This window comes from Streptomyces sp. NPDC090798, from assembly GCF_044768965.1.
Classification (GTDB): domain Bacteria; phylum Actinomycetota; class Actinomycetes; order Streptomycetales; family Streptomycetaceae; genus Streptomyces.
This window is the reverse complement of the sequence record NZ_JBIVXA010000006.1, coordinates 113,455-226,471: the sequence shown is the minus strand read 5'-3', so window position 1 is coordinate 226,471 and position 113,017 is coordinate 113,455. Positions and strand designations below refer to the sequence as shown.

At 70.4% G+C, this 113,017-nt stretch carries 104 protein-coding genes and 3 pseudogenes (2 of these 107 running past the window's edge); 40 read left to right on the top strand and 67 right to left on the bottom strand.

Features of this window, described 5'->3' with window-relative positions; translation table 11 throughout:
• Both ACIQTP_RS15720 and ACIQTP_RS15715 read left to right on the top strand, forming a co-directional pair.
• Positions 1-154 carry the end of a DUF1003 domain-containing protein gene (locus tag ACIQTP_RS15720; protein WP_403400159.1) on the top strand. It extends 431 nt beyond the left edge of the window, so 154 of the gene's 585 nt are visible here — the last part of the coding sequence; the start codon falls outside the window, past its left edge; the stop codon is at positions 152-154.
• A gap of 44 nt (positions 155-198) precedes the next feature.
• Positions 199-1,332, top strand: coding sequence for an Mrp/NBP35 family ATP-binding protein (locus tag ACIQTP_RS15715; RefSeq protein ID WP_403400157.1), 1,134 nt, complete (start codon positions 199-201; stop codon positions 1,330-1,332).
• Positions 1,333-1,494: 162 nt separating this feature from the next.
• On the opposite strand, the gene ACIQTP_RS15710 is transcribed toward ACIQTP_RS15715, so the two are convergent.
• From ACIQTP_RS15710 to sigE, 5 genes are all read right to left on the bottom strand, one after another.
• Complete coding sequence (locus ACIQTP_RS15710) at positions 1,495-2,151, bottom strand: hypothetical protein (protein WP_067368494.1); 657 nt, start codon at positions 2,149-2,151, stop codon at positions 1,495-1,497.
• A gap of 180 nt (positions 2,152-2,331) precedes the next feature.
• Positions 2,332-2,793, bottom strand: a complete 462-nt coding sequence (locus ACIQTP_RS15705) for a sec-independent translocase (protein WP_403400155.1) — start codon at positions 2,791-2,793, stop codon at positions 2,332-2,334.
• A 216-nt stretch (positions 2,794-3,009) separates the two neighbouring features.
• Complete coding sequence (locus tag ACIQTP_RS15700; protein WP_403400153.1) at positions 3,010-4,854, bottom strand: trypsin-like peptidase domain-containing protein; 1,845 nt, start codon at positions 4,852-4,854, stop codon at positions 3,010-3,012.
• A gap of 139 nt (positions 4,855-4,993) precedes the next feature.
• Positions 4,994-5,974 (bottom strand): anti-sigma factor family protein, encoded by a 981-nt coding sequence (locus ACIQTP_RS15695; RefSeq protein WP_402035454.1) that lies wholly within the window; start codon positions 5,972-5,974, stop codon positions 4,994-4,996.
• Entirely contained in the window at positions 5,971-6,672 is a 702-nt protein-coding gene (sigE, locus tag ACIQTP_RS15690) for an RNA polymerase sigma factor SigE (protein WP_402035452.1), read from the bottom strand. The genes ACIQTP_RS15695 and sigE overlap by 4 nt, the downstream gene beginning before the upstream one ends.
• Before the next feature lie 414 nt (positions 6,673-7,086).
• Between sigE and ACIQTP_RS15685 the strand changes: the two genes are divergently transcribed.
• Positions 7,087-7,611, top strand: a complete 525-nt coding sequence (locus ACIQTP_RS15685) for an O-methyltransferase (RefSeq protein ID WP_054228219.1) — start codon at positions 7,087-7,089, stop codon at positions 7,609-7,611.
• 143 nt (positions 7,612-7,754) lie between these two features.
• Here ACIQTP_RS15685 and ACIQTP_RS15680 read toward each other — a convergent pair whose 3' ends face one another.
• The gene (locus tag ACIQTP_RS15680; RefSeq protein WP_003966491.1) at positions 7,755-7,922 is read right to left on the bottom strand and encodes a DUF3117 domain-containing protein; all 168 of its coding nucleotides are present in this window, start codon (positions 7,920-7,922) and stop codon (positions 7,755-7,757) included.
• 376 nt (positions 7,923-8,298) lie between these two features.
• Between ACIQTP_RS15680 and ACIQTP_RS15675 the strand changes: the two genes are divergently transcribed.
• Complete coding sequence (locus ACIQTP_RS15675) at positions 8,299-9,102, top strand: enoyl-CoA hydratase/isomerase family protein (RefSeq protein WP_403400150.1); 804 nt, start codon at positions 8,299-8,301, stop codon at positions 9,100-9,102.
• Positions 9,103-9,183: 81 nt separating this feature from the next.
• Here ACIQTP_RS15675 and ACIQTP_RS15670 read toward each other — a convergent pair whose 3' ends face one another.
• Positions 9,184-9,765 (bottom strand): DNA-3-methyladenine glycosylase I, encoded by a 582-nt coding sequence (locus tag ACIQTP_RS15670; protein ID WP_403400148.1) that lies wholly within the window; start codon positions 9,763-9,765, stop codon positions 9,184-9,186.
• Positions 9,762-10,112 carry a DivIVA domain-containing protein gene (locus tag ACIQTP_RS15665; RefSeq protein ID WP_101400503.1) on the bottom strand — a complete coding sequence of 117 codons (351 nt, stop codon included), beginning with the start codon at positions 10,110-10,112 and terminating at the stop codon, positions 9,762-9,764. Before ACIQTP_RS15665 ends, ACIQTP_RS15670 begins: the two co-directional genes overlap by 4 nt.
• A gap of 193 nt (positions 10,113-10,305) precedes the next feature.
• Here ACIQTP_RS15665 and folP point away from each other — a divergent pair, with 193 nt between their 5' ends.
• Positions 10,306-11,166: a dihydropteroate synthase gene (folP, locus tag ACIQTP_RS15660; RefSeq protein WP_403400146.1), complete on the top strand. Its 861-nt coding sequence runs from the start codon at positions 10,306-10,308 to the stop codon at positions 11,164-11,166.
• A gap of 289 nt (positions 11,167-11,455) precedes the next feature.
• Here the strand turns inward: folP and ACIQTP_RS15655 are convergent, their stop codons facing one another.
• Together ACIQTP_RS15655 and dapE are read right to left on the bottom strand one after the other, a co-directional pair.
• A complete protein-coding gene (locus ACIQTP_RS15655) occupies positions 11,456-12,214 on the bottom strand; it encodes a TIGR00730 family Rossman fold protein (protein WP_402035442.1) in 759 nt (252 codons plus the stop codon).
• Positions 12,215-12,322: 108 nt separating this feature from the next.
• Positions 12,323-13,402, bottom strand: a complete 1,080-nt coding sequence (gene dapE, locus ACIQTP_RS15650) for a succinyl-diaminopimelate desuccinylase (RefSeq protein WP_403400144.1) — start codon at positions 13,400-13,402, stop codon at positions 12,323-12,325.
• A 97-nt stretch (positions 13,403-13,499) separates the two neighbouring features.
• On the opposite strand from dapE, the gene ACIQTP_RS15645 reads away from it, so the two are divergent.
• The gene (locus tag ACIQTP_RS15645) at positions 13,500-14,486 is read left to right on the top strand and encodes a heavy metal transporter (RefSeq protein ID WP_403400143.1); all 987 of its coding nucleotides are present in this window, start codon (positions 13,500-13,502) and stop codon (positions 14,484-14,486) included.
• A 350-nt stretch (positions 14,487-14,836) separates the two neighbouring features.
• Positions 14,837-15,280, top strand: coding sequence for an ATP-binding protein (locus ACIQTP_RS15640; RefSeq protein ID WP_067368466.1), 444 nt, complete (start codon positions 14,837-14,839; stop codon positions 15,278-15,280).
• Between the two features lie 168 nt (positions 15,281-15,448).
• On the opposite strand, the gene ACIQTP_RS15635 is transcribed toward ACIQTP_RS15640, so the two are convergent.
• Both ACIQTP_RS15635 and fdxA read right to left on the bottom strand, forming a co-directional pair.
• Positions 15,449-16,543, bottom strand: coding sequence for a bifunctional succinyldiaminopimelate transaminase/glutamate-prephenate aminotransferase (locus tag ACIQTP_RS15635; RefSeq protein ID WP_403400141.1), 1,095 nt, complete (start codon positions 16,541-16,543; stop codon positions 15,449-15,451).
• Positions 16,544-16,697: 154 nt separating this feature from the next.
• Positions 16,698-17,018 (bottom strand): ferredoxin, encoded by a 321-nt coding sequence (fdxA, locus tag ACIQTP_RS15630; RefSeq protein WP_018089397.1) that lies wholly within the window; start codon positions 17,016-17,018, stop codon positions 16,698-16,700.
• A gap of 140 nt (positions 17,019-17,158) precedes the next feature.
• Between fdxA and ACIQTP_RS15625 the strand changes: the two genes are divergently transcribed.
• Positions 17,159-18,199, top strand: a complete 1,041-nt coding sequence (locus ACIQTP_RS15625; RefSeq protein WP_403400138.1) for a GNAT family N-acetyltransferase — start codon at positions 17,159-17,161, stop codon at positions 18,197-18,199.
• A gap of 17 nt (positions 18,200-18,216) precedes the next feature.
• Positions 18,217-19,068 carry a tetratricopeptide repeat protein gene (locus ACIQTP_RS15620; protein WP_403400136.1) on the top strand — a complete coding sequence of 284 codons (852 nt, stop codon included), beginning with the start codon at positions 18,217-18,219 and terminating at the stop codon, positions 19,066-19,068.
• A 133-nt stretch (positions 19,069-19,201) separates the two neighbouring features.
• Here ACIQTP_RS15620 and ACIQTP_RS15615 read toward each other — a convergent pair whose 3' ends face one another.
• The 8 genes from ACIQTP_RS15615 to ACIQTP_RS15580 all read right to left on the bottom strand — a co-directional run bounded on the left by ACIQTP_RS15615 (position 19,202) and on the right by ACIQTP_RS15580 (position 26,896).
• Positions 19,202-19,816, bottom strand: coding sequence for a DNA-binding response regulator (locus tag ACIQTP_RS15615; RefSeq protein ID WP_168510936.1), 615 nt, complete (start codon positions 19,814-19,816; stop codon positions 19,202-19,204).
• A gap of 40 nt (positions 19,817-19,856) precedes the next feature.
• Positions 19,857-20,987, bottom strand: coding sequence for a sensor histidine kinase (locus ACIQTP_RS15610; RefSeq protein WP_403400133.1), 1,131 nt, complete (start codon positions 20,985-20,987; stop codon positions 19,857-19,859).
• Positions 20,984-21,724: an ABC transporter permease gene (locus ACIQTP_RS15605; protein WP_212726985.1), complete on the bottom strand. Its 741-nt coding sequence runs from the start codon at positions 21,722-21,724 to the stop codon at positions 20,984-20,986. Before ACIQTP_RS15605 ends, ACIQTP_RS15610 begins: the two co-directional genes overlap by 4 nt.
• Positions 21,721-22,647: an ABC transporter ATP-binding protein gene (locus ACIQTP_RS15600; protein WP_403400130.1), complete on the bottom strand. Its 927-nt coding sequence runs from the start codon at positions 22,645-22,647 to the stop codon at positions 21,721-21,723. The genes ACIQTP_RS15605 and ACIQTP_RS15600 overlap by 4 nt, the downstream gene beginning before the upstream one ends.
• Before the next feature lie 169 nt (positions 22,648-22,816).
• The gene (locus ACIQTP_RS15595; RefSeq protein ID WP_403400127.1) at positions 22,817-25,087 is read right to left on the bottom strand and encodes a hypothetical protein; all 2,271 of its coding nucleotides are present in this window, start codon (positions 25,085-25,087) and stop codon (positions 22,817-22,819) included.
• Between the two features lie 160 nt (positions 25,088-25,247).
• Positions 25,248-25,667: a DUF6113 family protein gene (locus ACIQTP_RS15590; RefSeq protein ID WP_403400125.1), complete on the bottom strand. Its 420-nt coding sequence runs from the start codon at positions 25,665-25,667 to the stop codon at positions 25,248-25,250.
• Complete coding sequence (gene mshB, locus ACIQTP_RS15585; RefSeq protein WP_403400123.1) at positions 25,667-26,632, bottom strand: N-acetyl-1-D-myo-inositol-2-amino-2-deoxy-alpha-D-glucopyranoside deacetylase; 966 nt, start codon at positions 26,630-26,632, stop codon at positions 25,667-25,669. The genes ACIQTP_RS15590 and mshB overlap by 1 nt, the downstream gene beginning before the upstream one ends.
• 69 nt (positions 26,633-26,701) lie before the next feature.
• A complete protein-coding gene (locus ACIQTP_RS15580; protein ID WP_054228237.1) occupies positions 26,702-26,896 on the bottom strand; it encodes a hypothetical protein in 195 nt (64 codons plus the stop codon).
• 176 nt (positions 26,897-27,072) lie between these two features.
• Between ACIQTP_RS15580 and ACIQTP_RS15575 the strand changes: the two genes are divergently transcribed.
• Entirely contained in the window at positions 27,073-29,202 is a 2,130-nt protein-coding gene (locus ACIQTP_RS15575; protein WP_403400120.1) for a prolyl oligopeptidase family serine peptidase, read from the top strand.
• A 240-nt stretch (positions 29,203-29,442) separates the two neighbouring features.
• Here the strand turns inward: ACIQTP_RS15575 and ACIQTP_RS15570 are convergent, their stop codons facing one another.
• The 13 genes from ACIQTP_RS15570 to ACIQTP_RS15510 all read right to left on the bottom strand — a co-directional run bounded on the left by ACIQTP_RS15570 (position 29,443) and on the right by ACIQTP_RS15510 (position 46,668).
• Positions 29,443-30,492, bottom strand: coding sequence for an ABC transporter ATP-binding protein (locus tag ACIQTP_RS15570; protein ID WP_403400118.1), 1,050 nt, complete (start codon positions 30,490-30,492; stop codon positions 29,443-29,445).
• A complete protein-coding gene (locus ACIQTP_RS15565) occupies positions 30,485-31,468 on the bottom strand; it encodes an ABC transporter ATP-binding protein (RefSeq protein ID WP_403400116.1) in 984 nt (327 codons plus the stop codon). Before ACIQTP_RS15565 ends, ACIQTP_RS15570 begins: the two co-directional genes overlap by 8 nt.
• A gap of 5 nt (positions 31,469-31,473) precedes the next feature.
• Positions 31,474-32,460, bottom strand: a complete 987-nt coding sequence (locus ACIQTP_RS15560) for an ABC transporter permease (RefSeq protein ID WP_403400114.1) — start codon at positions 32,458-32,460, stop codon at positions 31,474-31,476.
• Complete coding sequence (locus tag ACIQTP_RS15555; protein ID WP_402035406.1) at positions 32,453-33,376, bottom strand: ABC transporter permease; 924 nt, start codon at positions 33,374-33,376, stop codon at positions 32,453-32,455. Before ACIQTP_RS15555 ends, ACIQTP_RS15560 begins: the two co-directional genes overlap by 8 nt.
• A gap of 73 nt (positions 33,377-33,449) precedes the next feature.
• Positions 33,450-35,075, bottom strand: a complete 1,626-nt coding sequence (locus ACIQTP_RS15550) for an ABC transporter substrate-binding protein (RefSeq protein WP_403400112.1) — start codon at positions 35,073-35,075, stop codon at positions 33,450-33,452.
• 157 nt (positions 35,076-35,232) lie between these two features.
• On the bottom strand, positions 35,233-35,616 hold the full coding sequence (locus ACIQTP_RS15545) for a VOC family protein (protein WP_403400109.1): 384 nt from the start codon (positions 35,614-35,616) through the stop codon (positions 35,233-35,235).
• A 122-nt stretch (positions 35,617-35,738) separates the two neighbouring features.
• On the bottom strand, positions 35,739-36,884 hold the full coding sequence (locus ACIQTP_RS15540; RefSeq protein ID WP_402035401.1) for an ABC transporter ATP-binding protein: 1,146 nt from the start codon (positions 36,882-36,884) through the stop codon (positions 35,739-35,741).
• Positions 36,877-37,938: an ABC transporter ATP-binding protein gene (locus ACIQTP_RS15535; protein WP_075028754.1), complete on the bottom strand. Its 1,062-nt coding sequence runs from the start codon at positions 37,936-37,938 to the stop codon at positions 36,877-36,879. The genes ACIQTP_RS15540 and ACIQTP_RS15535 overlap by 8 nt, the downstream gene beginning before the upstream one ends.
• An 11-nt stretch (positions 37,939-37,949) precedes the next feature.
• The gene (locus ACIQTP_RS15530) at positions 37,950-38,897 is read right to left on the bottom strand and encodes an ABC transporter permease (RefSeq protein ID WP_403400106.1); all 948 of its coding nucleotides are present in this window, start codon (positions 38,895-38,897) and stop codon (positions 37,950-37,952) included.
• Positions 38,890-39,822, bottom strand: a complete 933-nt coding sequence (locus tag ACIQTP_RS15525; protein ID WP_054228247.1) for an ABC transporter permease — start codon at positions 39,820-39,822, stop codon at positions 38,890-38,892. Before ACIQTP_RS15525 ends, ACIQTP_RS15530 begins: the two co-directional genes overlap by 8 nt.
• Positions 39,823-39,973: 151 nt before the next feature.
• The gene (locus tag ACIQTP_RS15520) at positions 39,974-41,599 is read right to left on the bottom strand and encodes an ABC transporter substrate-binding protein (RefSeq protein WP_403400104.1); all 1,626 of its coding nucleotides are present in this window, start codon (positions 41,597-41,599) and stop codon (positions 39,974-39,976) included.
• A gap of 748 nt (positions 41,600-42,347) precedes the next feature.
• Complete coding sequence (gene typA, locus ACIQTP_RS15515; protein ID WP_403400102.1) at positions 42,348-44,255, bottom strand: translational GTPase TypA; 1,908 nt, start codon at positions 44,253-44,255, stop codon at positions 42,348-42,350.
• 181 nt (positions 44,256-44,436) lie between these two features.
• On the bottom strand, positions 44,437-46,668 hold the full coding sequence (locus ACIQTP_RS15510) for an ABC transporter family substrate-binding protein (protein ID WP_403400100.1): 2,232 nt from the start codon (positions 46,666-46,668) through the stop codon (positions 44,437-44,439).
• Between the two features lie 624 nt (positions 46,669-47,292).
• Here ACIQTP_RS15510 and ACIQTP_RS15505 point away from each other — a divergent pair.
• From ACIQTP_RS15505 to ACIQTP_RS15495, 3 genes are read left to right on the top strand one after another with little or no spacing between them, the layout of a single operon-like run.
• Entirely contained in the window at positions 47,293-47,583 is a 291-nt protein-coding gene (locus tag ACIQTP_RS15505; RefSeq protein WP_067368400.1) for a hypothetical protein, read from the top strand.
• 19 nt (positions 47,584-47,602) lie between these two features.
• The gene (locus ACIQTP_RS15500) at positions 47,603-48,424 is read left to right on the top strand and encodes a hypothetical protein (RefSeq protein ID WP_403400098.1); all 822 of its coding nucleotides are present in this window, start codon (positions 47,603-47,605) and stop codon (positions 48,422-48,424) included.
• A gap of 17 nt (positions 48,425-48,441) precedes the next feature.
• Entirely contained in the window at positions 48,442-50,385 is a 1,944-nt protein-coding gene (locus ACIQTP_RS15495) for a fumarate reductase/succinate dehydrogenase flavoprotein subunit (protein WP_403400096.1), read from the top strand.
• Here the strand turns inward: ACIQTP_RS15495 and ACIQTP_RS15490 are convergent.
• The gene (locus tag ACIQTP_RS15490; protein ID WP_403400094.1) at positions 50,351-51,613 is read right to left on the bottom strand and encodes an RNA-guided endonuclease InsQ/TnpB family protein; all 1,263 of its coding nucleotides are present in this window, start codon (positions 51,611-51,613) and stop codon (positions 50,351-50,353) included. The genes ACIQTP_RS15495 and ACIQTP_RS15490 overlap by 35 nt on opposite strands.
• A gap of 77 nt (positions 51,614-51,690) precedes the next feature.
• Between ACIQTP_RS15490 and ACIQTP_RS15485 the strand changes: the two genes are divergently transcribed.
• On the top strand, positions 51,691-52,482 hold the full coding sequence (locus ACIQTP_RS15485) for a succinate dehydrogenase/fumarate reductase iron-sulfur subunit (protein ID WP_355487252.1): 792 nt from the start codon (positions 51,691-51,693) through the stop codon (positions 52,480-52,482).
• On the opposite strand, the gene ACIQTP_RS15480 is transcribed toward ACIQTP_RS15485, so the two are convergent.
• Genes ACIQTP_RS15480 through ACIQTP_RS15465 form a run of 4 tightly spaced genes read right to left on the bottom strand, consistent with a single transcriptional unit; the run spans position 52,457 to position 55,355 of the window.
• The gene (locus ACIQTP_RS15480; protein ID WP_403400092.1) at positions 52,457-52,804 is read right to left on the bottom strand and encodes a hypothetical protein; all 348 of its coding nucleotides are present in this window, start codon (positions 52,802-52,804) and stop codon (positions 52,457-52,459) included. The two genes, ACIQTP_RS15485 and ACIQTP_RS15480, sit on opposite strands and share 26 nt — an antisense overlap.
• The gene (locus ACIQTP_RS15475; RefSeq protein ID WP_403400090.1) at positions 52,801-53,109 is read right to left on the bottom strand and encodes a hypothetical protein; all 309 of its coding nucleotides are present in this window, start codon (positions 53,107-53,109) and stop codon (positions 52,801-52,803) included. Before ACIQTP_RS15475 ends, ACIQTP_RS15480 begins: the two co-directional genes overlap by 4 nt.
• A 48-nt stretch (positions 53,110-53,157) precedes the next feature.
• A complete protein-coding gene (locus ACIQTP_RS15470; protein ID WP_403400088.1) occupies positions 53,158-54,165 on the bottom strand; it encodes a phosphotransferase family protein in 1,008 nt (335 codons plus the stop codon).
• Positions 54,162-55,355: a hypothetical protein gene (locus tag ACIQTP_RS15465; protein WP_403400086.1), complete on the bottom strand. Its 1,194-nt coding sequence runs from the start codon at positions 55,353-55,355 to the stop codon at positions 54,162-54,164. The genes ACIQTP_RS15470 and ACIQTP_RS15465 overlap by 4 nt, the downstream gene beginning before the upstream one ends.
• A gap of 106 nt (positions 55,356-55,461) precedes the next feature.
• Here ACIQTP_RS15465 and ACIQTP_RS15460 point away from each other — a divergent pair, with 106 nt between their 5' ends.
• Entirely contained in the window at positions 55,462-57,006 is a 1,545-nt protein-coding gene (locus ACIQTP_RS15460; RefSeq protein WP_403400084.1) for a hypothetical protein, read from the top strand.
• Between the two features lie 146 nt (positions 57,007-57,152).
• On the opposite strand, the gene ACIQTP_RS15455 is transcribed toward ACIQTP_RS15460, so the two are convergent.
• The 6 genes from ACIQTP_RS15455 to ACIQTP_RS15430 form a co-directional block, all read right to left on the bottom strand.
• On the bottom strand, positions 57,153-60,056 hold the full coding sequence (locus ACIQTP_RS15455; protein ID WP_403400082.1) for a SpoIIE family protein phosphatase: 2,904 nt from the start codon (positions 60,054-60,056) through the stop codon (positions 57,153-57,155).
• A gap of 336 nt (positions 60,057-60,392) precedes the next feature.
• Positions 60,393-60,824, bottom strand: a complete 432-nt coding sequence (locus ACIQTP_RS15450) for an ATP-binding protein (protein ID WP_168495203.1) — start codon at positions 60,822-60,824, stop codon at positions 60,393-60,395.
• A gap of 263 nt (positions 60,825-61,087) precedes the next feature.
• Positions 61,088-61,489 (bottom strand): (deoxy)nucleoside triphosphate pyrophosphohydrolase, encoded by a 402-nt coding sequence (locus ACIQTP_RS15445; RefSeq protein ID WP_403400079.1) that lies wholly within the window; start codon positions 61,487-61,489, stop codon positions 61,088-61,090.
• A gap of 90 nt (positions 61,490-61,579) precedes the next feature.
• A complete protein-coding gene (locus ACIQTP_RS15440; protein ID WP_054228261.1) occupies positions 61,580-61,762 on the bottom strand; it encodes an SPOR domain-containing protein in 183 nt (60 codons plus the stop codon).
• Between the two features lie 339 nt (positions 61,763-62,101).
• Positions 62,102-62,854, bottom strand: coding sequence for a GntR family transcriptional regulator (locus ACIQTP_RS15435; RefSeq protein WP_099943171.1), 753 nt, complete (start codon positions 62,852-62,854; stop codon positions 62,102-62,104).
• A 147-nt stretch (positions 62,855-63,001) separates the two neighbouring features.
• A complete protein-coding gene (locus tag ACIQTP_RS15430) occupies positions 63,002-64,222 on the bottom strand; it encodes a DUF4190 domain-containing protein (RefSeq protein ID WP_403400076.1) in 1,221 nt (406 codons plus the stop codon).
• 144 nt (positions 64,223-64,366) lie between these two features.
• Here ACIQTP_RS15430 and ACIQTP_RS15425 point away from each other — a divergent pair.
• Positions 64,367-64,621: pseudogene (locus tag ACIQTP_RS15425) on the top strand (proteinase inhibitor I4 serpin); the annotation flags it as partial.
• An 85-nt stretch (positions 64,622-64,706) separates the two neighbouring features.
• Complete coding sequence (locus tag ACIQTP_RS15420) at positions 64,707-65,813, top strand: threonine synthase (RefSeq protein WP_403400074.1); 1,107 nt, start codon at positions 64,707-64,709, stop codon at positions 65,811-65,813.
• A 133-nt stretch (positions 65,814-65,946) separates the two neighbouring features.
• On the opposite strand, the gene ACIQTP_RS15415 is transcribed toward ACIQTP_RS15420, so the two are convergent.
• On the bottom strand, positions 65,947-68,124 hold the full coding sequence (locus ACIQTP_RS15415) for a DEAD/DEAH box helicase (RefSeq protein ID WP_403400072.1): 2,178 nt from the start codon (positions 68,122-68,124) through the stop codon (positions 65,947-65,949).
• Positions 68,125-68,192: 68 nt separating this feature from the next.
• On the opposite strand from ACIQTP_RS15415, the pseudogene ACIQTP_RS15410 reads away from it, so the two are divergent.
• Positions 68,193-68,300 (top strand): annotated as a pseudogene (locus ACIQTP_RS15410) (Uma2 family endonuclease); the annotation flags it as partial.
• A gap of 119 nt (positions 68,301-68,419) precedes the next feature.
• Here ACIQTP_RS15410 and ychF read toward each other — a convergent pair.
• Entirely contained in the window at positions 68,420-69,508 is a 1,089-nt protein-coding gene (gene ychF, locus ACIQTP_RS15405; RefSeq protein WP_402035352.1) for a redox-regulated ATPase YchF, read from the bottom strand.
• Between the two features lie 329 nt (positions 69,509-69,837).
• Between ychF and ACIQTP_RS15400 the strand changes: the two genes are divergently transcribed.
• Complete coding sequence (locus tag ACIQTP_RS15400) at positions 69,838-70,269, top strand: DUF6542 domain-containing protein (protein WP_403400070.1); 432 nt, start codon at positions 69,838-69,840, stop codon at positions 70,267-70,269.
• A 103-nt stretch (positions 70,270-70,372) separates the two neighbouring features.
• Here the strand turns inward: ACIQTP_RS15400 and ppgK are convergent, their stop codons facing one another.
• Positions 70,373-71,119: a polyphosphate--glucose phosphotransferase gene (gene ppgK, locus ACIQTP_RS15395; protein ID WP_403400068.1), complete on the bottom strand. Its 747-nt coding sequence runs from the start codon at positions 71,117-71,119 to the stop codon at positions 70,373-70,375.
• A 29-nt stretch (positions 71,120-71,148) separates the two neighbouring features.
• Positions 71,149-72,174 (bottom strand): 4-hydroxy-3-methylbut-2-enyl diphosphate reductase, encoded by a 1,026-nt coding sequence (locus ACIQTP_RS15390; protein ID WP_403400066.1) that lies wholly within the window; start codon positions 72,172-72,174, stop codon positions 71,149-71,151.
• Between the two features lie 175 nt (positions 72,175-72,349).
• Between ACIQTP_RS15390 and ACIQTP_RS15385 the strand changes: the two are divergent.
• The 4 genes and pseudogenes from ACIQTP_RS15385 to ACIQTP_RS15370 form a co-directional block, all read left to right on the top strand.
• Positions 72,350-72,667: pseudogene (locus ACIQTP_RS15385) on the top strand (amino acid permease); the annotation flags it as partial.
• 178 nt (positions 72,668-72,845) lie between these two features.
• Entirely contained in the window at positions 72,846-74,054 is a 1,209-nt protein-coding gene (gene xseA, locus ACIQTP_RS15380) for an exodeoxyribonuclease VII large subunit (RefSeq protein ID WP_403400065.1), read from the top strand.
• 9 nt (positions 74,055-74,063) lie between these two features.
• Positions 74,064-74,321, top strand: a complete 258-nt coding sequence (locus tag ACIQTP_RS15375) for an exodeoxyribonuclease VII small subunit (RefSeq protein ID WP_403400063.1) — start codon at positions 74,064-74,066, stop codon at positions 74,319-74,321.
• Positions 74,322-74,619: 298 nt separating this feature from the next.
• Complete coding sequence (locus ACIQTP_RS15370; RefSeq protein WP_403400061.1) at positions 74,620-75,210, top strand: malonic semialdehyde reductase; 591 nt, start codon at positions 74,620-74,622, stop codon at positions 75,208-75,210.
• A 143-nt stretch (positions 75,211-75,353) separates the two neighbouring features.
• On the opposite strand, the gene ACIQTP_RS15365 is transcribed toward ACIQTP_RS15370, so the two are convergent.
• The gene (locus ACIQTP_RS15365) at positions 75,354-75,872 is read right to left on the bottom strand and encodes a DUF4245 domain-containing protein (RefSeq protein WP_403400058.1); all 519 of its coding nucleotides are present in this window, start codon (positions 75,870-75,872) and stop codon (positions 75,354-75,356) included.
• Positions 75,873-75,997: 125 nt separating this feature from the next.
• On the opposite strand from ACIQTP_RS15365, the gene glpX reads away from it, so the two are divergent.
• Positions 75,998-77,029: a class II fructose-bisphosphatase gene (gene glpX / locus ACIQTP_RS15360; protein WP_402035337.1), complete on the top strand. Its 1,032-nt coding sequence runs from the start codon at positions 75,998-76,000 to the stop codon at positions 77,027-77,029.
• Positions 77,030-77,209: 180 nt separating this feature from the next.
• On the opposite strand, the gene ACIQTP_RS15355 is transcribed toward glpX, so the two are convergent.
• Together ACIQTP_RS15355 and ACIQTP_RS15350 are read right to left on the bottom strand one after the other, a co-directional pair.
• Complete coding sequence (locus tag ACIQTP_RS15355; protein WP_079065015.1) at positions 77,210-77,581, bottom strand: WhiB family transcriptional regulator; 372 nt, start codon at positions 77,579-77,581, stop codon at positions 77,210-77,212.
• 200 nt (positions 77,582-77,781) lie between these two features.
• A complete protein-coding gene (locus ACIQTP_RS15350; protein ID WP_403400056.1) occupies positions 77,782-78,474 on the bottom strand; it encodes a DUF1707 domain-containing protein in 693 nt (230 codons plus the stop codon).
• A gap of 177 nt (positions 78,475-78,651) precedes the next feature.
• Between ACIQTP_RS15350 and ACIQTP_RS15345 the strand changes: the two genes are divergently transcribed.
• From ACIQTP_RS15345 to ACIQTP_RS15315, 7 genes are all read left to right on the top strand, one after another.
• Positions 78,652-80,322 carry a fumarate hydratase gene (locus ACIQTP_RS15345; protein WP_403400054.1) on the top strand — a complete coding sequence of 557 codons (1,671 nt, stop codon included), beginning with the start codon at positions 78,652-78,654 and terminating at the stop codon, positions 80,320-80,322.
• Between the two features lie 177 nt (positions 80,323-80,499).
• Positions 80,500-80,997 carry an SH3 domain-containing protein gene (locus ACIQTP_RS15340; RefSeq protein ID WP_403400051.1) on the top strand — a complete coding sequence of 166 codons (498 nt, stop codon included), beginning with the start codon at positions 80,500-80,502 and terminating at the stop codon, positions 80,995-80,997.
• A 313-nt stretch (positions 80,998-81,310) separates the two neighbouring features.
• Positions 81,311-82,162 (top strand): DUF2690 domain-containing protein, encoded by an 852-nt coding sequence (locus tag ACIQTP_RS15335; RefSeq protein WP_403400048.1) that lies wholly within the window; start codon positions 81,311-81,313, stop codon positions 82,160-82,162.
• Between the two features lie 80 nt (positions 82,163-82,242).
• Positions 82,243-83,643, top strand: a complete 1,401-nt coding sequence (locus tag ACIQTP_RS15330; protein WP_403400046.1) for a class II fumarate hydratase — start codon at positions 82,243-82,245, stop codon at positions 83,641-83,643.
• A 126-nt stretch (positions 83,644-83,769) separates the two neighbouring features.
• Entirely contained in the window at positions 83,770-84,462 is a 693-nt protein-coding gene (locus tag ACIQTP_RS15325; protein ID WP_179436447.1) for a DUF402 domain-containing protein, read from the top strand.
• Positions 84,463-84,781: 319 nt separating this feature from the next.
• Entirely contained in the window at positions 84,782-86,947 is a 2,166-nt protein-coding gene (locus tag ACIQTP_RS15320; protein WP_403400042.1) for a SpoIIE family protein phosphatase, read from the top strand.
• Positions 86,948-87,080: 133 nt separating this feature from the next.
• Positions 87,081-88,544: a catalase gene (locus ACIQTP_RS15315; protein WP_403400040.1), complete on the top strand. Its 1,464-nt coding sequence runs from the start codon at positions 87,081-87,083 to the stop codon at positions 88,542-88,544.
• A gap of 63 nt (positions 88,545-88,607) precedes the next feature.
• Here ACIQTP_RS15315 and ACIQTP_RS15310 read toward each other — a convergent pair whose 3' ends face one another.
• Positions 88,608-90,908, bottom strand: a complete 2,301-nt coding sequence (locus tag ACIQTP_RS15310; RefSeq protein WP_403400038.1) for a transglycosylase domain-containing protein — start codon at positions 90,906-90,908, stop codon at positions 88,608-88,610.
• A 369-nt stretch (positions 90,909-91,277) separates the two neighbouring features.
• Between ACIQTP_RS15310 and ACIQTP_RS15305 the strand changes: the two genes are divergently transcribed.
• The 5 genes from ACIQTP_RS15305 to ACIQTP_RS15285 all read left to right on the top strand — a co-directional run bounded on the left by ACIQTP_RS15305 (position 91,278) and on the right by ACIQTP_RS15285 (position 96,845).
• Positions 91,278-92,228 (top strand): SPFH domain-containing protein, encoded by a 951-nt coding sequence (locus tag ACIQTP_RS15305; protein ID WP_402035322.1) that lies wholly within the window; start codon positions 91,278-91,280, stop codon positions 92,226-92,228.
• A complete protein-coding gene (locus tag ACIQTP_RS15300) occupies positions 92,225-92,482 on the top strand; it encodes a hypothetical protein (protein ID WP_403400035.1) in 258 nt (85 codons plus the stop codon). The genes ACIQTP_RS15305 and ACIQTP_RS15300 overlap by 4 nt, the downstream gene beginning before the upstream one ends.
• Before the next feature lie 825 nt (positions 92,483-93,307).
• Positions 93,308-93,832, top strand: a complete 525-nt coding sequence (locus tag ACIQTP_RS15295; protein ID WP_067368291.1) for a PadR family transcriptional regulator — start codon at positions 93,308-93,310, stop codon at positions 93,830-93,832.
• Positions 93,829-94,515 carry an ABC transporter ATP-binding protein gene (locus ACIQTP_RS15290; protein ID WP_403400032.1) on the top strand — a complete coding sequence of 229 codons (687 nt, stop codon included), beginning with the start codon at positions 93,829-93,831 and terminating at the stop codon, positions 94,513-94,515. The genes ACIQTP_RS15295 and ACIQTP_RS15290 overlap by 4 nt, the downstream gene beginning before the upstream one ends.
• Entirely contained in the window at positions 94,512-96,845 is a 2,334-nt protein-coding gene (locus ACIQTP_RS15285; RefSeq protein ID WP_403400030.1) for an ABC transporter permease, read from the top strand. Before ACIQTP_RS15290 ends, ACIQTP_RS15285 begins: the two co-directional genes overlap by 4 nt.
• A 22-nt stretch (positions 96,846-96,867) precedes the next feature.
• Here the strand turns inward: ACIQTP_RS15285 and ACIQTP_RS15280 are convergent, their stop codons facing one another.
• Positions 96,868-97,821: a LysR substrate-binding domain-containing protein gene (locus ACIQTP_RS15280; protein ID WP_403400459.1), complete on the bottom strand. Its 954-nt coding sequence runs from the start codon at positions 97,819-97,821 to the stop codon at positions 96,868-96,870.
• Between the two features lie 214 nt (positions 97,822-98,035).
• On the opposite strand from ACIQTP_RS15280, the gene ACIQTP_RS15275 reads away from it, so the two are divergent.
• Both ACIQTP_RS15275 and ACIQTP_RS15270 read left to right on the top strand, forming a co-directional pair.
• Positions 98,036-98,590, top strand: coding sequence for a peroxiredoxin (locus ACIQTP_RS15275; protein ID WP_054235005.1), 555 nt, complete (start codon positions 98,036-98,038; stop codon positions 98,588-98,590).
• 6 nt (positions 98,591-98,596) lie between these two features.
• Positions 98,597-99,130 carry an alkyl hydroperoxide reductase gene (locus tag ACIQTP_RS15270; RefSeq protein ID WP_101400409.1) on the top strand — a complete coding sequence of 178 codons (534 nt, stop codon included), beginning with the start codon at positions 98,597-98,599 and terminating at the stop codon, positions 99,128-99,130.
• Positions 99,131-99,503: 373 nt separating this feature from the next.
• Here ACIQTP_RS15270 and ACIQTP_RS15265 read toward each other — a convergent pair whose 3' ends face one another.
• The 4 genes from ACIQTP_RS15265 to ACIQTP_RS15250 form a co-directional block, all read right to left on the bottom strand.
• Positions 99,504-100,940: an AI-2E family transporter gene (locus ACIQTP_RS15265; RefSeq protein ID WP_403400028.1), complete on the bottom strand. Its 1,437-nt coding sequence runs from the start codon at positions 100,938-100,940 to the stop codon at positions 99,504-99,506.
• A 134-nt stretch (positions 100,941-101,074) separates the two neighbouring features.
• Entirely contained in the window at positions 101,075-101,761 is a 687-nt protein-coding gene (locus ACIQTP_RS15260; RefSeq protein WP_402035312.1) for a transglycosylase SLT domain-containing protein, read from the bottom strand.
• 495 nt (positions 101,762-102,256) lie between these two features.
• The gene (locus ACIQTP_RS15255; RefSeq protein ID WP_054235001.1) at positions 102,257-103,582 is read right to left on the bottom strand and encodes a PhoH family protein; all 1,326 of its coding nucleotides are present in this window, start codon (positions 103,580-103,582) and stop codon (positions 102,257-102,259) included.
• 296 nt (positions 103,583-103,878) lie between these two features.
• Positions 103,879-104,652 (bottom strand): isoprenyl transferase, encoded by a 774-nt coding sequence (locus tag ACIQTP_RS15250; RefSeq protein WP_190172251.1) that lies wholly within the window; start codon positions 104,650-104,652, stop codon positions 103,879-103,881.
• Positions 104,653-105,258: 606 nt separating this feature from the next.
• Here ACIQTP_RS15250 and ACIQTP_RS15245 point away from each other — a divergent pair.
• Both ACIQTP_RS15245 and ACIQTP_RS15240 read left to right on the top strand, forming a co-directional pair.
• Entirely contained in the window at positions 105,259-105,594 is a 336-nt protein-coding gene (locus ACIQTP_RS15245; protein WP_403400026.1) for a DUF192 domain-containing protein, read from the top strand.
• A gap of 278 nt (positions 105,595-105,872) precedes the next feature.
• On the top strand, positions 105,873-107,021 hold the full coding sequence (locus ACIQTP_RS15240) for a winged helix DNA-binding domain-containing protein (protein WP_403400024.1): 1,149 nt from the start codon (positions 105,873-105,875) through the stop codon (positions 107,019-107,021).
• Between the two features lie 44 nt (positions 107,022-107,065).
• Here the strand turns inward: ACIQTP_RS15240 and ACIQTP_RS15235 are convergent, their stop codons facing one another.
• From ACIQTP_RS15235 to ACIQTP_RS15190, 10 genes are all read right to left on the bottom strand, one after another.
• Entirely contained in the window at positions 107,066-107,845 is a 780-nt protein-coding gene (locus ACIQTP_RS15235) for a class I SAM-dependent methyltransferase (RefSeq protein WP_403400022.1), read from the bottom strand.
• Positions 107,846-107,937: 92 nt separating this feature from the next.
• Complete coding sequence (locus tag ACIQTP_RS15230) at positions 107,938-108,399, bottom strand: GNAT family N-acetyltransferase (RefSeq protein ID WP_403400020.1); 462 nt, start codon at positions 108,397-108,399, stop codon at positions 107,938-107,940.
• Positions 108,400-108,437: 38 nt separating this feature from the next.
• Complete coding sequence (locus tag ACIQTP_RS15225; protein ID WP_403400017.1) at positions 108,438-109,310, bottom strand: LLM class flavin-dependent oxidoreductase; 873 nt, start codon at positions 109,308-109,310, stop codon at positions 108,438-108,440.
• A gap of 40 nt (positions 109,311-109,350) precedes the next feature.
• Positions 109,351-109,956 carry a dihydrofolate reductase family protein gene (locus tag ACIQTP_RS15220; RefSeq protein WP_403400015.1) on the bottom strand — a complete coding sequence of 202 codons (606 nt, stop codon included), beginning with the start codon at positions 109,954-109,956 and terminating at the stop codon, positions 109,351-109,353.
• 12 nt (positions 109,957-109,968) lie between these two features.
• Positions 109,969-110,625, bottom strand: coding sequence for an OmpA family protein (locus ACIQTP_RS15215; protein ID WP_403400013.1), 657 nt, complete (start codon positions 110,623-110,625; stop codon positions 109,969-109,971).
• Between the two features lie 2 nt (positions 110,626-110,627).
• A complete protein-coding gene (locus ACIQTP_RS15210) occupies positions 110,628-111,224 on the bottom strand; it encodes a hypothetical protein (protein WP_403400011.1) in 597 nt (198 codons plus the stop codon).
• 15 nt (positions 111,225-111,239) lie between these two features.
• The gene (locus ACIQTP_RS15205; protein ID WP_403400457.1) at positions 111,240-111,833 is read right to left on the bottom strand and encodes a pilus assembly protein TadG-related protein; all 594 of its coding nucleotides are present in this window, start codon (positions 111,831-111,833) and stop codon (positions 111,240-111,242) included.
• A gap of 11 nt (positions 111,834-111,844) precedes the next feature.
• Entirely contained in the window at positions 111,845-112,045 is a 201-nt protein-coding gene (locus ACIQTP_RS15200) for a hypothetical protein (RefSeq protein ID WP_403400479.1), read from the bottom strand.
• 102 nt (positions 112,046-112,147) lie between these two features.
• On the bottom strand, positions 112,148-112,879 hold the full coding sequence (locus tag ACIQTP_RS15195) for a response regulator (protein WP_403400009.1): 732 nt from the start codon (positions 112,877-112,879) through the stop codon (positions 112,148-112,150).
• Positions 112,872-113,017, bottom strand: partial view of a sensor histidine kinase gene (locus ACIQTP_RS15190; protein WP_403400007.1) — the final stretch only. It continues 1,273 nt past the right edge of the window; only the last 146 of its 1,419 coding nucleotides appear in the window; its start codon lies beyond the right edge, outside the window; its stop codon occupies positions 112,872-112,874. The genes ACIQTP_RS15195 and ACIQTP_RS15190 overlap by 8 nt, the downstream gene beginning before the upstream one ends.

Genomic DNA, 113,017 nt, shown 5'->3' with positions numbered 1-113,017 from the left:
CGCCCTGCGCATGGGCCTCGGCGAGGTCGCCACCCGCGACTGGATCCGCTCCGAATTCCAGGACCTGATCAGGGAGCTGGAGGAACACCGCTCCGACGGCCGGGTCGTATTCCCGGCGGAACGGCCGCAGCGACGTGACGTAGACGACCGCTGACGGGGCTTTCCGGGCCCCGGGCCGGGCGCCGTACCATCGTCCTTATGGCTACGGAAGACGCGGTGCGTGAAGCACTGGCGACGGTGAACGACCCCGAGATCCAGCGACCCATCACCGAGCTGGGGATGGTCAAATCGGTAGAGATCGGTACGGATGGCGCGGTCGCGGTCACCGTGTATCTGACCGTCTCCGGCTGTCCGATGCGCGAGACCATCACGAAGAACGTGACGGAGGCGGTCTCGGCGGTCGAGGGCGTCACCCGCGTCGACGTGACCCTGGACGTGATGAGCGACGAGCAGCGCAAGGAGCTGGCGTCCGCGCTGCGCGGCGGCCAGACCGAGCGCGAGGTGCCCTTCGCCAAGCCGGGCTCGCTCACGCGCGTGTACGCGGTCGCCTCCGGCAAGGGCGGTGTCGGCAAGTCCTCGGTGACCGTGAACCTCGCGGCGGCGATGGCGGCCGACGGCCTCAAGGTCGGTGTGGTCGACGCGGACATCTACGGCCACTCGGTGCCCCGCATGCTCGGCGCGCACGGCCGTCCGACCCAGGTCGAGAACATGATCATGCCGCCGTCCGCGAACGGCGTGAAGGTCATCTCCATCGGCATGTTCACCCCGGGCAACGCACCGGTCGTCTGGCGCGGTCCGATGCTCCACCGCGCCCTCCAGCAGTTCCTGGCGGACGTCTTCTGGGGCGACCTGGACGTCCTGCTCCTCGACCTCCCGCCGGGCACGGGCGACATCGCGATCTCGGTGGCCCAGCTCGTCCCGAACGCGGAGATCCTGGTCGTCACCACCCCGCAGCAGGCGGCGGCCGAGGTCGCCGAGCGCGCGGGCTCCATCGCCGTCCAGACCCACCAGAAGATCGTGGGCGTGGTCGAGAACATGTCGGGCCTGCCGTGCCCGCACTGCGGCGAGATGGTCGACGTCTTCGGCACCGGCGGCGGTCAGACGGTCGCCGACGGCCTGACCCGCACCACCGGCGCGAGCGTCCCCGTCCTCGGCTCCATCCCGATCGACGTCCGCCTCCGCGAGGGCGGCGACGAGGGCAAGCCGGTCGTCCTGACCGACCCGGAGTCCCCCGCGGGCTCCGCCCTGCGCGCCATCGCCGGCAAGCTCGGCGGCCGCCAGCGCGGCCTGTCCGGCATGTCCCTGGGCATCACCCCGAGGAACAAGTTCTAGCCCATTCCCCGGCAGCACGTGGACAGGGGCGCCCCGCTGAGGAGCGCCCCAAAGGGGCGCGGGGAACCGCGCGACCAGCCAGAGCCGGCCCGCAGCCGCCGAGCGAGCCCAAGTCCCGCATCGGCCCGCGTTCCCCTCCCCCTCCCGGAGGGCAGGGCACCGTCACGCGTACGCCGCGATGTCCTTGATCATGGCGAAGCCCAGCCCGTACGCGCTCATCCCCCGCCCGTACGCCCCCACATGGACCCCCTCCTGGGTGGAACCCGCGAGGACCCAGCCGAACTCGGACTCGCGGTAGTGGAACGGCGTGGGGACGCCGTCCACGGGGAGGGACAGCGAGGACCAGTCGGGCCCGTCGAGGTCGTCCGCGAGAACCCACGCCGTCTCGGTCTGCTGGTCCAGCCAGTCGTCCCGCCGGGTGTGGTCCATCTGGCCGGGCCAGGTGAAGGACAGCAGCCCCACACCGGCCAGCCAGGCCGCCGAGGACACCGACGTGGCCTCGAGGAGCCCCGTACCGTCCGCGCTGCGGCGCGAAGGGCTGGCCGCGACGGTCACCACGACCGCGAACCGCTCCTTGTCCTCCGTCGACTCGCTGCGCACCGAGGGTTCTTCCCCGTGCCCGATCGAACCGTGCTCGACGGCACCGTCCGCCGACGTACCGACCTGCATCAGCCAGCGCGGCCCCGTGAAGGCCTCGTCGAGGCCGTACCACGGGAAGGGCGCCAGCAGGTAGCCGTCGACCGTGCGGCGGGCGGAGGGGACCTGCTGTCCGTCTTCCGCAGCCGGCGCCTGCGCGCCTACCCGACTTGTCGTCTCCATCTGCCCGGACGCCTCCTTGCTCTCGTCGGACCGGGTGGCCCGCCCCCCTCGGGCGTCCTCAGCAGTCCGCACAACAACTGGGCAGCATAGCCACACCGCTCCGAGCAGCAGGGAATGCACCCGGCGCGTGGGGCGCGCACGCGTCGCTTTCAGGCCGTGTCACACGCCTGCGGGTACGGCTCAGGTGGCGTCCGCGTCGAAGGGCGGGCGCTCGTCCGGGTCGCTCTTCTCGGGCTTCTTGGTCATGTCGATCGAACCGCCGGAGGAACCGGAGGCCGAGGACGGGGAAGACGAAGAGGACGACGAGGAGGCGTCCGTGTCGCGGCTGTGGACCGCGTCCGTGACCTCGGCCATCTCCTTCTTCAGGTCGAAGCCGTTGCGGATCTCCTTGAGCCCCAGCTCGTCGTTGTCCAGCTGCTTGCGGATGAACGTCTTGGGGTTGAGGTCCTCGAAATCGAAGTCCTTGAACTCCGGGCCGAGTTCCTCGCGGATGTCCGCCTTGGCGCTCTCCGAGAACTCACGGATCTTGCGGATGGTGCGGGTGACGTCCTGGATCATCTTCGGGAGCTTTTCCGGACCGAAGACGAGAACGGCAAGGACAACGAGCGTCAGCAGCTCGAGCGGTCCTATGTCATTGAACACCTGAAGCTCCTTGCGATGTCCACAGTCCTCGGCCGTCGGCCCTCGGGATTCTTCCGTGGTCCGGGCCGAGTCCACGGTACCCGTCGATCCCGTCCGTCCGGAACTGTCCCGGGGCTTCCGGGTTCGTGTACACGACGAGTTTCCCCGGATGTTCGCCGCTCAGCACGAGCCTGGGGGCTCTCCTGTGAAGTTCATGTCAGTTGCTGTCGAAAGAGGTCAGCCGCCGCTCGCGGAGCCGAGGACCAGGGTGAGCGTCCGCTGCGAGCCGCCCCGCCGGAGGGTCAGCCGGAGCCGGTCGCCGGGACGGTGGGCGCGGGTCTTCACGATCAGCTCCTCGCCCGAGTGGACGCGCTGTCCGTCGACCTCGGTGATGACGTCGCCGGCCTTGATGCCCGCCTTGGCCCCGGGGCCGCCCGCGGTGACCGGCGCGCCGCCGCCCTTCGTCCCGACCCGGGCGCCGTCGCCCGTGTAGTCCATGTCGAGCATGACCCCGATCACCGGGTGGGTCGCCCGGCCGGTGTTGATCAGCTCCTCGGCGACGCGCTTGGCCTGGTTGACGGGGATGGCGAAGCCGAGCCCGATGGAACCGGCCTGACCACCCTGGAGGTCGGTGCCGCCGTCGGCGGAGCGGATGGCGCTGTTGATGCCGATGACGCGGGCCCGTGTGTCGAGGAGGGGGCCGCCGGAGTTGCCGGGGTTGATGGGCGCGTCGGTCTGCAGCGCGTCGACGTACGAGACGTCGCTCCCGTCGCCCTTCTCGCCGCCCGCCGTGATGGGCCGCTCCTTGGCGCTGATGATCCCGGAGGTGACCGTGTTGGCGAGGTCGAAGGGCGCGCCGATGGCGACGACGGGGTCGCCCACCTGGACGCCGTCGGAGTTGCCCAGCGCCATGGGGCGCAGCCCGTGGACTCCCGAGACCTCGACCACGGCGAGGTCGTAGCCGCTGTCGTGCCCGACGACGGTGGCCTTGGCGCTCTCGCCGCCGCTGAACGTCACGGTTATCTCGCCGCCGCTGCCGGCCGGCTGGACCACGTGGTTGTTGGTGAGGATGTGACCCCGGGTGTCGAGCACGAACCCGGTGCCGGTGTCCTCTTCGCTGGAGCCGCGCACATGCAGGGTGACCACGCTGGGCAGCGCGCGGGCCGCTATCCCGGCCACGCTGTCCGCAGCCCGCCCGGGGGCCTCCTTGGCGGCCTGCGGCAGCGTGATGTCACCGACCCCGCCGTTGCGCTCCAGATAGGCCCCTACGGCGCCCCCGACGCCTCCGGAGACGACGGCGAGCACCACGGCCCCGAGGACCAACGCCTTCCTCGCCCGCTTACGCCGCTGGGTCCTCGTCTCGACAGCCGCCCCGTTCTGCTGGAGCGGTCCCGGGGCGGCCCAGGGGTCGTAGTTCTGCCACGGGGTGGGGGCCGGGTGGGGGTTGCTCGGGTACGGGGCGGGAGGCGGGCCCGGGGCCACCGCGGTGCCGTGCGCGGGGGTGGCCGCCGGGTGCTGGACGGGCGGGGCGGGCGCCCAGGGGCCCGGCTCGCCGTACGGCGGGGTGCTGTAGGGGTCGGGGTCGTGCAGGGGCCGGGGGCGGTCGACGGGGGTCTGCTGAGCCGGTAGGGCGGCGACCAGGGCCCGGCTCGCGGGCACGGCGTCGGAGGGACCCCCGACCTCCTCCGCCGCCTGCGGCACGCTTCCCTGAAGAGCCGCGGCAGGACGCTCCAGCTCGAAGTCACCGCCGCCGACACCGCTCCCGGCACCGGGCCCCGGCGGGGCGACGCCGGGAGCGACCGCGGCTGACGTTGCGGTGCCTGACGGGGCGGCGTCCGACGAAGCCGCACCGGTCGCACCCGGCGGAGCCGTGGCCGTCGCCGGCCGGTCCAGTTCGTAGTCCCCGTCGGACTTGTAGGCCCTTTCGGGCTGGTGGCCCCCGTCGGAGTGGTGGTTCGCCGCGGAGTCGCAGTCCGCCTCGGGTCCGCGGATGCCCTCGACCGGACCCACCGCGCCGACCCCCGGAGTGACCGGGCGGGGCCGGCTCCACCACTTCGCCTTCGTGGGCTTCCCCTCGTTCATGCTCTCCCCACACCTGGCCCGCGGCACAACACGCCGACGGTCACCGCAGATTGCCGACTCCGCGTCCGGGAATCCCTCCGGCGGACGCGGCCCAGCCTGGATTCAACCAGGTTCCGGGGGCCGGGGCGCAGAGGGCCGGTCAGTGGGCGGTACGGGAGGAGGGGGACGGGGAGGAAGAGGGGGACGGGGTGGTGGCCGGGGCGGCGAGCAGGCGCGGAGGCGTGAGGCCGGGCGGCGTCGACCAGGAGGTCTGCGCGATCGGCTCGGCCTCGGTGAGCGGATGTATGAGCGGGGACATCACGGCGGCACCGGCCACCACGGGGGTCGTCAGCGTGTGCATGACGTCGTCTGCCCGGGGTACCGGAGCGGGAACTCCGGGGAGCAGGGGCGCGGACACCGAGGTCGGCACGGCGGGCGCCACACCGAGCGAACGCTCGCCCTGGGCCAGCAGCGGCCCGTCGGAGCGGCGGCGCTGCGTCTCGGGAGCCGTCGCGGCACTCGAGCCCGGCGCACGCATCGGTGTCACATTGCTGCCGCCGGAGCCGCCGCGCGCGTCCGTGGTGTCGGCCGGCACTCCGGTCGACACCCCGCCGAGCGCGACCGCGGCCAGCGACACCGCACCGGCGGCGGCGAAGGCGAAGCGCAGCCCGCGCGAGGCCGATCGGTCGGTCTCGTGACGGCTGACGTCATGGATGCGGAAGCCGCGCCCGGAGGCGGGCGGCAGCACATCGCCGTGCGGCGCGGCGGGCACGTACCCGAAGGGCTCTCCGCGCACTCCGAAGACGCCGGTCACCGGGGCGCCGGAGGGGAGTCTTCCGCCGAATCCGCCCCCGCCGAACGGTGAGCCATCACCGCCGTCGAAGTCACCTCCCCCCGGAAGTCCCTGGAGACGGGCCAGGAAGCTCTCGGAGGGGGGCGGAGGGGCTACTTCCGCGAAGACGTTCTTCAGTCGGCGCTGGGCGTCCGCCTCGGCCTTGCACTTCGCGCAGGTGACGAGGTGGGCCAGGACGCGATCGCGCGACTCATGACCGAGCTCTCCGTCCACCAGGGCGGAGAGTCGGTCCCCAAGATGCTGGTCGGCAACACGCCGCTCCGTAGGGTTGGGCCGGGATCCACTCACGCGGTCGCGCCCCCTCCTCCCAGCGCGGGAACTCCCGTGATCGCGAAGCCGCGGCGCTCGGCACGGGCCTCGGGAGACCGGTGTGCGAGGGCCTTGCGCAGCTGCGAACGGCCACGGTGGATCCGGCTGCGGACCGTACCGAGCTTGACGCCCAGGGTCGCGGCGATCTCCTCGTACGAAAGTCCCTCGATGTCACAGAGGACGACCGCGGCGCGGAACTCGGGCGCGAGGGTGTCCAGCGCCTGCTGAACGTCCGCGTCGAAGTGCGCGTCGTTGAAGACCTGCTGCGGGGAGGGCTCGCGGCTGGGCAGGCGCTCGGCCGCGTCGTCACCGAGGGCGTCGAAGCGGATGCGCTGCTTGCGGCGCACCATGTCGAGGAAGAGGTTCGTGGTGATGCGGTGCAGCCAGCCCTCGAAGGTGCCGGGCGTGTAGGTCGACAGGGAGCGGAAGACGCGGACGAAGACTTCCTGCGTGAGGTCCTCGGCGTCGTGCTGGTTGCCCGTCAGGCGGTAGGCGAGCCGGTAGACCCGGCCGCTGTGCGTGCTGACGATCTCCTCCCAGGTGGGCGGAGTCCACGCCTGCGACTCCGCGTCGGTGGTGAACGTCGCGGTCTGCGCCGGGGCAGCAGCATGGAACTTGTCAGCGGTGTCGGTCACGGATTTCGGCTCACCCGCCGATCTGAGAAGGCGCCGCAGCACCCCTCCCCGATCCACAGGCGCAGCCGCACCTCCCCTGTCGGCTCTGGTGGTGTCCAGTGGAGCCCCTACCATAGCCACCTCGCCCGTTAGCTCCGGATAAGCGGTTTTACGAGAATTTGATACGTGCTCATATGGCTGCGTCAGCATGTGATCGCCACCCCGCTCCACACCCCGCTCCGCGCGCTGTTCCATCGGCTTCCCCCCGGTCTGTTTCCGCACCCCTCTAAACGCCTGGTCCCATCTGCGGGTTCCCGGCACCAACGGATACAGTCACGCCCAGGCAACCACGGGGACAGGGAGAGGGTCATTACCGGCAACCGGCAGACGAGCTGGGCGTTCGCCGACGCCTTTGTCGCCGAGGACGAAGCGCTGCGCTGGGCCCGCGACCGGGCCCGCGAGGCAGGGCTGCGCCCGGTGTCGCCCGGCACGGGCGCCGCGCTGCGGTTGCTCGCCGCCACCGTGGACGCGAAAGCGGTGGCGGAGATCGGGACCGGGACCGGCGTCTCCGGAATTCATCTGCTGCACGGCATGCGGCCGGACGGGGTACTGACCACCGTCGATCCGGAACCGGACCGCCAGCAGTTCGCCCGCCAGGCCTTCCGCGCGGCCGGCTTTGCCAGCAACCGCGCCCGCTTCATCCCCGGCCGCGCGCTGGACGTCCTGCCCCGGCTCGCGGACGCCGGCTACGACCTCGTCTTCTGCGACGGCGACCGTCTGGAGTGTCTGGACTACCTCGCTGAATCGTTGCGCCTGCTGCGTCCGGGCGGGCTGGTCGTCTTCGAGGGTGTCTTCGCGGACGGCCGCACGGTCGAATCGGGCCCACAGCCCGCCGAGGTCGGCCGGCTGCGCGAACTGCTGCGCGCGGTGCGCGAGAGCCAGGACCTGGTGCCCTCGCTGCTGCCGGTGGGCGACGGGTTGCTGTGCGGGGTCAAGCGCTGACCGCACGCTCGGTCTCGTCCGGCGACGCATGTCTGACCTGCGTCGATACATAGCGGTACGGCGTCGGCGCGCCCCAGGAGAACCACTGCCCCGGCACCGAATACGATGCCGGGGCAGTTGAAAAGGTATGGTCGCGTTCCGCGTCAGCCGACGACCTTCTTGAGGGCGTCGCCGAGCGCGTCGGCCTCGTCAGGGGTCAGCTCGACGACGAGCCGACCGCCGCCTTCGAGCGGAACGCGCATGACGATGCCCCGCCCCTCCTTGGTCACCTCGAGCGGGCCATCGCCCGTCCGCGGCTTCATGGCCGCCATGCTCGTTCCCCTTCCTGAAACCAGCTCATCGTCGCCGACGGCCCCTTGAAAGGGCACGCACGTCCCCTCATAGGACACACGTCACCGGCATCGAACACATTGCTTCCAGGCCATTATCCCGCATCTCAGGACCCGATGACCAACATCAGTCGGCATCGCTTGCGCAACGCGCTTGAGCAAAACCACTCAATTCGGCGATGTGACTGCGATACTGCGCCGCTGCATCGACTTCCACGGCGCGGAATTCTTTGACGCAGGTCACATGTCCTGTCCACGCCCCGGACCGTGATCTCCGCCATGCTGTCCTGCATGCTGTCCTCGAACCCAGGACGTACCGACCGGTACGTCGGAGCCGCGACACCGGAGGGGACCCACCATGGCCGACACCGTGCTCTATGAGGTGAGCGACGGACTCGCGACGATCACGCTGAACCGCCCCGAGGCGATGAACGCGATGAACACCGAGACCAAGGTCGCCCTCCGGGACGCGGCCCAGGCCGCCGCGGCGGACGGCGGCGTACGGGCGATCCTGCTCACCGCCGCAGGTGACCGGGCGTTCTGCGTCGGGCAGGACCTCAAGGAGCACATCGGGCTGCTGGCCGCCGACAAGGAGTCGGGGTCGCAGCACACGATGAGCACCGTGCGCGAGCACTACAACCCGATCGTGCGCGCCCTGACCGGGGCCCCGAAGCCCGTGGTGGCCGCGGTGAACGGCGTCGCCGCGGGGGCCGGCTTCGGCTTCGCCCTCTGCGCGGACTACCGGATCGTCGCCGACACCGCCGCCTTCAACACGTCCTTCGCCGGGGTCGCGCTGACCGCCGACTCGGGCATGTCATGGACCCTGCCGCGGGTGATCGGGCCGGGCCGCGCCGCCGATCTGCTGCTCTTCCCGCGCAGCATCACCGCGCAGGAGGCCTTCGAACTGGGGATCGCCAACCGGCTCGTCCCTGCGGCGTCGCTGCGCGGCGAGGCGGAGCTACTGGCCCGGACGCTGGCCGCGGGCCCGACGGTGGCCTATGCGGCGCTGAAGGAGGCCGTGGCCTATGGGCTCACGCACTCCTTGGACGAGGCCCTTGAGAAGGAGGACGAGCTGCAGGCGCGGGCGGGGGCGTCCGAGGACCATGTGATCGCGGTGCAGGCGTTCGTCAACAAGGAGAAGCCGAAGTACCTGGGGCGGTAACGCTTCGCTGGATTCGGCAGTCGAAGGCCGGTACGGGGACTGCGGGCCGTCTGTGGCTGGTCGCGCAGTTCCCCGCGCCCCTCAAGGGGCGTTCCTGGCGGCGCAATCCTCCAAGTGGTCGTTCACCAGGCCGCAGGCCTGCATCAACGCGTACGCCGTGGTCGGGCCCACGAAGCGGATGCCGCGCTTCTTGAGGGTCTTGGAGAGGGCCGTCGACTCGTCGGTGACGGCCGGGACGTCGGCCAGCCGCTTCGGGGCCGGGCGGGTGGCAGGGTCGGGGGCGAAGGACCAGATCAGCTCGTCCAGCTCGCCCGGCGCCCAGTCGGCCAGCACGCGCGCGTTGGCGACGGTCGCCTCGATCTTGGCGCGGTTGCGGATGATGCCCGGGTCGCCGAGGAGGCGCTCCTTGTCGGCGTCCGTGAACTCGGCCACCGAGGCGATCTTGAAGTCGGCGAAGGCGGCCCGGAAACCCGGCCGGCGACGCAGGATCGTGATCCAGGACAGCCCCGACTGGAAGGCCTCCAGACAGAGTCGCTCGTACAGCGCGTCGTCGCCGTGGACCGGGCGGCCCCACTCCTTGTCGTGGTACGAGACGTAGTCCTCGGTGGACAGGGCCCAGGGGCAGCGCAGCGCGCCGTCGGACCCGGCGAGCGCGTCGCTCACTGCTGCTCCCCCTCGGCCGGCTTGCGCAGCGAGGTGGTCGCGGTGGCGCGGGCGCCGGCCAGCGCGGCCTCCAGGTCGGCGATCCTGGCGTCCCGCTCGGCGAGCTCGGCGCCGAGTCGGCCGAGGGCGTCGTCCACGTCCGCCATGCGGTAGCCGCGGGCGGCGAGCGGGAAACGCACGGACTCCACGTCCGCGCGGTTCACCGGCCGGTCCTGGGGCAGCGGGTCCACCAGCCGATCGGGCTCGGCGTCGGGAAGGGGGGCGCTCTCGCCGCCGCCCACCACGGACAGTGTCACCGCGGCGACCACGACGGCGAGCGCGACGACCAGGAACAAGAACATGAACATCGCTGAGGTCCCCACGCTCTGGTGCCGACGCGTAGGGCGCCGGCGCGAAAGTACTGAAGCTACTGAAAATGTCTGACGAGTGCCGAAGCGGTCCGGCGCTGAAAAGTGTCAGGGTCCGATCGTGCCATGCGAGTCTGACAGTTAAGGTCGCAGGCGGCTAAGCAGCGGGACTTACTAGGAGAGGTCACAGGGGATGCTCAGGCTGGGCAGGCACGAATTCGACCCGCACGAGCCGGTGATCATGGCCATCGTGAACCGGACCCCGGACTCCTTCTACGACCAGGGAGCCACCTTCCGCGACGAGCCCGCGCTCGCGCGCGTGGAGCAGGCGGTGGCCGAGGGCGCCGCCATCATCGACATCGGCGGGGTCAAGGCCGGCCCCGGGGAAGAGGTGACCGCCGAGGAGGAGGCCCGCCGTACGGTCGGTTTCGTCGCCGAGGTGCGACGGCGGTTCCCCGACGTGATCATCAGCGTCGACACCTGGCGGCACGAGGTCGGGGAGGCGGTGTGCGAGGCGGGGGCGGATCTGCTCAACGACGCGTGGGGCGGCGTGGATCCTCGGCTCGCGGAGGTGGCCGCGCGGTACGGGGTGGGGCTGGTGTGCACCCATGCGGGGGGCGCCGAGCCTCGTACGCGGCCGCATCGGATCGCCTACGACGACGTCATGGCCGACATTCTGCGGGTGACCGTGGGGCTGGCCGAGCGGGCGGTGGCCCTGGGCGTACCCCGGGAGTCCGTGCTGATCGACCCCGGGCACGACTTCGGGAAGAACACCCGGCACAGCCTGGAGGCGACTCGGCGGCTGGGCGAGATGGTGGAGACGGGGTGGCCCGTGCTGGTCTCCCTCTCCAACAAGGACTTCGTCGGGGAGACCCTCGACAAGCCGGTGAAGGAGCGGGTGGTGGGGACGTTGGCCACGACGGCGGTGTCGGCGTGGCTGGGGGCGCAGGTGTATCGCGTCCACGAGGTCGCCGAGACCCGTCAGGTCCTGGACATGGTGGCGTCGATCGCGGGCCACCGCCCTCCGACGGTGGCCCGCCGGGGGCTGGCGTAGTTTCCGTCGCCCCCGCCGCCCCTACCCGTCCCATCCTCATTCGGGGGCTCCGCCCTCGAACCCCCGACGGCCTGAACGGCCTCGTCCTCAAACACCGGACGGGCTGAGGATGCGCGCAGCGCCCCCTTAGGGGCGCGGGGAACTGCGCGAACGACCCCCACCGGCCGGCAGCCGAAGAACTTCGGGCGGGCGGGGATTCGGGGCGCAGCCCCGACCCAGGGGCGCGGGGAACTGCGCGACCAGCCCCCACGCACCCGCGGCGGAAGAACCCACTGGGGACCTAGGGCCGTCAGCGGCCCGCCTCCTTCGAGACCAGGGCGACCGCTTCGTCCACCTCGTCCGTGAGGTGGAACAGGAGGAGGTCCTTTTCGGAGGCCTTGCCCTGGGCGATCAGGGTGCCCTTGAGCCAGTCGACGAGACCGCCCCAGTACGCCGTGCCGAAGAGGACGATCGGGAAGCGGGTGACCTTCTGGGTCTGGACGAGGGTGAGGGCCTCGAAGAGTTCGTCGAGGGTGCCGAGGCCGCCGGGCAGGACCACGAAGCCCTGGGCGTACTTGACGAACATCATCTTGCGGACGAAGAAGTACCGGAAGTTGAGGCCGATGTCGACGTAGGGGTTGAGGCCCTGTTCGAAGGGGAGCTCGATGCCCAGGCCGACGGAGATGCCCTTGGCCTCGCAGGCGCCCTTGTTGGCGGCTTCCATCGCGCCGGGCCCGCCGCCCGTGATGACGGCGAACCCGGCTTCGACCAGGCCTCGGCCGAGCGCGACCCCCGCCTCGTACTCGGGCGAGTCCACCGGCGTACGGGCGGAGCCGAAGACGCTGATCGCGGGCGGGAGTTCGGCGAGCGTGCCGAAGCCTTCGATGAACTCCGACTGGATGCGCAGGACTCGCCAGGGGTCGGTGTGCACCCAGTCGGAGGGGCCGCCCGCGTCCAGCAGCCGCTGGTCCGTGGTGCTCGACTGCACCTGGTCGCGCCTGCGCAGCACCGGCCCCAGCCGCTGCTCCTCCGGTGGCTGCTTCTTGCCCTCGGGGTTGCCAGTAGCCATGTGCGCTCCCTCCGCTAGCAGGTGGTTCAGCCCCAGGGTAGATCTACGCGGGTTACGGAGGGGGGACATGCGCATGTCCGCCGCGCACCACAAAGGTTCGGGCGGGCCTCAGGACGTCAGCCAGGAGCGCAGACGCTCCTCCGCCTCCGGGATCTCCGACGCCCGCACCCGCTCGTCCACCTTGTGGGCGAGGAGCGGCGCGCCGGGCCCGTAGTTCACCGCGGGCACCCCGAGCGCGCTGAAGCGGGCGACGTCCGTCCAGCCGAACTTGGGGCGGGCCTCGCCGCCGACGGCCGCCAGGAAGGCCGCGGCGGCCGGGTGGGTCAGGCCGGGCCGGGCCCCGCCGGAGTGGTCGTCGACGATGAACTCGTCGATGTCGCAGTCGGCGAAGAAGTCACGGACGAAGGCCTCGGCCTCCGCCTCGCTGCGGTCGGGCGCGTAGCGGAAGTTGACGACGACGGTGCAGGCGTCGGGGATGACGTTGGTGGCCACGCCCCCCTCGACGCGGACGGCGTTGAGGCCTTCGTGGAACTGGAGGCCGTCCACGACCGGCGTGCGCGGCTCGTAGGCGGCGAGCTTGGCGAGGATCGGGGCCGCCGCGTGGATCGCGTTGGAGCCCATCCACGCGCGCGCGGAGTGGGCACGCTCCCCCTTGGTCTTCAGGAACACCCTGAGGGTGCCCTGGCAGCCGCCCTCCACCTGGCCGTCCGTCGGCTCCAGGAGGATCGCGAAGTCGCCCGCCAGCCAGTCGGGGTGGGCCTCGGCGACGTGCTTCAGGCCGTTCAGGTGGGCGGCGACCTCTTCGTTGTCGTAGAACACGAAGGTGAGGTCGCGGTTGGGTGCGGGGACCGTGGCCGCGACGCGCAGCTGTACGGCGACGCCGGACTTCATGTCACAGGTGCCGCAGCCCCACAGGACGCCGTCCTCGTCGAGGCGCGAGGGCACGTTGCCGGCGATGGGGACCGTGTCGATGTGGCCGGCGAGGATCACGCGCTCGGACCGCCCCAGGTTCGTACGCGCCACGACGTTGTTGCCGTACCGGTCGACCGTCAGATGCGGCAGGGCGCGCAGCGCGGCCTCGATGGCGTCCGCGAGCGGCTTCTCGTTGCCGCTCTCCGAGGGGAAGTCGACGAGCCGCGCGGTGAGCTCGGCGGCGTCCAGCGTGAGGTCAAGGGTGGTGTCGGCCATGCCCTCGACCCTAGCGCCCCCTGCTCGGCGCTCCCCCGCGCACGGGTTGTCCACAACCCCATAGGTCGCCAACAGTCGCCTCCAGTACCTTGTACGCGTGCCAGAGACGTCCCCCACTCCTGTCCGGCGCGGCCGCTTCTTCCGTTTCGGGGCGGCCGTCGTAGTCATGCTCGCGCTCGCGGGTTACCTCGCGGTGCAGTACCTCACGGGAGGGACGGGTGCGCCGCGCTGCAGAGTCGTCTCGGGCAAGAGCGACGGCGCGTCGTACGAGTTCACCCCGGAGCAGGCGGTGAACGCGGCGACGATCTCGGCGGTCGGCACCACCCGCGGGCTGCCGGAGCGCGCCGTGGCCATCGCGCTGGCGACCGCGCTCCAGGAGTCGGGGCTGCGCAACATCCAGCACGGCGACCGGGACTCGCTCGGTCTGTTCCAGCAGCGCCCTTCGCAGGGCTGGGGGACGACGAAACAGATCATGGACCCGACGTACGCGGCCGGCATGTTCTACGAACACCTGGCCAAGGTGCCGGGCTACACGCGGCTGCCGCTCACCGTCGCCGCGCAGCGCGTGCAGCGCAGCGGCTATCCGCAGGCGTACGCGAAGCACGAGCCGGACGCGACGCTGCTGGCCGCGGCCCTGACCGGCCGCGCGGCGGCCACGCTGACCTGTGAGGGCCGTCCGGGGGCGACCCCGGTCGGCGGCCCGGACTCGGTGCGCGCGGCGCTCGTCCGGGACTTCGGGCGCGAGGTGCTGCAGGAGGCGGGAGCCGATGTGGGCACCGCGGGCTCCCCCGCCTCCCCGACGGCTTCCCCGACGCTCGCCCCCTCCCCGGCCGTCTCGGGCCGGACCGTGACCGTGCCCGTGCGCAAGGACCCCACCGGCGACTCCACCGTCCGCGAGCGCGGCTGGGAGCTGGCGCACTGGGCGGTGGCCAACTCCTCGGCGCTGCACATCCAACGGGTCTCCTACGCGGGGCGGGAGTGGACGGCCGGGGAACGGAACGGCGAGTGGCGGGCGGCGGTCACCACGGGCGGTTCGACGACGAAACAGTCCCCCGGCGAGGTCCGCATCGTCACCGCGCAGTAGTACGTGGCCTCACCTGTACGGGGGATGCTCGGCGTGGCGCATTGCCGCCGCGAGCGGGTTTTCGCGTGCTCACTCCGGAATCCGCCGGACCCCTTGAAAACAAAGGGCCGTAAGGATTCGGCAGACTTTCCGACCGGATGCCCTTTGCCCGTTTTTATCCACAACTGATAATGCGACGCATTACCAACTCTTTACATCGGGCCACCGCAACCTTCGCGGGTCTCGAGCGGTAGTCACTGCGTCCGAGCCCGGAACGATCAACGGGCCGCCCGACAGCCGGTCGGCGGCCAGAAGGTCAACTCCCGGGCACGGGTGGACACTTCACCGTTCTCTTCCGTCTAAGGAGCATCATGTCCCTCCCCCTGACCCGCCGGATCGCCCGTGCCGCGCTGCTCATCGCAGCGGGAGCGGCGCCCGTGGTCGGTGCGGCCGGCTCCGCCAGCGCGGCGGCCGAACTCCCGGCCACCCCCAACCTCGGCGGCCTGACCGCTCTGGACGGCGCGCACGTCGGCAGCACGGTCGACGGTGCGACGCAGAACGTCACCGGGCTCGCGGGCACGACCGGCGGCAACGCCCTCAAGAAGGCCGTCCCGGCCGCGGGCAAGACGGGTGGCAGTGTCGCCAGGACGGCGACGCCGGCCGCGCAGAAGGTGGCCGGGGACGCGGCGGGGCAGGCCGGGGGTCTGCTCGGTGACACCGCGAAGACCGCCGGTGGTGGCCTTCCGACGGACGCGGTGACCAAGGGTGGTCTGCCGACGGGGCAGCTGCCGCTGAAGGGGTTGCCGCTCGGCTAGCCCCGCCGGGGTCGCGCACGCGAAGGGGTCCAGGGAGTTTCCCTGGACCCCTTCGCCGTGCCGGTTCGGAAAGTGCGGGTCGTGGTGGGCTGGGCGCGCCCACGCGGCGGAGCCGCACCTGTCACAGCCCCGCGCCCCCAAGGGGCGCGCTCCTCGCCAGGGGGTTTCTCAGCCCAGGCGTTCTACCGCCGCCGCCACTCGCTCGTCCGTCGCCGTCAGGGCCACCCGGACGAAGTTCTCGCCCGCCTCGCCGTAGAAGTCGCCAGGGGCGACGAGGATGCCCAGTTCGGCCAGATGGGCGACGGTGTCCCAGCAGGACTCGCCGCGGGTGGCCCACAGGTACAGGCTCGCCTCGCTGTGCTCGATGCGGAAGCCGTGGCGCAGCAGGGCCTCGCGCAGGGCGGCGCGGCGGGCCGCGTAGCGCTCGCGCTGTTCGCGGACGTGCACGTCGTCCGCGAGGGCGGCGACCACCGCGGCCTGGGTCGGCGCGGACGTCATCATGCCGCCGTGCTTGCGGATCTGGAGGAGGTCGCCGAGGACGGCGGGGTCGCCGGCGAGGAACGCGGCGCGGTAGCCGGCCAGGTTCGAGCGCTTCGAGAGCGAGTGGACCGAGACGATCCCCTCGTACGAGCCGCCGCAGACGTCCGGGTGCAGGACCGAGACCGGGTCGGCCTCCCAGCCCAGCTCGAGGTAGCACTCGTCGGAGAACACGAGGATGTCGTGCTCACGGGCCCACGCGACGATCCGGGTGAGTTCCTGGGCGGAGAGGACCCTGCCCGTCGGGTTCGACGGGGAGTTCAGCCACAGGAGCTTCAGGTGGGTCGGGTCCAGCTCCGTGGGGTCGTCGTAGACCACGTGGTCCGCGCGGGCCAGGCGCGCGCCGACCTCGTACGTCGGGTACGCGAGGCGCGGGTACGCCACCTTGTCGCCGGGGCCCAGGCCCAGCTGGGTGGGGAGCCAGGCGACGAGTTCCTTGGAGCCGACGATCGGCAGCACGTGGTGGTGCGTGACGTCCCGCGCGCCGAGCCTCCGCTCGACCCAGCCGGTGAGCGCGTCCCGCAGTTCGGGCGTGCCCCACACCGTGGGATAGCCCGGCGAGTCCGCGGCCGCGACCAGAGCTTTCTGGATCAGCTCGGGCACCGGGTCGACCGGGGTGCCGACGGACAGGTCGACGATGCCGCCCGGATGAGCGGCGGCCGTCGCCTTGAAGGGCTCCAGCTTGTCCCAGGGGAAGACGGGAAGCCGGTCGGAGACTGCGGACACGGGATCGGGCTCACTTTCTCGTTCGTACGACCCGTACACACACGGCCTGCGCGCCTGTGGCCGGTACGGGCTGCTACGGCAAACGCCTCGGCCCCGCACGGCGATCGAGGAGATCGGGCCGTACGGGACCGAGGCGGCGCGTAGGTGCGGCCGCTTACTGGTTCTGCGGCGGCAGCGCTGCGATGAAGGGGTGGTCGCGCTCGATCAGACCGAGCTTGCTGGCGCCGCCGGGCGAGCCGAGCTCGTCGAAGAACTCGACGTTCGCCTTGTAGTAGTCCTTCCACTCTTCAGGAGTGTCGTCCTCGTAGAAGATCGCCTCGACCGGGCACACCGGCTCACAGGCTCCACAGTCGACGCATTCGTCCGGGTGGATGTACAAGGACCGGGAGCCCTCGTAGATGCAGTCGACCGGGCACTCCTCGATGCACGCCTTGTCCTTGACGTCGACACAAGGCTGCGCGATGACGTAGGTCACGCTGTCGTTCCTCCTCGATAGGGCGCTGGCGGGCCTCCATAGGCTCCGCCGCCTGGCGCGCGGGAGCGCGGCGTCGTCGATGCCCGCACCTAGTATCTCCGTTCCGGGGCGTGATCCATACAGGAGGGGTGAACTGACCTGTGGAAATCTCTGCGGCCGGACGTCTCGAGGTCCGGATCACCGCTGCTGACGTGGGCAAACGTGTCTCTGTTCGGCGGATGATCGTAGATACCGAAGGTGCCGCCGGAGGTGAGAAGTTCACTGACACGGTCGGTGTTCTCACATCATGGGACAAAGATGTGCTGCTGATCACACGACGCGACGGCGAGGTCGTCCGGATTCCGGAGTCCTCGCTGGTCGCGGGCAAGGTCGTACCGGCCGCCCCGGCGCGTCGGCGGGGCCCCGCGGCCTCGTACGAGGAGCTGGCGCGGGTCTCCTCGCGGGCCTGGCAGCCGGTGGAGAGCGGGCGGCTCGGCGACTGGGAGCTGCGCGCGGCCTCCGGGTTCACCCGGCGCGCGAACTCCGTGCTGCCGCTCGGCGAGCCGGGCGTGCCGCTCGACGAGGCGCTGACGTACGTACGCGACTGGTACGCGGCCCGTGACCTGCCCGCCTACGTCCAGACCGCCACCGGGGCCGAGGGCGCGCAGGAGGTGCTGTGCGCGGAGCTGGAGGCGCGCGGCTGGGCGCGTGAGGTGAGTGCCGGGCTGTGGATCGGCGAGCTCGCGCCGCTGGCCGACCGCGAGGCCGCGGAGGCCTCCGGGGTGGTCCTCGCCCGCGCGGCCGACGAGGCATGGCTGGGCCGCTACCAGCGCGAGGGGCTGAGCGAGGTCGCGCTGCACGTCCTGAGCAGCGGGCCCTCGGTGTGGTTCGCGACGGTGCCCGGCACCGAGGGGGAGCCGCCGGCCGCGATCGGGCGGTGTGTCGTCGACGGGCGCTGGGCCGGTTTCGCGGCCGTCGAGGTCGACCCCGCCCAGCGCCGCCGGGGCCTCGCCACCGCCGTCATGGCCGCGCTCGCCCGCCGCGCCCTGGACGAGGGCGCCTCGGCGGCCTGGCTCCAGGTGGAGACGGACAACGCGGGGGCGCGGGCGCTGTACGCCGGAATGGGCTTCGCGGCTCATCACACGTACCACCACTACCGTGCGCCTCAGGTGTCCGCCGACGACCGCCGTCGACCGGCGTGAAGGGGTACGAGACCGCCATGCGTTCCCCCCATCCCCCGGAGCCGGAGCGGGCCGCCGAGGTGCGGCGCAGGTTCGCCGAGGAGGCACGGTCCGAGCGGCCCGACCTGGCGGCGCTGTGTCTGCTGATCGGGGCGGCGGCGGACGGCACGCTGGACGACGCGGGGACGGACGCGGCGCAGATCGAACTCGACCGGCTCGCCGGACAGCTGCCGTTCCGGCCCGGTGGGGCGCGGTCCTGGGCGACCGCGCTCGCCGAGCTGCTCGGCGGGCGCCGCGGGTTCCGGGGCTCGCCCGGGGACTATCAACGGCTGGAGTCGTCGCTGCTGCACGCGGTGCTGCGGCGGCGGCGCGGGCTGCCCATCCTGCTCTCCGTGGTGTGGATGGAGGTGGCCAGGCGGGCCGGCGCGCCGGTGTACGGGGTCGCCCTGCCCGGGCATTTCGTGGTGGGCTTCGGGCCGGCCGAGCAGCAGGTGCTCGCCGATCCCTTCGACGGGGGGCGGGTGCTGAGCGGCTCCGACACCGAGCTGCTCGTACAGGGCGCCACCGGGGCGCCTCTCGATCCCTCGATGCTCGTCCCCGCCCCTCCGCTCGACGTGGTCGTGCGGATCCTGAACAACGTCCGGGCGTGGGCGGCGGCGCGGCCGGAACGGTCGGATGTCAGCCTGTGGGCCGTGGAGTTGTCGCTGCTGTTGCCGTCGCATCCCGCGCGGTTGCGGTACGAGCGGGCTCAGCTGCTGGTGCAGCGTGGGGACTTCCTTGAGGGCGCGGCGGAACTCGAGGCGTACGCGGAGGTGGTTGTCGCCGTCGACGAGGGGGCCGCGGAGCGGGTTCGGGGGCAGGCGCGGGCGGCTCGGGCGATGTTGAACTGAGTTCGCCCAGGCGCCGTGAAGGGGGCTGACTTCGGGCGACTGACGGCTCGTCGCGGCTGGGCGCGCCCACGCGGCGGAGCGGCATAATCTCACAGCCCCGCGCCCCTCTCGGGGCGCTTGCCTGCCCGGGGTTTTACAGCCAGCCCTTTTCCCGTGCTATCCGGACCGCCTCCGCGCGATTGCGTGCCGCCAGCTTCTGGATCGCTGTCGAGAGGTAGTTGCGGACCGTCCCCTGGGAGAGGTGGAGGGCGGTGGCCAGTTCGGCGTTGGTGGAGCCGTCGGCCGCCGCGCGGAGGATCTCGCGTTCGCGGTCGGTCAGGGGGTTGGCGCCCTCGGCGAGCGCGGCGGCCGCGAGGGTGGGGTCGATGACCCGTTCGCCGGCGAGCACCTTGCGGACCGCCGCGGCCAGTTGGGCGGCCGGGGCGTCCTTGACGAGGAAGGCGTCGGCGCCGGACTCCATGGCGCTGCGCAGATAGCCGGGGCGGCCGAAGGTCGTGAGGATGAGCAGTTTGATGCCGGGGAGCTCCTTGTGGACCTCGGCCGCCGCCTCGATGCCCGTCTTGCCCGGCATCTCGATGTCGAGGAGCGCCACGTCCACGTCGTGGGCGCGCGCCGCGGCCAGCACCTCGTCGCCGCGCGCCACCTGGGCGACCACCTCGATGTCGGGCTCGAGGCCCAGCAACGCGGCCAGCGCCTCGCGGACCATCGACTGGTCCTCGGCGAGCAGGACCTTGATCGTGCGGCTCATGCACCGGATCCTACGGGGTGATCGGCGGCCTCGGAGGGGCCTACGACGGTACCCGTGCGACCAGCCGGAAGCCGCGGCGCACCCGGCCCGCCTCCAGGGCTCCGCCCGCCTTCTCCAGCCGCTCGGTCAGGCCCGTCAGGCCGTTGCCCGGAGCATGGCCCGAGCCGCCCGAACCGTCGTCCTCCACGCTCAGTTCGAGCACCGGGCCGTCCAGTGTCTGGCGGCGGACGAGTTCCACGGTGCAGCGCCGGGCCCCGCTGTGCCGTACGACATTGGTGATCGCTTCCCGCAGCGCCCAGGCGAGCGCGGACTCGCTCTCCTCGGCGACGTCGGTGAGGTCCGGCTCGTCGGGCAGGTCCGCGGTGACGCCCGCCGCCGTCAACGCGACCTGAGCGCCCGCGAGTTCGCCGGACAACCGGGGCCGCCGGTAGCCGGTGACCGCCTCGCGCACGTCGACGAGGGCCTGCCGGCTGACCTGTTCGATGTCGGCGACCTGCTGGGCCGCCTTCTCGGGGTGGTCGGGGAGCATCCGGCCGGCCAGCTCGCTCTTGAGGGTGATCAGGGAGAGCGAGTGGCCCAGCAGGTCGTGCAGATCGCGGGCCAGGCGCAGGCGCTCCTCGTTCGCGGCCAGTTGGGCGACTGTCGCACGGGCCTCGCGCAACGCGATCGTGGTGCGGATCAGTTCGCGGACGCCGGTCATGGCGAACCCGCCGAGGAACGCCGGGATGAGCAGCCCCGCCAGATACGCCGTGCCGCCCGGTACGGCCAGAGCGATCCCCGTCAGCACGGCGGAGGCCGCCGGGATGGTCCAGCGCGCCAGCCGCAGCGGGAGCACCGCGCCGGACGCGATCGAGACGTACACGAACAGGACGAGCCACTCGCGCCCCAGGGTGAAGGAGAGCAGGGCGGCCTCGGCCGCGAGGGCCACGAGCGAGACGAACACGAAGGGGGTCGTCTCGCCGCGGCCGGTGCGGAAGACCAGCGCCCCGTACCACCCGACGAAGGCCACCAGGCCGCACCAGCCGAGTACGACGACACCGGTGCTGTGGCCGCCGTGCACCAAGTCGCTGACGGGCGCGCTCAGATAGACGAGCCAGATGCCGGTCCAGACGGCCTTGACCATCTTCTGCCTGCGGTTCTGCGGGCGTTGCCCGATGCCGACGCTGCTCACGCCTTCAGCGTGTCCTTCCGGTACAGCCATGCCGCGCCGCCCGCGAAGAGGAGGAAGGAGACGGCGAGGATGACGAGGTCCTTCGCGTGCGGGGCGTCGCCCAGTTCGATGGATCGCCCGAGGGCAGCGTACGCGTGCGTGGGCAGCCAGGACGCGATCTTCTGGAGCCAGTCGGGGAAGGTGGTCGTGGGCATCCACAGGCCGCCGAGCACCGAGAGCCCGAAGTACAGGATCATCGTGATCGGGCGGACCGCGTCGCCGCTCGCGAGATAGCCGATGGCCACGCCGAGCGCGGCGAAGACGAGGCTGCCGGCCCAGATCGCGCCGGTGAGCGCGAGCCACTGCCAGGCGTCCAGCCGTACGTGCTTCACGGCGGCGGCGACCGCGAAGACGACCACGATCGACGGCAGGCTGATCACGGCGGCGCTGGCGGTCTTCGCCAGGACATAGCCGCGGCCCGGCAGGGTGGTGAGCCTGAGCTGCCGTACCCAGCCGCTCTCGCGCTCCTTCGCGATGCGTTCGCTGTTGCCCATCAGGACGGCGGTCAGGGCGCCGAAGGAGGCCATGGAGACCATGAAGAAGGTCGGCAGGGTGAGGCCGGTGCCGTCCACCTTGGTGGTGCTGTCGGCGCTGCCCGCGATGAGCAGGAACAGGGCCGAGGGGTAGACCACCGAGAAGAACAGGAACTTCTTGTTGCGCAGGGCGCGGGTGATCTCGAGCTTGATGAGGCTGTTCACTGCGACTTCGCCTCCTCGGCGGCCGTGATGGCGACGAAGGCCTGCTCGAGCCCGAGCCCGGCGACTTCGAGATTGCGGGGGTAGAGGCCGAGCCCGTACATCGCGTGTACGGTCGCGTCGGCGTCGGAGGACTGGATGCGGACGGTGTGCCCGGACACGTCGATCGAGGTCAGGAAGGGCAGGGCGCGCAACGGGGCCTCGTCGATGGGGCCTTCCAGGTCGAATGCGATACGGCGGGCGCCGGCCTTCGCCTTGATCTCGGCGGCGGTGCCGTCGGCCAGCAGGCGGCCCCGGTGCAGTACGAGGACGCGGTCCGCGATGGCGTCGGCCTCCTCCAGGTAGTGCGTGGCGAACAGGACGGTCCTGCCCTGGTCGGCCTGCTCGCGCATGGTGGCCCAGAAGGCCTGGCGGGCGGAGACGTCCATGCCGGTGGTGGGCTCGTCCAGGACGATGAGGTCGTTGGCGCCGGCGGTGGCGAGCGCGAAGCGGACGCGCTGTTCCTGGCCGCCGGAGAGCTTGTTGACCTTGCGGTCGGCTATCTGCGAGATGCCCGCGCGGGCGAGCACGTCACTGACCTTGTACGGCTTCGGGTGCAGATCGCAGGCCAGCTTCACCAGCTCTCCGACCGTCACCTCGTCCATCAGGCCGCCGCTCTGCAGCATGGCGCCCACCCGGCCGCCGACGATCGCCTCGCGGGGGCTGGCGCCGAACACCCGGACCGCGCCGGTGTCGGCGTGCTTGAGGCCCAGGAGCAGGTCCAGCGTGGTCGACTTGCCCGCGCCGTTCGGACCCAGCAGGGCGACGGTCTCGCCCGGGTGCAGGTCGAGCGTCAGCCCGTCGACGGCCCGTACGTTCCCGTAGCTCTTGCTCACCTGATCGAACCCGACCACCGGGGTGGTGGCGGGCGCCGCTGTTGTCGTCATGGGAACCATCGTGGCGGCGAGAGCCCGGTGCCCGGCAGTGTCGGCGGTCCTGAGTGCCGGATGACAGATGTCATGCCGTGCGGCACGGTCCGGGGGTCTCCGTGCCGCGACGACGACGGAGCCCCTGCCCGGTGCGGGCAGGGGCTCCGTTCACGCGGACGACCAGAGGTCAGCCCACTTTGGTGTCGATGACCCCGACGCGCTCCGCCGTCGTCTTGCCGCGCAGGACCTTGCCCAGTGCGGTGACGACGTCCTGCGGCGTGACAGCGCGCTTCCCGCTCGCGGTCTGGATCTGCACGCCGTCGAAGGTGGTGCCGTACGCCGCCTTGAGCGCCTGGAGGTCGTACGTCTCCACGAGCTTGCCGTTGACGGCCTTGAAGCCGAGGATCTTCGGCAGTGACACGGGACCGAACTTGATGCTGTGCACCGCGTCGGTCTGAACGATGACGATGCCGGACATCGCGGGCTCCGCGAACTCCTTCATCATCCGGTCGACCTCGGCGTTCGAGATGGTCGGCTGACGGGTCGTGGTGGCGACCTTCACCGGGGTGGTGGTGCCGCTCTCGACCTGGGCGCGGTACGCGTCCTCGACGGCCTGGGTCGAGGCCGCCACGTCGATGCCCTTGCCCGCCTTGCCGTACACGGCGACGGCCTTGCCGGACGCGAACTTGATGGTGCCGTCGCTCACCGAGCCGGAGCCGCCCGCGGTGCGCTCCAGGGCGGCCTGGAGCTTCTCCTCGTCGACGGGCATCGCCGGCTCGACGACACGCTGCTGACCGAACAGCGAGCCGATCACGGAGACCGGGTTGTAGTCGCTGCCCGCGGCGGCGCGGACCGTGTCCTGGGCGTTGAACTGGAGCCCGGCCTGGTCCGGCTTGAGCGAGACCGTGGTGCCGTCCACCGACAGCTGGAGCGCCTTGTTCATACGGGCCCCGAAGGCGTCGTCGAGCTTCTTGACGGCCTCGTCGCGGGTGCCGCCGCCGATGTCGACGCCGAGCACGGTGGTGCCCTTGGGGACGTCCGAGCGGTTCATCAGCAGCCCCGCGCCGTAGACGCCACCGCCGATGAACACCACGCCGACGACCAGGAGCGTCAGCTTGCTGCGGCCCTTCTTCTTCGCCGGCTTCTTCGAGGAGGCGGCGGGCTTCGGGGCCGGCTCGGGCGCCTTCGGCGGGGTGTGCGGCAGCGGTCCGTCGGTGTGCGCGCCCGGCCCGAACGGGGAGTTCTGGGCGCCGGGCACGACGGGGATGCCGCTGGTCAGGGTGTGCCCGGAGACGTTGTCCACGGGGCCGCCGTAGCCCTGGCCGCCCGGATCGGGCGCGGGCTTCTGCGGGGTGAGGATCGCGGTGTCGTCGCTGAGGCCGCCACCGGGGTATCCCGCGCCGAGCCCGGCCGCGCCGTGCCCGCCGGGGACGCCACGACCACCGGGGCCACCAGGCCCACCGGGTCCCGCGGCCAGGCTGCCCGGAGCCACGCCCGGGCCGGCCGGCGGCACCAACGGGCCGTCACCGGTGACCGGACCGCCGGTCGGGCCCGCGGGACCGCCCCGGCCGTTCTCCGAGAAGTTCTCCGCGAAGTACGGGAGGTCGTCACGGCGCGGTTCGCCACCCGGCCCTCCAGGGCCACCCGGGCCGCCGGAGCCACCGGGCCCACCCGGGCCGTCGCTTCCTATGGCCGGGAACGAGGCCGTGTTCCCCAGCGCCGCGGAGACGTCGAAGGAACCGGTGCCGCCGCCGTGACCGGGGGCCACGGGTCCGGCGCCGGTGGCACCGGGCAGCCCGGCGCCGTTCGTACCGCCGCTCCCGGGGCGGGGCGCGTTCGCCCCGCCGGGCCGGGCACCGCCCGCGCCGCCCAGGGGACCCGCGCCGTTCGCGCCACCGGGGGCACCCGGACGTGTACCGCCGGTGCCGTTGCCGCCCGGCGTGCCCGCGCCCTGCGGCGCCGCGGGACCCGTGGGTCCCGAACCGCCGGGCAGACCCGCCCCATTGGTGGACCCGCCGCCCGGGCCGCCGCCCGGCGCACCGGACTTGCGGGGTGCGAACCAGTCGCTGGTCTTCTCTCTGGCCGGAGAACCGCCCGCGGCGGCCTCGGCCGAGGTCTCGGTGGCCGTGGACGCTGCCACGGGCGCACTCACGGCACGCTGCGCCTCCGCCGGGGCTCCCGCGGAACCGGCGGACTCGGCGGGCGACTCGGCGTCCCCGACCGGTGTGCGCACGACGACCGGCGGGATGGGCCGCGATCCGGGGATGTTGATCCGGATCCGTGTCGTCAGCGTGGTCTCGGTCTTGCGCTCCTCCGGCGGGGTGCCGCCGGCCGAACGGCCCGCGTCGGCACCGTTCTCGGAAACCGTGGGGGTCCCGTAGGGGGGCGTCCCCGACGGGTACGCGGCTCCACCGCGCCCGTTGGGCCCGGAGGACGAACTGTCAGTTTCACGACTCAAGGCAGGTTCTCCCGGTTGGCTCCGCCGCCCGTTTACTCGACCTCATCTCGGGCAGCTCGGCGGCGCGCACCACCATACTGGCCGCATTCGGCGCGCAAACCTCGCCCGCCCAGGAAACTCGCACGGGACCCGCACCTGTCCGGTACGGCGAAGTGGTACGTCACTTCCCAAGTCGGACGACGGAGTCGTCCGGTTGCCGCCCCAGACCAAGCGTGGCGCACATCACAGCCACGGCCATCCCGCCGAGCAGGAAGAGGTAGGAACCGAATCCCGCGCCGAAGAAGAAGTCCCCTTCCGGGCGGGTGGCGGTGAGCAGCACGACCGCGATCATCCAGCCCGCGGCGGACGCGACGGCGCCGGCCCGGGAGCCGGTCGCCCGCGATCCGCCCAGGAAGAGCCCGGCCGCGCCGGCCAGGGCGAGCAGCAACCCGCCCGGGAACCAGGCGGCTTGCACCAGCGTCCCGGCGGCCCCGACCACCGCGCCGAGCAGGAACAGGCCCAGGTGGGCCACGATCCGCCCGGCCGAGGGCCGTGGCAGCGGCCGGGCGAGCGCGCTCCCCCGCTGTCCCGACATGCTCATCACGCGTCCGCCTTTCCCTGCTCGGTCCCCGTGGAACCTTGCTCGGTCCCCGTGGAACCCCGCTCGGTCCCCCTGGAACCCTTATCGATCCCCGCGAAGAGGTCGGTCTCACGACCGGGTCCCGCGCGCTCCCCGCGCACCAACTCGTAGTACTCGGTGGTGAACAGCGGTTGTGCGAGTGCGTTCGACAGCGCGAACCAGGGTTCGGCCACCTCGATCTGGGTGGCGTGCGCCCGCATGGCGGCGGCCTTCGCGGTGGCGTACGCGGTCCCGTCGATCGCGGTGGTGACCACCGCGTCGTCGACCACGCCGGGTACGTCGGCCACGGCGGCGGAGTGCTCGAACGGCAGTCCGGGCAGGGCCTCGCGCAGCCGTCGGAAGCCCTCCTCGACAACGGAGCGCGGGGTGCGGTTCCAGTAGACCTTGGTGATCTCCCAGGGCGCGCCGAGGTCGGGGCGGACGGCGGGGTCCGCGGCCAGCTCCAGGGCGCGCACGGCGACACGGTGGGCCTGGATGTGGTCCGGGTGTCCGTAGCCCCCGTCGGGGTCGTAGGTGACGAGCACCTGGGGGCGGACCTCGCGGATCACCTCGACCAGGTACTCCGCGGCCTCGTCGACGTCGGCGGACCAGAAGGCGCCCGCGTGGTGGTTCTGCTCCAGGCCCATCATCCCGGAGTCGCCGAAGCGTCCGGGGCCGCCGAGGAAGCGGTGGTCGGTGACCCCGAGCTCCTTCATGGCGGCGGCCAGCTCACCGATCCGGTGCGGGCCGAGCCCGCCCTCGCGGTCGGGCGCGAGATGCGCCAGCTCGGGCGGGATGACCTCGCCCTCCTCGCCGAGGGTGCAGGTCACCAGCGTCACATGGGCGCCCTCGGCCGTGTACCTGGCCATGGTCGCGCCATTGTTGATCGACTCGTCGTCCGGGTGCGCGTGCACCAGGAGCAGACGCCGGTCGGGCAGTTCCGTCATGGAACCCACCCTACGAGGCGCCCGGCCCGCCGCCGAGGCGGGCACGGGTCGTGGTCCCGAGGCTCCCCGTCAGAACTTGAAGCTGCCGATCATGTCCGCGACGTTCGTCGTCAGGTCGCTGATCGTGGGGGCCATCGTCGAAGAGGCGAGATAGAAGCCGAACAGGACACACACGACCGCATGGCCGGCCTTCAACCCGGACTTCCTGACCAGGATGACGACGATGATCGCCAGCAGCACCACCGCCGAAATCGAGAGTGCCACGGCGGCTCACCTCCAAAGATCCCAGGGACATGGGGGGTCGGACATGGGGGTCGGTAAATCCATACAGCGGCCAGCAGGTTCATACCCACACACCGCCAGTGATCATAACTATCCATACGCGCGCATCGATCGGCGCACGGCCGCACAAGGGGGCGCATGGCCAATATGGTCAGGGCATGACGACCGAGCCTCTCTCCTTCCCCCGCCGGTACGCCCGGACGCAGCGCTTCACCCTCGGCGCGCCCCGCGCGTTCACCGTCTCCCCGGACGGTTCCCGGGTGGTGTTCTTGAGGTCCTCCTCCGGTACGGACCGGGCGAATCAGCTGTGGGTCCTCGATGTCGCGGAGGGGCAGGAGCGCGTCGCGGCCGACCCGCGGGCGCTGCTCGGCGGCGCCACCGAACGCCTGTCGGCGGCGGAGCGGGCACGCCGCGAGCGCAGCCGCGAGGGCGGCGCGGGAATCGTCGGCTACGCCACGGACACGGCGGTCGAGCTGGCCTCTTTCGCGTTGTCAGGGCGGCTTTTCACGGCGGAGCTGCGGGCTGGTACGGCACGTGAACTCCGGGTCCCGGGACCGGTGATCGACCCGCGCCCCTCGCCCGACGGACGGCTCGTCGCGTACGTCCGCGGGGGCGCCCTGCGGGTCGTCGGCGCCGAGGGGGAGGGCGACCGGGCGCTCGTGGAGCCGGAGTCCGGGGCGGATCCGGGGACGGTTTCCTATGGATTGGCTGAGTTCATCGCGGCCGAGGAGATGGGGCGTTCGCGCGGTTTCTGGTGGTCTCCGGAAGGGGACCGGCTGTTGGTCGCCCGGGTTGACGACGCGCCCGTTCGGCGCTGGTGGATTTCCGATCCCGCACAACCGGAACGCGCTCCGCAGCAGGTCGGCTACCCGGCCGCCGGAACGGACAATGCGGACGTAAGGCTCTTCGTGATCGGCCTCGACGGGGTGCGCACAGAAGTGGTCTGGGACCGGGCGCACTACCCGTATCTGGCGCATGTGCACTGGTCAGCGGCGGGCGCTCCGCTGATTCTGGTGCAGGCGCGGGACCAGCGCAGCCAGCTGTTCCTGGCCGTCGACCCGGACACCGGGGCGACCCGGATGGTGCACGCCGACGAAGATCCACAATGGCTGGATCTTTTCCCTGGCGTGCCGTGCTGGAGCCCCGCGGGACAGCTCGTACGGATCGCCGACGAGGGTGGTGCACGGGTCCTGGCCTTCGGCGAACGCCCGTTCACGGGAGTGCAGTTGCATGTGCGCGCGGTGCTGGACGTCTCGGCCGACGACGTGCTGATCTCGGCGTCGGCCGGCGAGGCTGCCGCCGCCCCGGAGACGGGCGAGGTGCATGTCTACCGCGTCAACGAGCTCGGTGTCGAGCGCCTCTCCCAGGAACCCGGCGTGCACTCGGCGGTGCGCGGCGGGGGCGTGACCGTGCTGGTCTCCTCCGTGCCGGACCAGCCGGGAGCCCAGGTGCGGGTGCTGCGGGACGGCAAGCGCGTGGCGACTGTCACGTCGTATGCGGAAAGTCCTGGTCTGTCCCCGCGCGTGACGCTCACCGAGGGGGGCGCACGGAAAATCTCATGCGCCCTGCTTATGCCCACTGACTACGACGGTGTCACTCCCCTCCCCGTCCTCATGGACCCCTACGGCGGTCCGCACGGCCCCCGGGTGCTGGCCGCACACAACGCGCACCTGACCTCGCAGTGGTTCGCCGACCAGGGCTTCGCGGTGGTCGTCGCCGACGGCCGCGGCACCCCCGGCCGCTCCCCCGCCTGGGAGAAGGCGGTCCGCGACGACTTCACGCTCACCCTCGACGACCAGATCGACGCGCTGCACGGCCTCGCGGAGAGGTTCCCGCTGGATCTGTCCCGGGTGGCGATCCGGGGCTGGTCGTTCGGCGGCTGGCTCGCGGGGCTCGCCGTGCTGCGCCGCCCCGACGTCTTCCACGCGGGCATCGCGGGCGCCCCGGTCACCGACTGGCGGCTGTACGACACCCACTACACGGAGCGCTACCTCGGTGATCCGGCGGCGGCCGCGCAGGCGTACGCGAAGAGCTCGCTGATCACGGACGACGGACTGTCCGCGCCCGCCGAGCCGCACCGGCCGCTGATGATCGTGCACGGCCTCGCGGACGACAACGTGGTGGTCGCGCACGCCCTGCGGCTCTCCTCGGCGCTGCTGGCCGCGGGCCGCCCGCACGAGGTGCTGCCCCTGTCCGGCGTCACCCACATGACCCCGCAGGAACAGGTCGCGGAGAACCTGCTGCTGCTCCAGGTGGACTTCCTGAAGCGCGCCCTCAAACTGAGCTGAGCCCGAATCTCCACAGAGCACCGCAACCATCAATTGAGGAACCCCGGCGAAACACCGGCCACGTCCGCGAGAGCGGCGTCGGCTTAGGCGCAAAAGAGGTGGGCCGGGGCGACATGGCGCGCCCCGGCCCATCTACGGCACCCGCACGGCCGTACGCTGATTACCTTGACGCGTCCGTATATCGGTGCCGCTTCGGCCAAGTTGCCTGCGTGTTAACGAAGTTCGCCAGCATTTGCGGGGTTATGTCGGCTGCTCGGGCGGTTCCTCCGGCGGTACGACCCTCTTCTCCTCGGCGAAATGACAGGCCGAGTCGTGCGCGGCCGGGCCCGCCACGAAGCGGAACTCCGCGGGCACCGCGAGCAGCGGCACCTCCAGCGCGCAGCGCTCCTGGGCCTTCCAGCAGCGGGTGCGGAAGCGGCAGCCGGAGGGGATGTTCGCCGGCGAGGGCACGTCTCCGGCGAGGATGATCCGCTCGCGGCGTTCGCGGGCCTCCGGGTCGGGGACGGGCACGGCGGAGAGCAGGGCCTGGGTGTAGGGGTGCGTCGGGTGGTCGTAGATCTCCGCGTCCCTGCCGGTCTCCACGATCCGACCCAGGTACATCACGCCGACCCGGTCGGAGATGTGCCGCACGATGGAGAGGTCGTGCGCGATGAAGACGTAGCTCAGGTCGAACTCGTGCTGGAGCCGCTCCATCAGGTTGATCACCTGCGCCTGCACCGAGACGTCGAGCGCGGAGACGGGCTCGTCGGCGACGATGATCTCGGGGCGCAGCGCCAACCCCCGCGCGATGCCGATGCGTTGGCGCTGTCCGCCGGAGAACTGGTGCGGGTAGCGGTTGATGTACTCGGGGTTGAGGCCGACCACGTCCAGCAGGTCCTGGACGCGTCTTCTGCGGTCGCCCTTGGGCGCGACCTCGGGGTGGATCTCGTAGGGCTCCCCGATGATGTCGCCGACGGTCATGCGCGGGTTGAGCGAGGTGTACGGGTCCTGGAAGACCATCTGGATGTTGCGGCGTACGGCCTTGAGCGCCTTGCCGGACAGTTTGGTGATGTCCTCGCCCTTGTACTTGATCGTCCCGTCCGTCGGTTTCTCCAGGTTGACCAGCATCCTGGCGACCGTCGACTTGCCGCAGCCGGACTCGCCGACGATGCCGAGGGTCTCGCCCGCGGCGAGTTCGAAGTCGACTCCGTCGACGGCCCTGACCGCGCCGATCTGCTTCTTGAAGAGGATCCCCCGCGTCAGCGGATAGTGCTTGACCAGGCCGCTGACCTCCAGAATCGCCTCAGCCATCGAGGCACTCCCGCCAGAAGAAGCAGGCGCTGGTGCGGTCCCCGTCCTCCTGGTCGACCTCGAACAGCGGCGGCACCTCGGTGCGGCAGATGTCCTGGGCCATCGGGCAGCGCGGGTTGAAGGCGCAGCCGGGCGGGATGTGCATCAGGTTGGGTGGCAGGCCCTTGATCGCGTAGAGCTCCTGGCCCTTCTGGTCGAGGCGCGGGATCGACTCCAGGAGGCCCTTGGTGTACGGGTGGGCGGGGGCCTTGTAGATGGCGTGGACCGGCGCGGACTCGACGATCCGGCCCGCGTACATGACGGCGATCCGGTCGGCGACGTCCGCGACGACGCCGAGGTCGTGGGTGATGAGGATGAGCCCCATGTCGAGCTCGCGCTGCAACTCGGCGAGCAGGTCCATGACCTGGGCCTGGACGGTGACGTCGAGGGCAGTGGTCGGCTCGTCGGCGATGATCAGGGCGGGCTCCAGGGCCAGCGCCATGGCGATCATGATGCGCTGGCGCATACCGCCGGAGAACTGGTGCGGATAGTCGCGCACCCGGTCGGCGGCGGCCGGGATGCGCACCCGGTCCATCAGCTCGATCGCCTTGGCGCGGGCGTCCTTGCGGGACATCCCGCGGTGCACCGTGAACATCTCGCCGAGCTGGTCGCCGACGCTGAGCACGGGGTTGAGCGAGGACAGCGCGTCCTGGAAGATCATCGCCATCTCGGCGCCGCGGACCTTGCGCCGCTCGTCCTCCTTGAGCTTCAGCAGGTCCCGGCCCTGGAAGAGGATCTCGCCGCCGGTGATCCGCCCGGGCGGCATGTCGAGGATGCCCATCACGGCCTGCGCGGTGACGGACTTGCCGGAGCCGGACTCGCCGAGGACGGCGAGCGTCTCGCCCTCGTCCACGCCGTAGTCGACCCCGTTGACGGCCTTGGCGACCCCGTCCCGGGTGCGGAACTCCACGTGCAGATCGCGTACTTCGAGCAGCACGGCCGTCACCTCAGCTTCGGGTCGAGGGCGTCGCGCACCGCGTCGCCGAGCATGATGAACGCGAGCACGGTGATCGCGAGGGCGCCGGCGGGCCACAGCAGCATGTGCGGGGCCGTGCGGATGTAGGCGGAGGCGGAGGAGATGTCGATGCCCCAGCTGACCGTGGGAGGCTTCAGGCCGACACCGAGGTAGGAGAGCGTCGCCTCCAGCGCGATGTAGGTGCCGAGCGCGATGGTGGCGACGACGATGACCGGCGCGACGGCGTTGGGGGTGATGTGCCGGAGCATCAGTCGGGAGTTGGAGGCGCCGAGCGCGCGGGCGGCCTGGACGTAGTCGTTCTGCTTGATGGTGATGACGGAGCCGCGCGCGATGCGCGAGATCTGGGGCCAGCCGAGCAGCACCATGAACCCGATGACCGGCCAGATGGTGTTGCTGGTCACCACGGACAGGAGGACCAGACCGCCGAGCACGACGGGGATCGCGAAGAAGATGTCGGTGATCCGGGACAGGACCGAGTCGCCCATCCCGCCGAAGAACCCGGCGAGGCCGCCGAGCACCGAGCCGAGGATCGCGACGCCGAGGGTGGCGCAGACGCCGACGCTGATCGAGACGCGGGTTCCGTACACCACCCGCGTGTAGACGTCGCAGCCCTGCCCGTCGTACCCGAAGGGGTGTCCCGGCTGCGAGCCCTCCTGGGCCTTGGCGAGGTCGCACTTGAGGGGGTTCTGGGTGGCGATCAGCGAGGGCCACAGGGAGATGACGACCAGGAAGAGGATGAGGAGCCCGGAGACGATGAAGACGGGGTTGCGCCGCAGATCGCGCCAGGCGTCGGACCACAGGCTCCTGGGCTTCTCCTGAGGGCCCGTGCCCTCAGGGCCGCCGGGCGTCCGCTCCAGGGTGGCGCCCTCGCTCGTGGCGAGGTCCATGGCGCCGCCCGCGCCGGTCGCGGCGATGGCGCCCTCCCGCTGGTACGGCGGCAGCTGCTCAGGCATAGCGGATCCTCGGGTCGAGTACGGCGTACAGGAGGTCGACGAGCAGGTTGGCGACCAGGAAGACGAGCACGAGGACGGTCACGAAGCCGACCACGGTCTGGGTGTTCTGCCGCACGATCCCCTGGTAGAGCTGGTAGCCGACGCCGTGGATGTTGAAGATCCGCTCGGTGACGATCGCGCCGCCCATGAGCGCGCCGATGTCCGTGCCGATGAAGGTGACCACGGGGATCAGCGAGTTGCGCAGCAGGTGCTTGGTGATCACCCGGTGCCGGGGCAGGCCCTTGGCGACGGCCGTACGGACGTAGTCGGACCGTTTGTTCTCGGCGATGGAGGTCCGGGTGAGCCGGGTGACGTAGGCGAGGGAGACGGAGGCGAGGACCAGTCCTGGCACGATCAGTTCGCCGAAGGCGGCGTCCGGGGAGACCGAGGGTCTGATCCAGCCCCACTCGACACCGAACAACAGTTGCAGCAGCAATCCGGTGACGAAGGTCGGGATCGAGATGACGACGAGGGTGAGCAGCAGGACGCCGGTGTCGACGGGCCGGCCGCGGCGCAGCCCGGTGACGACGCCCAGCAGGATGCCGATGACGATCTCGAAGAGGATCGCGACGATCGTCAGCCGGATGGTGACGGGGAAGGAGTCGGCCATCAGCTCGGTGACCGGCTGCCCGGTGAAGGCGGTGCCGAAGTCGCCGGTGAAGACATTGCCCATGTACGTGAGGTATTGCTGCCACAGCGGCTTGTCGAGGCCGAACTCCTTGCGCAGCTGGGCGGCGGTGGCGGGGTCGCACTGCCGCTCGCCGCACAGGCCCGCGATGGGGTCGCCCATCACGTTCACCATCAGGAAGATCAAGAGCGTGGCGCCGATGAAGACCGGGATCATCTGGAGCAGACGCCGGATCACATACCGTCCCATGAGGGCTCCGGAGGTAGTACGGGACCCACGCCCTGGTTCGCTTCAGCAAACCGGCGCTCGCCCCGTGGACGGCTCAGCTGACCTTGATCTCGTTGTAGACGGGCACGCTGAACTGGTTGAGCGCCACGCCCGAGATCCTGTCCGAGTAGCCCGCGCTGCCGTTCTGGTACCAGAGCGGGATGGCGGCCATGTTGTCCCGTACGACCCCTTCGGCCTGCTGGAAGAGCTGGATGGCCTTGGCCTTGTCGGTCTCGGCGTTCGCCTGGTCGACGAGCTTGTCGAAGTCCTTGTTGGACCACTTGCCGTCGTTGGAGGAGGCGTTCGTGTAGTACAGCGGCTGAAGGAAGTTCTGGATCAGCGGGTAGTCCATCTGCCAGCCGGCCCGGAAGGGACCTGGCATCTTGTGCTGCCCGATCTGGTTGCGGAAGTCGGCGAAGGTGCCGATCGGGTTGCCGACGCAGGCCTTGTCGTTGCCCAGCGCGTTGTTGATGGAGTTGCAGACGGCGTCGATCCACTCCTTGTGAGAGCCGCTGTCCGCGTTGTACGAGATCTTGATCTGGCCGCCGGGCAGTCCGCCGCCGTCCTGGATCAGCTTCTTCGCCTGCGCGGGGTCGTACCGGCAGGAGGCGCCGCACAGCCCGTCCTGGAAACCGCCGGCCTTGCCGAGCACCGGTGAGGTCCAGTCGGAGGCCGGGGTGCGGGTCTTCTGGAAGATCGTGCTGGTGATCTGGTCCCGGTTGATCGCCATGGACAGGCCCGTGCGGACCTTCTCCATGCCGCCCTTGTCCCAGGCCTTGTCGTAGAAGGGGAAGGCGATGGTCTGGATGATGCCGGCCGGGGTGTTGATGTACCGGCCGCCGAGATCGCTCTTCACGTTCTTGAGCTGGGCGGCGGGCACGTCGTCGACAAGGTCGAGGTTGCCCGCCATCAGGTCGGTGTAGGCGGTGTTGTTGTCGGTGTAGACCTTCAGGTCCACCCCGCCGTTCTGCGCCTTGTCCGCCCCCGGGTACGCGTCCCACTTCCGCAGGGACATCATCGAGCCCCTGGTGTACGAGTCGACGGTGTAGGGCCCGTTGCCGACCGGCTTCTTCAGCCAGGCCGCGTGGTCGCTGAAGAACGCCTTGGGCAGCGGCGCGAATGCCACGTAGCCGAGGGTGTCGGGGAACGTCGAGAACTTCTGGTTGAGCTTGACGGTGAAGGTGTGGGCGCCGGTGACCTTCAGCCCCGACAGCGTGTCCGCGCTCTGCGTTCCCGTCTCGGGGTGGACCTTGTCGTATCCCTCGATGTACCCGAAGAAGTACGCGTTCTTCTGGTTGTTCTTGAGACTGGCCCCGTAGTTCCAGGCGTCCACGAAGGACTGGGCGGTGACGGGCTCTCCGTTGCTGAACGTCCAGCCGTCCTTGACGGTGATCGTGAAGTTCTGCGAGTCCGAGGTGTCGATCTTCTGCGCCAGCATGTTCTGGGCCGCGCCGGTGGTGGCGTCGTACCGCTTCAGACCCCGGAAGATCATGTCGAGGACCTTGCCGCCCTGCACCTCGTTGGTGTTGGACGGCTCCAGCGGGTTCTGCGGGTCCCCCCAGGAGGAACTGAGCACTCCGGACGCGCCGCCACTGCCGCCACCGCCGCCACCGCAGGCCGTCGCCACGAGGGCCACCGCCGCCGCGCCGACGGCCCATGTGGCGTGCGTCGCTCCACGCATGGAGTGCCTCCCAGAGTGCGCTGCCGCCAGCGCCGCGGCGCTGTTCCATTACCGGCCAATATCAACCGGTAAGGCACATACCGCACATTCAGCCCACCCGTACGTGGGATCGCACAGCCATACGTGTCAGCGCAACATGCGTCAGGCCCGACATACGTCAGGCGCGCGCCACCAACTCCACCTCGAAGCCGTCCGCGTCCTCCAGGTACGCGGCGCAGTGCTCCGGACCGCCCGCGTGCGGATAGCGGTCCGGGAAGAGGGGTGACCAGCCGTGGCGGGGTGCCTCGGCCACGAGCAGGTCGAGTTCGGTGCGGTCCGGCACGTGGAAGGCGAGGTGGTTCAGGCCGGGGCGCAGGCGGTCGTGGGAGTCCGTCCTCAGCGCGGGCGACTGCTCGACGACGACATAGGTCTCGCCCCGGCGCCAGCTGCGGCCGTGGGGCCACGCCTGGTACGGCTCACAGCCCAGGCGCTCCAGCAGCCATCCCCAGGAGCGGACCGCGCGCTCCAGGTCCGGCACCCACAGTTCGACGTGATGCAGCATCTTCCCCCCCGGTTTCCTTCGCCCGATCGCCCGCCCGCTCATCTCCCGCCCGAAAAAGCCGGTTCCCGGCACCGTGGTGGCGGTGCCGGGAACCGGCCGGTCGATCAAGGGACGCGTGGCGCTCAGGCCGCGTGCACGATGTTCTTCTCCTCGGCGAAGTGGCACGCCGACTCATGGGCCGCCGGCGAGTCCACGCCCATGAACACCTCGGGCACCGCGAGGAGCGGGGTCTCCACGGAGCACTTCTCCTGGGCCTTCCAGCAGCGGGTGCGGAAGCTGCAGCCCGACGGCGGGTTGGCCGGGGACGGCACGTCACCGGTCAGGATGATCCGCTCGCGGTGCTCACGGGCCTCCGGGTCCGGCACCGGGACGGCCGACAGCAGCGCCTGGGTGTAGGGGTGCGTCGGGTGGTCGTAGATCTGCTCGTCGCTGCCGATCTCCGCCATCTTGCCGAGGTACATGACGCCGACCCGGTCCGAGATGTGCCGGACGATCGACAGGTCGTGCGCGATGAAGAGGTAGGACAGGTTGAACTCGTCCTGGAGCCGCTCCATCAGGTTGATGACCTGCGCCTGCACCGACACGTCGAGCGCCGACACCGGCTCGTCGCAGATGATGATCTCGGGGTTGAGCGCGAGACCGCGGGCGATACCGATGCGCTGACGCTGACCGCCCGAGAACTGGTGCGGGTAGCGGTTGATGTACTCGGGGTTGAGCCCGACCACGTCCAGCAGTTCCTGGACCTTGCGCCGCCGGTCGCCCTTCGGAGCCACCTCGGGGTGGATGTCGAAGGGCTCACCGATGATGTCGCCCACCGTCATACGGGGGTTGAGCGAGGTGTACGGGTCCTGGAAGACCATCTGGATGTTGCGGCGCACGGCCTTCAGGGCGCGCCCGGACAGCTTGGTGATGTCCTGGCCCTTGTAGAAGATCTCGCCCGCGGTGGCCCGCTCCAGGTTCATCAGGAGCTTGGCCACGGTGGACTTGCCGCAGCCGGACTCGCCCACGATGCCCAGCGTCTCACCCTGGTGCAGGTCGAAGGAGACACCGTCGACGGCCTTCACCGCGCCGATGTGCCGCTTGAACAGGATGCCCTGGGTGAGCGGGAAGTGCTTCACCAGGTTGCGCACCTGAAGGATCGGTTCACCACGGTCCACCGGCGCCTCGATCGCGGCGACCGCCTCCGTCTCGGAGTGGGCGTCGACGACCTCTACGTCGGAGACGTTCGGGGTGGCCTCCTGCTCGTCGTTCTTGCTGAGCTCAGCCATGGATCGTCTCCTTCCAGAAGTGGCAGGCCGAACCGCGGCCGACCAGCTCGGTGCCGTCCTGCTCGCTCACCGGGAGCAGCGCCGGCACGTCGGTGCGGCAGATGTCCTGGGCCTTGGGGCAGCGCGGGTTGAAGGCGCAGCCGGTCGGAATGCGCAGCAGGTTGGGCGGCAGCCCCTTGATCGCGTACAGCTCCTGGCCCTTCTGGTCCAGGCGCGGGATCGAGTCCAGCAGACCCCGCGTGTACGGGTGCGCGGGGCGCTTGTACAGCTCGTGGACCGGGGCGCGCTCCACGATCCGGCCCGCGTACATCACGGCGATCTTGTCCGCGACGTCGGCGACGACGCCGAGGTCGTGGGTGATCAGGATCAGGCCCATGTTGTACTCGCGCTGAAGGTCCGCGAGCAGGTCCATGACCTGGGCCTGGACCGTCACGTCGAGCGCCGTGGTGGGCTCGTCCGCGATGATCAGGTCCGGCTCCAGGGCCAGCGCCATCGCGATCATGATGCGCTGGCGCATACCGCCCGAGAACTGGTGCGGGTAGTCGTTCACGCGGGCCGCGGCGGCCGGGATCTTCACCCGGTCCATCAGCTCGATCGCCTTGGCCTTGGCCTCCTTCTTGGAGAGGCCCTGGTGCACCCGGAACATCTCGCCGAGCTGGTAGCCGACGGACAGGACCGGGTTGAGCGAGCTGAGCGCGTCCTGGAAGATCATGGCGATCTTCTGGCCGCGGATCTTGCGGCGCTCCTCGCCGGACATCTTGAGCATGTCCTGTCCGCGGAAGAGGATCTCACCCTGTGGGATCCTCGCCGGCGGCATGTCGAGGATGCCCATGATCGCCTGCGCGGTCACGGACTTGCCGGAGCCGGACTCGCCGAGCACGGCGAGTGTCTCGCCCGCGCTGACGCTGTAGTTGACGCCGTTGACCGCCTTGGCCACGCCCTCGCGGGTGTGGAACTCGACGTGCAGGTCACGCACTTCGAGCAGCGGCCCGTCGTCGGCGCCGCCCTTACGCGGGGCGGGCACCGGGACGGAGTCTTCTTCGATGATGGTCACGTACGCCTCCCTCAGCGCAGCTTCGGGTCGAGGGCGTTGCGGACGGCCTCACCGAGCATGATGAACGCCAGCACCGTGATGCTGAGCATGATCGACGGGTACAGCATGATCCACTGCGCCACGCGGATCTGGTTGCCGCCGTCCGAGATGTCGTTGCCCCAGGACACGCCGTTGAGGCCGAGGCCCAGGAAGGACAGGGTCGCCTCGGCGGAGATGTAGACGCCGAGCGAGATGGTGGAGACGACGATCACGGGGGCGAGGGTGTTCGGCAGGATGTGCCGGAACATGATCCGCGGGGTGCTCGCGCCCAGGGCCTTGGCGGCGTGCACGTAGTCGGCCTGCTTGGTGGTGATCACCGCGCCACGCATCACGCGGGTGATCTGCGTCCAGCCGAAGGCGGCCAGCGCGCCGATGACGACCCAGGTCGTGCGGTCCGGGAAGGAGGTCAGCACGACCATGGTGGCGAGCAGGAACGGGATGCCGAAGAAGACGTCCGTCAGACGCGACAGGATCGAGTCGACGAGGCCGCCGAAGTATCCGGCGATCATGCCCATCAGGCCACCCACGACCGTCACCGCGAGGGTGGTGCCGAAGCCCACGGCCACGGAGGCCCGGGTGCCGTAGATGACGCGGGAGTAGACGCTGCGGCCCTGCTGGTCGTAGCCCAGCCAGTCCGCGGAGAAGACGTGGCCCAGCTTCGGCTTCTGCAGGAAGTGCTTGGCCAGGTCGCCCTTGATGGGGTCGGTGTCGGTGAACAGCCCGGGGAAGAAGGTGATCGTCAGCAGCAGCAGGATCAGCACCGCCGAGACACCGAAGATCCAGCTGTGCCGGAGGTCGTTCCAGGCGTCGCCCCACAGGCTGCGGGACTTCTCCGGCTTGGCCGCGGGGACCGCCACCGGGGTGGCCCCGCCGTCGGTCGCCACCGCCGTCTGGACGTCGGTCTTGGTCACGTCAGGCATAGCGAATCCTCGGGTCCAGGACCGCGTACAGCAGGTCGACGAGCAGGCTGGCGAGGAGGTAGACCAGCACCAGGATGGTCACCAGACCGACGAGCGTGGTGCCTTCGCGCCGCACGATGGACTGGTAGATCGTGCCGCCGATGCCCTGGATGTTGAACAGGCCCTCGGTGACGACGGCTCCGCCCATCAGCGCGCCGATGTCGGTGCCCAGGTAGGTGATCACGGGGATCAGCGAGTTGCGCATGAGGTGGACACCCACCACACGACGCCGGGGCAGGCCCTTGGCGATGGCCGTACGGATGTAGTCGGCGCGCAGGTTCTCGGCGACCGACGTACGGGTGAGCCGGGTCACATAGGCCAGCGAGGCGGTCGCGAGGACGAACGCCGGCATCAGCAACTCGTTGTAGTTCGTGGAGTCGTTCACGTTCGGCGGCAGCCAGTTGAGCTGGAAGGCGAAGACGACCTTCAGGATGAAGCCGAGAACGAACACCGGAACGGAGATCAGCAGCAGCGAGACCAGCAGGATCGCGTTGTCCGCGAACCGCCCGGCGCGCATACCCGCCCAGACGCCCAGGGCGATGCCCAGGACGACCTCGATGGCGAAGGACAGCGAGGCGAGGCGGAGGGTCACGGGGAACGCCTCGCTGAGGACGTCCGTGACGGGGCGGCCGCTCGCGATCTGCGTGCCGAAGTCGAAGTGAAGGATCATGTCCTTCATGTAGTGGTAGTACTGCACCAGGATCGGCTGGTCCAGGCCGTACTGATGTCTCAGTGAGGCGATGACGGCGGGGCTTCCGCCCTTGTCGCCGAACAGGCCTCGCACGGGGTCGCCGGGCAGGGCGTAGACCATGAGAAAGATCAGCAGGGTTGTCCCGATGAAGACCGGGATCATCTGGAGCAGTCGTCGTGCGACGTAGCGCCCCATCGTGCCTCCATGTAGTTACTACGACGACAGCCGACGGGCCCTTTCCCCGCGCACCCCTGAACGATGCGTGCGGAAAGGGCCCCCCGGCCGCTGCCGTCCCCCCGGGTGCGGCGCACGAGGCGCCGCACCCGGGATCACGGGCTGATTGCGGTTACTTCTTGACCTGAACGCCGGTCAGGATCGGGTCGCCGTCCTGGGCGTACGCGACGCCGGTGACCTTGTCCGAGTAGCCCGCGTTGACCTTGTAGTACCAGAGCGGAATGCTCGGCATGTAGTTGACGAGCTCCTTCTCGATGTCCTGGTACTTCTTCTCCGAGTCCGCGAGGGAGCTGGCGCTGTCGGCCGCGGCGATGTCGGCGTCGATCTTCTTGTTCGAGAACCCGCTCGTGTTGCCGTCCGACTTGGTGCCGAACAGGTCACGGATGAAGTTGGCGTTCATCGGGAAGTCGAGCACCCAGCCACTGCGGTACATGGACTTGACCGCGTGCGCGTCACGCGCGTCCAGGTCGGCCTGGAAGTCGGCCTTGGAGTCGCCGGTGCACTTGACACCGGTGGCGTTGGTGATCGAGTTGCAGACCGCCTCCACCCACTCCTTGTGACCGCCGTCAGCGTTGTACTGGATGGAGATGGCGTTGTTGGGAACGCCGCCACCCTCCTTGATGAGCTGCTTCGCCTTGGTCGGGTTGTACGAGAAGACGTCACCGCCGACGTTCGGCTGGTAGCCGAGCACACCCTTCGCGACCCAGCCGGTGGCGGGCTCGCGGGTGCCCTGGAGCACCGTCTTGGTGATCGTGGCGCGGTCGATCGCCATCGACAGGCCCTGCAGGACCTTCGGGTTGATGTTCTTCCACTGCTTGGTGTAGAAGGCCGGCGTGATCGTCTGGATCGCCGAGTACGCCTTGTCCACCGCGCGGCTGCCGAGGTCCGACTTGTAGACCGGCAGGTCCTTCGGGGCGACCTGACGCAGAACGTCGACGTTGCCCGACTTCAGGTCCTCGTAGGCCGTTTCCAGGTTGGTGTAGTTCTTGAAGATCACACCACCGTTCTTGGCCTTGTCCGGACCCTGGTAGCCGTCGAACTTGGCGATCTCGATCTGCTTCTTGTGCGCCCAGCTGACGAACTTGTACGGGCCGTTGCCGATCGGGTGCTCGCCCGCGGCCTTCGGGTCCTTGTAGAAGGACTCGGGCAGCGGCGAGAAGACCTCGTAGCCGAGCTTGTAGACGTAGTAGGGGATCGCCTTGGAGAGCGTGATCGTGAAGGTGTTGTCGTCGACGACCTTCAGACCGGACATCGTCGTGGCCTTCGGCTTGCCCTTCGCCGGGGCGACGTCGTCGTAGCCCGCGATGTCGGAGAACCAGAAGCTGTTGGTCTGCTTGTTCGCCGGGGCGGCGGCCCAGTTCCACGCCTTGACGTAGGACGTGGCGGTCACCGGGGTGCCGTCGTGGAACTTCCAGCCCGACTTCAGCTTGACCGTGTAGGTCTTGTTGTCCTTCGTGTCCACCGACTGGGCGTTCACGTAGACGATGTTGCCCTTGTCGTCGTAGCTCACGAGCTGCGAGAAGAGCGACTTGATGACGATGCTGCCGTTGGACTCCATGGTGTTGGCCGGCTGCAGCGGGTTCTGCGGCTCGCCCACCTCGACCGAGAACTTACCGGCCGGGTCGACGGCGGCCTTGCTGTCGCTGCCCTTGTCGCCGCCGCCACCACCACAGGCGGTCGCTCCCAGCGCCACAACCGCGGCTATCGCGACCCACTTGGCGCTCTTGGCACCGCGCATGGGTTCCTCCTCATGAGTCCATTGGTTCACCGCAAAAGGGAGCACTAGTCACATTGCCGACACTTGGGACGGAGAAAGTGCTGGTGCCCCCTGCGCTCGCAAGCCGACGCCACCTGAAGGCGTTTGGCCCGTTGGTCCGAGCTCTACGCGCCTAACTATCTGCCATGGGCCAGAGCCCGACCACACTCACAAGGTCTCGGTTCGATCACACCTGTCGCCTACTTCTTCCAAAATCCGGACAAAGGGTTTGCTGAAAGATCCCTGCGAAACGGACTTGTTACACATCTATCGGTCTCGAGCGTCCGCATTGCGGACGCTCGGAGCGAAAAAAGGGGTTGCGGCTATCGTGGCCGTCATGCGGGGGCTCCATCGGCGTGCCCACCCACCCCGGACCGGCGGAGGCAGCTGCCCCGTTTCGCGGTCAACGGGCTTCCACGACAAGGCCGTTCGCTGATCAAGCGGGATGTCCCCGGCAGTGTGATCACGGCACCGAGACGCGCCGTGCGGCCGAGACCCACGTGCTTGCAGAGTAGTGGGAACCGGCCAATTTGGAGGACTACTCCTCCGTAATGAAGGGTTTTCCCTACCCTCCCCCCCCCACTCCCCGCCCTATCGCAGCCCCGTACGTCGGCGCAAACCGCGCGTCGCGCTCATCGCGCCCCCCAAACGCGTCGGGCACCCCGCGGATGCGAGGTGCCCGAAATCACTGCGGAACGGCCGAGGTCAGCCGTGCTTGGCGCGGCCGAGGTCAGCCGTGCTTGGCGCGGCTGGCGGTGCGACCGCGCTCCTTCTGGTCAAGGACGACCTTGCGGATGCGCACGGCCTCCGGGGTCACCTCGACGCACTCGTCGTCGCGGCAGAACTCGAGGGACTGCTCCAGGGAGAGCTTGCGCGGCGGGACGATCGCCTCGAACGAGTCGGCCGAGGACGACCGCATGTTCGTGAGCTTCTTCTCCTTGGTGATGTTCACGTCCATGTCGTCGGCACGCGAGTTCTCGCCGACGATCATGCCCTCGTACACCTCGGTGCCGGGGTCGGTGAACAGCACACCGCGCTCCTGGAGGTTCGTCATCGCGAACGCGGTGACGGCGCCGGAGCGGTCGGCGACCAGCGAGCCGTTGTTACGGGTCGACAGCGCGCCGAACCACGGCTCGTGGCCCTCGTGGATGGAGTGGGCGATGCCCGTGCCGCGCGTACCGGTCAGGAACTCGGTCCGGAAGCCGATGAGGCCGCGGGAGGGAACGACGAACTCCAGGCGGACCCAGCCCGAGCCATGGTTCGACATGTTGTCCATGCGGCCCTTGCGGACGCCCATGAGCTGCGTGACCGCGCCCATGTGCTCCTCGGGCACGTCGATCGTCATGCGCTCGACCGGCTCGTGGACCTTGCCGTCGATCACCTGGGTGACCACCTGCGGCTTGCCGATGGTCAGCTCGAAGCCCTCGCGGCGCATCTGCTCGACCAGGATGGCGAGCGCGAGCTCACCACGGCCCTGGACCTCCCAGGCGTCCGGACGCTCGGTGTCGAGCACCCGCAGGGAGACGTTACCGACCAGCTCGCGGTCGAGACGGTCCTTGACCTGGCGGGCGGTGACCTTGCGGTCCTTGACCGCGGCCTTGGCGTCCGCGCCCTTGCCGGTGCCACCACGGCCGACCAGCGGCGAGGTGTTCGTACCGATCGTCATCGAGATCGCCGGCTCGTCCACCGTGATCAGCGGCAGCGCGATCGGGTTCTCCGGGTCGGCGAGGGTCTCGCCGATCATGATCTCCGGGATACCGGCGACGGCGCAGATGTCACCGGGGCCCGCCATCTCGGCGGGCTTGCGGGTGAGCGCCTCGGTCATCAGCAGCTCGGTGATGCGCACGTTGGACATCGTGCCGTCGCGCTTGATCCACGTGACGGTCTGGCCCTTGCGCAGCTCGCCCTGCTCGACGCGCAGCAGCGCGATACGGCCGAGGAAGTTGTCGGCGTCCAGGTTGGTGACGTGCGCCTGGAGCGGGGCGGACTCGTCGTAGGACGGGGCCGGGACGGACTCCAGGATCGTGGTGAAGAACGGCTCCAGGCTGTCGCTGTCCTGCGGGACCGTGCCGTCCTCCGGCTTGGTCAGGGAGGCGACGCCGTCACGCGCACACGCGTAGACGATCGGGAACTCGATCTGGTCCTCGTCGGCGTCCAGGTCGAGGAAGAGGTCGTACGCCTCGTTCACGACCTCGTCGATGCGCGAGTCGGGACGGTCCGTCTTGTTGATGCACAGGATGACGGGCAGGCGGGCCTGCAGCGCCTTGCGCAGCACGAAGCGGGTCTGCGGCAGCGGGCCCTCGGAGGCGTCGACGAGGAGGACGACCGCGTCCACCATCGACAGACCGCGCTCGACCTCGCCACCGAAGTCGGCGTGGCCCGGGGTGTCGATGATGTTGATGGTGATGACCTCACCACCATCCTTCGGGTGGTACTTCACGGCCGTGTTCTTGGCCAGGATCGTGATGCCCTTCTCACGCTCCAGGTCGTTCGAGTCCATCATGCGGTCGTCAAGCGACTCGGCGGCGTGCGCGGCGAAGGCACCGGCCTGCTTGAGCATGGCATCGACCAGGGTGGTCTTGCCATGGTCGACGTGGGCGACGATGGCGACGTTGCGGATGTCGTGGCGCGTGGCCATATTGAGGCGCTTCTCCCGGAGTGAGTGGACGGCCTGCGCGTACGTCAGTGCTACGCGGACCCTGCCGGGCTGGACACGCCACGGCCTTACCCCATGGTACGTGGCCTTGACGGCCGCGGCCTCCGCGGGCCAGTCCGCGGAGGCCGTGGGCGGCCTTGATCGCCCTTCCTGCTTGCCCTTCCTACCTGTCCTTCTTGGGTGCCGTTCCCCCCTGCGCGCCCTTCTTCAGGAAGCCCATGTCCTCGTAGAGGGGGGTCTGGAACCCGAAGGCGCCTGCGTTGGCGAGGTTCGGGCGGGTGGCCGTGAGCTGGGGGCGCTGATAGAGGGGAATCGATCCGGCGGCGGCCCAGATCCGGGCGTCGGCCTTGCGGACCAGGGAACGCGACTCGTCCTCGTCCAGCGTCGCGATGGCCTGGTCGAACAGCTGGTCGACCTGGTCGGTGCCGACCCGGGTGTAGTTCTGCTCCACGGCGAGGGAGCCGTCGGCCGCCGGGACGGGCTTCGCGTAGATCGGGCGGGCGTCGGTGGCGGGGAAGGCCGAGGCGGGCCAGGAGTACAGCGCCAGGTCGTACTGACCCGAGGCGATGTGGTCCTTGAAATAGCTGTCGTCCGGCACCCTGGACGTCTCGGTACGGATGCCGATGCGCTCCAGCATCCGGGAGATCTGGTCGGCGACCGTGCGCAGCGACTCCGAACCGGGACCCGAGGGCAGGACGAAGCGCAGCGTCAGCGCCTTGCCGTCCTTGGCGAGCGCGCCGGCCGCGGCGCCCGCCGGGGCGGCCGTGCCCTTGGGCGCGTAGGCGCCGGGCGCCCCGCCCTGCCGGTTGTCCTTGGGGGCGTACTGCCTGCCGTCGAGGTGCTTGCCGGCCTGGTCGTCCGGGTGCTGCTTCCCGTGCTTGTCGGAGTGGTCCTTCGGGTCCTTCTTGTCCCGGTCGGCCTCGCCGTTCTTGTCGTCCTCGCCGACGATGAACGTTCCGTCGTCCGAGTCGGCGTCGGAGTCGGCCTTCTTGCCCTTGGGCCCGGCCGCCTTGTCCTTGTCCTTCTTCTGCTGCTGCTCGTTCACCGGTCCCCCGGGCACCCATCCGGCGTCCGCCAGCAGCGCCTGCGCCTCCTTGGTGTCCTGACCGCCGAGCGCGCCGCTGTTGTCGGCGTAGGCCGGCTGACCGGAGAGCGCGAGGTGGCTGCCGACCGGGACGGCGGGCAGGCCCAGCGGGCCCAGGACGGTCTTGGCGAGTTCGTCGCGGTTGATGGCGCGGGCGACGGCGCGGCGGACGCGCTCGTCGGCGAGCGGGCCCTCGGAGCCGTTCAGGGCCAGCTGGGTGTAGGCGGGCTCGAGGGACTTGCGGACCACGAAGTCACGCAGGGCCGTCTGCTGACGGGCGTACGTCGCGATCGCCGTGCGCTGCTTCTTGCGGGCCTTGATCTCGTCGGACGCGGCCTCCTCGTCGGAGCCGTGCGCGACCGCCCAGGAGCGCAGCGCCTTCGCGGGCGTGAGCGCGGAGCCCGGTCCCTGCAGCCGGGCGGTCCCCTTGTCGCGGGCGGCGAACGTGATCCGGCCGGCCTCTTCGGGGTCGATCTCGGCCAGGTCGACCTTGTCGGCGGCGAGCGCGTCGGCCCGCTTGTCGCGCGGGACGGCGACCAGCGCGATCTCGGAGAGCTTGGCGGGGCGGCCCCACCAGTGCGGGTTGCGGGTGAGGAGGACCTGGCCGACCTTGTGGTCGATCTTCTGGAGGGTGAACGGACCCGCGGTGGCCTGGAGCTTGGTGCGCGCACCGTCGTTGAAGGCATCCGCGGTGCCCATCGCGTCCTTGGGGTACAGCGGGGAGAAGAGCGACTTCCAGTCGGCGTAGGGGCGGCTGAAGGTGACGCGGACCTCCAGGTTGCTCTTGCCCTGTTCGATCTTCTCGATGCGGTCGTAGCCGGCGTTGCGGGCCGTCCAGTACGCGCTGTCCTTGCCGGACAGGGCGCGCCACTGGGCGGCGAAGTCGGCGGCGCCGATCTCGCGGCCGTCGCTCCAGACCGCCTGCTGGTTGAGCTTGTAGAGCACGACCTGCTTGGGTTCGGTCTCGACGATCTTGGCCGATTCGAGGTAGTCGGGGTTGAGCTGGGGGCTGCCGTTGGAGTCGAGGCGGTACAGGGAGGGCAGTACGGCGCCGGCGATCCGGGAGGTGCCGGCGTCGGCGTCCGCCTGGAAGGTGTTGAGGGTCTGCGGTACGGCGTCCACGGCCCAGCGGAGGGTGCCGCCGTCCGCGATCTGGTCGCGGGTCGCGGGCGCGATGTCCTGCGCGGCGACGGGCTTGGCGGCCTCCTCGTCCGCGCTGCACGCGGCGAGGGCGGGTACCGCGAGTGCGCCCGCGGTGAGGAACGCGACCGAGCGCATCACCGCGCGCAGTCCGACGCCGTCGTGGGACATCACTGCAACCTCCGGTGGGGAGAACGGGGCCGGATCTGATCACTTTTGGCGGTATATGCGGTTGATCAGATGTATGCGCCCACTGAAGGGGAGGGGGAGCGTGGGGGTGCGGCGACACGACGTGGGGCGTCCGGAACCCCACCCGTCCGGCCCAACGTTTCCTCGCCCCCGCCGCCCCTACCCGTCCCCATCCCTGAGGGCTCCGCCCCCAGACCCCCGCATCGGCCTGAACGGCCTCGTCCTCAAACGCCGGACAGGCTGAAGATGCGCGCCAGCGCCCTCAAGGGACGCGGGGAACTGCGCGCCCATCCCCCACCCACCCACAGCCAGAACACACAGCCCGGTCCGGAAATGCGGGGCGAAGCCCCCGCCTCAGGGGCGTGGGGAACTGCGCGACCGGCCCCCACCCACCCGCAGCCGAACGGGGTTCCGCGGCGCAGCCCCGTCGCAGGGCTCGGATTCACTCACGTGTGGAGGTAAACCGGCCCCGGGGGGCGCATTCCGGTGGGCGTGAGCCGTCAATCCGTGCAGATCCCTTCCCACGGCTCGGTGTGACGCGCAACACTCGCAGGCGCATGAACGTTGCCGCCTTGGACCGCAGGGTCCTGGAAGCGAGGGCAAGTCATGTCCGTACACGACGACTTGACGTCAGTTCAGCGATGCATCGACGACCTCGTGAGGTCGGTGGGACGCCTGGAGCAGCAGATCGGCGGAGGCGGCCTGGAGATGCGCCGCGTCCGCGCCGACGCGGACCACCTGCGCGAGAGCGTCGCCCTGCTGCGCGAGTCCGCCCCCGGCCTCGCCCCGCCCCGGCGCCCCGATCTCGTCTCGATCCCCGACACCCCGTACGACAGCTCCTTGTGGACGGACTCGGACGACGAGGGACTCGGCGCCCACGACCGCCACGCCCCGTGAGCGCCCCGGAGGCGAAAAGTTGAGCACTGGCACTGAACCCCATCCGACCCCCGGCGGCGTACACACCGGTACGCGCGCCGCGATCACCGCCCGGCATCTGCGCACCGACCGCTGGTGGCTGGCGCCCGCCGCCACCGCGGCCGGGCTGCTGGCCTTCGTCGTGTACTCGACCTGGCGCGCCTTCGCTGACACGAACTACTACTCGGCGCCGTACGTCTCGCCGTTCTACTCGCCCTGTCTGGCCGAGCGGTGCCGGACGATGCACGCGGGCCCCAACGCGGACCTCTTCGGGAGCTGGTGGGGCATCTCCCCCGCCATCATCATCCTGATCTTCCCGCTCGGCTTCCGGCTGACCTGCTACTACTACCGCAAGGCCTACTACCGCGGCTTCTGGGCGTCGCCGCCGGCCTGCGCGGTCGCCGAGCCGCACAAGAAGTACACCGGCGAGACCCGCTTCCCGCTCATCCTGCAGAACGTCCACCGGTACTTCTTCTACGCCGCGATCGTCGTCGCCGGGATCCTGACCTACGACACCGTGCTCTCCTTCCGCGACGAGCACTACCGCTGGGGCCACATGGGCCTGGGCACCCTGGTCTTCCTGCTCAACATCACGCTGATCTGGGCGTACACCCTGTCCTGCCACTCCTGCCGGCACATCGTCGGAGGCAAGCTCAAGCACTTCTCCAAACATCCCGTGCGCTACCGGATGTGGCAGTGGGTCGGGAAGCTGAACGCCCGCCACATGCTGCTCGCCTGGGCGTCGCTGATCAGCGTGGCGCTCGCCGACTTCTACGTGTATCTCGTCGCGTCCGGCGCCTTCGACGATCCGCGCTTCTTCTAGCTGAGTGGGGCCCTCTGATGTCCGTGGTTGACAGGCAGGAGTGGGACGTTGTCGTGGTCGGCGCCGGTGGCGCCGGACTGCGCGCCGCCATCGAGGCGCGCGAACGTGGCGCCCGTACGGCCGTGATCTGCAAGTCGCTGTTCGGCAAGGCGCACACGGTGATGGCCGAGGGCGGCATCGCGGCGGCGATGGGCAACGTCAACTCCGGCGACAACTGGCAGGTCCACTTCCGCGACACCATGCGGGGCGGGAAGTTCCTGAACCAGTGGCGGATGGCCGAGCTGCATGCCAAGGAAGCCCCGGAGCGGGTGTGGGAGCTGGAGACCTGGGGCGCCCTCTTCGACCGTACGAAGGACGGGCGGATCTCGCAGCGCAACTTCGGCGGCCACGAGTATCCGCGGCTCGCACACGTCGGCGACCGGACCGGGCTCGAGCTCATCCGGACCCTCCAGCAGAAGATCGTGTCGCTCCAGCAGGAGGACATGAAGGAGACCGGGAGCTACGAGAGCCGGCTGAAGGTGTACCAGGAGTGCACCGTCACGCGCGTGCTGAAGGACGGCAACCGCGTCTCCGGGGCGTTCTGCTACGAGCGCGAGTCCGGCCGCTTCTTCGTTCTCGAAGCCCCCTCCGTCGTCATCGCCACCGGCGGTATCGGCAAGTCGTTCAAGGTGACGTCGAACTCGTGGGAGTACACGGGCGACGGTCACGCCGTGGCGCTGCTCGCCGGAGCGCCGCTGCTCAACATGGAGTTCGTGCAGTTCCATCCGACGGGCATGGTCTGGCCGCCGTCGGTGAAGGGGATCCTGGTCACCGAGTCGGTGCGCGGGGACGGCGGGGTGCTCAGGAACTCCGACGGCAAGCGGTTCATGTTCGAGTACATCCCGGACGTCTTCAAGGAGAAGTACGCGCAGTCCGAGGAGGAGGGCGACCGCTGGTACGAGGACCCGGACCACAACCGGCGTCCCCCGGAGCTGCTGCCGCGCGACGAGGTCGCCCGCGCCATCAACTCCGAGGTGAAGGCGGGTCGCGGGTCGCCGCACGGCGGGGTCTTCCTCGATGTGTCGACCCGGATGCCCGCCGAGGTGATCCGGCGTCGGCTTCCCTCCATGTACCACCAGTTCAAGGAACTCGCGGACGTCGACATCACGGCGGAGGCGATGGAGGTCGGGCCCACCTGTCACTACGTGATGGGCGGCATCGCGGTCGACTCGGACTCGGCGGCGGCGCGCGGCGTACCGGGGCTGTTCGCCGCCGGTGAGGTCGCGGGCGGCATGCACGGTTCCAACCGGCTCGGCGGCAACTCCCTCTCCGACCTGCTGGTCTTCGGGCGGCGGGCGGGACTGCACGCCGCCGAGTACGCCGCCGACCTGGCCGGGGACCGCCCGCCCGTGGACGACATCCAGATCGACGCGGCGGCGGCCGAGGCCCTGCGGCCCTTCTCGGCCGAGGGTCCGGAGCCCGGTGCGCAGAGCGGGCGACCGCCCGAGAACCCGTACACCCTCCATCAGGAACTCCAGCAGGCCATGAACGACCTGGTCGGCATCATCCGCCGCGAGGCCGAGATGGAACAGGCCCTGGAGAAACTCGCGGAGCTGCGGGTACGGGCACGACGGGCCGGAGTCGAGGGCCACCGGCAGTTCAATCCCGGCTGGCACCTCGCCCTCGACCTGCGCAACATGCTCCTGGTCAGCGAGTGCGTGGCCCGCGCCGCCCTGGAGCGCACGGAGTCGCGCGGCGGCCATACCCGCGAGGACCATCCGGCGATGGAGCGGACCTGGCGTCGAGTCAACCTCCTGTGCCAACTCACCGATCCCACGGGCGGGTTGGCGGCCACCGACCCGGTGCACGGTCAGATCGACCTCAGCCGCGAAAGCACCGAACCCATTCGTCCCGACCTGCTCGCCCTCTTCGAGAAGGAGGAGCTGGTCAAGTACCTCGCCGAAGAGGAGCTCTACGATTGACCTTCTTCCCGCCTCGAAAGGCGGGAAGTGCCGCGGCTCGCGCCGCAGCATTTCCTGCTTCACCGCCGACTGCCTCATCTGGAATGAACTTCCGCTGAGGTCTTACACCGGCTCCACAGGCTGCAACCGCCAGCCCGGCGGCCAAGATGTTCTTCGCGGCGTTGTGGTCCCGATCATGCCGGGTACCGCAGCCCTTGCACGTCCATTCACGGACGTGCAAGGGAAGGCTCTCGCAGATCCGACCACACGCAGAGCACGCCTTCGAGGAGGGGTGCCAGCGGTCGATGACGACAAGTTCACGCCCGTACCAGGCACACTTGTACTCCAGCATGGAACGCAGCCGTGTCCACGCCGCGTCGCTGATGGCACGCGCCAGGCTGCCGTTCCTGAGCATGTTCCGGACGGTCAGGTCCTCGATCACGACCAGTTGGTTCTCCTGGACGAGTCGAGTGGTCAGCTTGTGCAGAAAATCCCGGCGCCGGTCGGCGATCCGGCCGTGGACCCTCGCTACCTTGACGCACGCCTTGGCGCTGTTGCTCGACCCCTTCTGTTTACGGGCCAGTTCCCGCTGCGCCTTCGCGAGCCGGGCGCGCTCCCGTTGCTCCTGCTTCGGGTTGGCGATCTTCTCTCCGGTCGACAAGGTCACCAGGCTGGATACGCCCGCATCGACACCCACGGCAGTACGCGTTCTGCGAAGTGGCTTGACCATGTCCTCCATGAGCAGGGACACAAACCAGCGTCCCGCCCCATCTCGGGACACGGTCACCGTGGTCGGCTCCGCGCCTTTGGGCAGCGGACGCGACAAGGCGATGTCCAGCGGGCCGGACATCTTCGCCAGGAACAGCTCTCCACCGCGCCAGCGAAAAGCGGAACGGGTGTATGTCGCCGAAGGTCTGGCCTTCTTCTTCGACTTGAACCGCGGGTATCGGGCGCGCTTGTCGAAGAAGGCCTGAAACGCACCCTGAAGGTGCCGCAGCGCCTGCTGAAGCGGCACAGAGGACACCTCCCGCAGAAACGCGGCCTCCTCACTGGATTTGAGGGCGGTGAGCGCCTTGTCCGTTGCCGGATAGCCAATCTTCTCCCCGCGCAGGGTGTACGCCTCGGAGCGCAGCTGCAGCGCCCAGTTGTACACGTAGCGGACGCACCCGAACGTGCGCGACAGCTCCGTCGCCTGCTCGTCCGTGGGATAGAAGCGATATATGAAAGCCCGCTTCACCTCCTGCGCCATGTTTACACGCTAACCGCCATCGATGTAAGGGAGATGCTTTTCATGAATTCCACTGAGCTGCCGCGGGATGGAAGCCGATGAGCACAACCGCCTCCACCTCATACGAGGCGCACTTCCGGGTTTGGCGGGGGGACATCAAGGGCGGCGGCCTGGAGGACTTCGCGGTCGAGGTCAACGACGGTGAGGTGGTGCTGGACATCATCCACCGGCTCCAGGCGACCCAGGCCCCGGACCTGGCCGTCCGCTGGAACTGCAAGGCGGGCAAGTGCGGTTCGTGCTCGGCGGAGATCAACGGGCGCCCCCGGCTGATGTGCATGACGCGCATGTCGGTGTTCACGCGGGAGGAGACGATCACCGTCACACCGCTGCGCGCATTCCCGGTCGTACGGGATCTCGTCACGGACGTCGGCTTCAACTACGCCAAGGCGCGGCAGGTCCCCGCCTTCGTCCCCCCGGCCGGTCTCGGCCCCGGCGAGTACCGCATGCAGCAGGAGGACGTCGACCGCTCGCAGGAGTTCCGCAAGTGCATCGAGTGCTTCCTGTGCCAGGACACCTGCCATGTCGTACGCGACCACGAGGAGAACAAACCGGCGTTCGCGGGCCCGCGCTTCCTGATGCGCGTCGCCGAACTGGACATGCACCCGCTGGACGCGGCCGCCGACACCGGCCTGGACCGCAAGCGCACCGCCCAGGACGAGCACGGCCTCGGCTACTGCAACATCACCAAGTGCTGCACGGAGGTCTGCCCCGAGGGCATCAAGATCACGGACAATGCCCTGATCCCCTTGAAGGAACGGGCGGTCGACCGCAAGTACGACCCGCTGGTGTGGCTGGGTTCGAAGATCAGGAGGCGGGATTCGTCGTCGTAGGGGCGGTGGGGCCGCCGCGGCGGCGGTCGCGGGTCGAGCGGTGGACCAGGACACCCCCGGTGATCATTCCGGCGGCGCTCACGAGGGCGCCGGCGAACTGGAGGAGACCGGGACCGGTCAGCGCGAGGTTCAGCGACTGGAGCGCGACGGCCGCCGTCATCAGCAGCGCGCCCCGGCCCCACAGCCGGCGCCGCAGCACGGGGCGGCGCTCCCACCCCGCCGGCACCCGGCCGCCGCGCACGGCGACGATCCCGACGGCCGCCGCGAGTCCGAGGACCACGCCCTCGCCGAGGCCGGCCGCGAAGAGCCAGTGCGCTGTCATCGGCGTTCCGGGATGCCGGGGCGACCGGGCCGCCGCGAGGCCATCTGCAGCACGAGCCCCCCGATGAACAGGGCCATACCGGTCATCGCGAAGGGCGCCATGCCGAGGTCGGGCCCCCGGAACGGGCCGATGAACATGTACAGGGACATCCCGACGGCTCCCACCACCGAGCCGTACCCCCACAGCTTCGGCCGGAGGACACGGGGGCGCAGCCAGGGCGGCACCCAGCCCGTGACGATCCCGGCGATCCCCATCGTCGCCGTGCCGGTCATGACCAGCGCGGCGAAGCCCATCAGATAGTGCACGGACTTCCCCCTCCCCCAGAGCGCACCGAACCGGCGCGCGCCCTCCGATCATGGCACGGGGTGCTCCAGCAGCGTGAGGGTCCGCCCGATGCTGTGTTCCGCGATCGCCCGCATCGGCACCGGATCCGGGAAGTCGCCGTCGAGGAGCCGGAGCGGGCCCGCTACCAGCGAGAGGTGCATGGCCAGGCGGTAGAGGCGCAGCCGGTCCTCGTCGAGGCCGTCGGCGCGCAGTGCTGTGTAGGCGTCGTAGTCGCCGCCGAAGCGCTGGCGCAGGAAGACGTGCTCCCACTCGGCGTCGAAGTAGAGCAGGCCCTCGATGTCGATGAGGGCGGGGTGGCCGTGCTCGTCCACGAGGACGTGGTCCGGGCCGAGTTCGCCGTGGACCAGGCCGACGCGGCCGCGCGGACGGACCGCCTCGGCGAGGGCGTGCAGACGGTCGTGCAGGGCCTCGCGTACGGCGGCGATCCGAGGGTCGCGCGCGGCGGCCTCCGCCAGGTCGGCCAGGGCCCGTTCGAGGACGACCTGCTCGCACGAACCGCCGTGCGCGCTGCCGCCGTTGTCGACGACGGCGACCTTGCCGTGGCGTGGTGCGGGGTGGGCGTGCAGGGTGCGCAGAGCCTCGGCCAGTTCCCGCAGGGGGCCCGCGGCGGCCTGGGGGTCGCGGCGCAGCAGGTCCTCCAGACTGCCGCCGCGTACGTCCTCCACCACGGCCACGTCCGAGGGCACGCGCGTGTGCGTGCGGTCGGCGAACAGCAGGCGGGGGGTGCGGATGCCGAGGGCGGTGAGCCTGTCGTGCGCGGCGGTGAAGAGGCCGAGCCCGGAGGCGTGCGAGAAGGAGTCGCGGGGGTCGGCCGGGGCCGCGTCCCAGTAGTCCTCGGCCGGGTCCCAGACGTAGGCGACCGCGGTGGAGCCGTCGTCGAGGAAGAGCCGGTAGACACCCTTCTTGCTGCCGCCGCGCAGCCGGGCGACCGCGGTGAGCGTCCGGGCCGGGCCGAGGGCGGCACGGGCCAGCGGCGCGAGCTCGTCCCTCGTGAGCGGTCTGCGCGTGACGGTCATCGGACCCAGCCTTGCTCGTACGCCGTCCAGTCCTTCTCCCGGGCGGCGAAGTCCACGTACAGGGCGACGCCGAAGTGTTGTCGGGTGCGGTCGGTGCGGGAGAGGCCGAGGCGGGTGCCGCGGACGGCCGCCGCGACCGTCTCGGCGGAGCCGTGGTGGTCCATGTTGTCCTCGTAGTAGAAGGGCAGCCCCATCAGCAGGTCGGTCGATTTCGGGGTGACTTCGAGGGCGAGGGAGGTCTGCTCGGCGACGTAACCGCCGTACAGGCTCTCCAGCGGAAGCGCCGTGTCGTACGACATCACGGCGATCTGGTCGACCCGGCGGGCGACCTGTCCGAAGAACGACTGGGACCACCACTTGGGGTGCGCGGTGAAGGCGCCGAAGACGGAGTGGAGGTTCGGGAGCGGGTCGATCTGATGGGCGGCGACGGAGAGCTGGGCGTCGTGGGCCCGGGTGACGCGGCGCAGATCGTCGAGCAGGGAAAGGTAGTGGGAGTCGCCGGAGTGCAGGGGCTCCAGGTCGAAGTGGGCGCCCTCGAAACCGGCGTCGAGGATCTGCCCGGCGGAGCGGACGACGGCGGCCCGGGTGGCCGACCGCTCCAGGCGCATCCCGACCTCCCCCTCGGTGGCGAGCACGTCGCCGAGCCAGGCCTGGACACGGACGCCGGGCAGTTCGCGGTGCACCGCCTCGACCAGCCAACGCGCTTTCGGGTACGCCGACTCGGGCAGGGTCCCGTCGTGCTCCAGCGGTCCCGCGTGCACGTACAGGTCCCGGATCCCGGTCGTCCGCAGCCGCTTCGCGAGCGCCTTGACGTCCGCGTCCTCCTTCCGGCCGTCCACCCAGGCGTGGCCCATCCAGAGGGCGTCACGATTCCTGGTCCGGGTACCGGAGGCCGGGTCTCCGGCGTAGTTGACCCGCAGGGCGGTGCCCGCGGCGAGCAGGGAGAGCACCGACACCAGAACGAGCGCGAGCACGACCCGTTTGGGCCAGCGGAGGCGGGGGTGCCGCCAGCCCCGGCCCACCGTTCGAAGCCAGGCGGGGACACGGCTCGGGGAGGTACGGCCCCCGTCGTCCTGCGGGCCGCCCGCTCCCCCGTCCGTCCCCGCCCCGGTGTCCGTCCCCGCCCCGGTCGGTGTCGCCGGCGTCTGCGCCACCGGCTCCGCCTCGGTCCCCGTGCGCTGCTCGTCCATCCCCCGCGCCCCCTCCGTACGCCCCCGTATCTCCCGTACCTTAAGCGGCCCCGTCTCGGCGCACGCCCGGTCGCGCCCCGGCGCAAGCGGTCATACGCTCCCAAATGTGACGTCGCCCCTGAGCCGAAGCCGGTCGCGCCGAGCCACGTCCCACATAGCCGTGCGGGTGGCTCATGCCGTGCTCGGGGGGCTGCTGGCGGTGGGGTGGCTGCTGCTGCCCGTCGCGCGGGCGGGTGCCGACGAGGTGCGGGCCGCGCCCGGGCGGGGTGGGACAAGCCCCGGCGATCTCGTGCTGCCCCTCGTCGCGGTGGTCGCCGCGGGGGCGCTGGCGGCGTACTCGTACGTACGGCGGACGCGGCGGGCCCGGACCCGTACGACACCCGGTGGCGGCACCCCCTATCCCGTGCCGTTCGCCGAACTCGACCGGCGGGCGCAGCGGTCGCTCGTCGAGATCGACGACTGCGTGCGCACCGGCACGGAGGAACTCGGCAGGGCAGCGGCCCAGTTCGGGGAGGATGCCGTCGAGACATACACAAAGGCGCTGGCGTTCGCGCGCTCCGAGCTGACGACGTCCTTCCAGCTGTGGCAGCGGCTGGACGACTCCCGGACGGACGACAGCCTCGTGAGGCGGGAGCTGCTGGAGGAGATCGTCGCCCGCTGTACGGAGGCGGGGCGGCGGCTGGACGCGGAGGCGCCCGGCTTCGACCTGCTGCGCGCCCTGGAACGGACCCTGCCTGCCGCGCTGGAGTCGGCGGAGGCCCGTTTCCGGGAGCTCTCCGCGCGCACCCCGGCCGCGGCGGCGACGCTCACCGGACTGCGCGAACGGTACGCGCCCTCCGCGTCCCTGTCCGTCGCGGGCCACGTCGAACAGGCCAAGGACCGGCTCGTGTTCGCCACCACCCGACTGAACCAGGCCCGGCAGTCACTGGACCGGGGGGAGGGCGCGCGGGCGACGGCGTATCTGCGGGCCGCCGAGGCCGCCGTCGACCAGGCCGGCCTCTTCCTGGACGGTATCGACCGGCTGGCTGCCGAACTCGCCTCCGCGGCGACCCTGTTGCCCGGCGCACTGCGTGACGCGCAGGCCGAGCTCGCGGCGGCGCGCGGCCTCCCGCCCGTCGGTGCGCTGCCCGGTCGGATCACGCACGCCGCGTCGGCCGTCGCCGACGTGCGGCGGGAGATCGCGGGCGGCGTCCGTCCGTACGACCCCATCGGCGCCCTCCGTCGCGTCGCCGACGCCGGGGCACCGCTCCTGGCCGAGGACCGCGTACCCGTCGACCGGACCTTCCTCGACCGGGCCTTCCTCGACCACGCGTTCCTTCCGGCCCGCAGTGCCGTCACCCTCGCCTCCGACTTCGTCACGACACACCGGGGAGCGGTCGGAGCCGAGGCCCGCACCCGGCTGTCGGAGGCGGAGCGGCACCTCGCGCGCGCGCCCCGCACCCTCGTCGACGTCCGGCGCGCCGATGGGCTCGCCCTGGAGGCCCAGCAGCTCGCGGAACGGGACGTGCGGGCGTACGGGAATCCGTATGCCGGGCCCGAGGGTGCGGGCGTGGGCGGAGCGGTGCTCGGCGGGATCCTGCTGGACGACACCCCGGGCGCCCCCGCGGCGAGCTTCGGCGGACCGAGAACACGCGGGCGCCGGGACTTCTGAGGGCCCGGGGCTTTCAGGAGCGCGGGGCTCTTCGGGGGCGCGGGGCACTGCGCGGCCGGCCCCCACCGGCTCGCAGCCGAGGAACCACCGGCCGGGCGGGGAATCGGGGCGAAGCCCCGACCAAGGGGCGCGGGGAAACCGTGCCGTCAGAACAGGCTCAGCAACGCCTCCGCCGGGTCCGTGAGGGGCGTGCCGCCGTCCGGGAGCGGGAGTTCGAACCAGACCGTCTTGCCGCGCGGCGTCCGCCGCGAGCCCCACGCGGCGGAGAGCAGACCGACGAGTTGCAGCCCCCGGCCCCCCTCGTCCGTGTCACGGGCGCGGCGCCGGCGCGGCTGGACGAGGCCCGCGTCCCAGACCTCGCACACGAGGGTCCGGTCCAGCAGCAGGCGCAGCCTGATCTCACCCTCGCCGTAGCGCAGCGCGTTGGTGACGAGTTCGCTGACCAGGAGCTCGGCGGTGTCGACGAGCGGCTCCAGGTCCCAGGCCGTGAGCTGGGTGCGCGCGTACTCACGGGCCCGCCCCACACTGCGCGGCTCGCGCGGCAGCGTCCAGTCGCCCACGGACTCGGCGGGCAGCCCCTGGACGCGCGCCATCAGCAGCGCGATGTCGTCCTCGCCGTGGTGGGTGTCGAGAGTGTTGAGGACGTGGTCGCACACGTCCTCCAGGGGGCGGGAGGGGTCGGTGAGCGCGCCGACGAATGCCTGCAGGCCCTCGTCGAGGGGGTGATCGCGCGATTCGACCAGTCCATCCGTGTAGAGCGCCAACAGTGCACCTTCGGGTAGTTCGACCTCCACCTCCTCGAAGGGCTCGCCGCCCACCCCGAGGGGCATGCCCGGCGGCACGTCGAGCATCAGCGCGCTCTCGCCGGGTTCGACCAGCACCGGCGGCAGATGGCCCGCGTTGGCGAAGGTGCAGCGCCGGGTCACGGAGTCGTACACCGCGTACACGCAGGTCGCCAGGTACACCTCGGAGAGGTCGGCGTCGCGGGGCTGGCGGGCCGCGCGGGTGGCCTGCTGGACCCCGCCGGGGGTGCCGAGGCCGCGGGCGATCTCGTCCAACGCCGAGAGGACTTCGGCGGGTTCGAGGTCGAGGAGGGCCAGGGTGCGGACCGCGGTGCGCAGTTCGCCCATGGCGACCGCCGCGCGCAGACCGCGCCCCATGACGTCGCCGACGACCAACGCCGTGCGGTGACCGGGTAGTTCGATGACGTCGAACCAGTCGCCACCGACCTCGGTGGCCGCGTTGCCGGGCAGGTACCGACACGCGATGTCCAGGCCGGAGGCCTCCGGGTCGCCCGGCGGGAGGAGCGAGCGCTGCAGGATCAGCGCGCGTTCGTGCTCGCGGCGGTAGAGGCGGGCGTTGTCGATGCAGACCGCGGCGCGCGCCGCGAGTTCCACCGCGAGCGCCCGGTCGCGGTCGCCGAACGGCTCGCTGCCCTTCGTACGGGAGAACTGGGCGAGGCCGACCACCGTGTCGTGGGCGACCATCGGGACCGCCAGCGTGGACTGGATGAGCCCGCCGTCCTCGGCGGGGACGTGCTGGGGGCGGGCGGTGCGCAGGGCGTCCGCGCAGGGCGAGTTGAACGGGTAGTGGTGGACGGCGCCCACGGCCACGGGGGCCGGTCCGCCGATGAACGGCGCGTCGGACACGGCGCTGGCGAAGGCGACCCGGCGCAGCTCCGCGCTGCCGTCGGCGAGCGCCCGCGGGGTCTCGTCGCCCGCCAGCAGGCCCTGGTAGAGGTCGACGGTGGCGAGGTCGCAGAAGCCGGGCACGACGACGTCGAGAAGTTCGCGCGCGGTGGTCTCCAGGTCGAGGGAGTTGCCGATGCGGGCGCCCGCCTCGTTCAGAAGGGCGAGATTGCGCCGCGCGGAGGCCGCTTCCCGGGCGGCGGCGCGGCGGCTGGTGATGTCGGTTCCGAGCCAGGCGATACCGATGGGGCGGCCGCTGCCGCTGTGCACGCGGTAGAGGTTGATCGACCAGTGCCGGCGCTCGTCGGAGCCGGGTACGAAACCGGTGACGTGCATGTCCGTGATGGAGTCGCCGGTTTCGAGGACGCGGCGCAGCGTCGCGGCGACCCGCTCGGCCTCGGAACGCGGCAGATAGTCGTGGACCGTACGGCCACGGTGGCTCTCCACGTTTCCGCCGAACACCGAGGCGAACCGCTTGTTGGCGCGCCGAACCCGCAGATCCGTGTCAATGAGCAGGAAGCCGAACGGAGATTGACCGAAAATCGACTGCGAGGCGGCGAGGTCCGTCTCGATGCTGCGGAGGGTCCGGACGTCCACGACGATGCACACGGCGGCCCGCTCGCCGTCCTCCGTCGTGGTGGGCATCACATAGACCTCGGCGAGGCCCTCGTCGCCCGGCCCGCCGTCCTCGGCGACCGGCATGCGGAAGGGGACCACACCGGTCCACTCGCGGCCGTCCAGGATCTCCGCCATCTTGCGCTGTCCGCGCTCGCGCTGATCGGGTTCGAAGAACGCCTCGATGGGGTCCATGCCGAGGGCGCGCTCGGGGGATATCCCGAAGAGCTGCTCGGCGCGCAGGCTCCACTGGTCGACGAGGCCGTCGGCGCCGATGGAGAACGAGGCGACCTTGATGTAGTCGTAGATCGAACCGGGCGGGCTGCTCTGCCACATCGCGTCGCCCATGGGCTCGCCGGACGGTTCCACGGGCGGTTCGACGGGCGTTCCGCCCTGCGGTCCACCAGGCGGCATGGCCGTGGCCCGGTGCATGTCCGCGCCGGTGTCCGTGCCCGCATCCGTGGCCGCATCCGCGCCTGTTTCCGTGGCCGCATCCGTCGGATCGCCCGCCGGGGAGCCCGTCGAGGCGCCCGTCGTCCGGGGCCTCGCGTCGCCGCTCGGTCCGGAGGGTGCGCCGCCCCATGGCGTGTTCGTCGGCTCGGTTCTCGCGTCGCCTCGCGGTCGGGGCACGGCGTCGCCCATCGCCCCGCCCGTCGCTCCGGCCACGGCGGAATCCCCCGCGGCCCCCGCCCTCGCGCCATCCGACGGGTCCTCGGACTCCGTGGCCTTCGCTGGTATCTCGCTCACGCGAACCGTCCCCTCCAGCTCACCGCGTCCGGCACCGGTCACCGGGGGCGGCTGCCCGCAGTATCCAGCACTACGGCGCCGCACAACACGGTGTTCACGATCACAGCACGGTCCCGATGGTTTTTGGACCGGCCGCGACATACTCCCAGTCTTCTAACCAGGTGGCGCCCCGTCGAATCAAAGACTCCGGACAACTCTGGTGGCCTGAACCAATCGCTTGCCCCGCCCTCCGCCCGACACACCCTCAGCACGACAGCCGACACACCCTCAGCCAGGCACCGTCCGCACCCTCATCCGGGCACCGCCGGCACCCTCAACCGGGCACCGCCGGCACCCTCAGCCGGGCACTCCCAGCTCGAACCACACCGTCTTTCCAGTGTCTCCGGGCCGGGTACCCCAACGCCGCGACGACCCCGCCACCAGTTGCAGCCCTCGACCGCTCTCGTCGTCCGCGTCGGCGGACCGCTCACGGGGCGGGTCGGGCAACGGGTCGGAGACCTCCACAAGGAGGGCACCCGGCAGTCCCCCGGGTCTGACCAGACGGACACCGATGGGCCCGGTGGCGTGCCGCAGCGAGTTGGTCACCAGCTCACTGACCAGCAGCGCGGTCACATCGCCGAGGGAATCCAGCCCCCAGGTGCGCAGCTGGCCCCGGACGACGGCACGGGCGGTACGGACGGCACCGGGCTCCGCGGGAAAACTCCACTCGGCACAGTCGCCTTCGGTGTCGATCACGCCGATCACTTCCCAGGCCAGGAACCCACCCATGTCCGGTTTCGTGGGCTTAATTGGCACATACCCGATATCCGGGACGCTTTACCGCACATGAGGGCGCACTGTGGCACGAACGGCGTACGGGACTCCGAACCGCGGACACGGCTCGCGCTCTCCCGCTCCCGCTCCCGCTCCCGCTCCCGAAAGCCGTTCACACAGCGCCGTGCGCCGGCGTCCGCGCCGCATCTCGCACATCACCGGCGTCCCCAAAGAGAGGAGACGGTGCGCGGCACCCGGCCCCGCGGCCCGTCGGCGTCTCAGCCGTCCCAGCGCCGCAGTACCGCCTTCACGGCGGGGACGTCCTGGTCCAGCCAGTCCACGTCCCAGAGCTCCTCCGGGCTCAGCCAGCGCAGGTCGTCATGATCCTCGAGGGGCGTGGGGTCGGCCGAGCCAGGAAGCAGCCGCGCGGTCCACACACGCAGGACGTACGGCGTCCGCAGGGGCCACTCACCCGGGACGCGCTCGACGGACTCCGCCGTGACGCCGAGCTCCTCGCGCAGTTCGCGTACGAGGGCGGCTTCGGGGGCCTCACCCGGTTCCACCTTGCCGCCGGGCAACTCCCAGCGTCCGGCCAGGTCGGGGGGTGCGCTGCGGCGCGCGGCGAGGAGGCGTCCGTCGTGCAGCAGGGCGCCGCCCACCACCACGATCGTTTCGTCCATGCGCCGGAGCCTACGGCAGGGCACACCGGACACGGACAGGACAGGACGTCGGACCGGGGCCGGGGCCAGGGCCATCACGCCGTCATACCGTCACTTGGATCCGTTCTGCGCGATCCGCTCGACCCAGTAGAGCTGCTTGTGGCCGCGGTCGTCGAGGCTGTCCGCGATCTTCTGGGCCTCGGCCCGGGTCGCGTACCTCCCGACGCGGTAGCGATTGCCGTTGTCGTCCTGCCGTATGACGAGCCAGGGAAGAGTGATCGTGCCGTCGTTCATCGAGCCCCTCCACTTCCCGCCCCCGGCCCCCGCCGTGCCCCACACCCTAAGGAAACCGCAATCCGCATATGCCCGAGCCTACGCCTAACCTTCACGCAGCGAATACGGCTTTACACAAAGAGGTACGCAACCAGCCAAGACGGAGGGGGCGCATGGGTACGAACGCGCCGTGAACCGCCCTCCGTGCGCCCGTCAGGCAGCGCGAACTCCGTGCAGGGCAGGGCATTTGAGAAAGGCCAGATCGCAACCGACGTCGCGAGCTGGGCACTTGGCGGTCGGCTCGCCCGGAAACGAGGAGGCCCCGCCTCGCGGACGGCGACCGCCCGTGAACTCCTGCGCCTACTTCACCGGCAGGTGGTACGCGATGCGATACCGGTCCGCCGGTACGACGACGTCGGCCGTCTCCACCGGACGGCCCGAGGCGAAGTACGTCCGCTGGATGACGACGACCACGTGCCCGGGGACACCGCCCAGCGCGAGGAGTTCCTCGGCGAGACCAGGACGGGCGCCCACTTCCTCCGTGACGTTGTCCACGATCACGTCGATGGCCGCCATCCGCTCGACGACGCCCATGCCCCCGAGCGGGCCCTCTTCGGGGAGCATCACCGGGGTGCGGCCCGTGACGGAGAGGGGTTCCCAGGAGGTGGAGAGCATCATCGCCTCGCCGGCGTCCCGGAAGACGTAGTTCGTGCACATCACGCGGTCGCCCGGCCGGATCGAGAGGCGCTCGGCGATCGCGCCGCTCGCCTCGGCCTGCTCGCTGTGCGACTCCCAGGTGCCGCGCACGGCCAGGTCGGCCTGCTCCTGACGGAAGGGGGTCGCGCCACTGTCCGGGCGGTACCCGGAGCGGGCCACCCGGCGCGGCACCGGCCGCTCCCGCACATACGTCCCCGAGCCGGAGCGGCCCTCCACCAGGCCTTCGGCCATCAGCACCTTGCGCGCTTCGAGGGCGACCGTGTCCGAGACGCCGTACTCCTCGCGGATCCTGGCCTGGGAGGGAAGGCGCGTGTGCGGTGGAAGCGAACCGTCGACGATCTTCTTGCGGAGATCACCCGCGACACGCAGATACGCCGGCTGCTCACCGAAAGTCACTGGCCGCTCCCATCAGGTTGTACAGACAGCTACAGCCTGGCAACCGTGGGTTGTGCCATGCAAGCGAAGGCCAGAGAATCACTCGATGTGATTACTTATTCCCGACGAGGGCTGTACCCAGGCACTTTCTCCCCGCTGTAGCCCGCGTCACACCTCCAGGCCGCCACCGCTTCCCCCGTCGCCCCGGTTGCCCCCGCCCCCGTCGCGCGACGGCGGGGTGGTGGTGAGGCCCAGAACCTTGCGTGCGGTGACCGTCCTCCCGGGGTCGATGAGTTTCAGGCCCTTCTTGTAGTGGGCGGAGAAGGTGTCCGCGTCCTTGGCGGCGGCCGCCTTCGCCCACTCCTTCCGCGAGGCCTCGACGTCGTCGACGAGGGTGGCGACGGGCTTCTCGGCGGCGGGGAACCAGCCGTGTCCGCGCAGCAGATGCGCCTCGTCGTCGAGCGCGACGGACACCCTGGTCGCCCACTCCTTGTAACCCCGCAGGTCGTCGTCGACGTAGTTCGCGGCGGGCGCCGCGCGCAGGGCTTCGTCGAGCGTGTCCACGGCCTGCAGGTACGCGAACTGGTCCCCGTTCAGGGTGAAGCCGTCCTTGCGCAGCGAACCCGTCAGATCGCCCTTGCCGTCCCCGCTCTCGAGCATGCAGATGATCGAGTGACGGCCGAGGTTCCAGCTGTCGCGGGTCGGGATGAAGTGGTACAGCCGGACATCGTCCGGGACGGCCCAGGCGTCCATCGCGTACGCGCGCTCGAACGCGCGGCACTTGGCGTCGGCGACGTCGAGCAGACTGCTGTGGCCGGGGTAACCCGCGCCGCTCATGGCGAAGTTCGCGATCACCTCGGCATGGTGCCTCCCGGCGCACGGCACCTTGTCGACGCGGACGGTCACGCTCTTCGGCGAGTCGCCCGGCTCGTCGAAGCAGTCCCCCTTCCTGAGCGAGAAGACCGTGCCTGTGCCCGCCGAGTCGTTCATCCCGCCCTTGAAGCCGTCCCAGAATTCGCTCGCGCCGCCGGTGGCGACGGCCAGGACGAGCAGCACGACACCGAGCGAGGACATCACCATGCCGCCCACCGCGAGCCCCTTGCCCCGCTCGCCCCGCTTCTTGATCTGCGCGAGCGCGACGATCCCGAGGACCAGCCCGACGGCGGGCAGGAAGCAGAGGATGCCGAGCACCAGCGCGACGATCGCGAGCCCGTTGACGGGCGCGGGACGGTTGTACGGGGAGTAGCCCTGGCCCCAGACCTGGTACGGCCCTTGGACCTGGTACGGCCCTTGGTACGGCCCTTGGTGTGGCCCCTGATGCGGCCCCTGGACGGGTGGCGGGTACGGGCCCTCGGGCCGCTCGGGCCCCGGCGGCGGGGGTATGGCCACGAGTGCTCTGCTCCTAGTCCGGGCGGGCTCGGCCGTACGGAAACCCAGTACGGCACCGACGTACGACGGGCATGTGTTCGCCGCACAGCTGGGCGCATCGTAAGCGCGGCACGGCAGGGCGGCATGGCCGGGGGCGGGGACGGAATGCGGATCACGAACGCGACGATCGACGCGGTCAACGGGCTGACGCCGCGATGGGCGCGCGAGGCACCCACCGGGACGGTGTTCTCGGCGGCGGGGGTGTGGCCGCTGCTCGGGTTCCTGGCGGACGGGGTGACGGGGGCGGCGCGGGCGGAACCGGCCGACGCGACCGGGCTGCCGGCGGAGCACGCCGCCTCCGCGGCAAGGGAGTTGCTGACCGCAATGGCCGGGATGCGTGGGCTCGACTCCGCACTCGGGCGGCACTTTCCCGGGATCAGCGCCTTCCCCCTGGCCATCGGAGCCGTTCCCCGAGGAGGTCGAGGCGCGCGCTTAGCCTGCGCACATGACACCTTTGCCGGATTGCTTCTGCCCGGCGGACGGTACGCGCGTCCCCGGCGGCTCGCTCGACTGGTGCTGCCCGGTCTGCCGCGGCCCGCTCGACCTGGACTTCGCACCGACCCCCGCGCCCCTCAAGTCCCTGACCGGGCGCGTGAACTCACTGTGGCGGTACACGGAGTGCCTGCCGCTGGCCGCACCCACGGTCAGCCTGGGTGAGGGCCGCACCCCGCTGGTGGAGCTGCGCGGGGGCATCTCGGCCAAGCTGGACTTCCTGATGCCGACCCTGTCCTTCAAGGACCGCGGCGCCGTCCTGCTGGCCGAGCTGGCACTGCGGCTGGGGCCACGTCAGGTGATCGCGGACAGCAGCGGAAACGCGGGGACGGCGATCGCCGCGTACTGCGCGCGGGCCGCGCTGCCCTGCACGGTGTACGTCCCCGAGGGAACGTCGCCGAAGAAGCTGGAGCAGATCGAGGCGCACGGGGCGCGGGTGCACGTCGTGGACGGGGACCGGGAGGCGACGGCGCGGGCGGCGCGCGAGGCCGCGGACCTCCGGGGCACGTTCTACGCCTCGCACGTCTTCAACCCGTACTTCCTGCACGGTACGAAGACGTACGTGCACGAGCTCTGGGAAGACCTGGGCGGGAGCCTGCCCGACGTCATCGTCGTCCCCGTCGGCAACGGCACGCTGCTCCTCGGCGCCGCCCTCGCCGTCGCCGAGCTGCACGGGGCGGGGCTCATCGACCGGCGGCCCGCGCTGTACGCCGTCCAGGCCGCCTCGGTGGCGCCACTCGCGCACGCCTGGGCCGAGGGCGCGGACGACCTGGTCGGCGTCACCCCTTCGGCCCCCACCTTCGCCGAGGGCATCGCCATCCCGCGCCCGCCCCGGGCCCGCCAGATCCTGCGCGCCGTACGCGCCTTTGGCGGCACGTTCCTCACGGTGACGGAGGAGCAGATCCGCTACGCCCAGCGGGACTTGGCGTCGCGGGGCCTGTACGTCGAGTCGACGGGAGTGGCGTGCTGGGCGGCGGTACGGGAAGGGGTGCTCGGGGGACGTACGGCGGTGGTGCCGTTGTGCGGGGCGGGCGTGAAGACGGGACCGGCCGGGGGGTAGACGGGGCCGGCCTTTCAGGGCGCGGGGAGCTGTGACATGTGCGGCTCCGCCTCGTGGGCGCGACCGCCGCCCACCGGCCGTCGGCCACCACACAACGCCCCGGGCGGCGCTCACTCGTCGAAAGCCGTGACCCTCACGGCTCCCGCGCACCACCCTGCCCCGGCCCCGCCGCGCCCGCCAGTCGTATTTGCTCCTCCTCCACGATGCGGCGGGCGAGGGCGCTGTCGGAGATGTCGACCGCGTCCGGGCTCTGTTCGGCGGTGTCGCTGCGGCGGGCGTAGGCGTCGAAGAGGCGGGTCTTGTTCTTGAGGATGTGCAGCAGGCGCTGGTCGACGCTGTCGGTGGCGAGGAGGCGGTGCACCTGGACGGGACGGACCTGGCCCATACGGTGGGCGCGCGCCACGGCCTGGTGCTCCATCGTGGGCTTGACCTGCGGTTCGCACAGGACGACCACGGACGCGGCCTGAAGGTTGAGGCCGATACCGGCGGCCTCGATCTGGCAGAGGAGGACCGCGTGACCGGGAGCGGCCGTGAAGTCGTCGACGAGACGCTGCCGGCGCGCGGCCGGCACGGCACCGGAGACCGGCCCGAACACGTCCTTTCCCAAAGCTTCTCGGACCACTGCCAGCACATCGCGGAAGTAGGAGAACACCACCACCTTCAGGCCGTTCTCCGCCGCCTCGGCCACCAGTTCGCGCAGTCGCCCGAGCTTCGCGGACTTCTCCGCGTCGGCGTACGCGGCCCGGCGCATCGCCATGAAGTTCCCGTCCTCGACCGCCCTGAGGTACGCCTCCTGGTCCGCGGCGCTGAACTCCTCCCACTCGTCGACCTCCACCAGCGCGGGCAGTTCGGTGAGGACGTCCTGCTGGTTGCGGCGCAGATAGGCGGGGGCGACCGACTTGCGGAAGGCGTGCGGGCCGGCGGCCGCGGTGGTGTGCCGTATCGCGGGGAGCAGGGCCGGCTGGAGGTAACGGACGAGAGTGCGGAACTCTTCCACCCGGTTCTCCATGGGCGTCCCGGTGAGGAACAGGACGCGCTCGCAGTGCCCCGTCCAGGCAGCGACCGCCCTCGAGCGGCGGGTGTCCGGATTCTTCACGTAGTGCGCCTCGTCGACGACCACCATCCCCGGCTTCGCGCCCTCACTGTCCGGGGCGGGCAGGCGGTGCAGCATGTCGTACGTGGTGATCGCGACGCCCCCGCGCTCCCGCCACTCCTCGTAGGCGTCCAGGCGCTCCGCGCCGTGCACCGGCAGGGCCCGCAGCGTGCTGCGCGCGCCGATCTCCCGCGTCCAGTTGATCAGTACGCTCGCCGGACAGACGACCAGGAAGTGGCTGTGCCCGTCCGCCGCGAGATGCGCGAGTACGGCGATGGCCTGCACGGTCTTGCCGAGGCCCATCTCGTCGCCGAGGACGACCCGGCGCTGGGCGAGCGCGAACCGGGCGCCGAAGTCCTGGTAGCCGCGCAACGAGACCCGGCGCCGGGTGTCGTCCAGCGCCTGGATATGCACCCGCTCGGCGACCTCCGACGGCAGGAAGCCCTCGGCGGCAGCCACGTCCGAACGGTGCTCGCAGACCTCGGCGAGCTGGCTGTAATACTCCGCGGAACGCAACTCGAAGTCGACCCACGCCTCGATCTCGGAGGCGGGAGTCCGCAGCAGGTCGGTCGAGGCCTGCGCGAGCAGCAGGCGTACGTCACGGGCGCCCGCGTCGCCGGTCAGCTCGCGCAGTTCGGCAACCGCGTCGAGCACGCTCCGTCGGCGCTCCCGCCCCGCGAGCACCATCCCCAGCCGTCCGCCGGCGGGCCGGGCGGCGGGCAGCAGCGCCCCGAGCCGCTCGTCGAGCCGCGTCGCCGCGTCCACGGCCCGGCGCAGCTGCGGACCGGCCTCGACGAGGGTGCGCAGCGCGATCACCAGGGCGGTCGTGCGGGGCTCGGGCCGGTCGACGTCCATCCGTACGGAGACGGTCTCCTCCACCGCCCGCGCGAGCTGCCGCGCCGCCGCGAGGGCACGGTCGGCGGTCTGCGCGCCCACCCCCGGCAGCCGGCGCAGCTCGTACCGCCCCGCCTCGTACACCGCCCGCACCGACGCGAACCCGGCCGTCTCCAGTGCCCCGAGCCGCAGCCGCCCCTCGGTGACGTCCTTCAGCCGGGAGACGGGGATGGACTCCAGCTCCTTGCCGACGAGTTCGGCGTGGATCGGTGCCAGCGCCGCGCGCACCGCTTCGAGCGCGTGGGCGTGATCGGCGAGCACACCCCGCGCGGCCTCGTGCAGTCCGACGCCCTCGGCGAGCAGACTCCGCTCACGTTTCCCCACCGGCCCGACACTACTGCCCGCCACCGACAGCCCGGTTCGGCTCCGGGTGCGCCGACGGAGGCAAGCCCCTGCGCCTCCCCCAGGCACCCCGCCACACCGAGCTGATCGACGGAGCCCTCGTCTTCCTGATGTGGCCCCAGGGGTCCTGGCACGGCCGCCTTGTCACCGCCGGCACGCCTAGAAGTCAGCCACGGCACCCGCACCCCCGTCCGCGGAGGGGCCGACTCCCCGGAGGAGTCGGCCCCTTCTGACCTGCGTGTTTGCCACGTCAGCGACGTGGTGTCGGTTCATCGGCTCAGACGTTGAAGCGGAACTCCACCACGTCGCCGTCCTGCATGACGTAGTCCTTGCCCTCCATGCGGGCCTTGCCCTTGGCGCGGGCCTCGGCGACCGAGCCCGTGGCGACGAGGTCCTCGAAGGAGATGACCTCCGCCTTGATGAAGCCCTTCTGGAAGTCGGTGTGGATGACTCCGGCGGCCTCGGGGGCGGTGTCGCCCTTCTTGATGGTCCAGGCGCGGGATTCCTTGGGGCCGGCCGTCAGATAGGTCTGCAGGCCGAGGGTGTCGAAGCCGACGCGGGCGAGGGTGGCAAGGCCCGGCTCCTCGGCGCCCACCGACTCCAGGAGCTCCATGGCGTCCTCCTCGTCGAGCTCGGCGAGGTCCGCCTCCAGCTTGGCGTTGAGGAAGATCGCCTCGGCGGGGGCGACCAGGGTGCGCTGCTCGGCCTTGAAGTCCTCGTCGACCAGCTCGTCCTCGTCCACGTTGAAGACGTAGAGGAACGGCTTGGTGGTCAGGAGGTGGAGGTCGTGCAGGAGCTCCTCGTTGCCGGAGCCCTGGACGATGCCCTGCGAGAAGAGCGTGTCGCCCTTCTCCAGGATCTCCTTCGCCGCCTCGACCGCCGCGACCTTGGGAGCGATGTCCTTCTTGATACGCGACTCCTTCTGGAGGCGCGGCAGGACCTTCTCGATGGTCTGGAGGTCCGCGAGGATCAGCTCGGTGTTGATCGTCTCGATGTCGTCCTTGGGCGAGACCTTGCCGTCGACGTGCACGACGTTCTCGTCCTTGAAGGCACGGATGACCTGGCAGATCGCGTCCGACTCACGGATGTTCGCGAGGAACTTGTTGCCCAGGCCCTCGCCCTCCGAGGCACCCTTCACGATGCCCGCGATGTCGACGAAGTCGACCGTCGCCGGGAGCACGCGCTGCGAGGCGAAGATCTCGGCCAACTTGGTCAGCCGGGCGTCGGGGACGCCGACCACGCCCACATTGGGCTCGATCGTGGCGAACGGGTAGTTGGCCGCGAGCACGTCGTTCTTGGTCAGGGCGTTGAACAGGGTCGACTTGCCGACATTGGGCAGACCGACGATTCCGATCGTGAGCGACACGTTGCGACTTCCCGTACGTGAGGGTGGGCGACAGGTCCGCGAAGGTGCGCGGGCCGATCCACCAGTCTACGGGGTGCGAGGTCCCTTACCGGCGACCGATCGAACGCATGGCCAAGGTCGGCCCATCGGCGTGTCTGAGGGGCTATTCCGCACATAAACCGACCTAAGTTGGTCCAGTGGAGCAACACAGGACGCGTCCCCCTCAGTACAGACCGCGACGCGGCGCACCTCTTCCTGCCCAGACCGGGCGCGCCGCGGCCGACGGCGTACGCAGGGGTACACCCCCCGCGCGGCGGCCCGCGCCCGCGCCTGCTCCGACGCGACGGCGGATGCCGAACCCCCGGCTCACCGGGCTCGGCGGCGGACTGTTCTGCGGGGCGACGATGTTCGCGCTCGCCTGTCTCGACCAGCTGCTCTTCGGGGCGTCGCTGGTGGTCTACGGGGTGCTGTTCCTGCCCGTCTGCGCGCTGACCGCGCTGTGGGTGCGACGGGGAGACCTCGTCATCGCGCCCGTCGTCGTGCCCATCGCCTTCACGTTCGGGCTGCTGCCCGTCGCCGACGGGGGCGGCGGGATCGGGGGCGAACTGATGGGGCTGGTCACCGCGCTGGCGACCCAGGCGGGATGGCTGTACGGGGGGACGCTGATCGCGGGGGTCATCACCACCGTACGGAAGGTCCGCCTGATGTACCGCAGGGCCGCCCGGCGCAGGGCGGCCCAGGGGCCCCGCCCGGAGATCCGGCCGCGCCGCCGTCCGGTCTGAGGGACCCGACGGACCCGACGGACACGACGGACACGACCGGACACGACGGGCGCGACCACTCCGGCGCCGGGCTCCCGGCCCCGCCCTGCGCGGCCCGGAGGGCCTACGCGGACTTCGCCGCCCGCATCGCCGCCCCCACGATCCCCGCGTTGTTCTGCAGCTGCGCCGGGACGATCTCCGCCTCGATGCCCTCGATCAGCGGCAGGAACTTGTCGGCCTTGCGGCTGACGCCACCGCCGATGATGAAGAGCTCGGGAGAGAACAGCATTTCCACATGGGCGAGGTACTTCGTGACCCGGCGCGCCCAGTGCTCCCACGTCAGCTCGTGGTCCTCCTTGGCCTTGGTGGAGGCACGCTTCTCCGCGTCGTGGCCGTTCAGCTCGAGATGTCCCAACTCCGTGTTCGGGACCAGCTCGCCGTCGGCGAAGAGCGCGCTGCCGATGCCCGTGCCGAAGGTGAGCAGGAGGACCGTGCCCTGACGGTCGCGCCCGGCACCGAACTGCATCTCGGCGACGCCCGCCGCGTCCGCGTCGTTCAGCACCGTCACCGGGAGGCCGCCCAGCCGGTCGCCCAGCAGGGCGCGCGCGTCGGTGTCGATCCACGCCTTGTCGACATTGGCAGCCGTACGAATGGTGGCGCCGCCGGTGACCACCCCGGGGAAGGTGATGCCGACGGGTCCCGTCCAGCCGAAGTGACCGACGACCTCCTTCACGCCGTCGGCCACCGCGTCCGGGGTCGCCGGATGGGGAGTGAGCACTTTGTGGCGCTCCTCCGTCAGTTCGCCGCGGTCCAGGTCCACAGGGGCACCCTTGATCCCGGATCCGCCGATGTCCACGCCGAAGATCTGCATGGCCCTACGCTACGTCGTACGACTGGCAGTTACTTATCGGAGGGGGCGGAAGCACCGGCAGCCGTGCGCTGCTCCACCAGCGCCGCCGCCTCCGCGCGCAGATCGCGGCGCAGTTCCTTGGGCAGCGAGAAGGTGATGGACTCCTCGGCCGCCTTGACGATCTCGACGTCCCCGAAGCCACGGGCGGAGAGCCACTCCAGGACCTGCTCGACCAGGACCTCCGGGACGGAGGCGCCCGAGGTGACACCGACCGTCGTCACACCCTCCAGCCAGCCCTCCTCGATCTCGTCGGCGAAGTCCACGAGGTACGCCGCCCGCGCCCCCGCGAGCTTGGCGACCTCGACGAGACGTACGGAGTTGGAGGAGTTGCGCGAGCCGACCACGATGACCAGGTCCGCTTCCTCACCCATGCGCTTCACGGCCAGCTGGCGGTTCTGCGTGGCGTAGCAGATGTCGTCGCTGGGCGGGGAGATGAGCTGCGGGAACTTCTCCTTCAGCGCGTCGACCGTCTCCATCGTCTCGTCGACCGACAGCGTGGTCTGGGAGAGCCAGACGACCTTGGACGGGTCGCGGACCTCGACCTTGGCGACGTCCTCGGGGCCGTCCACGAGGGTGATGTGGTCGGGCGCCTCGCCGGAGGTGCCGATGACCTCCTCGTGGCCCTCGTGGCCGATCAGCAGGATGTCGAAGTCCTCGTTCGCGAACCGGACGGCTTCCTTGTGGACCTTGGTGACCAGCGGGCAGGTCGCGTCGATGGTGGCGAGCCTGCCGGCCGCGGCCTCGTCGTGGACGACCGGGGCGACGCCGTGCGCCGAGAACATGACGATGGACCCCTCGGGGACCTCGGCCGTCTGCTCGACGAAGATCGCGCCCTTCTTCTCCAGGGTCTGCACGACGTACTTGTTGTGGACGATCTCGTGGCGGACATAGATCGGGGCCCCGTACTGCTCAAGGGCCTTCTCGACGGCGATCACGGCGCGGTCCACGCCCGCGCAGTAGCCCCGGGGGGCGGCGAGCAGGACACGGCGGCCAGGCGAAGCAGTCATGGCACCCATCGTAAGGCCGCACTCGGCGCGTCAAAGATCGCCTCCTTGGGGAGACTGCGGGGGGAGCCGGACGGGGTGGGCGGGACGCGACCCTCGGGAGGCACCATGTCCGACACGCAGACCACCGCCGGAGCGGCCGACGAGACCGGTGCCGGGTACGGACTGCGGCGCAGTCTCGGCTTCCGCCGCGGTCATCACGCTGGTCGCGGCGGTGTGGGCGGCTCGACGCGACGACGGGCTCGACCGTCTGGTGTCGGTGGTCGACATCGGCGCGCTGACCGCGTTCACGCTGCTGCACGCGAGCGTGGTGGGGTGGTTCGCGGTACGGCGTCGGGGCGGGCCCCTGGTGTGGTGGCGGCACGTCCTGGTCCCCGTGGTCGGGGCCGCGGTCACTGTTGCCGTGATCGTGGCGGCGTCCGGGGCCGCTCAGGTGGTCGGTGCGGTGTGGTTGGCCTTGGGGGTGGGGGTGTTGCCGGCCCAGCGGGGGCGCGTTCGCGGGTAGGGGGCTTCGGCGCTCCGCGCCGGGTGCCTTGCCGCTCCGCGGGCCCTTCCTCGCCGCTCCGCGGCGATCTCCCACCCGCCCGCCCTTGACTGGCGCTCCGCGCCAGGAATCCGCGGTGCTCCGCGCCAAGAAACCGGTGCGCCACCCCCTGTCAGTGGAGGCCGTTACTCTCGGGCGCATGGCTCTCAACACGTCCGCGGACGCCCCACTGCCCGTCGGTGAGGTGTCACGGCTCATCGGAGGGTGGATCGACCGGCTCGGCGCGGTGTGGGTCGAGGGACAGATCACCCAGTTGTCGCGGCGCCCCGGCGCGGGCGTCGTCTTCCTGACCCTGCGCGACCCGTCGTACGACATCTCGGTGAGCGTCACCTGCTTCCGGCAGGTGTTCGAGGCGGTGGCGGACGTGGTGAGCGAGGGCGCCCGCGTCGTCGTCCTGGCGAAGCCGGAGTGGTACGCGCCGCGCGGGCAGCTGTCGCTGCGGGCCACGGAGATCAAGCCGGTCGGCGTGGGAGAACTCCTCGCGCGCCTCGAGCAGTTGAAGAAGTCCCTGGCGGGCGAGGGGCTGTTCGCGGCCGATCGCAAGAAGGCTTTGCCGTTCCTGCCGCAGCTCATCGGGCTGGTGTGCGGGCGGGCGTCAGCGGCCGAGCGGGACGTGCTGGAGAACGCGCGGCACCGCTGGCCGGCCGTCCGCTTCGAGGTACGCAACGTCCCCGTGCAGGGGGTGCACGCGGTGCCACAGGTCGTGCAGGCCGTGAAGGAGCTGGACGCGCTCGACGCCGTGGACGTGATCATCGTGGCGCGCGGCGGCGGCAGCGTGGAGGACCTGCTGCCGTTCTCGGACGAGCAGCTCGTACGGGCGGTCGCGGCCTGTCGTACGCCGGTCGTGTCGGCCATCGGGCACGAGCCCGACAACCCGTTGCTGGACTTCGTGGCCGACCTGCGCGCCTCCACGCCGACGGACGCGGCCAAGAAGGTCGTACCGGACGTCGGGGAGGAGTACGAGCGGGTGCGGTTCCTGCGGGACCGGGCGCGGCGGAGCGTCCAGTCCTTCATCGACCGGGAGGAGCGCGGGCTCGCGCACGCGCTGGCCCGGCCCTCGATAGAGGATCCGCACCGGATGGTCGACGAGCGCGCCGACCAGGTCGCCGCGCTCCTTGACCGCGGGCGGCGCACGCTCGGGCATCTGCTCGACCGCGCCGACTCGGAGCTGTCGCACACCCACGCGCGGGTGGTGGCCCTCTCCCCCGCCGCGACCCTCCAACGGGGGTACGCGGTGCTCCAGAAGGCCGACGGTCACGTGGTCCGGGATCCGGACGAGGTGGCGGAGGGCGAGGCGCTGCGGGCGCGGGTCGCCGAGGGTGAATTCACGGTACGAGTCGATGCATAGGGTGGGCGCATGACCAGCAAGGTGGACGAGGCGCTCGGGTACGAGCAGGCGCGGGACGAGCTGATCGAGGTCGTACGCCGACTGGAGGCGGGCGGCACGACGCTCGAGGAGTCCCTGGCGCTCTGGGAGCGGGGCGAGGAGCTGGCGAAGGTCTGCCGCCGCTGGCTGGAGGGCGCGCGGGCCCGGCTGGACGCGGCGCTGGCCGAGGAGGAGTCGGAGAGCGGGGACGGGGACGGGCGCGGAGACGAAGGCCGCGGCTCCGAGTGACGTCATGACGTCCGCCCCCTTCCGTAGCCGGTCACACCCTGCACCCTGCGACAGCCTGTGACACCTGGCACCCTGCGAGCCCCCATGGCACTCGGCCGCCGTCCCGCTCGGGGACGGCGGCCTTGCCGTTCCCTCGGAACCCTGGCGCCCGGCGCCCGGAAGCGACCTCGCCCCCCTCACTCCCTGTGAAGCGGATCACCTCACCCCGGTTTTGGTTGAACCTTAAACCTCCTCCGCGTACTGTCGACATCGCCAACCGATCCCCCCGGATCCACCGCACATACCGAGAAGGTTTCCGATGTCTCTCGTTCTTGACCCCGCCGCCCAGGACCTGCTGTTCCGCGAGGCCCGTACCGCCAACACGTTCACCGACGAGTCGGTGACCGACGAGCAGGTGCAGGCGATCTACGACCTGGTCAAGTACGGCCCGACCGCCTTCAACCAGTCGCCGCTGCGCATCACCCTGGTCCGCTCCGCCGAGGCCCGCGAGCGCCTGGTGCAGCACATGGCCGAGGGCAACCAGCCCAAGACCGCCACCGCCCCGCTGGTCGCGATCCTCTCCGCGGACAACGAGTTCCACGAGGAGCTCCCCGCCCTGTTCCCGCACTTCCCGCAGGCCAAGGACCTCTTCTTCGCCGAGCGCCCCGCCCGTGAGGGTGCCGCCGCGCTGAACGCCGCCCTGCAGGCCGCGTACTTCATCATCGGCGTCCGCGCCGCCGGCCTCGCCGCCGGCCCGATGACCGGTCTCGACTTCGCGGGTGTCCAGAAGGAGTTCCTGGACGACGACCACACCCCGCTGATGGTCGTCAACATCGGCAAGCCGGCCGAGGACGCCTGGTTCCCGCGCTCCCCGCGCCTGGAGTTCGACCAGGTCATCACGACCGTCTGAGCCCCCCGCGTACGCCCCGGCGCGTACGCGCATGAGAAGGGCCCCCGGCAATGGCGCCGGGGGCCCTTGTCATGCGCGTACGCGGACGTATCGCGCAGACGTGCTACGCCGTCACGCCGTCACCACCTCACGACGTCACGCGGTCACGACGTCTTCAGCGCCTCCGCCATCTTCGTCAGCTGCCCGAACGACGCCGTCCCGGTCACCACGGTGGTCGCGCCCTTGCCCTTGAGCACGAGGGCGTCGTACTTGTCGCCCTCGTACCGCTGCCACGTCGCGTCACCGATCCGCTGGGTGGCCTTCGTCTCCTTGGCGCCCTGGCTGGCCGAGTCGATGAAGGCGGCCGGACGCTGAGTGGACTGCTCGATCGCCACGTACTGACCTTCGGGGTCGTGGAAGCCCAGGTGCCAGGCATCGAACTCGGTGCCGTCGTACCGCACCGAGGTCGCCTTCCACGCCGTCGGCAGACCCACGGGTGCCGCCACGGGATACGACGCCGCGCGGCGCGCCGTGAGCAGCTCGACGCGGTAGTCGACGCGCTTGAGAGGAGGCGCGGAGTCGTCGTGCGGGATGAAGATGTAGATCACGCCCGCCATGAGTCCGATCAGACCCAGGGAGAGGAGCATGTCCCGGACGCTCTGCTTGCCTTTCGTACCTGCCACGCCCCTATCGTCGCAGGTACCCTGGCCTGCTCATCCGTGGGGCCCCCTGCTCATTTTGTCAGCCTGACGATAGAGTCGGGGCACACCCTCATCCGGCCGTCGTCGTATCAGAAAGGTGCGCTCCGATGACCGAGCATCATCTGCCGTCCGAACTCGAGGTCCCTTCCGAGGCCCCCGACCGAAATCTCGCCCTGGAACTCGTCCGGGTCACCGAGGCCGCCGCGATGGCCGCGGGCCGCTGGGTAGGCCGCGGCGACAAGATCGGCGCCGACGGCGCCGCCGTCCGGGCCATGCGGACCCTCGTCTCCACCGTCTCGATGAACGGCGTCGTCGTCATCGGTGAAGGCGAGAAGGACGAGGCCCCGATGCTCTTCAACGGGGAGCGCGTCGGCGACGGGACCGGTCCCGAGTGCGACATCGCCGTCGACCCGATCGACGGGACCACGCTCACCGCCAAGGGCATGGAGAACGCGATCGCGGTGCTGGCCGCCGCCGACCGCGGCACCATGTTCGACCCGTCCGCGGTCTTCTACATGGACAAGCTGGTCACCGGGCCGGAGGCCGCCGACTTCGTCGACATCAACGCGCCCGTCTCGGTGAACATCCGCCGGGTCGCCAAGGCCAAGAAGTCCTCGCCCGAGGACGTCACCGTCGTGATCCTCGACCGGCCGCGCCACGAGGGGATCATCAAGGAGATCCGCGAGACCGGTGCCCGGATCAAGCTGATTTCCGACGGCGACGTCGCGGGATCGATCCTCGCGCTGCGCGAGGGCACCGGCATCGACCTGCTCCTCGGCATCGGCGGTACGCCCGAGGGCATCATCTCCGCCTGCGCCGTGAAGTGCCTGGGCGGCACCATCCAGGGCAAGCTGTGGCCCAAGGACGACGAGGAGCGGCAGCGCGCGGTGGACGCCGGGCACGACCTCGACCGTGTACTGCTCACCGACGACCTGGTCTCCGGCGAGAACGTGTTCTTCGTCGCCACCGGGATCACCGACGGCGAGCTGTTGCGTGGAGTGCGGTACCGGGCGGAGACCGCGACGACCGAGTCGATCGTGATGCGGTCCAAGTCGGGTACGGTGCGCCAGATTCGGTCGGAGCATCGGCTGAGCAAGTTGCGGGCGTACAGCGCGATCGACTTCGACCGGGCGAAGTAGCTCCACGGGGGCGCTCCGCCGGGAGTGCCGAGAACCGCGGGTTGTGGGTCACCGCGGGTGCGTCGTGGCCGGTCGCGCCCACGCGGCGGAGCCGCAGATGTCACAGCCTCGCGCCCCAAACGGGGCACGTGCAAAGGGGCCTGCCCTGTGCGGAGGGCGGCCCCTTTGGCGTGCGTGCGGTCAGCCGGCCGCGGCTATCGTGCCGCGGGCGGCCTTCTTGAGTTCCAGGTCGCGGCGACGGCGCCGGGCGAGCACCACGCGGCGCTCGGCGGCGGTGAGACCGCCCCAGACCCCGTACGGCTCGGGTTGCAGCAGCGCGTGTTCGCGGCATTCGACCATCACGGGACAGCGGGCGCAGACGCGCTTCGCCGCCTCCTCGCGGGACAGCCGGGCGGCCGTGGGCTCCTTCGAGGGCGCGAAGAACAGACCGGCCTCGTCCCTGCGGCACACCGCCTCCGTGTGCCATGGGGCTTCCTGATCCCTGTCCTGCACTGGCGCCCGCTGGGCCGGAACGGCAGCTACCTGCAGGGACTGATGCGGCGGTTGCAGCACGGTCTACTCCTGACGACGGCTTCGCGGGCGTGCCGGGCACCGGGGGAAGTCCCCACAGCGCCCTCCAAGGGGCGATGCAGCAAGCCCTACCCGCTGTGCGCGCGCCTATGCACTGAGTTCCCAAGAGCGGAGCCGGTCGTTCAAAACGGGGCGCGGGTGAGTGGACCAATGCGCCCCGCGCGCCGTCGCGTTCACAGGCGTCAACGGTCGAGGTGTTTGCGCAAAGTCCTGTCCACCCGGTCCATCGTGCGGTCGAGGATGTCGGCGACGAGCTTGCCGCGCTTGGGCCGCGCCTCGATGTTCCCCAGCACCGCCAAGCCTTCGACGTAGACCACGGGGGCGTCGGGGTCGCCCCCGTCCGTGGTGTGCGTCTCGAAGTTGCCGAGGACTCCGCCGCCGCTGCCACGCAGCGAGACGTTCTCCGGGACCTTGATCTCGACGTTGCCGAAGACCGAGATCGCCTTGATCACGACCTGTTGGTACTCGAAGATCGCCTCGCTGAGGTCGATGTCGACGGAGCCGAAGACGGCGTACGCGTGGATGCGGCGCCCGGCGCGCCAGCGGCCCTTGCGCACGGCGGCGCTGAACACCGCCACCACGTTCTCGTCGGCCTCGGCCGGGATGCCGCCCGGCTGGGGGCGGTTGGGCACGGACGTGTACGCGGGGGCCGCGCGGCCCGCGCGCGCGGTGGGCAGGTCCTGGACGAACCGGTCGAGCTCTCCCACCGTCTTCGTGGCCAGCACCCCCTCGATCCGCTCGGCGTGCTCGTCGGCGGTGAGGCGCCCCTCGGCGAGGGCATCGCGCAGAATGTCGGCGATCCGGTCACGGTCGGCGTCGGAGGCCCGGAGTTCGGCGTCGGAGGCCCGGGTTTCGGTGCGCTTCTGAAGGTCCACGACAGCAGCGTACCCAAACGCGATAGATCGCGACTACCCCTTCTCGCGACCTGTGGAAAACCGCCCCTTCGCGCCAACTGAGCCTTACCTCACAGACGCACCGTCCGCGCCAGGTTCTACGCTGGTGGACGCTGCCAATGGAGGCATGCCGCTGTCTGTCGAGTGAGGAATGGGCTAGTGCCTGAGTTCGCGTACACCGATCTGCTCCCCCAGGGAGAGGACACCACCCCGTACCGGCTGGTGACCTCCGAGGGTGTCTCCACCTTCAAGGCCGACGGGCGCACGTTCCTCAAGGTCGAGCCGGAGGCGCTGCGCAAGCTCGCCGCGGAGGCCATCCACGACATCCAGCACTATCTGCGGCCCGCGCACCTGGCGCAGTTGCGGCGCATCATCGACGACCCCGAGGCGTCGGGCAACGACAAGTTCGTCGCTTTGGACCTGCTGAAGAACGCGAACATCGCGGCCGCCGGCGTGCTGCCGATGTGCCAGGACACCGGCACCGCGATCGTCATGGGCAAGCGCGGGCAGAACGTGCTCACCGAGGGCGGCGACGAGGAGGCCCTCTCGCGCGGCATCTACGACGCTTACACCAAGCTGAACCTGCGCTACTCGCAGATGGCTCCGCTCACCATGTGGGAGGAGAAGAACACCGGGTCCAACCTTCCGGCGCAGATCGAGCTGTACGCGACCGACGGCGGCGCCTACAAGTTCCTGTTCATGGCCAAGGGCGGCGGTTCGGCGAACAAGAGCTTCCTGTACCAGGAGACGAAGGCCGTTCTGAACGAGGCCTCCATGATGAAGTTCCTGGAGGAGAAGATCCGTTCGCTGGGCACGGCCGCCTGCCCGCCGTACCACCTGGCGATCGTGGTCGGCGGCACGAGCGCCGAGTACGCCCTGAAGACCGCGAAGTACGCTTCCGCGCACTATCTGGACGAGATCCCGGCCGAGGGCTCGGAGCTCGGTCACGGCTTCCGGGACAAGGACCTGGAGCAGAAGGTCTTCGAGCTGACCCAGAAGATCGGCATCGGCGCGCAGTTCGGCGGCAAGTACTTCTGTCACGACGTGCGCGTGGTGCGTCTGCCGCGGCACGGCGCGTCCTGCCCCGTCGCGATCGCGGTGTCCTGCTCCGCCGACCGGCAGGCCGTCGCGAAGATCACCGCCGAGGGCGTGTTCCTGGAGCAGCTGGAGACCGACCCCGCGCGCTTCCTGCCGGAGACCACGGACGAGCACCTGGACTCCGCCGGGGACGACGTCGTGCGGATCGACCTGAACCAGCCGATGGACGACATCCTCGCCGAGCTGACGAAGTACCCGGTCAAGACCCGGCTCTCGCTCTCCGGCCCGCTCGTCGTGGCGCGCGACATCGCGCACGCCAAGATCAAGGAGCGGCTGGACGCGGGCGAGGAGATGCCGCAGTACCTGAAGGACCACCCGGTGTACTACGCCGGTCCGGCCAAGACCCCCGAGGGTTACGCGTCGGGTTCGTTCGGCCCCACCACCGCGGGCCGCATGGACTCCTATGTGGAGCAGTTCCAGGCCGCGGGCGGCTCCAAGGTGATGCTCGCGAAGGGCAACCGTTCCGCGCAGGTCACAGGCGCCTGTGACGCGCACGGCGGCTTCTACCTCGGCTCCATCGGCGGCCCCGCAGCGCGGCTCGCCCAGGACTGCATCAAGAAGGTCGAGGTCGTCGAGTACGAGGAGCTCGGCATGGAGGCCGTCTGGAAGATCGAGGTCGAGGACTTCCCGGCCTTCATCGTCGTCGACGACAAGGGCAACGACTTCTTCAAGGACCCGGCCCCGGCCCCGACGTTCACGTCGATCCCGGTACGGGGACCTGGGCTGGCGTAGCGTCCCGGGACGCCAGAGGCAGCTGTTCGCTGCATGGACGCGTCCCGCCACGCCCCGCTGCTGTCCCACTTCGTCCCAGGAACGAGTGGGACAGCATTTTTGTGAGCTTTGCCGGAAACCCTCCGTGATGACCGGACCACAGCCTGTGGTCCGCAGGTCATCTCGGAGGGAAATCCCATGATTGGTCGCACTTTGCGCAACGGCCTGGTGGCCGCGATCGCGGCTGTCGCCGTCTTCCCGGTGACAGCCGTCGCCTCCGCCGCCCCGGCCGCCCCGCACGTTCCCGGCCGGGGCGCCGCGTCCTCGCCGGTCGCGTCGTCGAGCTGGTACCCGGTGTCCCCGCAGTCCTCGATCCTCGGCCTCCAGCGCGCCCCGCACACCCTGCCACTGGCCCCGAGGCACCACCGCAAGCACTACGTGATCACCCACGCGCGCCACACCCGGCACGTCCTGGGCCGGGTGACGACCCACCACGCGCGTCTGCACGTCCGGTCCGGTCCGGGTACCGGCTACCGGGTCGTCGGCTCGCGGTCGGCCGGCCGCGTGGTGACTCTCGTCTGCAAGAAGAACGGTTCCTCCGTCATGGGCAACTCGCGCTGGTACAAGCTCGCCCACGGCCGGGGCTACGTCTCCGCCCACTACGTCCGCAACAGCAGCGCCGTCCGCTGGTGCTGACGACCGCCTCGCCGCTCGCCCCCTGAGGTCCGGCGCCGGCCGGCGGGGCGAGGTCCGCCCCGCCGGCCGGTAGGACAAGTCGATCAGCCGACGACCCCACTCCCCTGACGAAACAGCAGGTCAACTCCCCTTCATATTCGGTTCGCATTCGGGCGATCGGGGTGTGCCCGGGCGCCGTGCGAGGGAACACATCAGGGCGGTCACCCCGGCAGGGCGAGGGAGCGAGAGGAAGAGCCACGTGAGGGTCAAGAGACAGCCGCTGCCCGACTCGTTGGACGAGACAGAGCACAGCAACGCAGAACATCCGAAAAACATGGAACGCCTGAGAACATCACATATCGACACGGGGCACATCGGTACGGACCGCATCGATGCGGCCCGCGTCGGCACGGAGGACATCGACGAGGAGCAGCTGCTGATGGAGCGGCTCCGGTGCCTCAAGCAGCGGACGGGGCTGAGTCTGGCCGCGCTGGCCTCCGTCACCCCGTTCAGCAAGTCGACCTGGCACCGCTATCTGAGCGGCGATCAGTTTCCGCCGCGCTCGGCGGTCGAGTCGCTCGGCCGTCTGGCGGACACCGACCCGGGTCCTCTTCTCTCCCTGTGGGACGCCGCGTCCCGGGCCCAGTCCAGGGCGGCGACCCCGCCCCCGGGGGGCCCGGTCCCACAGGCCGCGGTTCCGGACGCGCCGGTTCGGGGCCGGCGCGTCCGGGGGTCCAACCGGGCCGTCATCGCCCTCGCGGCGATGGCGGCCACGGTGGTGGTCACCGCGGGCGCCGCCGACGTCCTCGACCCCGACCAGCCCGCGGCGCCCGCGAGCGCCTCCTGCCGGGGCCGCGACTGCCAGGGGCAGTTCCCGACCTCCGAGGCCTGCGGCCGTGACGCGCGCACGGAGAGCACCGTCACGCGCGCCGGGCAGGTCGTGCTGCTGCGTTTCTCGCCCTCGTGCGCGACGGTCTGGTCGGAGGTCCGCACCAGGACCGGCGGGGCGCGGGAGATCTCGATCAGATCGGACCATGACGAGCTGTCCGCCGCCTACCGGGGCGACCCCTCGGACGGCTACAGCAGCCCGATGCTGGCCGCGTCGAGCCCGCGCGGGGCGGAGGCCTGCGCCACGGTCGGCGGGACGTCGGCGTGCACCGGCCCGCTCGGCGGCTCACGGAGCTGACTCCCCGGGAGAAACGGGGGCCGCCTTGCCGGGAACACGGGGCACGTCCGCGATGCTGTCCCCACTGGAGGTGATCGTCGATGGCCGACGAACAGGCAGCCCCGTACCGGATCGAGCACGACTCCATGGGTGAGGTCAGGGTGCCCGCGGACGCGAAGTGGCGTGCCCAGACCCAGCGGGCCGTGGAGAACTTCCCCATCTCGGGTCAGCGCCTGGAGCGCGCGCACATCGAGGCGCTGGCGCGGGTCAAGGGCGCGGCCGCCAAGGTCAACGCGAAGCTGGGGGTGGTCGACAAGGACGTGGCCGAGGCCATCCAGGAGGCGGCGGGCGAGGTCGCCGAGGGGCGCTGGGACGCGCACTTCCCGGTGGACGTCTTCCAGACGGGTTCCGGAACGTCCTCCAACATGAACACCAACGAGGTCATCGCCACGCTCGCGACCGAGCGGCTCGGCAGGGACGTACACCCCAATGACCACGTGAACGCCTCGCAGTCGTCGAACGACGTGTTCCCGTCCTCGATCCACATCGCGGCCACCGCCGCCGTCACCCGGGATCTCGTTCCGGCCCTGGAGCACCTGGCGGCCGCCCTGGAGCGGAAGGCCGAGGAGTTCGCGGACGTCGTGAAGTCGGGGCGTACGCATCTCATGGACGCCACGCCGGTGACACTCGGGCAGGAGTTCGGGGGGTACGCGGCGCAGGTGCGGTACGGCGTCGAGCGCCTCCGGGCCTCGCTGCCCCGGCTCGCCGAACTGCCGCTGGGCGGGACCGCCGTGGGCACCGGGATCAACACGCCGCCCGGGTTCTCCGCGGCCGTCATCGCGGAGGTGGCGCGGGCCACCGGGCTGCCGCTCACCGAGGCCCGTGACCACTTCGAGGCGCAGGGCGCGCGGGACGGGATCGTCGAGACGAGCGGGCAGCTGCGGACCATCGCGGTCGGACTGACGAAGATCGCCAACGATCTGCGATGGATGGCGTCCGGTCCGCGCACCGGGCTGGCCGAGATCAGCCTGCCCGACCTCCAGCCCGGCTCCTCGATCATGCCCGGCAAGGTGAATCCGGTCATTCCCGAGGCGGTGCTGATGGTCGCGGCCCAGGTGATGGGCAACGACGCGACGGTCGCCGTCGCCGGGGCGGCCGGCAACTTCGAGCTGAACGTCATGCTTCCGGTCATCGCGAAGAACGTCCTGGAGTCGATCCGGCTCCTCACCCACGTCTCGCGCCTGCTCGCCGACCGCACGGTCGACGGGATCGTCGCCCACCGTGAACGGGCCCGCGAGTACGCCGAGTCCTCGCCGTCGGTCGTGACACCGCTCAACAAGTACATCGGCTACGAGGAGGCCGCCAAGGTGGCCAAGAAGGCACTGGCGGAACGCAGGACGATCCGCGAGGTCGTCCTGGAATCCGGCTACGTGGAGCGCGGTGACCTCACCCTGGAGCAGCTGGACGAGGCGCTGGATGTCCTGAGGATGACGCATCCGTAAACGGCGTTCACCCCCCGGATGACCTTGGAGGCCATTGGATGACGCCTCCGTTACGTCATTCGCTCCATGGCGCGAACCGTGACGCGCACCGCAGCGTCGTATGCCTGTGGCACCTAATATCTGGTCATGGCAGAGGGTGGAGCGGTGAGGCGAGTGGCGGCGGGCGGGTCGACGGTGTACTGGGCCCCCGGGAGTCACATTCTGTGGCGGTACCGGGAGAACGCCGGTGAGCACTTCCACATCTGCCGCCCCGTGACCGTCGTACGGGACGACGAGGAACTGCTCGCGGTGTGGATGGCGCCCGGCACGGAGTGTGTGAAGCCCGTGCTCGCCGACGGTACACCGGTGCACGGAGAACCGCTGGAGTCCCGCTACACCAAGGCACGAACGGTGCAGCGGGGCCGCTGGTTCGGCAACGGAGTGCTGAAGCTCGCGCGGCCCGGCGAGCCCTGGTCGGTGTGGCTGTTCTGGGAACCGGGCTGGCGGTTCAAGAACTGGTACGTGAACCTGGAGGCGCCGCTCGCCCGTTGGGAGGGCGGGGTCGACTCCGAGGATCACTTCCTGGACATCTCCGTGCACCCGGACCGCAGTTGGCACTGGCTCGACGAAGACGAGTTCGCACAGGCGCAACGGGCCGGATTGATGGATACTCAACTGGCCGCACAGGTAAGAGAGGCAGGGCACTGCGCGGTGGAGGTGATCCGTGCCTGGGGCGCGCCGTTCTCGGACGGCTGGCAGCACTGGCGCCCGGATCCCGCCTGGCCGGTTCCTTCCCTGCCGGATGACTGGGACCGTACGCCCGCGCACGTGTCCTCATGAGACCCTTGATGCGCCCCCGTGGTACAACCGTAGGATCGTCCTCCGCAAGGGCGCACAGCAGCAACTCCCGCAGCATGCGCTGGGCTTGACCATACGTCACCGAGGGGCGGCAGGACGTGAGCGAGGGGTACGAGGGCCACGGCGGTACGGTCGGCGGACGGCCCGCCGGGCCGCACAGGGCGTTCGGCCCGACGACGGCGTTCACGTCGGCGACGGGCAGGCCCCGTCCTGACGACGCGCAGATTCCGTTCCCGGGACACACATTCCGGGTATCGGGGCTGCGGGACGAACTGCACGCACGGCGCGCAGCCCCGGACGGATGGATTCGACACGCGTGACGGAGCACCCCACCTCGCACGAGCGCCGCCAGAGCGGCGCCGGCCGGCCCTCCACCCCCGCGGACCCCCGCGGGGCGCTCCTGCGTACCCCGGAGCCGTTGCGCGCGCCCGGCGCATTACCCGCACAACCCGCCCGCACCGGCGACGCCCCCACCGGTTCCGATCCGGGCACGCCCTGCGGCCAGCACGGATCGTCAGCCACCCAGGCGTCGGCGAGCACCGACACGCCGTCGCCCTCGGGCACCGGCGCGTCCACGCCGCCGCCCGCCTCCCCCGGGCCCGAACACTCCCAGCCCTCGGCCAGCGAGCCCGACGCGCACCGCCCGCGCCCGGCTCCCGAGGGCATCCCGGCCCAGCCGGGCATGGAAGGCGACCGGCCGTCCGGGAACTCCACGGGCACGGACCGGCGTACCGGGCAGGGGCTGCCGCACGCGGGCCCGATGCCGATGCGGCGTGACGGGGACCGGCTGCGCTTCGTGGGCGCGGCGACCCGGCGGATCGCCCGCGGTATCGACCTGGACGAGATCGTCATGGGTCTGTGCCGGGCCACCGTGCCGACCTTCTCGGACGCGATCCTCGTCTATCTGCGCGACCCGCTGCCGGTCGGCGACGAGCGGCCCACCGGGCCCCTCGTCCTGCGGCTGCGGCGCACCGACCGGATCCCCGAGGAGCGGGACACCGAGAACGGCTTCATGCCCGCGCTGCGGCCCGAGCCGAACGAGCTTTCGGCGATGACGGCCGAGCTGTGCGAGGTGCGCCCGGGCGGCGCCCTCGCCGAGGTGCTGCGCGGCGTGCGCCCGGTCTTCGCGGACGCGCCCGCCGCCCGGGCCGCGCTGCCCGAGCTGCTCGGCGACGAACTGATCGTGCCCACCGGCCAGCGCGCGATCCTCGCCCCGCTGCGCGGGCGGCGCCGGGTGATCGGCGCGGCGCTCTTCGTGCGCCGCCCCGAGCGGATGGCGTTCGAGACCGACGATCTGCTGGTCGCGGCCCAGCTCGCCACGCACAGCGCGCTCGGCATCGACAAGGCGGTGCTGTACGGCCGCGAGGCGTACATCGCCGACGAGCTGCAGCGCACCATGCTGCCCGAGACCCTGCCGCGCCCCACCGGAGTGCGGCTTGCCTCGCGCTATCTGCCGGCCGCGGAGACCGCCCGGGTCGGCGGCGACTGGTACGACGCGATCCCGCTGCCGGGCAGCCGCGTCGCCCTCGTCGTCGGTGACGTCATGGGCCACTCGATGACCTCGGCCGCGATCATGGGCCAGTTGCGCACCACCGCGCAGACCCTCGCCGGGCTCGACCTGCCCCCGCAGGAGGTACTGCACCACCTGGACGAGCAGGCCCAGCGCCTGGGCACCGACCGCATGGCGACCTGCCTGTACGCCGTCTACGACCCGGTCGCGCACCGGATCACCATCGCCAACGCGGGCCATCCGCCGCCGGTGCTGCTGCACCTGGGCGGCCGGGCCGAGGTGCTGCGGGTGCCGCCGGGCGCTCCCATCGGCGTAGGAGGAGTGGATTTCGAGGCGGTCGAGCTGGACGCGCCCGCCGGGGCGACGCTCCTGCTGTACACGGACGGCCTGGTCGAGTCGCGCCTCAGGGACGTGTGGACCGGCATAGAGCAGCTGCGCGAGAAGCTCGCCGCCACCGCGCAGCTCACCGGCCCGGACCATCCACCGCCGCTGGAAGCGCTCTGCGACGAGGTGCTGGACATGCTCGGTCCGGGCGACCGGGACGACGACATCGCGCTGCTCGCCGCCCGCTTCGACGGGATCGCGCCGAGCGATGTGGCGTACTGGCACCTGGAGCCGGAGGACGCGGCCCCCGGGCGGGCCCGGCGCCTGGCCCGCCGGGCGCTGTCCCGCTGGGGCCTGGAGGACATGAGCGACTCCGTGGAGCTGCTGGTCAGCGAGGTCGTCACGAACGCCGTGCGCTATGCGTCACGCCCGGTCACCCTCCGTCTGCTGCGCACGGACGTGCTGCGCTGCGAGGTGGGCGACGACGTCCCGCAGCTGCCCAGGCTGCGGCAGGCGCGCGCCACGGACGAGGGCGGTCGTGGCCTGTATCTGGTCAACAAACTGGCCAGACGGTGGGGCGCCACGCGTCTGAGCACCGGAAAGGTGGTCTGGTTCGAACTGAACCGGGGCTGAATGGACGGGGAGCGGAGGGGTACGCGATCCACCTCGCCCCACGGCGGCCCGGTTGCCGACATCCTGTCGGCAGAGTTGACTGCTGAGGTGAGCGAGGCGATCTGACGACTCTCTTCTTGACGGGAGGACGCTCGTGACGCAGGCACCCCAGAAGGCTCCGTACACGACGAACAACGTCGGTATTCCGGTGGAGAGCGACGAACACTCGCTGACCGTCGGTTCCGACGGCCCGATCCTGCTCCAGGACCATTACCTCATCGAGAAGATGGCCCAGTTCAACCGGGAGCGGGTCCCCGAGCGGGTGGTGCACGCCAAGGGCAGTGGCGCATACGGGTTCTTCGAAGTAACCAACGATGTCAGCCAGTTCACCAAGGCCGACCTTTTCCAGCCGGGCAAACGCACCGAGATGCTGGCCCGTTTCTCCACCGTGGCCGGCGAGCAGGGTTCGCCCGACACCTGGCGCGACCCACGCGGCTTCGCGCTCAAGTTCTACACCGAGCAGGGCAACTACGACCTGGTGGGCAACAACACCCCGGTCTTCTTCGTCCGTGACACGATCAAGTTCCAGGACTTCATCCGCTCGCAGAAGCGCCACCCGGCGACCGGGCTGCGCAGCAACGACATGCAGTGGGATTTCTGGACCCTCTCCCCCGAGTCCGCACACCAGGTGACCTGGCTGATGGGCGACCGGGGCATCCCGAAGACATACCGCAACATGAACGGCTACGGGTCCCACACCTACATGTGGATCAACGGCGCCGGTGAGAAGTTCTGGGTGAAGTACCACTTCAAGACCGACCAGGGCATCGACTTCCTCACCCAGGCGGAGGCCGACGAGCTGGCCGGGTCGGACGCGGACAAGCACCGCCGGGACCTGTACGAGTCGATCGAGTCCGGGAACGCGCCGAGCTGGAGCCTGAAGGTCCAGATCATGCCGTTCGAGGACGCGGCGGACTACCGCTTCAACCCCTTCGACCTGACCAAGGTCTGGCCGCACGGGGACTATCCGCTGATCGACGTCGGCAGGATGACCCTCGACAGAAATCCCGAGGACTACTTCATCCACATCGAGCAGGCCGCCTTCGAACCGTCCAACCTGGTGCCGGGCATCGGTCCCTCGCCGGACAAGATGCTGCTCGGCCGGCTGTTCTCCTACCCGGACACACACCGGTACCGGATCGGCCCGAACTACGCCCAGCTGCCTCCGAACCGCCCGCACGCCCCCGTGAACTCGTACGCCAAGGACGGCCCGATGCGCTACGAGCCGTCGCTCGCGGCCCGTCCGTACGCGCCCAATTCCTACGGCGGCCCCGCGGCCGACTTCTCCCGCTTCGGCGACCCGGCGAGCTGGGAGGCCACGGGCGAGCTGGTGCGCGAGGCGTACAAGCCGCACCGCGAGGACGACGACTGGGGCCAGCCGGGCACGATGGTCCGCCAGGTCCTCGACGACGCGGCCCGCGACCGTCTGGTCTCGAACGTCAGCGGCCACCTGAAGGCCGACGTCTCCCGCCCGGTCCTGGACCGCGCCCTGCAGTACTGGCGCAACATCGACAAGGAACTGGGCGACCGGATCGCCCACAACGTCAACGGAGGCTGAACACTCCGGAACGCACGACAAGGGCGCGAAGACCGGCCGTACCGGTCTTCGCGCCCTTGTCGGTCACTGCTGGTTGTTCGGGTTGAACGGGTCCTCTGGTGTGATCTCGTCGGTCGGGGTCCCCGTCGGAGTGATCGGGAGTGTCGTCGCCGGGGTGGTCGGGGGCTCGGACGTCGGGGTCGGCGGCGCGCTGGTGGTGGGCGGCTCGCTCGTCGGCGGCTCGGTGGTCGGGGTCTGCGACGGTGTCTCGCTCGGCGTCTCGCTGATCGTCGGCGTGGTGGTGGGCGCCATCGCCGCGCCCTGGGTGGTGTCCAGGTCGAACGTGCTGACGCTGCCCATCGCGTTGAAGGTGTACGCCGCCCATATCTGGGCCGGGAAGCCGCCGCCGTTGACACGGCCGCCGCCCGCGGCGCCCTTCAGGGAGACCTGCGTACCCTGCTTGACCACCTTGCCACTGCTGTCCTTGCGGTCCTTGGGGACCTCTCCGAACAGACCGACCGAGGTGACCAGGTTCGGTGTGTACCCGGTGAACCAGGCCGACTTGTTGTTGTCGGACGTACCCGTCTTGCCCGCGACCTGCTGGCCGTTGCGGTCGACCGCCTGGGCCACCGAGACCTGGGCCGTACCGTCGTTGACCACGCCGGTGAGCACCGAGGTGACCGTGTCGGCCGCCTGGGAGCTGATGGCCGGGTCGCCGATCGGGTTCGGGAAGTCGACCTGGCTGTCCTTGTGCTCGGCCGAGGCGACGAGGGCCGGGGTGACCTTCCGGCCGTGGTTGTCGAGGGTCGCGTAGATGCCCGCCATCTCCAGCGGGCTCGCGCCCATGGTGCCGAGGGTCTGCGCGGGCACCGCCTGCATACCCTTGGTGTCCATGCCGAGCTTGCCGGCGACCTTGAGGACCTCGTCCATTCCGACGTCGACGCCCATCTGCGCGAAGACGGAGTTGATGGACTTGTTCATCGCGGTCTGGACGGTGACGTCGCCGTAGTTCTGGTCGTCCTCGTTGGGCGGCGCGAAGCCGATGCTGCTGCCCTTGACGGAGCGACCGCTGGTGCCGTCGTAGACCGTGTCCGCCGTGATGTCCTGGCCGTCCTGCGTCTTGGCCTGCTCGTCCAGGGCCGCCGCGAAGATCAGCGGCTTGAAGGTGGAGGCGGGCTGGTAGTCACGGCGGGTCGCGTTGTTCACGTAGTGCTTGAAGTAGTCCTCGCCGCCGTACATCGCCACGACCTTGCCGGTCTTGGGGTCGACGGACGCGGCACCGGCCTCGACATCGCCGTCGACCCTGCGCTTCTTGGCGTCCAGCTTGCCGGTGAGCTTGGTCTTGACGGCGACTTCCAGCTGCGTCTGCTTCTTCTTGTCGATGTTGAGCGTGATCGTCCAGCCGCCCGCGTCGACCAGCGCCTTGGCGTCCTCGTAGTTGGCGGCGGCGCCCTTGGCCACCAGCCGGTTGGCCAGCGCGCTGTTGGCCGCGTCCACCAGATAGCCGGTCTGGCCCTCCATGCCGGGCACGCCCTTGGGGTCCTGCGGGTACGGGAACTTCATGGTCGCGCGCTTGGCGGCGGACAGCCAGCCCTCCTCGACCATGTTGTTGAGGGTGTAGTTCCAGCGGGCCGTGACCAGCCGCTTGCCGGTGGGCGTGGCGACACCCCAGTCGTACTGGCTCGGGGCCTGGAGCAGCGAGGCGAGGTACGCGCCCTGCTCGACCGTGAGGCGGCTCGCGTCCTTGCCGTAGTAGGCCTGGGCCGCCGCCTGGATGCCGTAGGAGTTGCGGCCGTAGTAGCTGGTGTTGATGTAGCCCGCGAGGATGTCGTCCTTGGTCTGCTGACGGTCCACCTTCAGCGCGATGACCAGTTCCTTCAGCTTGCGCGTCACGGTCTGGTCCTGGGTGAGGTAGTAGTTCTTGACGTACTGCTGGGTGATCGTCGAACCACCCTGCTTGCCCTTGCCGGACAGGGTGTTGATCAGACCGCGGGCCGTGCCCTTGAGGTCGACGCCGGCGTCCTTGTAGAAGGACTTGTTCTCCGCGGCGACGAAGGTCTTCTGGACGTCCTTGGGCACCTTGTCCAGGCCGACGATCTCGCGGTTGACCTTGCCCGTGCGGGCGAGCGTGCTGCCGTCGCTGTACTTGTAGATGTTGCTCTGACGCTGTGCGTCCGCGTTGCCCTTGGGTATGGAGACGACCATGTAGAGCACGATGAAGGCGCCCATGCCGAGCAGACAGAAGCCCAGGAAGGTGCCGAGGATCGTCTTCCAGTTCACGAACCGGCGTATGCCGGTGCGGCGGGGCTTCCCTCCGGACGAGGGCATGGCCGCCGCGCGGCGGCCACCGTGCTGCCGCGCTCGTCTCTCTTCCGCTCGTCCCATGGCTGCGTCCGCTCCGCTCGCTCTCGTGTCGCGCTCTCTTGTACGCGTGTCCTGCCGCGTTCACTCACGCGCTCGGGTGTCGCGTTCGTGTTCGCGCGTCACACAGGTTCGCCGCTGAGGTCAGCTCAGCAAACTAACACCACGTGCTATGACAAAGGGCTGTCGATCCGGTCTTTTGCGGACGTGACAATCAGCACGTACTACTCAGGACTTCTCACCCGCCCCATCTCATCCGCCCCATCTCAACCGACGAGCTGGAGGGGTGGACGGTTGCCATGCCGGGTAAAGTGATATCACTTAGATAGGCCTGGACGGCCTTGGACGGGTGGGGGTCATACGGGCTTCCGCCGTACGAAAACGGGGGCACCAATGCCGGAACACGACTCGACTCCCAGCGACTCCACCCCTCTCGCGGATGTGCCGCGGATGCCCGATCCTCGGGTACGGGAGTTCGCCGCGCACAGCATCGGCGGCGGGCTCGCGCTGCTGTTCGGACTGGTCGGGCTGCTGCTCGGCGCCGGCCTGATCGCGGCCGCCACGACGGTCGCCGCCGGCGGGGCCAAGGCCGCGCTGATCGTCCCCGGCATCCTGATCGGCCTCGCCGCGTTCATCGCGATGTGCGGGCTGAACACGGTGGCGCCCGGGGAGGCGCGGGTCGTCCAGCTCTTCGGGCGGTACCGGGGGACGATCCGCCAGGACGGGCTGCGCTGGGTCAACCCCCTCACCTCCCGCACGAAGATCTCGACCCGGGTACGCAACCACGAGACCGCCGTCCTCAAGGTCAACGACGCCTACGGCAATCCGATAGAGCTCGCCGCGGTCGTGGTCTGGAGGGTCGAGGACACCGCGCAGGCCACCTTCGAGGTCGACGACTTCCTGGAGTTCGTCGCCACGCAGACCGAGGCGGCGGTGCGGCACATCGCGATCGAGTACCCCTACGACGCCCACGACGCCGACGGTCTCTCGCTGCGCGGCAACGCCGAGGAGATCACCGAGAAGCTCGCCGTCGAACTGCACGCGCGTGTGGAGGCGGCCGGGGTCTCGATCATCGAGTCGCGCTTCACGCATCTCGCGTACGCTCCCGAGATCGCCTCCGCGATGCTCCAGCGCCAGCAGGCCGGGGCGGTGGTCGCGGCGCGGCGGGAGATCGTGGACGGGGCGGTCGGGATGGTCGAGGCCGCGCTCGCCCGGATCACCGAGCGGGACATTGTGGAGCTGGACCCCGAGCGGAAGGCGGCGATGGTGTCGAACCTGTTGGTGGTGTTGTGCGGTGACCGGGCTCCGCAGCCCGTCCTGAACACGGGGTCCCTCTACCAGTGACGGATCCCTCCGGGGGGCCGGACCCCGAGCGTCGGCCACCGCCGCAGCAGCGCAAGCAGGTTCTGCTCCGGCTGGATCCGCTTGTCCATGAAGCGCTGGCTCGGTGGGCGGCGGATGAGCTGCGCTCGGCGAACGCGCAGATCGAGTATCTGCTGCGGCGGGCGCTCGCGGAGGCGGGGCGGTTGCCGGGTGGGGCGGGGCCGATTCCTCGACGGGGGCGGCCCGCTTCCGCGACGGGGGAACCGGAGGAGTAGACCCCACCCCCTCCCTGGGGGCTCCGCCCCCGGCCCCCCGGGTGGGTCTGCCGCCTGCGGGTGGGTGGGGGCTGATCGCGCAGTTCCCCGCGCCCCTGAAGGGCGGGGGTGGCTCTTTGACCGCGGGCCCGTGGGGGCCGATCGCGCAGTTCCTCGCGCCCCTGAAGGGCGGGGGTGGCTCTTTGACCGCGGGCCGGTGGGGGCTGATCGCGCAGTTCCTCGCGCCCCTGGAGGGGCGGGGGTGGTTCTTCGACTGCGGGCCGGTGGGGGCTGATCGCGCAGTTCCTCGCGCCCCTGGAGGGGCGGGGGTGGTTCTTCGACTGCGGGCCGGTGGGGGCTGGTCGCGCAGTCCCTCGCGCCCCTGGAGGGGCGGGGGTGGTTCTTCGACTGCGGGCCGGTGGGGGCTGGTCGCGCAGTTCCTCGCGCCCCTGGAGGGGCGGGGGTGGTTCTTTGACTGCGGGCCCGGGGGGTCCGTCGCGCGGTTCCTTGCGGTGCTGGAAGTGTCGGTCCGTGCGACGTTCGGGAGGGGGCCGCGCCGTGCGGCCCGTCCGGCGTTTGAGGACGGAGGCCGAAGGCCGGTGCCTCACCCGTCCCGGCCCGCTTCTTTCAGCCCGTCCGGCGTTTGAGGACGAGGCCGTTCAGGGCGATGAAGGGGGTCCGGGGGCGGAGCCCCCTGGGATGGGACGGGTAGGGGCGGCGGGGGCGAGGAAATCGTGGTGACGGAACCGTGACAATCGGAGGTGACCTGCACGGACGCAGGGCTCACCATGATCTATTCGCAGCGTGTATACGTGCGATGTATACGCCGTGTGTAGAGTGCTCGGCATGTCCATCGGTCACACCCTCCTAGGACTCCTGGAGTCCGGGCCCCGTCACGGTTACGACCTGAAGCGGGCCTTCGACGAGAAGTTCGGTCACGACCGGCCGCTGCACTACGGCCAGGTCTACTCGACGATGTCGCGGCTGCTCAAGCACGGACTCGTCGAGGTAGACGGGATAGAGGCGGGCGGCGGCCCGGAGCGGAAGCGGTACGCGATCACCGACGCCGGGATCACCGACGTACAGCAGTGGCTCGCGACGCCGGAGAAGCCCGAGCCGTATCTGCAGTCGACCCTCTACACGAAGGTCGTCCTCGCGCTGCTCACTCACCGGGACGCGTCCGAGATCCTCGACACCCAGCGGTCCGAGCACCTGCGGATGATGCGCATCCTGACGGACCGCAAGCGCAAGGGCGACCTCGCCGACCAGCTGATCTGCGACCACGCCCTCTTCCACCTGGAGGCCGACCTGCGGTGGCTGGAGCTCACCGCCGCGCGCCTCGAAAAACTCGCCGAGGCGGTAACCCGATGACCCCCGCAGGCTCCCTGCTCACGGCCCACGACCTGCGCAAGGCGTACGGCCCCACCAGCGCCCTCGACGGCGCCGGGTTCTCCATCCACCCGGGCGAGGTCGTCGCCGTGATGGGCCCCTCCGGCTCCGGCAAGTCGACCCTCCTGCACTGCCTGGCCGGCATCGTGACACCGGACTCCGGGTCCATCGTCTACAACGGCCAGGAGATGGCGACCATGAACGACGCCCAGCGCAGCGCGCTGCGGCGCAGCGAGTTCGGGTTCGTGTTCCAGTTCGGGCAGCTCGTTCCCGAACTGACCTGCGTCGAGAACGTCGCCCTCCCGCTGCGGCTCAACGGCACCGGGCGCAAGGAGGCCGAGCGAACCGCCCTGTCCTGGATGGAACGGCTGGAGGTCGACGACCTCAAGGGCAAGCGGCCGGGCGAGATATCCGGCGGCCAGGGACAGCGGGTCGCCGTGGCCCGCTCCCTCGTCACCAGCCCGCGCGTGCTCTTCGCCGACGAGCCCACCGGCGCCCTCGACTCCCTCAACGGCGAGCGCGTGATGGAACTCCTCACGGAGGCGGCCCGGTCGACCAACGCGGCGGTCGTGCTGGTCACGCACGAGACACGGGTGGCCGCCTACTCGGACCGCGAGATCGTCGTACGGGACGGCAAGTCCAGGGACATGGAGCGCATCGTATGAAACTGGGTCAGTGGTCCAGGGATCTTGCCATGGGGGTCCGGTTCGCCTTCACCGGCGGACGCGAAGGGTGGGTCCGGGCGCTGCTGACGGCGGTCGGCGTGGGGCTCGGCGTGGCGCTGCTGCTGCTGACGACGGCGATACCGAACGCGCTGTCCGTGCGCAACGACCGCAGCAGCTCGCGGGACGACTTCACGTACAACGGGAAGGTGTTGCCGAAGGCGGACGACACGCTCGTCATCGCCCGCACCGACACGACGTTCCGCGACGACGACGTACGCGGCCGGCTCCTGGAGCCCGACGGCGCTCGGGCGCCCCTGCCGCCGGGCGTCGGGAAGTTCCCCGCGAAGGGCGAGATGGTCGTCTCCCCCGCGCTGGACAGCCTGCTCAAGTCCGGCTCCGGCAAGCTGCTGCGCGACCGCCTGCCCTACCGGGTCACCGGCACCATCGGGCAGTCCGGGCTCGTCGGACCCGCCGAACTCGCCTACTACGCGGGCGCCGACGGGCTGGAGAACCAGCTGGCCGGCGGCAACGTCGAGCGCATCACCTACTTCGGGCCCGCCGCCGGGAACAAGTCGGAGCCGCTGGACCCGGTGCTGCTCCTGCTCGTCCTGATGATCTTCATCGTGCTGCTGATGCCGGTCGGCGTGTTCATCGCGGCGGCCGTGCGCTTCGGCGGCGAGCGCCGGGACCGCCGGCTCGCGGCGCTGCGGCTGGTCGGCGCGGACGGACGCATGGTGCGCCGGATCGCGGGCGGCGAGGCACTCGCCGGAGCGCTGCTCGGGCTCGTCCTCGGCACCGGCTTCTTCCTGGCCGGGCGTCAGCTGGCGGGGCTGCTGAAGGTGCGCAACATCAGCGTGTTCCCCAGCGACCTCAATCCGTCGGCTGCGCTGGCCGTGCTCGTCGCCGTCGCCGTACCGGCCGCGGCCGTCCTGGTGACGCTGTTCGCGCTGCGCGGGGTCGTCATCGAGCCGCTCGGCGTGGTCCGCACGACCAGGCCGCCGCGGCGCCGGCTGTGGTGGCGGCTGCTGCTGCCGCTGGGCGGCCTCGGGATGCTCTACCCGATGATCGGCCAGGGCAACGGCAACGGAAACTTCAACCAGTGGTTGGTGATCGGCGGCACGGTCCTGCTGCTCGTCGGCGTCACCGCGCTGCTGCCGTGGGTCGTCGAGGCCGTCGTGGCCCGGCTGAACTCCGGCTCGGTCGCCTGGCAACTGGCCGTGCGCAGGCTGCAGTTGAGCAGTGGTACGGCCGCCCGCATGGTCAACGGCATCGCGGTCGCGGTGGCCGGGGCGATCGCGCTGCAGATGCTGTTCGCCGGGGTCGAGGGCGACTACACCAAGCAGACCGCCAACGACTTGAACCGGGCTCAGATGGAGGTCTCCCTGCGCGGCGACGTGCAGCTGGGCGAGGCCGGGCGGGAGCTCGCACGGACCGAGGGCGTGCGCCATGCCTCGGCCGTCTCGCTGTCCTCGCTCGGCAACCGGGCGAAGAATCCGGACAACGAGCTGGAAGTGGCCGCCGGCAGCTGCGCGGAACTGCGCGAGGTGGCACGCCTGACCTCGTGCAAGGACGGTGACGTCTTCTCGATCCTCGGCGGCGACTACGGAAGCGAGACGAAAAAACTCGCCCAGCCGGGCAGCACCCTCTACTTCGGCCCGTCGTACGACGGGATGGAGACCCACCCGGCGGCCTGGAAGGTACCTGCCGGCATGAAGACGGCGGGGCCGCGCGAGGACCCGACGGGCTATGCGCGCGGCGGGCTGCTCATCACCTCGGGCGCGCTGCCCGCGGCGGCGGCGGAAAGCCTGAACCAGAAGGTGTTCGTCACCCTCGACCGGTCGGTGCCGGACGCCACCGACCACGCGCGCAACACCGCCGCCCGCCTCGATCCGCTGGCGAACGTGTTCACTCTGGCGGCCAGCGAGCAGTCGAAGCAGTTCCGGTCCATCCGCACCGGGCTGCTCGTCGGCGCCACCTGTGTCCTCCTGCTGATCGGCGCGAGCCTGCTGGTCTCCCAGCTGGAGCAGTTGCGCGAGCGCAAGAAGCTGCTGTCGGCGCTGGTCGCCTTCGGCACCCGGCGGCGCACGCTGAGCCTGTCGGTGCTGTGGCAGACGGCGATCCCGATCGGGCTGGGGCTGGCGCTGGCGTCGACGGTGGGCCTGACCCTGGGCTCGGTGCTGCTGAAGATGACCGGCTCTTCGGTCCGCCTGGACTGGATGAGCGTGCTGTCCATGGCCGGCATCGGCGCCGGCGTGGTCCTGCTGGTCACCCTGCTCAGTCTGCCGCCGCTGCTGCGGCTGATGCGGCCGGACGGACTGCGCACCGAGTGACGGTGCCCGTGGGCCGGGACGCTCAGGCGTCCCGGTCCCACACCCGTACCGGCAGCGGTCGCAGCGCCTCTCGGAGCGCCGCGGCCAGTTCTTCGTACTCGCCGCCGCGCGCGGCCCCGGCGCGCATCGCCAGTGCGATCCGCCGGGTCGGCGCCGGGTCCGCGAAGTAGCCGGTGAGGAGCTGGTTGCTGCGGGTCGTCTCGACCCTGACGGCGGTACGCGGCAGCAGGGTGCAGCCGAGGCCGCCGGCGACGAGCTGGACCAGGGTGGACAGGCCCGCCGCCGTGGTGGTGACCGGCGCGTCCTCCCGGCCCGCCTCCCGGCAGATGTCGAGGGCCTGGTCGCGCAGACAGTGCCCCTCGTCGAGCAGGAGCAGGTTGAGCTCGCGCAGGGCTTCGCGGGGGATTCCCTCCCGGCCGCCGAGCGAGTGGTCGAGCGGGGTGACGAGCACGAAGTCCTCGTCGAACAGCGGGAGTTCGGTCATGCCGGGCACGCCGAGAGGAACGGCGAGCAGCAGCAGGTCGAGACGGCCGGAGGTCAGCCCGTCGAGGAGGTTGGCGGTCTGCTCCTCGTGGACCTGGAGGTCGAGGTCCGGGTAGCGGTCGTGGACCAGGTTGAGGACGGTGGGCAGGAGGTAGGGCGCGACGGTGGGGATGACGCCGAGGCGCAGCGCCCCGGTGAACGGTGCCCGTACCGCCTCCGCCTCCTCCATGAGCGCGCCGACCTCGTCCAGTACCGCCTTCGCGCGTACGGCGAGACGCTCGCCAGCGGGTGAGAGCAGCACCTTGCGGGTCGTACGCTCCAGGAGGGTCACGCCGAGCGTCTCCTCCAGGACGGAGACCGCACCCGACAGCGCGGGCTGGCTCATGCCGATCGCGGCGGCCGCGTCACGGAAGTGCAGGTGTTCGGCCACGGCGGCGAAGGCGCGCAGCTGGGCGAGGCTCGGCTGACGGCGCCCGTTCCCCTTGGGACTCATGGTTCCCTTGCCGCTCGTGGGCCCCTTGGAGCTCGGCTTGCCCATCGGGCTGGCCATGGCCGCACCTCTTACTCATAGTCACTGATAGTCGCAGTCGATCAACACGACCGAGTGTAGCTATTTCCGTAATCAATGCAGCGTGTGCCAACATCAGGCTCGTCCAACCCCCGGGAAACGCCCCCAAAAGGGCTTTTCCTCGCTGCAAGGAGAGCGTGTGCTCACTGTCGGTGACAAGTTCCCCGAGTTCGATCTGACCGCCTGTGTCTCGCTGGAGAAGGGCGAGGAGTTCCAGCAGATCAACCACAAGACCTACGAGGGTCAGTGGAAGGTGATCTTCGCATGGCCCAAGGACTTCACCTTCGTGTGCCCGACCGAGATCGCGGCCTTCGGCAAGCTGAACGACGAGTTCGCCGACCGTGACGCCCAGGTGCTCGGCTTCTCCGGCGACTCCGAGTTCGTGCACCACGCCTGGCGCAAGGACCACGACGATCTGCGTGACCTGCCCTTCCCGATGATGGCCGACTCGAAGCACGAGCTCATGCGGGACCTCGGCATCGAGGGCGAGGACGGCTTCGCCAAGCGTGCGGTGTTCATCGTCGACCAGAACAACGAGATCCAGTTCTCCATGGTGACCGCCGGTTCCGTCGGCCGTAACCCCAAGGAGGTCCTGCGGGTCCTCGACGCGCTCCAGACGGACGAGCTCTGCCCGTGCAACTGGACCAAGGGCGAGAACACCCTCGACCCGGTGGCGCTCCTGGCGGGTGAGTAACCCTCCATGGCCCTCGACGTACTGAAGTCCGCCCTGCCGGACTACGCGAAGGACCTGCGCCTCAACCTCGGCTCGGTCATCGGCAACTCGGACCTTCCGCAGCAGCAGCTGTGGGGGACGGTGCTGGCGTGTGCGATCGCGGCGCGGTCGCCGCGGGTGCTGCGGGAGCTGGAGCCGGAGGCGAAGGCTCAGCTGTCGCCGGAGGCGTACACCGCCGCCAAGTCGGCTGCCGCGATCATGGCGATGAACAACGTCTTCTACCGCACGCGGCACCTGCTGTCGGACCCCGAGTACGGGACCCTGCGGGCCGGTCTGCGGATGAACGTCATCGGCAACCCCGGCGTCGAGAAGGTCGACTTCGAGCTGTGGTCGCTGGCGGTGTCCGCGGTCAACGGCTGCGGTCAGTGTCTTGACTCCCATGAGCAGGTGCTCCGCAAGGCGGGCGTCGACCGGGAGACGATCCAGGAGGCGTTCAAGATCGCTTCCGTGATCCAGGCGGTCGCCACGACCCTGGACGCCGAAGCCGTTCTCGCGGAGTAGCCTCCGCCGCTTCTCTCGGGCCCCGTTCACCCCTGCCGGGTGGGCGGGGCCTTGGCTTTCTCGCCCCCGCCGCCCCTACCCGTCCCATCCCCACCTGGGGGCTCCGCCCCCAGACCCCCATCGGCCTGAACGGCCTCGTCCTCAAACGCCGGCCAGGCCCCTCAGGATCGCGAGGAACTGCGCGCCCAGCCCCTCCCGGCCGTCGGCCAAAAGACAACGGGCGGGCGGGGGGATGCAGGGCGAAGCCCCGCCCCAGGGGCGCGGGGAACTGCGCGACCAGCCCCCACCGGCCGTCGGCCAAAAGACAACGGGCAGGCGGGGACGCGGGGGACTGTGGGTGCAGGCCGTAGCCGCCCGGGGTGGGGTGGAATCGTCACGGCGATGGGGGGCGTACCGGGGCCACATCCATCGCCGTGGCGCCCCGCGGCTCCGGCGCATGGCGCAGCCCCGGCTCGCGGGAGTACGAACGCAGGTATCCGACCACCGTGTTGGTGACCGCCACGAGCGGCACCGCCACCACGGCCCCGCCGATCCCGGCGACCAGCCCACCCGCCGCGACGGACAGCACCACCGCCAGCGGATGCACCCGCACGGCCCGCCCCAGAATGAACGGCTGGAGGATGTGGCCCTCGATCTGCTGGACCGCGAGCACGACGAGCAGCGTCATCAGCGCGGTGAACACACCCTGCGTCACCACCGCGACCACCACCGCCAACGCCCCCGACATCACCGCGCCCACCAGCGGAATGAACGCGAAGAGGAAGATGAAGACGGCGAGGGGCACGGCCATGGGGACGTTCAGGAAGTAGAGGCCGAGGCCGATGAAGATCGCGTCGATCAGAGCCACTATCACCGTGCCGCGCACATAGGCCGTCAGGGTCCGCCACGCGCGGGGCCCCGCCCCGGCCACCCCCGGCCGCGCCGCCGCCGGCACCAGCTTCAGCGTCCACTCCCAGATGCGCTTGCCGTCGTAGAGGAGGAAGAGCGTCGAGAACATCGTCAGGAGGATGCCGGTCAGCGCTTCCACTATGACCGTCACGCCCTCCAGCCCCGCCGACGTGATCTGGTCCGTGTTCGCCCCGATCGCCTCCCGCAGGTTCTTGGCGATCTCGTTGATCTGCTTGTCCGTCACATGGAACGGGCTGGTGAGGAGCCACTTGCGCAACTCGTCGATGCCGTCCTGGATCTGGTTCGAGAGGTTGTCGATGTTCTCCTGGACCTGCCAGACCACGAACCAGCCGACCAGCCCCATGATGACGAAGCCGAGGATCGCGGTGAGCGCGGTGGCGAGGCCCCGGGGGAATCCCACTCTCTTCAGGCGCGCCACGGTCGGCTGAAGCAGCGCGGTGATGAGCAGCGCGGCGACGAAGGCCAGTACGACCAGTTGTACGGCGCTGATCACCCGCATCAACACCCAGAGGGTGCCCGCGAGAACGAGCAGCCGCCAACTGGCCTCGGCCGCGACCCGTACGCCCCACGGCACGGCCAGGACGGGATCGGGCCGAGTGTCCTTCTCCGGCCCATGGGTGTAGTGGGGAACGGGGGCGGGGGCGGGGGTCGCGGAGGGCCTGGACTCGGATTCGGATCCGGGTTCACGTTCGGGAGCGGCGTCGGCAGGGGGTGCGACAGGCCCCGCGTCCGGCCGTACCGTCGTCGTCGAGCCGCGCGGCGACCGGTCGTCGGTTTCGTCGCTCAGGTCGAGCGAACCCCCCGACTCCTTCTCCACCTCGGCGCGGCGCTCGTCCAACCGCGCACCCAGCTCGGTCAGCTTGGCGCCGAGCCGGCCGAGCAACCCTGGCACTCGCGACATGATCTGTCCTTTTCCCCCGCTTCTCCCCACCACTCCCCCCTGGAGTCGTCGGTTCCGACCGTACATGGCCGAAGCCCCTCACCCTAGGACGGGGAGGGGCTTCGAAAGGTTGAGCGGCCGGAGGTGACGACGGCTCAGTAGTTACCGTGTGCCTGCCAGTACGACCAGGCGCCGCAGGGGCTGCCATAGCGGTCGTTCATGTAGTTGAGGCCCCACTTGATCTGCGTGGCCGGGTTGGTCTGCCAGTCGGCGCCGACCGACGCCATCTTGTTGCCGGGCAGCGACTGCACGAGACCGTAGGCGCCGGAAGAGGGGTTCTGGGCCCTGTAGTTCCAGGTGGACTCGTGGTCCACGATGTTGCTGAAGCACTGGAACTGACCGCTGGGGATGATCTGGCGCGCGATGGCCTGGACCTCGGCGACGGTGTACGAGGACTGCGGGGCCAGGCTGACAGCGGCACGCGTCTCGGAGCGGCTGGCCGCTTCCGCGGCTTCCTTGCGCTTCTTGGCGTCCGCCGCGGCCTGCTGCTTCGCGACCGCGTCCTTGGCCGCCTGCTTGCGGGCAGCCTCCTCCGCGTCCTTCTTGGCGCTCGCGTCCGCGGCGATGGCCTGTGCGTCGGCCTGCTGCGTCAGGGACGCGGTCTGCACCTGGGCCTGCTGGCCCGCAGGTATGTCCGCGAGGAGAGTCGAGTCACTCGCCGTCGCCTCGGCGTCGTTCGACGGCTGGCCAGTGCTGCCCGAGGCAACACCACTCACGGCGCCGACAGCGGTGACCGCGGTGGCCGAGGCCACTGCGAGTCCCCGGACCGAAATCCGGCTCACACGGTTTCCTTCCAGCATCGCCCGCTTAGGTGACCCTCGCGGACGCAATCGTGCCCCTGAACGCTGGCCTCCCAACTGCGGGGTCACGGGAGGCACGGGCCCGGTGGGCAACTCCCGTGACGGAAGTGCCGCGTGGTGCGCGGGCGGCATACGACGGCTCTATGGAGTTCTGGTGTTCCTGAGGTGCGGTACCGCTGGGGGTACACGTGTGTCGTATGCGGGGCCTGACAGGAATGAGACTCTGCCGTAACCCGGCGCCGCGAGGCAATTCCCAGTTGCGTGTGAAAGCTCACACCCCGTTTGCCCCAGGAGTTTTGCGGAAACAAGCGCGCACGAAGACGCCGCCCGGCTAGGCTCTTCGCCTTTTGCCGGGCGGCGTCAACTACCGTGCATCCACCACGTTTTGACCAACCGGGTCAAGTGGTGCCAGATGGATCCAGATGGGCTCAGGCGACTCCAGACGGAGTCAGACAGAGCCAGATGGAACCAGGTGGGTCAGATCTGTCCGTCCTCCAGCATTTCGGTCACAAGTGCCGCGATCTGGGACCTCTCGGAGCGGTTCAGCGTCACGTGCGCGAAGAGCGGATGACCCTTCAGCTTCTCCACGACGGCGACCACGCCGTCGTAGCGGCCGACGCGCAGATTGTCCCGCTGTGCCACGTCATGGGTGAGAACCACCCGCGAGTTGGCGCCGATGCGGGACAGAACGGTCAGCAGCACGTTCCGTTCCAGTGACTGGGCCTCGTCCACGATCACGAAGGCGTCGTGCAGGGAGCGGCCGCGGATGTGGGTGAGCGGCAGGACCTCCAGCATGCCGCGCGCGGTGACCTCCTCGATGACCTCGCGCGAGGTGACCGCCGACAGCGTGTCGAAGACCGCCTGCGCCCAGGGGCTCATCTTCTCGGACTCGGAGCCGGGCAGATAGCCGAGCTCCTGCCCGCCCACCGCGTACAGCGGCCGGAAGACCATCACCTTCTGGTGCTGGCGCCGCTCGAGCACGGCCTCCAGACCCGCGCAGAGCGCGAGCGCGGACTTGCCGGTGCCGGCCCGGCCGCCCATCGACACGATCCCGATGTCCGGGTCGAGCAGCAGATCGAGCGCGATGCGCTGCTCGGCGCTGCGGCCCTTGATGCCGAAGGCCTCCCGATCGCCGCGCACCAGCCGGACGTTGCCCTCGGAGGTGACACGGCCGAGGGCCTTGCCGCGCTCCGACTGGATCGTCAGGCCGGTGTGCACCGGCAGGTCGGCCGCTTCGGGGACGTACGCGTGTCCCTCCTCGAAGAGGATGTCCACCTGCTCGCCGGACAGGGTCAGTTCGGACATTCCGGTCCAGCCGGAGGAGCCCGTGATGGCCAGTTCCGCGCGGTACTCCTCGGCGAGGAGGCCGACGGACGAGGCCTTGATCCTGAGCGGCAGGTCCTTCGAGACGACGGTGACGTCGTACCCCTCGGCCTGCAGGTTGCGGGCGACCGCGAGGATGCGGGAGTCGTTGTCCCCCAGGCGATACCCGCTGGGCAGGACGCTGGGGTCCGAGTGGTTGAGCTCGACGCGTACGGTCCCGCCGAGGTCCCCGATCGGGATGGGGGAGTCGAGGCGGCCGTGCCGCACCCGGAACTCGTCGAGCAGGCGAAGAGCCTGCCGGGCGAAGTAGCCGAGTTCCGGATGGTGCCTCTTGGCCTCCAGTTCCGTCACCACGACGATCGGAAGCACGACCTCGTGCTCGTCGAAGCGGCTCAGGGCGTTCGGGTCGGCCAGCAGGACGCTGGTGTCGAGAACATAGGTGCGCCGGTCGGGCTTGTGGCGCTTTGTGCTGGTCACCACGGAAGGACGTACCCCCTCGGATGAGGTCGGGGAGCGACGGAGAGGAGCTGGACCGGTCCTGGCCGCATTGCGCGGGCCGGAGACCGGCCCTCCGTCTCGTCCGTACTGACCGCACGGTCGGGCTGGTGCAAAGGGCCTCCCGGGCGGACGGCCCCGTGCCGTCCGCTGAGATACGACACCCGTGGTTCGGGCGTCGACCTGCATGGCTTATGCCCTCGAACATGCGCGGCCATGCAAGACCATGTGACCACGCGTTCGTTAACTCCGGATGACGCGCGCCCCTCGCACCCCCTGGGTCAGCCTCCGTAGCGGCGGTGTCGCGCCGCGTAGTCACGCAGGGCGCGCAGGAAGTCGACCTTGCGGAACGCCGGCCAGAAGACTTCGCAGAAGTAGTACTCCGAGTGGGCGGTCTGCCAGAGCATGAATCCGGACAGCCGCTGCTCGCCGCTGGTGCGGATCACCAGGTCGGGGTCGGGCTGGTCACTCGTATAGAGGTGCTTGCCGATGAGGTCGATGTCCACCGACTCGGCGATGTCCTCGATCGAGGAGCCCTTGTCGGCGGCGTCGAGGAGCATGGAGCGCACGGCGTCGGCGATCTCCTGACGGCCGCCGTAGCCGATGGCGACGTTGACCACTATCCCGTCGACGTGCGCGGTGGCCTCCTCGGCCTCCTTCAGCGCGGTCTGCATCTGGGAGGGCAGGATGTCCGGCGTGCCCACGTGGTGCACGCGCCAGCGGCCGTCGGCGGCGAGGGTGCGTACGACGCCCTCGATGATGCCGAGCAGGGGGACGAGCTCGTCCTCGGGGCGGTCGAAGTTGTCCGTCGACAGCAGCCAGAGGGTGACGACCTCGACATCGGTCTCCGAGCACCAGCCGAGGAACTCCTCGATCTTGTCGGCGCCGGCGCGGTGCCCCTGGGCGGCCGTACTGCCCGCCGCCTTCGCCCAGCGCCGGTTGCCGTCCATGATGACGCCGATGTGCTTGGGCACCTGGTCGTGGTCGAGGTGGCCCTCCACCCTGCGTGTGTAGAACCTGAGCAGCAGCCGGCGCAGGTTGTCCCGCAGGTTCACGTGTTGTCAGCCCCTCCGTGCGGATCGGACGGGCGCGGCAGAGCGGCCTCGCTCAGCGCAACCCCTGTCCATATGACGGTCCCCGGGGGCGAAGCCTACCCCCGCGAAACCAACGCTCCGGCAAGGGCCTGTCCGGTCGATCATGGTGGAGGAAAGCAACGGCGCCTCCTCGATACCGGTGAACGGGGTGGGGGCGCTGCGTCACCAAGGCCGGTCGCGGGGGCCAGGGGGGCGCACGGGGGCGCAGGCCGAGGCGGCGGTGGGGCGGGGTGCGGGGGCACAAAAAACGGGCCGGTCCGTGGGGGGGAGACGGACCGGCCCGAGGGGGGGTTTCCACCATAACCCTTCGTAAGTGATGCTGCGTGCATCGGCGTGCCACAACTACTCTCCGAAACCGGACGGCGACGCCACGGTGGCCTCGGAACCTCTCATTCAGGGCTTGATCATGGCCGAATCACAGCGGATTCAAAGGGAATGGAGAGGTAAACGGAGAGATCCAGAGGGTTTGCGACCAACTGGGCCTTCCCTGCCGACTCGCCCCACGTACTCCGGGAGAGTGACGCGCGTCGGTGTCGCCCGCTTGACGGCGCCGCTAACTTCGCACCCATGGCCACGCTCACCACTCCAGGGACCCCGGCACCGGTGCCGCTGGAGGTCGCCATGTCGGCCCGCGCCCGGCGCCGTGGACTGCTCGGGCGCGACGGGATCGACGGGGCCCTGCTGCTCTCTCCGGCCGGTGCGGTCCACACCCTGGGGATGCGGTTCGCGATCGACGTCGCCTATTTGGACCGGAAGTTCCGCGTCCTGGCGGTGCGGACGATGAAGCCGGGGCGCATGGGGCGCCCCCGTCCACGCTCCCGCCACATTCTGGAGGCGGAGGCCGGTGCGATGGAGGGATGGGGCGTACGGCGCGGAGCTCAGGTCATGGTGCACGACCGGTGACGTGACGTCGGGCAGGAGGCGCGGCACCGCGCAGCCCCCTCCACCGCGCGGTGCCACACGCGCAGCTTTGCTCACGCGAATTACCTTGGTCTGAACTTATGTGAGGCGAACACCCCAGTCGATCCACGCCCGATAACGATGCGGAAACCCTGTGCAGAAGTCCGTCATGCGGACGGACATCTCACCCATGACAGGTCGCATCAGGGTGTTTTCGGTCAATCGGTTCCCGGGCGCTCCAGCGGACAGGATCTGACCTCATTACCGCCTACCTTCGCCGCATGACTCCGAAGATCACATGGGACGAGGCGAGCGCACGCCGAATGGAACGCCAGTTCCTGGCCGTTCCGGCGCGCGGCGGGAGCGCGGTCGCCGATGTCGTCGGCGCGATGCTCGGCGCGCACGCGCAAGTCCTGTCGGCGGCCGAGGTGTCGGTGGGCGTACGCGCCGAGGGAGTCACGCGGGCAGACGTACGCGCCGCGCTCTGGGAGGACGGGTCGCTGGTGAAGACGTACGGCCCGCGCGGCACCGTACACCTGCTCCCCACCGCGGAACTTCCCCTCTGGACAGCCGCGTTGACGGCGATCCCGTCCGGCCGGAGCCCCTTCGCGCCCGCCGTCCGGCTCACCGAGGGGCAGGCGGACGAGATCGTGGCGGCGATCGGGGACGCCCTCGACGGCGCGCGGCTGACCATCGACGAGTTGAGCGACGAGGTGGTGGCGCGCACCGGGTCCTGGGCCGGGGACCTGGTGATGCCCGCGTTCCAGGGCATGTGGCCGCGCTGGCGGCAGGTCATGCACCGGGCGGGTCAGCGCGGCGCGCTGTGCTTCGCCCCGGACCGGGGCCGCAAGGCGACGTACACCCGGCCCCCGCACTTCGAGCCGCTCGCCGCCGACGAGGGGCTCGCCCTGCTCGTAGGGCGCTATCTGCGCGCGTACGGACCGGCGACGCCGGGGCGGTTCGCCAAGTGGGCGGCGGCTCCGCGCGGTTGGGCCACGGAGCTGTTCGCCTCGCTGGCGGGTAGGGGGGTCATCGAGGAGGTCGACTTCGAGGGGCCGGCATGGGTCGCGGCGGGCGACACGGCGTTTCCGGGGACGCCGGTGCGCGGGGTGCGGCTGCTTCCGTACTTCGACGCGTACGCCATCGCCGCGGGGCCCCGCGAGGTGCTCTTCCCCGGGCCGGCGTACGCGCGGGCCCTCGCGGGCGGCCAGGCCGGGAACTTCCCCGTGCTGCTGGTCGACGGTGTGGTGGCCGGGGTCTGGCACCAGCGGCGCCGGGGACGGCGTACGACGGTCACCGTGGAGCCGCTGGCAGGGCTGACGGCGGCGCGGGAACGGGAGTTGGCGGAGCAGGTGGAACGGGTGGGTGAAATCCTGGAGGCGAGGGCGGAGTTGGTGGTGGGGAGGGTGACGACGGGCCCGCACGCATGAGCCCGAACGTGAGCCCTTCGTCAGGGACACCTCGGGGTGCCCGGCTATCCCTGAAAACGACGCGGCTTGCGCGCCTCGATCAGGAAGCGGGCGCTGTGGGCGACGAACGGGCCCTTCGCCCCGATCCGCTCGTGCAGGGCACGCAGCTCGGTCCGGTACCGGTCGACGGTGAAGCCGGGGACCATCCAGATCACCTTGCGCAGGAAGTGGACGACGGCACCGATGTCGTGGAACTCGATGCGCAGCCGCTCCGCGCGCAGGTCGACGACGTCGAGCCCGGCGGCCTCGGCGGCGGCGCGGGCGCGGTCCGGGTGCCGGCCGTTCCTGACGTCCTCCGGCAGCGGGCCGAGGAAGTACTCGACGAGTTCGAAGACGCTCGCCGGGCCGACCTGCTGGGAGAAGTACGTGCCGCCTGGGCGCAGGACGCGCGCGATCTCGGACCAGTGCGTCGTGACCGGGTGCCGGCTGGTGACCAGGTCGAAGGCGCCGTCCGCGAAGGGCAGCGGGACGTCCTCGGGAGAGGCGACGACCACGGCACCACGGGGGTGGAGCAGGGCGGTGGCCTTCGCGACGTTCGGAGGCCAGCCCTCGGTGGCGGCGGTGAGCGGGGGCAGCGTCCGCGCGGAGGCCAGCACCTCGCCACCACCGGTCTGGATGTCCAGCGCGGCGGACGCGTGCGCGAGCCGCTCCCCCATCGCCCGCGCGTACCCCCACGAGGGCCGCTCCTCGGTGGCGCGGCCCTCGAACCAGGAGAAGTCCCAGCCCTCGACGGGCGCGGCCACGGCCTCGTCGACGAGGTCTTCGAAGGTACGGGTGGTGGTCATGGGGGGATCTTCTCAACGGGGCGGTGGGGAGGCGAGGCGATTTCCACCGGGCGACGGGATTCCGGGAGCCAGGACGCTTGTCACAGGTGCTTTCACTCCCCAGGGAGTACGAGCAGGGTGTGCTCGTCGTCGCCGTGGCGGACGGTCCCGTGGTGCTGGAAGCCGTGCCGTTCCAGGAGGCGTACGGACGCGGTGTTGCCCGTGAAGGGATCGGCGTACAGGGGGCGGACCTTCTCCAGCTCAAGGAAGCGGGCCAGAGCCCTGGTACCGATCCCCCGGCCCCAGTACGGGCGGCCGAACCAGTAGCCGACGAAGCGCCGCTCGCCCTCCCACCAGGAGACGAGGTTCCCTGCCGGCTCACCGCCCACGGTCACCGTCCGCACGAGGACGGTGTCGTCGCCGAGGATCCTGGTCCTGAAGTGGGACATGAACGCGTCCCGCGGCCGGGGCGTGAACCTCGACCGCCGGGCCGCCTCTGGGTCGTGCTCGTAGGCCAGGAACATGGCGAGGTCGGCTTCGACCACGTCCCTCAGCCGCACGTCGTCATCGCTCATACCGCCGAGTGTGGCAGCGCGTACTGACAACGACCCGCCTACGTGATGAGTGGCCGGACCTCTCGGGCCGCGAACCGTACGAAGGCCTCGGGGTCCGGTTCGTCGGCGGTGGGCTGGAGGACCACGGTGTCGGCGCCGGCCTCCGCGAGGCCCTGTACGGCCTTGGCGACCGCGTCCGCGTCCCCGGCGACGCCGTGCTCCGGCAGCGGATCCTCACCGTTCGCCTCGATCTCGGCGCGCAGCCGCGCCGCCGCGTCCGGTCCGGTGGCCGTGTGGAGGTAGACGACCACCCGGTGGTGGTCGGTCCGGCCCGCCGACTCCCGCCCTTCGTCGATGAGTCGGCGTGCCCGCCGTACCCCTTCCGGCGCGGTGGCGGCGGTGAGGACGGTGCCGTCGGCGGCGGCCCCGGAGAGCCGGAGCGAACGCGGCCCGGTGGCACCCGCGAGCACCCCCGGCGCCCCCGCCGGCGGCCAGTCGAGGGCGACGCCGTCCAGCTTCACGTACCGGCCGTCCGTGCTGACCCGCTCGCCCCGCAGCAGCGCGCGCAGCGCGTCGAGGTGCTCGCGCAGCAGTGTCACGGGTGACTCCGCACGCGCCCCGACCTGCCCCATCCAGTCCTGTACGCCGTGGCCGACGCCCAGGATCGCGCGCCCCGGGAACATCCGGTGCAGCGTGGCGGCCTCCATCGCGGTGACGGCGACGTTCCGTAGCGGGACGGGCAGCAGTCCCACTCCGACCCGGACCCGTTCGGTCCAGGCGAGGGCGGCCGCCGCGGCGGAGATGCCCCCTTCGAGGAAGCAGTCCTCCCACAGCCACAGCTCCTCCAGGCCCGCGTCGTCCGCCGCGCGCGCGACGGCCCGCAGACGCTCGGGGGGCAGTTGGGGCCGGAACACCACGCCGAGAACAGTCATGGAGCCTTCCTACCGATGCCCCGGCTCGCGGACAACACCTTTACGCGTCGGCGGTTGCGGGGTCGGTGGCGGTGACGGGGGCGGTGCCGTCGCGCTCGTAGCGCAGGAGTACGACCCCGTTGCCGAAGGTCCTCGACTCGACGAACCGGAGACCGGTCAGGGTGTGCGACTCCGGGAACAGGGGTTTGCCGCGGCCGATCAGCACCGGATGGACGTACACCCGGAACTCGTCGACCAGGTCGTGCCGCAGGAACGCGGCCGCGAGGTCGGCGCCGCCGAGGCCGAGGTCCCCGCCGGGCTGTTCCTTGAGCGCCCTGACCTCGTCCGGTACGACGTCCCGGACGATCGTGGTGTTCCAGTCGGCCCGCTCCAGCGTCCGCGAGTACACGTACTTGGGGATGTTCCGCCAGATCCCCGCGAACTCGACCATCTCGGCCGTACTGTCCGGATCCTGGTCGGCCGTCGGCCAGAACTCTGCCATCAGCTCGTGCGTCACCCGGCCGTCCAGCAGGCCGCCGAGCTTCCTGATCTCCTCGTTGAAGTGGCGGTGCAGCTCCGCGTCGACGCGGTGCCACTCGATCTCGCGGTTCGGTCCCTCGATGAATCCGTCCAGGGACACCGACATCATCAGGACGATTCTTCTCATGACACCAGGTTCTCAGCTCTGGGCTCCCGAGGAACCACTGTTCGCCGCACCGCGTGGGAACGTCACCTCCACCCGGCGGTTCTTCCGGCGGCCCTCCTCCGAGGTGTTGTCCGCGATCGGGTAGTCCTCGCTGTAGCCACGCACCTCGAAGGTGACGTCCGTCGAGCCGAGCGCCGCCGCCAGTTCGTCGTGGACGATCTCCGCGCGCTTCTTGGAGAGGACCAGGCCGTGGGCGTACGAGCCGAGGTTGTCGGTGAACCCGAACACCCTGACCGTCGTCGCCTTCTGGTTCTTGATCTCGTCCGCGATCGCCTGGATACGGGAACGGGCGTCGGGGTTCAGCTTCGAACTGTCCTTGGGGAACAGCACCTCGGCCTGCAACGCGAACGTCACGTCCGAGTTCGTGTCCTCCCGCCGCTCCTCACCCCCGAGGTCCTCGACGACCGACTTGATGTCCAACACCTTGGCCGGCGCGAGCGTGGCGCCGTCGGCGAGCTTCAGGCCGGGGCTGGTGGGGTCGACGGTGGGGGGTGGGGAGGTGGTGACGCTGCCCGGCGGGGCGCTGGGGCCGGTGCCGTCGGCGTGCGCCGGGCCGCCTGTGAGGGTCAGCGCGGCCAGTACGGCGAGGGCCGTGAGCGTGGTCGCGGCGCTGCGGGGTGGGAGGGCCATGGTCACTCGCCGTCGGAGATCTGGATGGAGGCGGGGGGCATGGAGCCGACCTGGAAGTCGACGTTGGTGGTGTCGGCGGGGGGTGCGGGGAATTGGGCGAACCAGTCGGCGGTCGCGCCCGGGCGGACGCCGCCGGTGAACTTCGTGCACAGGCACCGGCCGGAGGTGTCCCGGAGGATGAGGTACTTCTTCTTGCCCTTCTGGTCGATCAGACTGGCGCCGGCGATGGAGCCGCCGTTCCTGGCCAGCTCGCTCTCGTCGCCGAGCCACTCCGCCGCGACCCACAGGGCGCTCGTGTTGTTCGTAACCGTCCCCTCAACGGTCACAAAGCCTCCCCCGTCACGCTTGGCGGACGTGACCGTGAGCACCAGACCGCTCTCGCCCTTGACCTCGGCGAGCGGGGCGGCGGCGGACTCAGGGGCCTTCGATTGCGTCGTACCACCGTTGCTGTTCGTCGCGGAGGACGACGAGGACGAAGACCCCTTGTCGGACTTTCCGCTGCCTCCCCCTCCGCAGCCGGCCACCATGAGGAGCAGCCCAGTCGTGATCGCCACCGTGCTCAGCGCCCTGCGGCCCTTCATGGTGTGCCGGAGATCCATCGGTACGGCTTCCTCTCACTCGGCCAGATGCACAGAGAACAGCACGGACGCGTCCGGAAGGTCGACCGGATCGAACTTTCCGGGATCGATGTTGACGATCCGTCCGTCGCAGTTCAGTTCGACGGGCTTCTTGGGATCCGTGGCCGGATCGAAGTCGCAGCGCGGCTGGATGACAGCGGTGGCATGGGCCGTCGCGTGCCTGCCCTCCGTACCGGGAATGATCGACTTGCCGACCGTGTAGTTGGTCTGGATGTCGGCCTGGTACCCCGGGTATCCGTTTCTCGTGACGGGCTGCACGCCCTGCAACGTCGAGTCGTTTGCGGCGGCCAACTGCCCAGCCGCGGCGGCGGTTCCCGCACCTTGTGGCCCTTGCACGCCGTCAAGCCAGTCCAACCAGTTGTCGTCCTGGCCGATGGCATCGCCCAAGCGTGTCATCAACTCGTCACGGGCATCCCGTGCCGCCGCCAACGCGGCAGCGTCCGCCGCGGATTGAGCTCCATTCCGGGCGGACGCTGCTTGGGCGAAAGCGAAGAAGGCGAAGGCGGCAAAGAGCAGAATCCCTGTCAGCCAAATGTAGATAGGAAGGGTCTGCCCTCGGTCTCCCCGCAGGTGTACGGCGGTCAGCCGCCGACGACGTTGTTGATCGCGGTCCCGATCGCTCCCGAGATCGTGCCGGCCAGATTCAAACCCTTGATCATTACGAAGATCCCCGCAATGAGGATCATCAACCCCGCGTACTCCACGAACCCGGCTCCCGCGTCCCGTCCCTCGCCCCGCATCCGGGCGACAACGGTCCGCGTCCACCTGTCGAACCTGTTCATCGTCACTGCCCTCCCGCGCGACGCAACTACCGACCCGAGCACCGTACGTGAGACCCCGCCTACTCCGGGTGGGCCCAGGGGCCCAACTTCGCGTGGGTGGAGTCATCGGCTCCACCCCTCACGTGCCGTGCCCAGCCAGTGGGCGATCGCTTCACTGCGCGAAGAACTGTGCAGCTTCGCGAAGATGCGGTTGATGTGGTTCTTGACGGTCTTCTCACTGATGAAGCACGCGGCGGCGATCTGCTGATTGCTCATGCCGGACGCGATGAGATCCATGACCTCCACCTCTCGTGAACTCAGGCCGAAGTTGAGCCGGTTGGGCACGCGACGGCGCAGCCTCGCCGCATAGCCGGGGCGACCCCTCGACGACTGTCCCATAAGTGGTTGCAGATGCGAAGGGAAATCGTTCGGTTCGTACGAAACACCGAGTGAATCCGGGACAGTCGCCCTCGCGTGCCGTATCTCCCTTACGGCGGAGATCAGTTCGGCGGCCGTGAACTCGCCGTGGACGAGATAACCGACCGCTCCGCGGAGCAACGCCTCGGCCACGACCTCGGGTTCGCGGCTGTAGGTCAGCATCATCACGGGGGCGAGCAGGGAGAGGGCGGGAAGGGCCGTCAGGCCGTCCGTGCCGGGCATGCGGACGTCGAGGAGTACGACGTCCGGGCGCAGCCGGGTGGCGGCCGCGATGGCCTCCTCGCCGTCGGCCGCCTGCGCGACGACCTCGAGGTCCGGGTGGCCGTCGAGCAGCGCGGCCAGGCCGGCCCGGACGACCGGGTTGTCGTCGGCCACGAGTACACGGAGGTTCGGGCCGGGAAGTGCCTGGTCAGGCATGTGCGGCCTCCTCTTGGGGGGTGGGGGGAGGGTGGGGGACGGCGGAGGATCGCGGGAGGGTCAGGTGGATCTCCGCGCCTCCTTGCGGGGAACGGTTCAGGTCGATACGGCCGCCCAGCGACGCGGCTCGCTCCGCCA

Excerpts from the sequence above, each read along its gene's own strand:
- ACIQTP_RS15320 (WP_403400042.1), top strand. The coding sequence starts at position 84,782 with ATGGATTCGACACGCGTGACGGAGCACCCCACCTCGCACGAGCGCCGC.
- ACIQTP_RS15540 (WP_402035401.1), bottom strand. The coding sequence starts at position 36,884 with ATGGCTGAGCTCAGCAAGAACGACGAGCAGGAGGCCACCCCGAACGTC.
- ACIQTP_RS15590 (WP_403400125.1), bottom strand. The coding sequence starts at position 25,667 with ATGAGCATGTCGGGACAGCGGGGGAGCGCGCTCGCCCGGCCGCTGCCA.
- ACIQTP_RS15655 (WP_402035442.1), bottom strand. The coding sequence starts at position 12,214 with ATGGCTACTGGCAACCCCGAGGGCAAGAAGCAGCCACCGGAGGAGCAG.
- ACIQTP_RS15375 (WP_403400063.1), top strand. The coding sequence starts at position 74,064 with ATGACCAGCAAGGTGGACGAGGCGCTCGGGTACGAGCAGGCGCGGGAC.
- ACIQTP_RS15615 (WP_168510936.1), bottom strand. The coding sequence starts at position 19,816 with ATGAGCCGCACGATCAAGGTCCTGCTCGCCGAGGACCAGTCGATGGTC.
- ACIQTP_RS15495 (WP_403400096.1), top strand. The coding sequence starts at position 48,442 with ATGTCCGTGGTTGACAGGCAGGAGTGGGACGTTGTCGTGGTCGGCGCC.
- ACIQTP_RS15600 (WP_403400130.1), bottom strand. The coding sequence starts at position 22,647 with ATGACGACAACAGCGGCGCCCGCCACCACCCCGGTGGTCGGGTTCGAT.
- ACIQTP_RS15240 (WP_403400024.1), top strand. The coding sequence starts at position 105,873 with ATGACTCCGAAGATCACATGGGACGAGGCGAGCGCACGCCGAATGGAA.
- ACIQTP_RS15575 (WP_403400120.1), top strand. The coding sequence starts at position 27,073 with ATGACGACCGAGCCTCTCTCCTTCCCCCGCCGGTACGCCCGGACGCAG.
- ACIQTP_RS15470 (WP_403400088.1), bottom strand. The coding sequence starts at position 54,165 with ATGACCGTCACGCGCAGACCGCTCACGAGGGACGAGCTCGCGCCGCTG.
- ACIQTP_RS15325 (WP_179436447.1), top strand. The coding sequence starts at position 83,770 with ATGGCAGAGGGTGGAGCGGTGAGGCGAGTGGCGGCGGGCGGGTCGACG.
- glpX (WP_402035337.1), top strand. The coding sequence starts at position 75,998 with ATGACCGAGCATCATCTGCCGTCCGAACTCGAGGTCCCTTCCGAGGCC.
- ACIQTP_RS15200 (WP_403400479.1), bottom strand. The coding sequence starts at position 112,045 with ATGAACAGGTTCGACAGGTGGACGCGGACCGTTGTCGCCCGGATGCGG.
- ACIQTP_RS15310 (WP_403400038.1), bottom strand. The coding sequence starts at position 90,908 with ATGGGACGAGCGGAAGAGAGACGAGCGCGGCAGCACGGTGGCCGCCGC.
- ACIQTP_RS15340 (WP_403400051.1), top strand. The coding sequence starts at position 80,500 with ATGATTGGTCGCACTTTGCGCAACGGCCTGGTGGCCGCGATCGCGGCT.
- ACIQTP_RS15700 (WP_403400153.1), bottom strand. The coding sequence starts at position 4,854 with ATGAACGAGGGGAAGCCCACGAAGGCGAAGTGGTGGAGCCGGCCCCGC.
- ACIQTP_RS15710 (WP_067368494.1), bottom strand. The coding sequence starts at position 2,151 with ATGGAGACGACAAGTCGGGTAGGCGCGCAGGCGCCGGCTGCGGAAGAC.
- typA (WP_403400102.1), bottom strand. The coding sequence starts at position 44,255 with ATGGCCACGCGCCACGACATCCGCAACGTCGCCATCGTCGCCCACGTC.
- ACIQTP_RS15545 (WP_403400109.1), bottom strand. The coding sequence starts at position 35,616 with ATGCTGCATCACGTCGAACTGTGGGTGCCGGACCTGGAGCGCGCGGTC.
- ACIQTP_RS15305 (WP_402035322.1), top strand. The coding sequence starts at position 91,278 with ATGCCGGAACACGACTCGACTCCCAGCGACTCCACCCCTCTCGCGGAT.
- ACIQTP_RS15530 (WP_403400106.1), bottom strand. The coding sequence starts at position 38,897 with ATGCCTGACGTGACCAAGACCGACGTCCAGACGGCGGTGGCGACCGAC.
- ACIQTP_RS15400 (WP_403400070.1), top strand. The coding sequence starts at position 69,838 with ATGCCGAACCCCCGGCTCACCGGGCTCGGCGGCGGACTGTTCTGCGGG.
- ACIQTP_RS15520 (WP_403400104.1), bottom strand. The coding sequence starts at position 41,599 with ATGCGCGGTGCCAAGAGCGCCAAGTGGGTCGCGATAGCCGCGGTTGTG.
- folP (WP_403400146.1), top strand. The coding sequence starts at position 10,306 with ATGCTCAGGCTGGGCAGGCACGAATTCGACCCGCACGAGCCGGTGATC.
- ACIQTP_RS15265 (WP_403400028.1), bottom strand. The coding sequence starts at position 100,940 with ATGTCGCGAGTGCCAGGGTTGCTCGGCCGGCTCGGCGCCAAGCTGACC.
- ACIQTP_RS15225 (WP_403400017.1), bottom strand. The coding sequence starts at position 109,310 with ATGACTGTTCTCGGCGTGGTGTTCCGGCCCCAACTGCCCCCCGAGCGT.
- ACIQTP_RS15715 (WP_403400157.1), top strand. The coding sequence starts at position 199 with ATGGCTACGGAAGACGCGGTGCGTGAAGCACTGGCGACGGTGAACGAC.
- ACIQTP_RS15490 (WP_403400094.1), bottom strand. The coding sequence starts at position 51,613 with ATGGCGCAGGAGGTGAAGCGGGCTTTCATATATCGCTTCTATCCCACG.
- ACIQTP_RS15485 (WP_355487252.1), top strand. The coding sequence starts at position 51,691 with ATGAGCACAACCGCCTCCACCTCATACGAGGCGCACTTCCGGGTTTGG.
- ppgK (WP_403400068.1), bottom strand. The coding sequence starts at position 71,119 with ATGCAGATCTTCGGCGTGGACATCGGCGGATCCGGGATCAAGGGTGCC.
- ACIQTP_RS15445 (WP_403400079.1), bottom strand. The coding sequence starts at position 61,489 with ATGGACGAAACGATCGTGGTGGTGGGCGGCGCCCTGCTGCACGACGGA.
- ACIQTP_RS15210 (WP_403400011.1), bottom strand. The coding sequence starts at position 111,224 with ATGGATCTCCGGCACACCATGAAGGGCCGCAGGGCGCTGAGCACGGTG.
- mshB (WP_403400123.1), bottom strand. The coding sequence starts at position 26,632 with ATGACGGAACTGCCCGACCGGCGTCTGCTCCTGGTGCACGCGCACCCG.
- ACIQTP_RS15665 (WP_101400503.1), bottom strand. The coding sequence starts at position 10,112 with ATGTTCATGTTCTTGTTCCTGGTCGTCGCGCTCGCCGTCGTGGTCGCC.
- ACIQTP_RS15285 (WP_403400030.1), top strand. The coding sequence starts at position 94,512 with ATGAAACTGGGTCAGTGGTCCAGGGATCTTGCCATGGGGGTCCGGTTC.
- ACIQTP_RS15230 (WP_403400020.1), bottom strand. The coding sequence starts at position 108,399 with ATGAGCGATGACGACGTGCGGCTGAGGGACGTGGTCGAAGCCGACCTC.
- ACIQTP_RS15290 (WP_403400032.1), top strand. The coding sequence starts at position 93,829 with ATGACCCCCGCAGGCTCCCTGCTCACGGCCCACGACCTGCGCAAGGCG.
- ACIQTP_RS15235 (WP_403400022.1), bottom strand. The coding sequence starts at position 107,845 with ATGACCACCACCCGTACCTTCGAAGACCTCGTCGACGAGGCCGTGGCC.
- ACIQTP_RS15195 (WP_403400009.1), bottom strand. The coding sequence starts at position 112,879 with ATGCCTGACCAGGCACTTCCCGGCCCGAACCTCCGTGTACTCGTGGCC.
- ACIQTP_RS15560 (WP_403400114.1), bottom strand. The coding sequence starts at position 32,460 with ATGCCTGAGCAGCTGCCGCCGTACCAGCGGGAGGGCGCCATCGCCGCG.
- dapE (WP_403400144.1), bottom strand. The coding sequence starts at position 13,402 with ATGGCCGACACCACCCTTGACCTCACGCTGGACGCCGCCGAGCTCACC.
- ACIQTP_RS15525 (WP_054228247.1), bottom strand. The coding sequence starts at position 39,822 with ATGGGGCGCTACGTCGCACGACGACTGCTCCAGATGATCCCGGTCTTC.
- ACIQTP_RS15480 (WP_403400092.1), bottom strand. The coding sequence starts at position 52,804 with ATGACAGCGCACTGGCTCTTCGCGGCCGGCCTCGGCGAGGGCGTGGTC.
- ACIQTP_RS15335 (WP_403400048.1), top strand. The coding sequence starts at position 81,311 with ATGGAACGCCTGAGAACATCACATATCGACACGGGGCACATCGGTACG.
- ACIQTP_RS15465 (WP_403400086.1), bottom strand. The coding sequence starts at position 55,355 with ATGGACGAGCAGCGCACGGGGACCGAGGCGGAGCCGGTGGCGCAGACG.
- ACIQTP_RS15450 (WP_168495203.1), bottom strand. The coding sequence starts at position 60,824 with ATGGGTGGGTTCCTGGCCTGGGAAGTGATCGGCGTGATCGACACCGAA.
- ACIQTP_RS15440 (WP_054228261.1), bottom strand. The coding sequence starts at position 61,762 with ATGAACGACGGCACGATCACTCTTCCCTGGCTCGTCATACGGCAGGAC.
- xseA (WP_403400065.1), top strand. The coding sequence starts at position 72,846 with ATGGCTCTCAACACGTCCGCGGACGCCCCACTGCCCGTCGGTGAGGTG.
- ACIQTP_RS15390 (WP_403400066.1), bottom strand. The coding sequence starts at position 72,174 with ATGGGTGCCATGACTGCTTCGCCTGGCCGCCGTGTCCTGCTCGCCGCC.
- ACIQTP_RS15220 (WP_403400015.1), bottom strand. The coding sequence starts at position 109,956 with ATGAGAAGAATCGTCCTGATGATGTCGGTGTCCCTGGACGGATTCATC.
- ACIQTP_RS15555 (WP_402035406.1), bottom strand. The coding sequence starts at position 33,376 with ATGGGACGGTATGTGATCCGGCGTCTGCTCCAGATGATCCCGGTCTTC.
- ACIQTP_RS15550 (WP_403400112.1), bottom strand. The coding sequence starts at position 35,075 with ATGCGTGGAGCGACGCACGCCACATGGGCCGTCGGCGCGGCGGCGGTG.
- ACIQTP_RS15245 (WP_403400026.1), top strand. The coding sequence starts at position 105,259 with ATGGCCACGCTCACCACTCCAGGGACCCCGGCACCGGTGCCGCTGGAG.
- ACIQTP_RS15420 (WP_403400074.1), top strand. The coding sequence starts at position 64,707 with ATGACACCTTTGCCGGATTGCTTCTGCCCGGCGGACGGTACGCGCGTC.
- ACIQTP_RS15620 (WP_403400136.1), top strand. The coding sequence starts at position 18,217 with ATGCGTTCCCCCCATCCCCCGGAGCCGGAGCGGGCCGCCGAGGTGCGG.
- ACIQTP_RS15640 (WP_067368466.1), top strand. The coding sequence starts at position 14,837 with ATGTCCCTCCCCCTGACCCGCCGGATCGCCCGTGCCGCGCTGCTCATC.
- ACIQTP_RS15570 (WP_403400118.1), bottom strand. The coding sequence starts at position 30,492 with ATGGCTGAGGCGATTCTGGAGGTCAGCGGCCTGGTCAAGCACTATCCG.
- ACIQTP_RS15215 (WP_403400013.1), bottom strand. The coding sequence starts at position 110,625 with ATGGCCCTCCCACCCCGCAGCGCCGCGACCACGCTCACGGCCCTCGCC.
- ACIQTP_RS15510 (WP_403400100.1), bottom strand. The coding sequence starts at position 46,668 with ATGTCCCACGACGGCGTCGGACTGCGCGCGGTGATGCGCTCGGTCGCG.
- ACIQTP_RS15270 (WP_101400409.1), top strand. The coding sequence starts at position 98,597 with ATGGCCCTCGACGTACTGAAGTCCGCCCTGCCGGACTACGCGAAGGAC.
- ACIQTP_RS15370 (WP_403400061.1), top strand. The coding sequence starts at position 74,620 with ATGTCTCTCGTTCTTGACCCCGCCGCCCAGGACCTGCTGTTCCGCGAG.
- ACIQTP_RS15505 (WP_067368400.1), top strand. The coding sequence starts at position 47,293 with ATGTCCGTACACGACGACTTGACGTCAGTTCAGCGATGCATCGACGAC.
- ACIQTP_RS15295 (WP_067368291.1), top strand. The coding sequence starts at position 93,308 with ATGTCCATCGGTCACACCCTCCTAGGACTCCTGGAGTCCGGGCCCCGT.
- ACIQTP_RS15680 (WP_003966491.1), bottom strand. The coding sequence starts at position 7,922 with ATGGCGGCCATGAAGCCGCGGACGGGCGATGGCCCGCTCGAGGTGACC.
- ACIQTP_RS15330 (WP_403400046.1), top strand. The coding sequence starts at position 82,243 with ATGGCCGACGAACAGGCAGCCCCGTACCGGATCGAGCACGACTCCATG.
- ACIQTP_RS15280 (WP_403400459.1), bottom strand. The coding sequence starts at position 97,821 with ATGAGTCCCAAGGGGAACGGGCGCCGTCAGCCGAGCCTCGCCCAGCTG.
- ACIQTP_RS15675 (WP_403400150.1), top strand. The coding sequence starts at position 8,299 with ATGGCCGACACCGTGCTCTATGAGGTGAGCGACGGACTCGCGACGATC.